Annotated in this window: 89 protein-coding genes, 7 tRNA genes and 1 pseudogene (1 of these 97 only partly in view); 40 read left to right on the top strand and 57 right to left on the bottom strand. The window is 39.7% G+C overall.

Annotation, left to right across the window (positions count from 1 at the left end):
- Positions 1–398: the 3' end of an alkyl hydroperoxide reductase subunit F gene (ahpF, locus tag GYY70_RS07870; protein ID WP_174831983.1), read on the top strand. Its footprint begins 1,171 nt before the window's first position; 398 of the gene's 1,569 nt are visible here — the last part of the coding sequence; its start codon lies beyond the left edge, outside the window; it ends in the stop codon at positions 396–398.
- A 266-nt stretch (positions 399–664) separates the two neighbouring features.
- On the opposite strand, the gene cueO is transcribed toward ahpF, so the two are convergent.
- The 10 genes from cueO to gmk all read right to left on the bottom strand — a co-directional run bounded on the left by cueO (position 665) and on the right by gmk (position 16,330).
- Complete coding sequence (cueO, locus tag GYY70_RS07865; RefSeq protein ID WP_174831982.1) at positions 665–2,215, bottom strand: multicopper oxidase CueO; 1,551 nt, start codon at positions 2,213–2,215, stop codon at positions 665–667.
- A gap of 171 nt (positions 2,216–2,386) precedes the next feature.
- The gene (locus tag GYY70_RS07860) at positions 2,387–6,814 is read right to left on the bottom strand and encodes an autotransporter outer membrane beta-barrel domain-containing protein (protein WP_174831981.1); all 4,428 of its coding nucleotides are present in this window, start codon (positions 6,812–6,814) and stop codon (positions 2,387–2,389) included.
- A 942-nt stretch (positions 6,815–7,756) separates the two neighbouring features.
- Positions 7,757–7,832: transfer RNA gene (locus GYY70_RS07855), tRNA-Ile, on the bottom strand.
- 101 nt (positions 7,833–7,933) lie between these two features.
- Positions 7,934–9,889, bottom strand: coding sequence for an RNA polymerase sigma factor RpoD (gene rpoD, locus GYY70_RS07850; protein ID WP_174831980.1), 1,956 nt, complete (start codon positions 9,887–9,889; stop codon positions 7,934–7,936).
- Between the two features lie 60 nt (positions 9,890–9,949).
- Positions 9,950–11,734: a DNA primase gene (gene dnaG, locus GYY70_RS07845; RefSeq protein ID WP_174831979.1), complete on the bottom strand. Its 1,785-nt coding sequence runs from the start codon at positions 11,732–11,734 to the stop codon at positions 9,950–9,952.
- A gap of 82 nt (positions 11,735–11,816) precedes the next feature.
- Positions 11,817–12,260, bottom strand: a complete 444-nt coding sequence (locus tag GYY70_RS07840) for a GatB/YqeY domain-containing protein (RefSeq protein WP_025331052.1) — start codon at positions 12,258–12,260, stop codon at positions 11,817–11,819.
- Between the two features lie 173 nt (positions 12,261–12,433).
- Entirely contained in the window at positions 12,434–12,646 is a 213-nt protein-coding gene (rpsU, locus tag GYY70_RS07835) for a 30S ribosomal protein S21 (RefSeq protein ID WP_025331051.1), read from the bottom strand.
- Positions 12,647–12,920: 274 nt separating this feature from the next.
- Positions 12,921–15,449 carry a bifunctional (p)ppGpp synthetase/guanosine-3',5'-bis(diphosphate) 3'-pyrophosphohydrolase gene (locus GYY70_RS07830; protein ID WP_174831978.1) on the bottom strand — a complete coding sequence of 843 codons (2,529 nt, stop codon included), beginning with the start codon at positions 15,447–15,449 and terminating at the stop codon, positions 12,921–12,923.
- 15 nt (positions 15,450–15,464) lie between these two features.
- Positions 15,465–15,668: a DNA-directed RNA polymerase subunit omega gene (rpoZ, locus tag GYY70_RS07825; RefSeq protein ID WP_025331049.1), complete on the bottom strand. Its 204-nt coding sequence runs from the start codon at positions 15,666–15,668 to the stop codon at positions 15,465–15,467.
- A 50-nt stretch (positions 15,669–15,718) separates the two neighbouring features.
- Entirely contained in the window at positions 15,719–16,330 is a 612-nt protein-coding gene (gene gmk, locus GYY70_RS07820) for a guanylate kinase (RefSeq protein ID WP_025331048.1), read from the bottom strand.
- Between the two features lie 157 nt (positions 16,331–16,487).
- On the opposite strand from gmk, the gene GYY70_RS07815 reads away from it, so the two are divergent.
- The 3 genes from GYY70_RS07815 to GYY70_RS07805 all read left to right on the top strand — a co-directional run bounded on the left by GYY70_RS07815 (position 16,488) and on the right by GYY70_RS07805 (position 19,406).
- Positions 16,488–18,113: a CTP synthase gene (locus tag GYY70_RS07815; protein WP_084547392.1), complete on the top strand. Its 1,626-nt coding sequence runs from the start codon at positions 16,488–16,490 to the stop codon at positions 18,111–18,113.
- Positions 18,114–18,260: 147 nt separating this feature from the next.
- Positions 18,261–18,758, top strand: a complete 498-nt coding sequence (locus GYY70_RS07810; RefSeq protein ID WP_238791884.1) for a DUF3465 domain-containing protein — start codon at positions 18,261–18,263, stop codon at positions 18,756–18,758.
- A gap of 72 nt (positions 18,759–18,830) precedes the next feature.
- Positions 18,831–19,406 (top strand): HdeD family acid-resistance protein, encoded by a 576-nt coding sequence (locus GYY70_RS07805; RefSeq protein WP_202984458.1) that lies wholly within the window; start codon positions 18,831–18,833, stop codon positions 19,404–19,406.
- Between the two features lie 98 nt (positions 19,407–19,504).
- Here the strand turns inward: GYY70_RS07805 and GYY70_RS07800 are convergent, their stop codons facing one another.
- From GYY70_RS07800 to pilM, 9 genes are all read right to left on the bottom strand, one after another.
- Complete coding sequence (locus tag GYY70_RS07800) at positions 19,505–20,698, bottom strand: amino acid aminotransferase (protein ID WP_174831977.1); 1,194 nt, start codon at positions 20,696–20,698, stop codon at positions 19,505–19,507.
- Between the two features lie 108 nt (positions 20,699–20,806).
- A complete protein-coding gene (gene trmB, locus GYY70_RS07795) occupies positions 20,807–21,514 on the bottom strand; it encodes a tRNA (guanosine(46)-N7)-methyltransferase TrmB (protein ID WP_037394437.1) in 708 nt (235 codons plus the stop codon).
- Between the two features lie 61 nt (positions 21,515–21,575).
- On the bottom strand, positions 21,576–22,658 hold the full coding sequence (aroB, locus tag GYY70_RS07790; protein WP_174831976.1) for a 3-dehydroquinate synthase: 1,083 nt from the start codon (positions 22,656–22,658) through the stop codon (positions 21,576–21,578).
- A gap of 6 nt (positions 22,659–22,664) precedes the next feature.
- Complete coding sequence (locus GYY70_RS07785) at positions 22,665–23,207, bottom strand: shikimate kinase (RefSeq protein WP_037394431.1); 543 nt, start codon at positions 23,205–23,207, stop codon at positions 22,665–22,667.
- A 245-nt stretch (positions 23,208–23,452) separates the two neighbouring features.
- Complete coding sequence (gene pilQ, locus GYY70_RS07780) at positions 23,453–25,636, bottom strand: type IV pilus secretin PilQ (protein ID WP_174831975.1); 2,184 nt, start codon at positions 25,634–25,636, stop codon at positions 23,453–23,455.
- A 36-nt stretch (positions 25,637–25,672) separates the two neighbouring features.
- A complete protein-coding gene (locus GYY70_RS07775; RefSeq protein WP_174831974.1) occupies positions 25,673–26,212 on the bottom strand; it encodes a pilus assembly protein PilP in 540 nt (179 codons plus the stop codon).
- Positions 26,213–26,263: 51 nt separating this feature from the next.
- Positions 26,264–26,914 carry a type 4a pilus biogenesis protein PilO gene (locus GYY70_RS07770; protein WP_174831973.1) on the bottom strand — a complete coding sequence of 217 codons (651 nt, stop codon included), beginning with the start codon at positions 26,912–26,914 and terminating at the stop codon, positions 26,264–26,266.
- Between the two features lie 14 nt (positions 26,915–26,928).
- Positions 26,929–27,576, bottom strand: a complete 648-nt coding sequence (locus GYY70_RS07765) for a PilN domain-containing protein (protein WP_174831972.1) — start codon at positions 27,574–27,576, stop codon at positions 26,929–26,931.
- Position 27,577: 1 nt separating this feature from the next.
- Positions 27,578–28,624 carry a type IV pilus assembly protein PilM gene (gene pilM, locus GYY70_RS07760; RefSeq protein WP_174831971.1) on the bottom strand — a complete coding sequence of 349 codons (1,047 nt, stop codon included), beginning with the start codon at positions 28,622–28,624 and terminating at the stop codon, positions 27,578–27,580.
- Positions 28,625–28,804: 180 nt separating this feature from the next.
- Between pilM and GYY70_RS07755 the strand changes: the two genes are divergently transcribed.
- From GYY70_RS07755 to GYY70_RS07695, 13 genes are all read left to right on the top strand, one after another.
- Positions 28,805–31,153, top strand: coding sequence for a penicillin-binding protein 1A (locus GYY70_RS07755; RefSeq protein WP_174831970.1), 2,349 nt, complete (start codon positions 28,805–28,807; stop codon positions 31,151–31,153).
- A 338-nt stretch (positions 31,154–31,491) separates the two neighbouring features.
- Positions 31,492–32,418 (top strand): polyphosphate kinase 2, encoded by a 927-nt coding sequence (ppk2, locus tag GYY70_RS07750; RefSeq protein ID WP_174831969.1) that lies wholly within the window; start codon positions 31,492–31,494, stop codon positions 32,416–32,418.
- A 161-nt stretch (positions 32,419–32,579) separates the two neighbouring features.
- Positions 32,580–33,839, top strand: a complete 1,260-nt coding sequence (locus tag GYY70_RS07745) for a glutamate-5-semialdehyde dehydrogenase (protein WP_370521161.1) — start codon at positions 32,580–32,582, stop codon at positions 33,837–33,839.
- 221 nt (positions 33,840–34,060) lie between these two features.
- Positions 34,061–34,915, top strand: coding sequence for a protease HtpX (htpX, locus tag GYY70_RS07740; protein WP_084547356.1), 855 nt, complete (start codon positions 34,061–34,063; stop codon positions 34,913–34,915).
- Between the two features lie 346 nt (positions 34,916–35,261).
- Complete coding sequence (locus tag GYY70_RS07735) at positions 35,262–36,449, top strand: acetylornithine/succinyldiaminopimelate transaminase (RefSeq protein WP_174831968.1); 1,188 nt, start codon at positions 35,262–35,264, stop codon at positions 36,447–36,449.
- Positions 36,450–36,460: 11 nt separating this feature from the next.
- Positions 36,461–37,177 carry an NAD-dependent deacylase gene (locus GYY70_RS07730; RefSeq protein ID WP_174831967.1) on the top strand — a complete coding sequence of 239 codons (717 nt, stop codon included), beginning with the start codon at positions 36,461–36,463 and terminating at the stop codon, positions 37,175–37,177.
- Positions 37,178–37,255: 78 nt separating this feature from the next.
- Positions 37,256–38,188 (top strand): hydroxymethylbilane synthase, encoded by a 933-nt coding sequence (gene hemC / locus GYY70_RS07725; protein ID WP_174831966.1) that lies wholly within the window; start codon positions 37,256–37,258, stop codon positions 38,186–38,188.
- Positions 38,185–38,913, top strand: a complete 729-nt coding sequence (locus tag GYY70_RS07720) for a uroporphyrinogen-III synthase (RefSeq protein ID WP_084562007.1) — start codon at positions 38,185–38,187, stop codon at positions 38,911–38,913. The genes hemC and GYY70_RS07720 overlap by 4 nt, the downstream gene beginning before the upstream one ends.
- Positions 38,914–38,969: 56 nt before the next feature.
- Entirely contained in the window at positions 38,970–40,349 is a 1,380-nt protein-coding gene (locus GYY70_RS07715) for a uroporphyrinogen-III C-methyltransferase (RefSeq protein ID WP_238791882.1), read from the top strand.
- Complete coding sequence (locus GYY70_RS07710) at positions 40,346–41,548, top strand: heme biosynthesis HemY N-terminal domain-containing protein (RefSeq protein ID WP_174831965.1); 1,203 nt, start codon at positions 40,346–40,348, stop codon at positions 41,546–41,548. The genes GYY70_RS07715 and GYY70_RS07710 overlap by 4 nt, the downstream gene beginning before the upstream one ends.
- Positions 41,549–41,608: 60 nt before the next feature.
- Positions 41,609–42,673, top strand: a complete 1,065-nt coding sequence (hemE, locus tag GYY70_RS07705; protein WP_174831964.1) for a uroporphyrinogen decarboxylase — start codon at positions 41,609–41,611, stop codon at positions 42,671–42,673.
- Positions 42,674–42,875: 202 nt separating this feature from the next.
- Positions 42,876–44,369, top strand: a complete 1,494-nt coding sequence (cls, locus tag GYY70_RS07700) for a cardiolipin synthase (RefSeq protein ID WP_084547349.1) — start codon at positions 42,876–42,878, stop codon at positions 44,367–44,369.
- Positions 44,370–44,634: 265 nt separating this feature from the next.
- Positions 44,635–46,731: a TonB-dependent receptor gene (locus GYY70_RS07695; protein ID WP_202984457.1), complete on the top strand. Its 2,097-nt coding sequence runs from the start codon at positions 44,635–44,637 to the stop codon at positions 46,729–46,731.
- Between the two features lie 76 nt (positions 46,732–46,807).
- Here the strand turns inward: GYY70_RS07695 and GYY70_RS07690 are convergent, their stop codons facing one another.
- The 6 genes from GYY70_RS07690 to GYY70_RS07665 all read right to left on the bottom strand — a co-directional run bounded on the left by GYY70_RS07690 (position 46,808) and on the right by GYY70_RS07665 (position 52,593).
- On the bottom strand, positions 46,808–47,923 hold the full coding sequence (locus GYY70_RS07690; protein ID WP_174831963.1) for a Tim44 domain-containing protein: 1,116 nt from the start codon (positions 47,921–47,923) through the stop codon (positions 46,808–46,810).
- Positions 47,924–48,421: 498 nt separating this feature from the next.
- Positions 48,422–49,063 carry a trimeric intracellular cation channel family protein gene (locus tag GYY70_RS07685; protein ID WP_174831962.1) on the bottom strand — a complete coding sequence of 214 codons (642 nt, stop codon included), beginning with the start codon at positions 49,061–49,063 and terminating at the stop codon, positions 48,422–48,424.
- Between the two features lies 1 nt (position 49,064).
- Positions 49,065–49,763: a 16S rRNA pseudouridine(516) synthase gene (locus GYY70_RS07680; RefSeq protein WP_174831961.1), complete on the bottom strand. Its 699-nt coding sequence runs from the start codon at positions 49,761–49,763 to the stop codon at positions 49,065–49,067.
- Positions 49,764–49,800: 37 nt separating this feature from the next.
- Positions 49,801–51,258 carry a sodium:proton antiporter gene (locus GYY70_RS07675; protein ID WP_174831960.1) on the bottom strand — a complete coding sequence of 486 codons (1,458 nt, stop codon included), beginning with the start codon at positions 51,256–51,258 and terminating at the stop codon, positions 49,801–49,803.
- 163 nt (positions 51,259–51,421) lie between these two features.
- Positions 51,422–51,997, bottom strand: coding sequence for a DUF1415 domain-containing protein (locus tag GYY70_RS07670; RefSeq protein ID WP_174831959.1), 576 nt, complete (start codon positions 51,995–51,997; stop codon positions 51,422–51,424).
- 113 nt (positions 51,998–52,110) lie between these two features.
- A complete protein-coding gene (locus GYY70_RS07665) occupies positions 52,111–52,593 on the bottom strand; it encodes an Lrp/AsnC family transcriptional regulator (RefSeq protein ID WP_025331019.1) in 483 nt (160 codons plus the stop codon).
- 639 nt (positions 52,594–53,232) lie between these two features.
- Between GYY70_RS07665 and GYY70_RS12135 the strand changes: the two genes are divergently transcribed.
- The 4 genes from GYY70_RS12135 to GYY70_RS07650 all read left to right on the top strand — a co-directional run bounded on the left by GYY70_RS12135 (position 53,233) and on the right by GYY70_RS07650 (position 57,102).
- Positions 53,233–53,520, top strand: a complete 288-nt coding sequence (locus GYY70_RS12135; protein ID WP_238791880.1) for an MFS transporter — start codon at positions 53,233–53,235, stop codon at positions 53,518–53,520.
- A gap of 11 nt (positions 53,521–53,531) precedes the next feature.
- Positions 53,532–54,419, top strand: a complete 888-nt coding sequence (locus GYY70_RS07660; protein ID WP_370521160.1) for an MFS transporter — start codon at positions 53,532–53,534, stop codon at positions 54,417–54,419.
- A 301-nt stretch (positions 54,420–54,720) separates the two neighbouring features.
- Positions 54,721–55,902, top strand: coding sequence for an FAD-dependent monooxygenase (locus tag GYY70_RS07655; RefSeq protein WP_174831958.1), 1,182 nt, complete (start codon positions 54,721–54,723; stop codon positions 55,900–55,902).
- A gap of 36 nt (positions 55,903–55,938) precedes the next feature.
- Entirely contained in the window at positions 55,939–57,102 is a 1,164-nt protein-coding gene (locus GYY70_RS07650) for an FAD-dependent monooxygenase (RefSeq protein ID WP_174831957.1), read from the top strand.
- 618 nt (positions 57,103–57,720) lie between these two features.
- Here GYY70_RS07650 and GYY70_RS07645 read toward each other — a convergent pair.
- From GYY70_RS07645 to msrAB, 7 genes and pseudogenes are all read right to left on the bottom strand, one after another.
- A tRNA-Leu gene (locus GYY70_RS07645) sits at positions 57,721–57,811 on the bottom strand.
- Positions 57,812–57,853: 42 nt separating this feature from the next.
- Positions 57,854–57,928 (bottom strand) — tRNA-Cys (locus GYY70_RS07640).
- Between the two features lie 19 nt (positions 57,929–57,947).
- A tRNA-Cys gene (locus GYY70_RS07635) sits at positions 57,948–58,021 on the bottom strand.
- A 44-nt stretch (positions 58,022–58,065) separates the two neighbouring features.
- A tRNA-Gly gene (locus tag GYY70_RS07630) sits at positions 58,066–58,141 on the bottom strand.
- Between the two features lie 31 nt (positions 58,142–58,172).
- A tRNA-Gly gene (locus tag GYY70_RS07625) sits at positions 58,173–58,248 on the bottom strand.
- 107 nt (positions 58,249–58,355) lie between these two features.
- Positions 58,356–58,928, bottom strand: coding sequence for a CDP-diacylglycerol--glycerol-3-phosphate 3-phosphatidyltransferase (gene pgsA, locus GYY70_RS07620; RefSeq protein ID WP_041879843.1), 573 nt, complete (start codon positions 58,926–58,928; stop codon positions 58,356–58,358).
- A 238-nt stretch (positions 58,929–59,166) separates the two neighbouring features.
- A pseudogene (msrAB, locus tag GYY70_RS07615) lies at positions 59,167–60,159 on the bottom strand (bifunctional peptide-methionine (S)-S-oxide reductase MsrA/peptide-methionine (R)-S-oxide reductase MsrB); the annotation flags it as partial.
- A 146-nt stretch (positions 60,160–60,305) separates the two neighbouring features.
- On the opposite strand from msrAB, the gene GYY70_RS07610 reads away from it, so the two are divergent.
- The 5 genes from GYY70_RS07610 to rfbD all read left to right on the top strand — a co-directional run bounded on the left by GYY70_RS07610 (position 60,306) and on the right by rfbD (position 64,527).
- Positions 60,306–60,794, top strand: coding sequence for a GNAT family N-acetyltransferase (locus GYY70_RS07610; protein ID WP_037394376.1), 489 nt, complete (start codon positions 60,306–60,308; stop codon positions 60,792–60,794).
- A gap of 391 nt (positions 60,795–61,185) precedes the next feature.
- Positions 61,186–61,641, top strand: coding sequence for a transcriptional regulator NrdR (gene nrdR, locus GYY70_RS07605; RefSeq protein WP_025331013.1), 456 nt, complete (start codon positions 61,186–61,188; stop codon positions 61,639–61,641).
- 105 nt (positions 61,642–61,746) lie between these two features.
- Complete coding sequence (locus GYY70_RS07600; RefSeq protein WP_143555239.1) at positions 61,747–62,343, top strand: cytochrome C; 597 nt, start codon at positions 61,747–61,749, stop codon at positions 62,341–62,343.
- Positions 62,344–62,346: 3 nt separating this feature from the next.
- Positions 62,347–63,489: a bifunctional diaminohydroxyphosphoribosylaminopyrimidine deaminase/5-amino-6-(5-phosphoribosylamino)uracil reductase RibD gene (ribD, locus tag GYY70_RS07595; RefSeq protein WP_174831955.1), complete on the top strand. Its 1,143-nt coding sequence runs from the start codon at positions 62,347–62,349 to the stop codon at positions 63,487–63,489.
- 177 nt (positions 63,490–63,666) lie between these two features.
- Positions 63,667–64,527, top strand: a complete 861-nt coding sequence (gene rfbD / locus GYY70_RS07590) for a dTDP-4-dehydrorhamnose reductase (RefSeq protein WP_084553505.1) — start codon at positions 63,667–63,669, stop codon at positions 64,525–64,527.
- A 56-nt stretch (positions 64,528–64,583) separates the two neighbouring features.
- On the opposite strand, the gene GYY70_RS07585 is transcribed toward rfbD, so the two are convergent.
- Together GYY70_RS07585 and GYY70_RS07580 are read right to left on the bottom strand one after the other, a co-directional pair.
- Positions 64,584–65,027, bottom strand: coding sequence for a DNA polymerase III subunit chi (locus GYY70_RS07585; protein WP_078474214.1), 444 nt, complete (start codon positions 65,025–65,027; stop codon positions 64,584–64,586).
- A gap of 9 nt (positions 65,028–65,036) precedes the next feature.
- Positions 65,037–66,446: a leucyl aminopeptidase gene (locus GYY70_RS07580; RefSeq protein ID WP_174831954.1), complete on the bottom strand. Its 1,410-nt coding sequence runs from the start codon at positions 66,444–66,446 to the stop codon at positions 65,037–65,039.
- A gap of 133 nt (positions 66,447–66,579) precedes the next feature.
- On the opposite strand from GYY70_RS07580, the gene lptF reads away from it, so the two are divergent.
- On the top strand, positions 66,580–67,689 hold the full coding sequence (gene lptF / locus GYY70_RS07575) for an LPS export ABC transporter permease LptF (protein WP_025331007.1): 1,110 nt from the start codon (positions 66,580–66,582) through the stop codon (positions 67,687–67,689).
- Entirely contained in the window at positions 67,689–68,777 is a 1,089-nt protein-coding gene (lptG, locus tag GYY70_RS07570) for an LPS export ABC transporter permease LptG (protein ID WP_174831953.1), read from the top strand. The genes lptF and lptG overlap by 1 nt, the downstream gene beginning before the upstream one ends.
- Before the next feature lie 603 nt (positions 68,778–69,380).
- Here the strand turns inward: lptG and GYY70_RS07565 are convergent.
- The 3 genes from GYY70_RS07565 to GYY70_RS07555 are packed head-to-tail and all read right to left on the bottom strand — an operon-like array spanning position 69,381 to position 74,327.
- Positions 69,381–70,700: a TolC family protein gene (locus tag GYY70_RS07565; RefSeq protein WP_174831952.1), complete on the bottom strand. Its 1,320-nt coding sequence runs from the start codon at positions 70,698–70,700 to the stop codon at positions 69,381–69,383.
- A complete protein-coding gene (locus GYY70_RS07560) occupies positions 70,700–72,127 on the bottom strand; it encodes an HlyD family type I secretion periplasmic adaptor subunit (RefSeq protein WP_174832182.1) in 1,428 nt (475 codons plus the stop codon). The genes GYY70_RS07565 and GYY70_RS07560 overlap by 1 nt, the downstream gene beginning before the upstream one ends.
- Before the next feature lie 34 nt (positions 72,128–72,161).
- Positions 72,162–74,327 carry a type I secretion system permease/ATPase gene (locus GYY70_RS07555; protein WP_174831951.1) on the bottom strand — a complete coding sequence of 722 codons (2,166 nt, stop codon included), beginning with the start codon at positions 74,325–74,327 and terminating at the stop codon, positions 72,162–72,164.
- Between the two features lie 480 nt (positions 74,328–74,807).
- On the opposite strand from GYY70_RS07555, the gene GYY70_RS07550 reads away from it, so the two are divergent.
- The 5 genes from GYY70_RS07550 (at position 74,808) to GYY70_RS12130 (ending at position 85,992) form a co-directional block, all read left to right on the top strand.
- A complete protein-coding gene (locus tag GYY70_RS07550) occupies positions 74,808–76,985 on the top strand; it encodes a calcium-binding protein (protein ID WP_174831950.1) in 2,178 nt (725 codons plus the stop codon).
- A 273-nt stretch (positions 76,986–77,258) separates the two neighbouring features.
- Entirely contained in the window at positions 77,259–78,248 is a 990-nt protein-coding gene (locus GYY70_RS07545) for a hypothetical protein (RefSeq protein WP_174831949.1), read from the top strand.
- 84 nt (positions 78,249–78,332) lie between these two features.
- Positions 78,333–78,554 (top strand): hypothetical protein, encoded by a 222-nt coding sequence (locus GYY70_RS07540; protein WP_174831948.1) that lies wholly within the window; start codon positions 78,333–78,335, stop codon positions 78,552–78,554.
- 72 nt (positions 78,555–78,626) lie between these two features.
- On the top strand, positions 78,627–79,613 hold the full coding sequence (locus GYY70_RS07535) for a hypothetical protein (RefSeq protein ID WP_174831947.1): 987 nt from the start codon (positions 78,627–78,629) through the stop codon (positions 79,611–79,613).
- Positions 79,614–79,713: 100 nt separating this feature from the next.
- On the top strand, positions 79,714–85,992 hold the full coding sequence (locus GYY70_RS12130; RefSeq protein WP_180214736.1) for a calcium-binding protein: 6,279 nt from the start codon (positions 79,714–79,716) through the stop codon (positions 85,990–85,992).
- A 435-nt stretch (positions 85,993–86,427) separates the two neighbouring features.
- Here the strand turns inward: GYY70_RS12130 and GYY70_RS07510 are convergent, their stop codons facing one another.
- The 4 genes from GYY70_RS07510 to GYY70_RS07495 form a co-directional block, all read right to left on the bottom strand.
- Positions 86,428–87,948 carry a catalase gene (locus GYY70_RS07510; RefSeq protein WP_174831946.1) on the bottom strand — a complete coding sequence of 507 codons (1,521 nt, stop codon included), beginning with the start codon at positions 87,946–87,948 and terminating at the stop codon, positions 86,428–86,430.
- Positions 87,949–88,240: 292 nt separating this feature from the next.
- Complete coding sequence (gene erpA / locus GYY70_RS07505) at positions 88,241–88,588, bottom strand: iron-sulfur cluster insertion protein ErpA (RefSeq protein ID WP_025330995.1); 348 nt, start codon at positions 88,586–88,588, stop codon at positions 88,241–88,243.
- Between the two features lie 54 nt (positions 88,589–88,642).
- A complete protein-coding gene (gene argC, locus GYY70_RS07500; protein ID WP_174832180.1) occupies positions 88,643–89,689 on the bottom strand; it encodes an N-acetyl-gamma-glutamyl-phosphate reductase in 1,047 nt (348 codons plus the stop codon).
- 31 nt (positions 89,690–89,720) lie between these two features.
- Entirely contained in the window at positions 89,721–91,592 is a 1,872-nt protein-coding gene (locus GYY70_RS07495; RefSeq protein ID WP_238791876.1) for a potassium transporter Kup, read from the bottom strand.
- A 441-nt stretch (positions 91,593–92,033) separates the two neighbouring features.
- Here GYY70_RS07495 and rimP point away from each other — a divergent pair, with 441 nt between their 5' ends.
- From rimP to rbfA, 4 genes are all read left to right on the top strand, one after another.
- A complete protein-coding gene (gene rimP, locus GYY70_RS07490; protein ID WP_025330992.1) occupies positions 92,034–92,516 on the top strand; it encodes a ribosome maturation factor RimP in 483 nt (160 codons plus the stop codon).
- Between the two features lie 47 nt (positions 92,517–92,563).
- Positions 92,564–94,051, top strand: coding sequence for a transcription termination factor NusA (gene nusA / locus GYY70_RS07485; RefSeq protein ID WP_037392462.1), 1,488 nt, complete (start codon positions 92,564–92,566; stop codon positions 94,049–94,051).
- Between the two features lie 10 nt (positions 94,052–94,061).
- A complete protein-coding gene (infB, locus tag GYY70_RS07480; protein ID WP_174831945.1) occupies positions 94,062–96,983 on the top strand; it encodes a translation initiation factor IF-2 in 2,922 nt (973 codons plus the stop codon).
- 80 nt (positions 96,984–97,063) lie between these two features.
- A complete protein-coding gene (gene rbfA, locus GYY70_RS07475; RefSeq protein ID WP_025330989.1) occupies positions 97,064–97,435 on the top strand; it encodes a 30S ribosome-binding factor RbfA in 372 nt (123 codons plus the stop codon).
- A 77-nt stretch (positions 97,436–97,512) separates the two neighbouring features.
- Here the strand turns inward: rbfA and GYY70_RS07470 are convergent, their stop codons facing one another.
- On the bottom strand, positions 97,513–97,998 hold the full coding sequence (locus GYY70_RS07470) for a YbhB/YbcL family Raf kinase inhibitor-like protein (RefSeq protein ID WP_174831944.1): 486 nt from the start codon (positions 97,996–97,998) through the stop codon (positions 97,513–97,515).
- Between the two features lie 217 nt (positions 97,999–98,215).
- Here GYY70_RS07470 and GYY70_RS07465 point away from each other — a divergent pair, with 217 nt between their 5' ends.
- Positions 98,216–98,908 (top strand): alpha/beta fold hydrolase, encoded by a 693-nt coding sequence (locus tag GYY70_RS07465; protein WP_202984456.1) that lies wholly within the window; start codon positions 98,216–98,218, stop codon positions 98,906–98,908.
- Between the two features lie 77 nt (positions 98,909–98,985).
- On the opposite strand, the gene GYY70_RS07460 is transcribed toward GYY70_RS07465, so the two are convergent.
- The 3 genes from GYY70_RS07460 to eno form a co-directional block, all read right to left on the bottom strand.
- Positions 98,986–99,363 carry an STAS/SEC14 domain-containing protein gene (locus GYY70_RS07460; RefSeq protein ID WP_084551037.1) on the bottom strand — a complete coding sequence of 126 codons (378 nt, stop codon included), beginning with the start codon at positions 99,361–99,363 and terminating at the stop codon, positions 98,986–98,988.
- Positions 99,364–99,653: 290 nt separating this feature from the next.
- Positions 99,654–99,974: a cell division protein FtsB gene (ftsB, locus tag GYY70_RS07455; protein ID WP_174831943.1), complete on the bottom strand. Its 321-nt coding sequence runs from the start codon at positions 99,972–99,974 to the stop codon at positions 99,654–99,656.
- A gap of 30 nt (positions 99,975–100,004) precedes the next feature.
- Positions 100,005–101,288 (bottom strand): phosphopyruvate hydratase, encoded by a 1,284-nt coding sequence (gene eno, locus GYY70_RS07450; RefSeq protein ID WP_084562256.1) that lies wholly within the window; start codon positions 101,286–101,288, stop codon positions 100,005–100,007.
- A gap of 460 nt (positions 101,289–101,748) precedes the next feature.
- Here eno and GYY70_RS07445 point away from each other — a divergent pair.
- Together GYY70_RS07445 and GYY70_RS07440 are read left to right on the top strand one after the other, a co-directional pair.
- Positions 101,749–101,841, top strand: a tRNA-Ser gene (locus GYY70_RS07445).
- A 304-nt stretch (positions 101,842–102,145) separates the two neighbouring features.
- Positions 102,146–104,125 (top strand): ligand-gated channel protein, encoded by a 1,980-nt coding sequence (locus GYY70_RS07440; RefSeq protein WP_084548028.1) that lies wholly within the window; start codon positions 102,146–102,148, stop codon positions 104,123–104,125.
- A gap of 209 nt (positions 104,126–104,334) precedes the next feature.
- Here GYY70_RS07440 and GYY70_RS07435 read toward each other — a convergent pair whose 3' ends face one another.
- The 12 genes from GYY70_RS07435 to leuC form a co-directional block, all read right to left on the bottom strand.
- Complete coding sequence (locus GYY70_RS07435; RefSeq protein WP_255454289.1) at positions 104,335–105,102, bottom strand: TatD family hydrolase; 768 nt, start codon at positions 105,100–105,102, stop codon at positions 104,335–104,337.
- Positions 105,103–105,146: 44 nt separating this feature from the next.
- Positions 105,147–105,584 (bottom strand): ProQ/FINO family protein, encoded by a 438-nt coding sequence (locus tag GYY70_RS07430; RefSeq protein ID WP_041880261.1) that lies wholly within the window; start codon positions 105,582–105,584, stop codon positions 105,147–105,149.
- A gap of 101 nt (positions 105,585–105,685) precedes the next feature.
- Positions 105,686–106,801 (bottom strand): chorismate synthase, encoded by a 1,116-nt coding sequence (gene aroC, locus GYY70_RS07425; protein WP_174831940.1) that lies wholly within the window; start codon positions 106,799–106,801, stop codon positions 105,686–105,688.
- Between the two features lie 254 nt (positions 106,802–107,055).
- Positions 107,056–107,310: a hypothetical protein gene (locus GYY70_RS07420; protein WP_084584731.1), complete on the bottom strand. Its 255-nt coding sequence runs from the start codon at positions 107,308–107,310 to the stop codon at positions 107,056–107,058.
- Positions 107,311–107,737: 427 nt separating this feature from the next.
- The gene (locus tag GYY70_RS07415; RefSeq protein ID WP_174831939.1) at positions 107,738–108,274 is read right to left on the bottom strand and encodes a membrane integrity-associated transporter subunit PqiC; all 537 of its coding nucleotides are present in this window, start codon (positions 108,272–108,274) and stop codon (positions 107,738–107,740) included.
- Entirely contained in the window at positions 108,274–109,911 is a 1,638-nt protein-coding gene (gene pqiB / locus GYY70_RS07410; protein WP_174831937.1) for an intermembrane transport protein PqiB, read from the bottom strand. The genes GYY70_RS07415 and pqiB overlap by 1 nt, the downstream gene beginning before the upstream one ends.
- Positions 109,898–111,235: a paraquat-inducible protein A gene (locus tag GYY70_RS07405; RefSeq protein ID WP_174831935.1), complete on the bottom strand. Its 1,338-nt coding sequence runs from the start codon at positions 111,233–111,235 to the stop codon at positions 109,898–109,900. Before GYY70_RS07405 ends, pqiB begins: the two co-directional genes overlap by 14 nt.
- A gap of 108 nt (positions 111,236–111,343) precedes the next feature.
- Positions 111,344–112,414 carry a 3-isopropylmalate dehydrogenase gene (leuB, locus tag GYY70_RS07400; protein WP_174831933.1) on the bottom strand — a complete coding sequence of 357 codons (1,071 nt, stop codon included), beginning with the start codon at positions 112,412–112,414 and terminating at the stop codon, positions 111,344–111,346.
- A 91-nt stretch (positions 112,415–112,505) separates the two neighbouring features.
- Positions 112,506–113,147, bottom strand: coding sequence for a 3-isopropylmalate dehydratase small subunit (gene leuD, locus GYY70_RS07395; RefSeq protein WP_100115816.1), 642 nt, complete (start codon positions 113,145–113,147; stop codon positions 112,506–112,508).
- A 66-nt stretch (positions 113,148–113,213) separates the two neighbouring features.
- Positions 113,214–113,354, bottom strand: a complete 141-nt coding sequence (locus GYY70_RS07390) for an entericidin A/B family lipoprotein (protein WP_051506459.1) — start codon at positions 113,352–113,354, stop codon at positions 113,214–113,216.
- Between the two features lie 18 nt (positions 113,355–113,372).
- Positions 113,373–113,498, bottom strand: a complete 126-nt coding sequence (locus tag GYY70_RS07385) for an entericidin A/B family lipoprotein (RefSeq protein WP_078474712.1) — start codon at positions 113,496–113,498, stop codon at positions 113,373–113,375.
- Between the two features lie 95 nt (positions 113,499–113,593).
- Entirely contained in the window at positions 113,594–115,000 is a 1,407-nt protein-coding gene (gene leuC / locus GYY70_RS07380) for a 3-isopropylmalate dehydratase large subunit (RefSeq protein ID WP_084548021.1), read from the bottom strand.
- Between the last annotated feature and the right edge of the window lie 343 nt (positions 115,001–115,343).

Raw genomic sequence — 115,343 nt, 5'->3', positions numbered from 1 at the left:
CTGATGAAGTATTACAGCAAAAATTGCATAGTCTGCCTAATGTTCAGATTATTATGAATGCTCAGACTACCGAGGTAACCGGCGAAAACGGCAAAGTTAATGGTCTGAACTATCTGGACCGGGTAAGCAATACAGAGCATCATCTGGCATTGGAAGGTATTTTTGTTCAGATTGGTTTATTACCAAATACCGGATTTTTGCAAGGTACAGTAGACTTAACTGAGCCAATGCACGAGATTGTAATCGATGCTTTTGGTAAAACCAGTGTGCCGGGTGTTTTTGCCGCCGGTGACTGTACAAACGTACCTTATAAGCAGATTATTATTGCTGCCGGTGAAGGTGCTAAAGCAGCATTAAGTGCTTTTGATTATCTGATTCGTACCAGTGCAGCTGATTAATCATTGACATAAGAAACCACTCAAAACCAATCGTTTTGAGTGGTTTATATTTTTATCGGGATATTTACAGGCCTGATACGATGACATTTATGAAATATTATTGAAAACATCATATATTTTCATACCAGAATCTCATTGTTTATGCTAATCCGGCTTATGGAAAAATATTTATTGGCGCAGCTAATTTAACGTTTTATTAATCCATAAGTATTATTAACTTCAGTTTTTAAATATCTGAAAAAATTCAGCTTGTAACGAGCGTATATTCAGACAGTAAACCCCAGCATCATCCCCGTATCTTCATGTTCCAGTATGTGGCAATGAGCCATGTAAGGAAAACTTGCTGGCGCACTGTGGTTGAATTTCACCAATACCTTACTTACACCACCTTCTACCCGTACCGTATCTTTCCAGCCTGAGCGATGAGCAGCAGGCGGTTGTCCGTTTTCATTAAGAATGCGAAACTGAGTACCATGAATATGAAACGGGTGCAGCATCATATCGCCTGAACCGGATATTTCCCAGCACTCATATTTCCCTTTACTGGCGGCAAATGCCGGCTTATTCATATCAAAAGTCTGTCCGTTAATCATGTTGGCATGCATTAAATCTAATGCGTTTTTATCCGTGTGCATATTATGCATCATTTCCATATGAGACTGATGCATAGACATATGCTCCATTGGCATAGCTGATTTTCCCGCCAGTTGCTGTAAAGCCTGCATACCCATACTGTCCAGCTCAGGATCCATAGACAGCTGAAAATGGCGGTGTACAAGCTGAGACAGAGCCGGTAATACAGGCAGAGAGCTGGTAAGCTGATCGGGTAAAGATGCATCATTACGCGAAGAAAGTACAGACACACGAACTATCGGGCAGGGCTGATCAAAAGGCGGCAGATTCATGCCCGTCTGTTTTACCGGTAAAGTAAGCAAATCAAATGCTTTACCGTTACTGGTGTCAACCATTACTTCAAAACGTTCGCCGGGCAATACCGACAGGCCGGACACCGTTACCGGCTGAGGCAGAAAGCCACCGTCACTGGCAATAACATATAAAGGGCGGCCATCACTACAGGCAAAGTTCAGTGTTCTGGCATTACAGCCATTAAGCAGACGTAATCGCAACCAGCCACGCGGCGCGTTATGCTGCGGATATATCTGACCATTACATAGCAGAGTATCTCCAAACCAGCCTGTGGCAGCACTCATAACATCAAGCTGATAATCAATTTGTCCGGCTGTATTAAATTTTTTATCCTGTACGATCAGAGGAATATCATCTAATCCCCAGTTTTTGGGGATAGGCAGCCCAGTACTGACAGTATCTTCCAGCAACAGCAAACCAGCCAGCCCCATTGCCACCTGACGGCCGGTCTGCCCATGCTGGTGCGGGTGAAACCAGCATGTTGCAGCAGGCTGGCCTGAGGTAAATTCAATTACTCGTGTTTGTCCGGCCGGTATACAGGCCTGAGGTCCGCCATCTGCTTCACCCGGTACTTCCAGACCATGCCAGTGTACTGTTGTGGCTTCAGTTAATCGGTTTTGCAGTTTTATCTGTACCGGTTTGCCCCGGTAAATACGTATAGCAGGACCAAGTAAAGCACCATTATAGCCCCATGTCTGCGTCTGATATTTGCCAAAACGGCTGATGCCCTGCTGAACAGTGAGCTGAATCCTGTTATCTTTACCGGTATCTAATAATGGCGGAATAGCCAGTACCGGTAAATCCGGAGTATTCAGAGCATAAGCAGAAAGCGGTAGCGTAGCTGCGGCGCTTACCATGGCCGAATATCTGAGGAAGTCTCTTCTGTGCATAATGATTCTTATGAAGAAAAAGAACAGCTTAAACCTTCACCTAAGTTGAATGTCAAGCCTGTTCTGCTGAAAAGAAAACCAAAGAATTTTTAAACAGAAACAGGGCACAGCATTAAATGCTGTGCCCTGCAGAAAGCAGCAGTAACCATATGGCTACTGCCGGATAATGCATTATAACCAGGTATATTTATAACCCATAGTACCTTTAAAGCCTTTGCGTTTATCACTGCCAAAGTTTTTCTCGTAACGGATATCGCTGTAGAAATCACTTTGACGGGTGATTGGCAACTGAATACCCAGACCGAGTTCGCCCCAGGTTTTCGCATATTCTTCTTTCAGACTGTCACGACCAATATCAACTGATTTCGGATTAACAAAATCATGCCAGATATTCGCGATACCATAGAAAGAGGATGACGGCAGGTTATCACGGGTATCACCATTGTAGCCGAAACGCATACCTACACGACCGCGCAGTGCAGACGGATCATGCTGGTCAACATGGCGGATCCTGTCATTGAAATCATCCAGAGACAGATACTGGTATACCAGCTGAGCCTGCGGCTCTACAAACCAGTTATTTCCATAAACAATAAATGATTTACCTGTTTCAGCTGATAAAGCTGCACCCCAGCCGTTCTGATGTACAGATTCGTTCGAACGGGCATTGTATTTATTGCGCAGATAAGTTACCTGACCAACAAGATCCACATAACCGCCATTATTGCCGTAGAAGGTACCATAACCGCCAACACTTACTGCATCCGTACGGCCTTTACCCGTGTAATGGTCATCAACAATATAACCATTCTTAGCACGGTAGTCATCGCGGAAATCATTTTCATTATGGCCATAAGCTACATAGCCGCCAATATGCCGACGTATTCCGGTTTTCTCATTTTCATCCAGAATAAAATCATGACCAATCTGTAATACAGATTGATTACCGGCGGTATCCAGACGTTTTTTACCATCTTTATCCAGATGTTTAACCAGAACTCTGCCCCATGTCTGCTGCTGATCATCACCAAGAGCAGTATTATTTGAGCCGGTGATATTGTAAGTCTGGTTTTCACCGCGGCGCTCATGTAATGTACCAACCGTGGTAAAGCCAAGTTCCATATCTGCTGCAGGCATCTGCACATAACCGGAAACCGGTTCTGCATAAATTGGTACTTCTTTTATGGGTGGTGCTGGCGGAACAGGCTTATCAGAAACAGTAGGTCCGGGCGGAACAGGCACAACAGGATCAGGTGTTTTAGGTTGTGCAGTTAAAGTCCATGCATAATCAGTTCCTGAAGTAGTATCTATTTTTTTAAGCTGAGCTTCGCCGGCATTGGTAGTCGGCGCGGAACCGGTAAAATCATTGCCGCTACTCTTACCGGCTACATGTACCACTACTGCAGAATGAATAGGAATCTCTTTCAGAGTTACATCGCCATAGATACCTTTTTTGTTTAATGTCTGCACTGTTGTAGCGGCACCGTCTACATCGCCATGAATATCAACGCGGTCGCTATAAGAAGTGCCATCCTTATTCCATACAGTATTAACACGCATCAGACCGCCGCCGGTATAGTTACCATTAACAGTGATAGTATGGTACTGGTCTTTGTCTCCGGCATTAACTTCAGATACTTGCGGAAATATAATTGTCCCGGTAGTGTTTTGCAGCTTTGTTAATACAGAGTTTCCGGTATTGTTCCAGATACCCTTATTATCCAGATCTAATATCCCCGAACCGGAATTTGTTGTCATACCGGTAAAGGTTCCGGTATTTGTGGCATAAACAGATCCTGAGTTAGTATTGGTAATAGTGCCACTAAGGGTATTGTTATTGGTAATCTTAATACCACTACCAGCGGCTCCATTAAGAATATCGCTGGCTATCTTACCATCATTGATTAAAGAGATATTGCCTGTACCAGTATTTTCGATAGAGTTGGGTAATTCATCATCGGTGGTAGAGCCACTAATGGTGCCGTTATTGGTAATCTTAATATTACCAGCGCCTCCATTAAGAATCTTGCTGGCTATATTTCCGGAAGTACTATTTTTGATATCAATATTGTTGGCAGTGACAGTATTGGGATCACCGGTATTTGTGATAGATCCACTAAGGGTGCCGTCATTGGTAATGTCGATAATACCAGCACCTCCATTAAGAATAGTGCTGGCTATATTACCGGTATTATCATTTGTAATATCTATCAAACCAGAACCAGAATTTTCAATCTTGTTCTGGATATTACCACTATTTTTTAAAGTGATTTTACCGGTATTTTTGTTAGTAATATCACCATTAATACCAACCTTAGTATCAGTATCAGCAGCCTTAGTATGAATACTCTTACCATTAATAACAGAGCTGGCTGTATTATTGTTAATAACAATACTGCCATTGCCTTCATTATTAATAGTACTATTTAAAATATGATTGTTATTAATCAGGATATTCTCAGCATCATCACTTCTTTTATCACCGGTATTTGTGATAGAGCCACTAAGGGTACTCTTATCTTTATTGAAAATCTTAATGATACCGGTATTTTCATTTTTAATATTGCTGAGTATCTCACCGGTATTTTCATTAATAATGAACATCGAACCTGTACCGGAATTTTCAATTTCGTTCGGGTCTTCACGATACTCGTCAATCGCATTCGGATCTTTATTGGGAGTTTTAGTCCTCTTCATAACTTTACCGAAATTATAGATAGTAAACACACCTTTATCTTTATTAGCAATATTACCACTAATAACTGAGCTAGCTTCATTATTATTAACAGTAAGAATACCATCCTTATGAATAGTAATATCACCATTAATAGTGCTGTTTTTGTTGTTGTGAATAAGAATACTAGCATTGTCATTATTATTATTGATAGAGCTGTTTATATCTTTATTGTTGATAATTTCTATGCGACCACCAGTCGCATTACTATTAATTGAACCCGCCTCAATAAGATTATTGTTGGTAATTTCTATGTAACCATCGGTCGCATTATTATTAATTGAACCCTCCTTAATAGAACCATTATTGGTAATTTCTATGTAACCATGGGTCGCATTATTATTAATTGAACCCTCCTTAATAGAACCATCATTAGTAATAATTATTTGTCCTGAACTATCATTATTGACATCACCTGAAAGTGTTCCATTATTGACATCACCTGAAAGTGTTCCTGTATTAGTATTAGTAATACTTATTTGTCCTGAACTATCATTACTGACATTACCTGAAAGTGTTCCTGTATTTGTAACGATCACGTTACCTGCAGCTTTATTTTTGATAACCGAATAATTTTTATCTTTATTTTCAGGCAACGGTACAGATTCCAGTGTACCATTATTCTTAATAGTAAATATACCGCTTCCATTGTGAACAACAGTATCTACCTGACTAGAAGTTGTACCATTATTATTGAAAATTACTTCCTTGTCCTTGCTGACACTTTGATCTGAAGCAATTACAGAGTTTTTCCCGCCATTTACCTCTATCTTTCCTTCATTAGTAAAAATGCCACCATCTGTTAGTATTATTCCGGTTGTAGTTGTATTTTCTTTTTTCGTACCATCCGTATCTTTATCCATAATAGTAATTGTGGTATTACCCTTTGCCGTGTAGGTACCGCCTCCAACATTAATGACGGATGGATTTTTATTACCAAGATTAGTAGTCATGTTAATAGTTGTATTACCTTCAACAGTGATTGTTCCTGACTGAATATCTATGGCTGAGGCATTACTTTCAGAGGCATATGTTGTTATATCAAGATTTTTTCCAATATGGATTTCTGGCGGAACAGATTGATCTTCATCATCATCGCTTGGTTCTTGTATTTGTTGAATCGCACTATTTTTTCCACCTTGTTCAATTGTTAGATTGCCCTTTGTTGTAATAGAGCCCCCATTCTTATTTATAATTGCTGAAGAGCCTTTAACAACATTTTGATTTCCTGTTATCGTTATATTATTAGCGGTAATAGTACCATGATCATTCAAAATGCCAGCATCGCTTGCTCCTCCTTCATCGGTAATAGTTATATCATTGGTGACTTCTAACGCAGAGCCATTTTTAACTGAAATAATTTGTGCCGAAGTACCTGTATTAGTGTTAGTAGCATTAAGATCATGCTTAACAGTTACACTGGAACCATTATTTACATAAAGAGCACTGCTTTGATTATTTTTTTTATTATTTGTAGTAGTTATAGTATCTGCTGTTAATGAGCTTTTACCCGTTATATTTATTACTTTTTCAGAGATAGCACTATTGCTTCCTTCAGCAACTATGTTTGTGTTGTTATTCTCTATAGTAGAATTCTTTGCTGTTATTGTTGAATATTTAATAGAATCATCTATATAGCACGTAGAGCCAGAAACGTTAATATTTGGTTTGTCAGGAACATTCGTTGTAGTAGTGCACGGAGAAGAACCTGCTTCTGCCGCATATGAACTTATGCTGATCATGGCAAGGGCAACAGCTGCAGCGATTTTGACACAGTTATTTTTAGTTTTACCACGTACCAGTTCCGAGCAGGCTACCCATGTTTGTGTTGCTTCACTCCATTTGGATTTATAAATGTTATTCATCAGTTTTCCTTGATTATGCAGGTATTTAAAAATAAACAGTAGCTATAAATTTACAAATTTGTTTTATTTGCACGTGAATTGCTAATTAACAAATAAAAATAATCCTATACAAAATAATTATAGAAGATATGTTATATCCTATTCAAATAAGGTTAACTTTATGATAACAACATTAGCGGATAGCATTGCCGGAATGTTGATCAGAATATTTTAGAAAAATAAGTGTTTTCATAAGAATACAAAGCAAATATGCTATATGATATTTTGATGTGTAAAGAAGCAGGTTTTATATTTCATAAGCTGACATTCTCCAGATTAATAAAGCCGGATGTTACTGGAAGAATTATAAATCTTAATAAAAGTTTTTGTTATTTATTAGTTTTTGGGTTTTATGCTTAACTAATATTACCGGTTTTAAAGCCAGTACAGACGTGAGATTTACAGATAATTAAAAAAAATATAAAAATCAGAAATAAGTGTATTAATTGTGCAACTATATGCATGTAAAAAGGATTTTATTCTAATATTTATTATTTTTATGCATATTTTTATGCATATTTTTAAAATATGATTAGTTGATTTGCCAAAGCTAAATACTGAGAAATGAGTCTGTTATACAGTATAATTAACCAACGGCTTTTTTATGATAAATAAATGTTAAATGAAAGTTACTGTTTTAATGTAAATATATCATCCGGTCTGAAATATATTCAGCTATACAGATGACAAAAAACATAATTAAACAATTATTTAGTAGCTATAGTTTAAGATATTGTTTGCAGAATATCATAAATATAATTTTTAGCTCAGGATTTTTACAGGATGTGTTTACAGTGATTATTGAATGCTGAATAATAAAAATTATTAAGCAATAAAAAAGCCGCTTTCAGCGGCTTTTTTGATAAAAACTCTGTTTTCTGATACAGAATTTTATGGGTTATCTGGTGGGTCCAGTGGGGTTCGAACCCACGACCAAGGGATTATGAGTCCCCTGCTCTAACCCCTGAGCTACAGACCCGTAAGCCGCGTATTGTAACCAATACGGATGGGTATTGCAAGGTTTTACATAAAAAATCATCCGCTCCTGGCGGATGATTCTGGTTTTAAACAAAAAAATGTTTATTGCTTGTTTTCGTCACTATCAAGAAAGCTTTTCAGCCGGTCAGAGCGGGTAGGGTGGCGCAGTTTGCGCAGGGCTTTTGCTTCAATCTGACGGATGCGCTCACGGGTAACATCAAACTGTTTACCCACTTCCTCAAGTGTATGATCGGTATTCATGTCGATACCGAAACGCATGCGCAGTACTTTGGCTTCGCGCGGAGTCAGGCTTTCAAGTACATCTTTGGTTACTTCGCGCAGACTGGAGTACATGGCTGCATCAGCCGGTGCGACGTTATTGGCGTCTTCGATAAAGTCGCCCAGATGAGAATCATCATCATCACCAATCGGAGTTTCCATTGAAATAGGCTCTTTGGCAATTTTCATGATTTTGCGGATTTTGTCTTCCGGCATTTCCATCAGCTCAGCCAGTTTGGCAGAATCAGCTTCTTCGCCGTTTTCCTGCAGATACTGGCGGGAGATACGGTTCATTTTGTTGATGGTTTCAATCATGTGTACCGGAATGCGAATGGTACGCGCCTGATCAGCGATAGAGCGGGTAATCGCCTGACGAATCCACCATGTGGCATAGGTGGAAAATTTATAGCCGCGGCGATATTCAAATTTATCTACGGCTTTCATCAGGCCGATGTTACCTTCCTGAATCAGGTCGAGAAATTGCAGACCGCGGTTGGTGTATTTTTTGGCAATGGAAATCACCAGACGCAGGTTGGCCTGAATCATTTCCTGTTTGGCTGCGGCAGTTTCCTGCTCGCTTTTCACCATGTTTTTGTTAATCTGTTTAAGCTCATCCAGTGAGATCTGGGCAGACTGCTCCAGATTGGCCAGTTCGGTCTGTTTTTCGATGATGGCATACTGAAAACGGCGCAATGCTTCATTCCATACGCGGTTCAGGGAGAGTTCTTCATCTACCCAGCCCAGGTCGGTAGTACGATTGGTAAAGCTTTTAATAAAATAGTCGCGTTCCATGTGGACGCGGTTCAGGGCAATATCGCGAATCTCGCGTTCAAGCTGTCTTACCTGATTAACGCGCATACGCAGATTGTCGCACAGGCTTTCAATCTGGCGGGTAGCGAAACGCACCTGTAGCAGTTGTTCGGCAATTTCCTGCTGTAATTTCAGGTAATCGGCATGGTGACTGCCTTTTTCCTGTAAGGTGGCAACCATGGTATCGTACAGGCTTTGAATACCATCGAAATGTTCGAGTGTTTTCTGGCGCAGTTCTTCAAGGTTGGCTGAAGCGGCCAGTGCTGCACTCTCTTCATCATTTTCTTCATCATCAACGTCTACACCGTCATCACTGTCATCAGTAATTTCGGTGTCTTCGTTTTTGGTATCCAGACCAATGCCCAGTTCATCCAGCAGCTCTTCATGCGGGTCGACAATGGCTTCGACTATTTCGTCTACTTTGATTTCATCTTTGCGCACGGCATCAATCAGAGCAAGTATTTCTGCTACTGATCCCGGACATGCGGAAATGGCCTGAATCATGTTACGCAGGGCATTTTCGATTTTTTTGGCGATGATGATTTCATCTTCACGGGTCAGCAGGTCTACCTGTCCCATTTCACGCATATACATGCGTACCGGATCAGTGGTTCGTCCGAATTCGTTGTCGGCATTGGATAGTGCTGCTTCTGCTTCTGCTACTGCATCGTCATCGGTCATGTTGGCGGTGTTGTCGCCCATGAGCAGACTTTCAGCATCAGGAGCTTCTTCTGTAACCTGAATACCCAGACCGGAGATCATCGATACAATGTTGTCAATCTGATCGGCGTCAGACATTTCGTCTGGCAGGGCATCATTGATTTCGGCGTAGGTAATATAACCGCGCTCTTTACCCTGAATAATCAGCTGGCGCAGGCGGGCACGCTGTTCTTCTGCGGTTAACGGGCGAGTATCATCCTGTTCCTGACTGGTATCAATAGTGGATTTCTTAGGTGTGGAGTTTGCCATATTTTACTCGATGTATTCACAACGACTTTGTCGCTGCAAGCGTTTACAATAACCGCCGGTTTATACTGACGGCATTTTGGACGGACTTAAAAGTAGCAGTAATAACTGTTTTTCGTCGGCACTTAGTCGCTCATGCTGGAGTTTGCGCTTCAACGCATCAATCTGCTGTGTTTTAAGGTTGTCCAGTAATTTTTGCATGCCCTGTCTGAATGTGGTGCAGTCATCTTCATTGCCTGGCTGCATGACATCCGGTGAGTCCATATAATCATGAATAATCTGCCGGATAACGGGTTCAAATTCAGTATTACGCATCAGTTCCAGCACGGCACCACTGTTTAACGGGGTAACGGAGGCTTGAATACGTTCAGCCAGCGCGGCGAGGCATGCATAATCGCCGTGCAGGTCCAGATATTCTGGTAGTTCTATATATACGGCCCATTGCGGATTTATCAATAGCGCGCGTATCTGCTTTTGCACTAATGACATGACTGGCGGCTGCCGGAAAGTATTGCGGGGTAATTGATAACTTTTCTGTCTGATAGTCTGAGGTCTGGGCAGTTCCTGCCCGAGCAGTTGTGCCAGATTGTGTTCATCAATACCTACTTTCCGGCTAAGTTCCTGACGCAGCAGAAAAGAAAGTGCCGGTGCTTTGATTTGCGCCAGTAAAGGACTGGCGGTTTTAATCAGCTCCGCTTTGCCTTCCTGTGTTTCCATATCAATATTTTCTGTCAGTACCTGCCAGAAATAGGCTGATAGCGGCAGACTCTGATTGAGTAATGCATCTTCAAATGGTTTTAATCCATAGCTGCGTACATAACTGTCAGGATCGTGTTCGGCCGGTAAGAACAGAAAGTGTAAAATTTTGTCGTCTTTTAACTGGGGTAAGGCATTTTCTAAAGCACGCCAGGCTGCTTTTTTACCTGCGCTGTCGCCGTCAAAGCAAAAATAGATATGATCGCTTTGCCGCATCAGTAAGCGCACATGTTCGGCGGTGGTGGCTGTACCGAGTGCGGCTACTGCATAGCCCAGACCAAACTGTGCCAGGGCAACTACGTCCATATAACCTTCTACTACCAGTACACGCTGTGCTTCTTTAATGGCAGCACGTGCTTCATACAAGCCATACAGATTACGCCCTTTATCAAACAAGGGAGTTTCAGGTGAATTAAGATATTTAGGTTCGCCTGAATCCAGAATGCGCGCACCAAACCCGATAATCTGACCACGGGTACTGCGGATTGGAAACATAATACGGTTACGGAACCGGTCGTAATGGCGGTCGTCTTTGGTAATGACCATACCGCTGTTTACTAGTGCATTGCTTGGATAGGGCTGGAATACTTTTGCCAGTGCCTGCCAGTCATCAGGTGCATAGCCCAAACCATAATGAAGAATGATTTCATCGCTCAGGCCGCGCTGCTGTAAGTAATTCTGAGCACTTGGCGAGGTTTTAAGTTGTTGCTGGTAAAAGGTGGCGGCATCAGCTGTGGTTTGTTCCAGTGTCTGCTGTTGCTGTTTAAGGGCTTTATGTGCCTGTGAGTTGTTGTTGCCAATCTGTCTGGGTACGGTCATTCCGATCCGGTCGGCCAGAAATTGCACAGCTTCCTGAAAGCTTAATCCTTGATATTCCATGATAAAGCCAATGGCTGAACCATGTACGCCGCAGCCAAAGCAATGATAAAACTGTTTGCTGGGGCTGACAGAAAAGGAAGGAGATTTTTCTTTGTGAAAAGGGCAGCAGGCCATGTAGTTGGCACCGCTTTTTTTTAACGGTACAAACTCTTCGATTACATCGACGACATCAATTTTATTTAATAATTCGTCAATAAATTCACTGGGAATCATGCCAACTATGCCTGCTATCTTCAATATGAAAGATTGGAAAACGGTCTTTCTGATCTGCTGTTATGGTTAATGCAGATAACTTTTAGTTTAAAAGCTGTTTGATTTTTTTGCTGACTTCACTCATGTCAGCTTTACCGGCCAGTGTTTTTTTCAGTACACCCATAACTTTACCCATATCACTTGGCTGCGCAGCGCCTGTGCTGGTTATGGCTTCTTTAATTGCTGCGTCAATTTCAGCTTCGTCGAGCATTTTGGGTAGATAATTCTGCAGCAGATCGATTTCTGACTGTTCTTTTTCTGCCAGATCAGTTCTGCCAGCCTCGGTATACATGCGTACAGACTCTTTGCGCTGTTTAACCATTTTGCTGATAATAGCTGTGAAGCGTGTATCGTCTACTTCGATTCGTTCATCTACTTCGATCTGTTTTATTGCAGCCAGTGCCATTCGAATGGTGGACAGGGTAGCTGAATCATGATTGCGCAAGGCAGTTTTCATATCTTCTTGCAGTTGTTGTTTCAGGCTCATAATATTGCTCGCAATAAATAAAAATTAAATTAGTTTAGTATGATACTGCTAAAATTGCGGTGCTTCAGATAGTTATTTCTGTAAAATGCAAATACCGCAAGCAATAGCCTGCGGTATTGTTTTCAATTGTATTTATTTCCGGTTATCAGGAAATGATAAACCGGAGCTATCAATTAATAGAATTTTGGTGGCAATTGCTGGCTGCGCAAGCGTTTTTGTAAACGTTTTACGGCTGCTGCTTTTTTACGCTTACGTTCAGTAGTTGGTTTTTCGTAAGCTTCACGAGCACGCAGTTCGGTCATTAGACCGGTTTTTTCAACAGAGCGTTTAAAGCGACGCATCGCAACTTCAAAAGGTTCATTTTCTTTTACACGTACAGAAGGCATGTTTTTTCCTGAATAAATGAGTTCTGATGCTGATTACTATTAATCAGCTAAATATTTAAATGTTGCCACTTAGGGCCAGGGCGGTGTTTACGGTACCGCATAACCGTTTACAACATCACCTCCTAAGGTGTAAATAATGGCTATATCTGTAATAAACAAAGTAATAACAGACATAGGTTTATTTTAAAAATAAGGCAGAATTATGTCTGATTAAATATCGTTCGTCAAGATGATATTTAACGGATATATATGAATATTTATCAGGAAAGATTGTTCAGACGCGGTTTACGCGGCGAATCTGAGGTACAGAGTGCAGATCCCGGGTAATCTGGTTCAGCTGGTCTAGATCTTTTACCTGTAAAACAAAGCGAAATTCGATAAATCCCTCAATGCCTTCAAGCTTTTTCGATGTTGTTTCAACCGACTTGATATCACCACCATTAGAGGAAATCGCCTGAGCAATAGTGGCCAGTAAGCCATGACTATCGATTGCATTCAGACACAGTGTTGTTTGATAGTTGCTTGCCTGCATAATATCCCAGTTAGCATCAAGCTGAAGCTCAGGATCTGTTTTCAGAATGGTACTACAGGTATCACGATGGATAATGATTCCCTGATCTTTGATTAATAGGGCTTTAATAGTATCGCCGGGAATAGGGTGGCAGCATTTGGCCAGATGAATATGGGTAGATTCATTGCCGGTAAGATTAATAGGTGCCAGTTTAATGGTGTTGTTAAAGTGTTCTCCGGCCAGCTCTGCGATGTGCATGGCTATGGAAACCGGTTGCAACAATCCCATACCAACTTCGCACAGGATATTTTCAAAGGAAGTATTTTTCTGTTGTAAATCGGCCAGATATTTATCTTTCAGGCTGTCTGAAAGTAAAACGTTTTCCGGTAACAGGCTGGAAAGTGCTTTTTGTAATAATTTCTCACCCAGACGGATGGCATCTGAGCGATTCATTTTTTTAATCTGGCTGCGAATGGCGCTGCGTGCATGGCTGGAAACGGCAAAATCAAGCCATGCCGGGGTAGGATGACCATTGCTAGAGGTAATGATTTCTACTGTATCACCAGTGTGCAGCCGGGTGCGTAATGGCATAAGATTGTGATTAATACGTGCTGAAACAGTGCGATTACCAATGCCGGTGTGGACTGCATAAGCAAAATCCACCGGTGTTGCACCTTCCGGTAAGGTAATGATTTTGCCTTTGGGGGTGAAAACGTATACCTCGTTTGGAAACAGATCAGTTTTTACATGTTCAAAGAATTCAATGGCATTGGCACTATGCGCCTGAATATCAAGTATGCTTTGCAGCCATTGATTAGTACGCATCTGAGCCTGATCAAAGCTATTCTGCTCACCATCTTTGTGCATCCAGTAACTGGCTATACCGCGTTCGGCAATGGTATCCATTTCATGTGTACGAATCTGTACTTCAATTGGCAGACCATACGGACCTACCAGTATGGTATGCAGACTCTGGTAACCATTATTTTTAGGGATGGCGATATAGTCTTTGATTCTTCCCGGCTTAGGCTTGTAAAGATTATGCAGTACGCCTAAAGCGGTATAGCAGGCCGGTATATTATTAACGATAACTCTGAATGCATATATATCCATTACGTCGGCAAAATGGAGATTTTTCCGGCGCATTTTTTCATATATGCTATAAAGATTTTTTTCCCGGCCTCTTACCTGTGCCTCGATATTGGCACTAACCAGACGCTGGCTGAATGCGCGCAGTACTTTTCCGACCACGTCACGCCGGTTACGCCGGGATGACTGAATAGCTTTGGCGAGTACTTCATAGCGATGCGGATATAAATGCTTGAATGCCAGGTCCTGTAATTCGCGATAAACATGGTTTAATCCGATGCGATTGGCCAGCTGCGCATAGATTTCCATGGTTTCCTGAGCAATACGTCTTCGGCTGGCTGGTTTTTTTGCTGACAGTGTGCGCATATTGTGCAGCCGGTCTGACAGCTTGACAATGATCACCCGTACGTCTTGAGTCATTGCCATAATAAGCTTGCGGAAACTTTCAGCCTGTGCTTCCTGCTGGCTGTTATATTCCAGTTTTTCCAGTTTAGATAGACCGTCAACCATATTGGCTATGGTTTCTCCGAATACGGCTATAATTTCTTCTTTGGTGGTACCGGTATCTTCCAGCACATCGTGTAATACACCAGCGCATAAAGCCTGAATGTCTACATGCCATTCAGCCAGTTGTGTCGCCACCGCTATAGGGTGGGTAATATAGGGCAGACCACTATTGCGAAACTGTCCCTGATGTGCAGTTGCACCGAATTCGCAGGCTTTGCCAAGTAATCGCAGATCATCTTTTCCGAGGTAGGATGCGGTGTGCAATAATTTATTCTGTGCCTCGTTAATAATGGCATGATAGCTGTTCTCTATTTGCTGCTCGCAGCATTTGAGTTGTGAAGCAATATCGGTATATGCTGAGGTATTAATTTCGTTTAAAATTTTCATCCCCACCTGTCCTAATGCATGACTTGGCAGATGAGAATCTGAAGTACCTAAATCTTCAAAAGCAATTTTGATTAAAACGGCAGCAAGAGCCTGTACTCTGTGCAGATTTTGTGCAAGAGATGTAGTAATGGCAAAACTGCGTTCCAGTAATGCAGTTTTGCCGGTTTTGTCTGCAAGAGAATATATATAGGCGCATGCCTGTTCCAGCAATTCCCAGCGTTCCTGTTTATTCAGATATTCTGTATGTGCGAAAAGATTATCCCGCCATTGGTTTACTGGTGGTTTATAAGGCACGCTGGGGGGATACATGGCTGTTTGCCTGTATTATTTTTGCTGGTTAAGTAATTCTGTTCCGATTTGTCCGCCGGCAATTTCGCGCAAGGCAATGACAGTCGGTTTATCATGATCTTCTTCGACCAGTGCAGTAGCGCCGTTGGCAAGCTGACGGGCGCGTAAAGCAGCTATCATGGTCAGGTCAAAATGATTCGGAATACGTCCGATACAATCTTCTACAGTGATACGAGCCATAATCTGAGTTCCATTCCTGATATCAGGATAAGTAATAAAAGGTAAATAAATTATTTTTCGGATAAAATTTGTATAATTGTCTGGCTTTGTGCTTTGGCACGCAAGCCAACTGAGCGAATAATCGCCAGCAGGTCATTTTCTGCCTGTGTAATCTCTTCATTAACAATCACATAATCGAATAACAGGCTTTGCTCTATTTCTTCACGTGATTTTTCAAGCCGGTAGGCTATTACATCTTCACTATCCGTGCCTCTGTTTCGCAGACGTTCGTTCAGTTCAGCCATTGAAGGAGGCAAAATAAAAATGCTGGTGGCTTCCGGTAATAAACGGCGGATCTGTTCAGCACCCTGCACATCTATTTCCAGAATAACGTTATAGCCCTGTTTTGATAATGACTCAACAGCTTTTAAACTGGTGCCGTAATAATTACCATAGACATTTGCATGTTCTATGAAGGCATTGGCGGCAATCATTTGCTCAAATTCATCACGGCTGACAAAATGGTAATGAATGCCATTCTGCTCTCCATCTCGCGGCATTCTGGTAGTGTGGGAGATAGAAATACGGATATCAGGCTGACAGGCACTCAGACGTGAAACCAGAGTGGTTTTGCCTGTTCCGGAAGCGGCGGAAACAATGAAAATATGTCCAGATTGCAACATAATAAAAATTTAGCGGTTACGGTGATTAATTATGCCACAACCGTGATTATTGCGCCAATCCGGAGATAATATTCTCACTCTTTATGTGACCGGGCAGTATCTTTCATTTCATGCTGTTTTCGGCTAAAATGCTCAATTCAATTTCCTGCTGATTGTCATGACCAAGTTTATTTTTGTAACTGGCGGTGTGGTCTCTTCACTGGGTAAAGGCATTGCCGCTGCGTCTACTGCTGCTATTTTAGAATCCCGTGGTTTAAAAGTAACCATGCTTAAACTGGATCCGTATATTAATGTTGATCCGGGTACAATGAGTCCTTTTCAGCATGGGGAAGTATTTGTTACTGATGATGGTGCTGAAACAGATCTGGATCTCGGGCATTACGAGCGCTTTATTGATGCTACGATGCAAAAGCGCAATAATTTTACATCCGGTCAGGTGTATGAAAGTGTAATTCATAAAGAACGCCGTGGTGATTATCTGGGGGGCACTGTTCAGGTTATTCCCCACATTACTGATGAAATCAAACGCAAAATTCATGAAGGTGCTGCCGGTTTCGATGTGGCGATTGTCGAAATCGGGGGTACGGTAGGTGATATTGAGTCTTTGCCTTTTCTGGAAGCCATCAGACAAATGCGCAGCCAGCAGGGACGAACCAATACCCTTTTTGTTCATCTTTCCTATGTACCGTATATTGCGGCCGCAGGTGAGATAAAAACCAAACCGACTCAGCATTCCGTTAAAGAATTACGTGAAATCGGCATTCAGCCGGATGTGCTTATCTGCCGTATGGACCGGCCGATGCCGGAAGAAGAAAAACGTAAGATCGCTTTGTTCTGTAATGTTGAAGAGCGTGCGGTTATAAGCTGTTATGATGTTAATAGCATTTATGAAGTGCCGGCAATGCTTCATGATCAGGGTATTGACAATATAATCTGTGAGCAGCTGCAACTGAATGTTCAGCAGGCCGATCTGACTGCATGGAATAAGATTGTTTATTTAGTACAACATCCGAAACACAAAGTAAAAATTGCCATGGTCGGCAAATATGTCGATTTAACTGAGTCATATAAATCTTTGTCGGAAGCTTTAAAGCATGCCGGTATTCAGACTGAAACTGAAGTAGATATTCATTATATAGATAGTGAAGCTCTGGAAACAGAAGGAACGGCCTGCTTAGAAGATATGGATGCCATACTGGTTCCCGGTGGTTTCGGTACGCGTGGTGTTGAAGGAAAAATCGCTGCTGTTCGTTATGCGCGTGAAAAGCAAATTCCTTATCTGGGTATCTGTCTGGGCATGCAAATCGCGCTGATTGAATATGCACGTGATGTGGCTAATCTGGATGGAGCCAATTCAACTGAATTTGATCTGAAAACCCAGCATCCTGTTGTTGCTTTGATTAGTGAGTGGCAGGATAGGGACGGGCAGATTGAAAAGCGCGATGTTAATACTAATCTTGGCGGTACGATGCGTTTAGGCGCACAAGAAGTTAAACTGGCTGACGGCTCATTGGCGAGAAACATTTACGGTAATGAGTTGATTCGCGAGCGTCATCGTCATCGTTATGAAGTTAATAACTATTATGTGCCACAGTTAGAACAGGCTGGTTTGGTTATTGGAGGTGTATCTACCGGGCATGAGCATTTGGTTGAAACAATTGAATTACCGAATCACCCTTGGTTTTTCGCTTGTCAGTTTCATCCTGAGTTTACTTCAACACCAAAAAATGGCCATCCTTTGTTTACTGCCTTTATTAAAGCAGCATTAGCTTATAAAAAATAAATTATTATAGTTTTTATTAGAATCAGGCTATCCGAGTGCTCGGATAGCCTGATTTTTTTATTTATATCAACATTAATTTTGCTAACGCTGATTACATTTTGTATGATGAAATAAATTGTTACTAACTGCACATCAAAATTTTTACTTATGAAGAAAGTTATTTTGCTGGTTATTGTGGCACTGGGCTTATGGTTATGGTTGCAAAGCACAACAGACGAGCAGCCGAAAAGTCAGGCACAGGAACAGGTAATTAATTCTTTTAAATCTATGCGGCATAGTTTTACTGCTGCACCTGTTGCAAGTAATCCAAAGGAAAGTGTGTCAATTGAGCAAGCTCAAAAAGAAAATCTTGATAAAGTACAGGTATATGGAGAAGGTAAAGTTATTAAAACATTACCTGATGATAATAAAGGCAGTCGTCATCAGCGTTTTATACTGCGTACAGGCACAGATAGTACGGTTTTAATAGTGCATAATATTGATATAGCGCCGAGGCTGAATGATTTGCAGCGTGATGACACAGTTGGCTTTTCTGGTGAATATATCAGTAACGACCGTGGCGGATTAGTCCATTGGACACACCATGATCCAAAGCATCGTCATCATGATGGCTGGCTGTTATATAAAAATAAGCGTTATCAATAGCAATCGTTTATTGATATCTTATCCATTAATATTTTATCATTTAGAAATGGACATTTAATTAAAGGAAATATTGTGAATAATTTTACATTTCGCAGTCCGTTAGCTAATTTACTTTCAAAAAATTGGTGGATAGTACTTTTACGTGGGATTGCTGCATTGATTTTTGGATTGCTAACGTGGTTCTATCCATTCATAACTATAATGGTCATGGTTATATTCTTCGGTGTTTATGCTTTAATAGATGGTGTAATGGGCGTAATCATTTCTATTAATGGTCGAAAAAGTCATCAGGATTGGTGGTTAATGCTGATTTGGGGTATTGTAAGTATTCTGGCCGGTATCCTGACATTTTTTGTTCCGGGAATTACCTGGCTGGTTTTAATTACATTTATTGCTGCTTGGGCTTTGATATCCGGTATATTCCAAATCATAACTGCAATACGTTTACGCAAGACTATTCAGGGTGAATGGTGGATGATTATCGCCGGTATTTTATCGGTTTTGGTTGGTATTATTCTGTTAATTGATCCAGTGCAGGGCGGTATAGCATTAACTTGGGTAATTGGTGTTTATGCAGCATTATTCGGTGTCATGAATATTGCATTGGCTTTCCGGTTGCGCCGGTTTTCTATCCATTCAACCAATTAAGAAATTTACTTTGTAATTGAATTTATTGTGTTGGTAATACAAATAATGAAACTGGCTGATTAGTTAATAATCAGCCAGTTTCATTGTTCAGATACTAATTACTTTAATACAGCAACCATTGCATTGGCTACGTATTCTATATTACTGCTATTTAATCCAGCCATACACATACGACCATTTTCAACCATATACACACCAAATTCGCTTTTCAGACGTTCAACCTGCTGCGGATTCAGACCAGTGAAGCTGAACATACCACGTTGTTTTACAAAATAGCTGAAATCGCGCTCTGGGAATTTTGCCTGTAAGACTTCATGCAAACGGCTGCGCATAGCGCGAATACGATCGCGCATCATATAGACTTCTTGTTCCCATTGCTTGAATAACTGATTATTGTTCATTACACGGTCAACGACATGACCGCCGTGAGCAGGAGGGCTTGAATATAAACGGCGTACAGTAAATTTAAGCTGACTTTGTACAAGACGGGCTTCTTCAGCTGTCGGGCAGACAATACTCAGACCACCCACTCGCTCGCCGTACATTGAAAGATTTTTAGAGAAAGAGTTGCTGATATAAACACATAAACCTAAATCAACAGCTTTACGAATAGCATAGGTATCGGTTTTTATATCGTCACCAAAGCCTTGATATGCTATATCCATAAAAGGAATAAGTTGTTTTTGTTTGATAATCTCAAGTAGCTCATCCCATTGCTGTTGGCTTGGGTCTACACCGGTAGGATTATGGCAGCACGGATGTAACAAAATAATATTGCCTGCATCCAGTTGCTGAAGGAATTGTTTTAATTCTGTAAATTTAATGCCAATTGTTTCAGGATCATAGTAGGGGTATTTTAGTACCTCTATACCTGCACCCTCAAAAATACTGATGTGGTTACCCCAGGTAGGATTGCTGACATAAACTTTTGCCTGAGGAAACCAACGGTGAATAAATTCAGCACCGACGCGCAGGGCACCAGAACCACCAAGGCTGGCAATGGTAGCAACTCGTGCACTTTTAATAGCTTCATGTTCACTGCCAAGTAATAATTTCTGGCAGGCCTGGCGATAACCGGGCAGTCCGTCCATAGGCAGGTAATCATGTGGTAAATTTTCTTTAACCAGTTGCGATTCTACGGTGCTAACGCATTCCAGTACTGGGACATGGCCGGTATCGTCATAATAAACACCAACACCCAAATTTACTTTCTGATTACGTGAATCTTGTTTGTATTGATCCATCAGACCCAGAATGGGATCGCCCGGATAGTATTCGACATTCTGAAACATCTCAGTTCCTTAGAAGACAGCAATATTATTTAACAGAAAAAAGAATTGCCGCAATGCAATCAGGTTGATTGTACCTTAAATGTCTTTACTTTTTATTAATTCTTGATGTTATTTTTTTACAAAGATCAAATCCCACACACCGTGTCCCAAACGTTTTCCGCGTGCTTCAAATTTAGTTTCTGGACGGTAGGCAGGAGTGGCAGCAAAATCATCAGCAGTATTTTGTAATTCAGAGAAGCTGGATAACACTTCAAGCATCTGATCGGCATATTCCTGCCAGTCGGTAGCCAAATGGATATAGCCGTTTGGTTTCAGTTTGGGAAGTAATTGGGCAATAAAAGGTATCTGAATCAGACGTCGTTTATTATGGCGTTTTTTATGCCATGGATCAGGAAAGAAAATATGAATCCCATGCAAACTATTATCATGAAGCATGTAATTAACGACCTCCACCGCATCGTGGCGCATCACCCGTATATTCTGAATATTTTGTTCCTGAATCAGTTTTAGCAGATTACCTACGCCCGGGCCGTGTACATCAATAGCCAGAAAATCACACTCAGGCAGGTTTTGGGCAATTGCAGCTGTTGCTACTCCCATCCCAAAGCCAATTTCTAGAATTTTCGGTGAAGGACGATTGAAGATGGTATCTAAATCAATTTGATTTTGGTTAAAATCAATACCAAAAAGTGGCCATTGAGTATCAATGGCGCGTTGCTGGGCAGCTGTCATATGGCCTTGACGAAGAACAAAACTGCGGATGCTGCGTTTATGATCGTGATTATTTTCCGCCTGGAGATCGGATTGATTAGTCATACTTTATCTTGTGTTTAATGTAAAAGTCGATGATAGAATTAGGCGCAGATTCTAACATGCTTCACAAGATATAGGGTTTCAGAGTTGTGGCTAGTGTTTCGGTTACAATATCATCAGCTATCATTGCCTGCCCAAGTTGTTTGAGTGCAACAAAACGTAATTTTCCATCAATTACTTTTTTATCATGGCTCATATGTCCAAGCCATGCCTTAAGTGACATCGCCGGAGGGAGAACGGGTAGCTTGGCCTGATTTAATAATGCAATAACACGCTCCGTATCTTTTTTGTTCAAATAACCCAGTTGCTCAGATAAACGGCAGGCAAGTACTGTACCGGCAGCCACAGCTTCTCCATGCAGCCAATTACCATAACCCATTTCTGCTTCGATGGCATGGCCGAATGTATGTCCCAGATTTAAATAAGCACGGATACCGGCTTCTTTTTCATCGGCACCCACAATTTCAGCTTTCATCTGACAGCAACGATAAACGGCTTCAGCTAGTATTGATGGATTCTGTGCCATTAATGCGGTGATGTTATTTTCCAGCCATTGAAGAAATTCGATATCACCTAATACGGCATACTTGATTACTTCTGCTAAACCGGCAGAAAACTCACGTGTTGGTAATGTTTGCAAACTGTTTAAGTCAATAAATACTGCCTGGGGCTGATAAAACGCTCCAATCATATTTTTTCCTAAAGGATGATTGATTGCTGTTTTACCGCCAACTGATGAATCTACCTGACTGAGCAGTGTTGTAGGAATCTGGATAAAAGGTGCGCCTCGCTGATAGGTAGCAGCGGCAAAACCAACCATATCGCCAATTACACCTCCTCCTAAGGCCAGTAAGGTGGTTTGACGTTCTGCACGGTTTTGCATCAGACCATCATAAATTAAATTGAGAGTCTCCCAATTTTTATACCGTTCTCCGTCTGGCAGAATAATACTGAAATGTTCATAGCCTGCCTGATTCATGATTTGCTGCCATTGAGGTAGATACAATTCAGCAACGGTTACATTGGTAACAATGGCAATCTTATGATTTAAATAAGGAGCAAGAATATTTTGTGCGGATTTCAGCAGATCACTGCCAATAAATATCGGGTACTGGTGTGAAGCAGTTGCAACAGAAAGGGTATACATGATGGGTTATAAAAGAGAGAGTTGTTGAGAGGGATATCGTAATAATCGAATTAATCGATTAATAGTCCTGGAGCTATAAGGACTGTCTACATCTATTATGGTATGTGCTGTTGCACGATAGATAGGATCACGTACGGTATATAGTTCTTGCAATTTTGCCAGAGGATCAGAAACTTGAAGTAGTGGTCGGTTTTTGTCGTGCTGAATTCTGCTTAACAGTATTTCCGGTTGTGCATGCAGATAAACAACGTGACCATTTTGTTGCAGTTTAAGTCGGTTTTCGATTTGTAAAATAGTACCGCCGCCAGTAGCAATAACAATATTTTTTTGCTGCACCAGCTCGCTGATAATCGCCGCTTCCCGAAACCGAAAACCGGCTTCTCCTTCAACTTCAAAAATAGTGGGAATAGATACGCCAGTACGTTCACATATTACTTGATCGCTATCATAAAAATCGCGATGTAATTTTGTTGCCAGTTGTTTACCAAGAGTAGTTTTACCTGCTCCCATCAAACCGATCAGAATCAGATTGCCAGCTATATTATCCATGTCTGTTATTGTAACTGAGAGCTGTAGTTTATGCATTAGTAAACTGATGCAGATACTTGATGAATAGCATAATCTGTCAATGAGTATATTTCTGTTTTTCTGACTTTAAAAAATAATAGCGAGAAAATTAGTTATATTTGATAAATAGAAAATATAACTAATAAATGTTTTTTCCTAGCTGATATTTAATAATTAAAAAGCCAGCCTGTTTTACAGGCTGGCTAAGTTTTTGGTGAAAAGGTTAATTAATATTTCAAAGGTGCGCTGGAAGAATCAACTACCCGGGGTGTAATGAAAACAAGTAATTCATTACGTTGCTGGGTATTCTTTCTGTGTTTAAATAAATTACCAATGCCCGGAATATCACCTAATAAAGGTATTTTATCTATACTATTTTCATTATTTTCATTGTAAATGCCGCCAATGATTAATGTTCCGCCATTTTCAATCATGGTCTGGGTAACAACATTGCGTTTTTGCATACAGATATCGCCTGAACGAAGTACATCCGGTGCGACATTTGAACAGGCAATCGGGCGATCATTCTGTACATTTAATGTCATAATGATATTGCCGTCAGGAGTAATCTGTGGTGTTACTTTCAACCCCAAGACAGCATCTTTGAAACTGGTTGAGGTGGCACCACTTGAAGTAGCTTCCTGGTACGGAACTTCATAACCTGATTCAATTTTGGCTTCTTTACGGTCCTGAGTTAATACACGGGGTGAAGAAATAATTTTGGTTTTACCTTGAGCCTGAGATGCTGAAAGTTCCAAAGCTAACGCACCTGAAGCAAATTTATGTACCCAGGATACAACGGAAGTAGGATTAGTTACACCTAGATTGATATTTGGAAATCCAAGTTCAAAATTCGGATTACGGGTCGTACCTTTATTATCATCCTGAAGAGAAACTGTACCACCAATATCAGTATGGGTAGTTCCTCTAGTATAACCGAACTTGGTACCTAATTCACGCGCGAAACTATCTGTAGTTTCAACAATTCTTGCTTCAATCAATACCTGTTGAGAAGAAATATCAACCTGAGCTATCAGTTTTTCAAATTTTTTAATTACACTACTAATATCAGTAATAATTAAAGTGTTAGTTGCCGGATCAAGTAAGGCACTACCGCGAGGACTCAGAATACTTTTACTATCGTTTGAGCTACCGTCATCCGACAAATGCAATATTTTCTTAAAATCCTCTACACTGCGGTATTTAAGCTGGAATGTCTGAGAAATTAACGGACCTAAATCATCCAGTTTCTTTTGTTGTTCAAGAGAGGCAGTATCTCTGGACATGAATTCATCACGCGGAGCAATGTTGATAACATTTCCTTCACGGCGCATATCAAGATTTCGTGTTTCCATAACCAGATTCAGAGCCTGATCCCATGGAACATCTTTCAATGAAATAGTCATTTTGCCCTGAACGCTGTCACTGGCGACGATATTCATACCGGATTCTTTTGCCAGAATTTGTAAAATAGTGCGAACATCAATATCCTGAAAATCCAGAGATACGCGTTTACCTTTAAATGATTTATTATTAGCTTGTATTCCCTTATTTTCTACATCAAATTTACGTGAAATCTGCAGGACAAGATTATTGCCGCTTGTCATTTGAGTATAGTCCCAGTCACCCTGCATCTGAATGCTGACTTCAGTGTCGTTACCGATTCTGCGCAAACGTATGGCTCGTACCGGTGTACTGAAATCGGTAACATCCAAGTTACGTTGCTGTTCAGTTAATAAGGGAACATTTTTATAGGTTAAAGTAAGAGTGGCAGCATTACTTTTAATGGTTGGCTGTGCTTTACCATTCAGTCCGATAATGGAAACCACACCATTACCGTTTTTTCCTTTCTGGAAATCTACATTAACCGGCACCGGATCAGCAACATTGTAGGCATTATCTGCTGCACTGGAAGTCTGACGGTTAACTACTTGTTCAGTTATATTAGGTGCCGGATAAGGTGCATTGAATACCGGAGCAGGTTCGGCATCAACAGAAGCTTGTTTATTTTTTACTTTGTTTTTAACCGGATGCGGGTCTTGTACATAAACCCAGACTTCATTACCTTTTATGGTTGCATTATATTGTGCTGCTTTTGATAGTGAAAGCATGATGCGTGTCCGGTCAGCTGTCTGACCAGCTTCAATCTGCTGTAATACAGAATCATCAAATTTGAGCAGATTCTGCGGTACGGTTAAACCGGTACTTGCAAAATCCAGTGCGATACGTGCAGGATTTTCGGTTGTAAAACCCCGTGGTAGTGCCGGGTCTTTATCAAAATGAATTTTTATCAATCGCTGTTGATTTTGCAGTGCACCGACATTAATAGCAGTAATATTACCTGCCATTATACTCTGACTCAGTAAACCCAGACCCAGAGTGGATAAAATAGATATGGTTTTCATTTTCATATTTGGTACCTTTTATTCTTAAATGGGTTACTTGTATCAGTCGTCTTGTTCGGATGTTTCCGTGGAGGTGCTGTCTGCAGCCTGTAAAGGTAAGCTGGCACGATGTGTTGTCCAGTTACCATACGAATCTTCAACTAATTCTGAAATAACGATTTCATCTTGCGTTATTGCTGTAATACGTCCGTAACTTTGTCCGAGATAATTTCCCACATTAACGGTATATACATGTCCGTTCACAGCGATAAATGCGGAAGGAGCTTTACCCGCACCCTTTATCAATCCAACGTAATGTAATTCATCTAAAGAAAAATTTTCCAGAATTTGTTTAGGCCGGTTTAAATCAGGTGCATTCGAACCCTGTAACCCGGCTTTAAATCTTGCCGGATCAAAAATATTCAGTTTTGGTTGTACAGGTGGCGTATAAGTAGGCTGAATATTTAACTTGGTTTCATTGGGTTTAACATTCTGAGTTTTTACCTGCTGTCTGGTATTTTGCATCCATTCATGTAAATCTTCATTTGCTGAAGAACAGGCACCTAATGCGAAAAGACCAAGAAAAAGTAAATATTTATTCATAATTTATCCGTTGCATATATGTTATAAAGTACTGTTTTGCAGAAACTAGGTTTATTTTTTATCATTTTTCTGTTCTTTTATTTCTGCATCGGTCAGTGCTTTATAGGTATTGGCAACCGCGTTCAAAGTAAGCGTATTATCTTTTTCATTCCGTTTGATAACAATTGAGTTTAACGTTACGATTCGTGATAATTTTCCTACATCGCGGAGAAACTGACTAATCTGATTGTAATTGCCTGTCAGGGTGATGTTATAAGGTAATGTCTGAATTACCTGCTGTTCAGACTTTTTGTCAGTTTGATTATCTGATTCGGTATTTTGAACCTGGGCAGGTGTTACACTGTCCATATTCAGTCCGTTTTTGGTTGCGCATTCATGTAATTCCTGAATCAGATTCGGAATTTCAGCCTGTGTCGGCAGCTGCTTTAATAAGATATTAAATGAACCATTAATAGAATCCAGTTCTGCTTTTAAAGCATCCAGATGAGCTGCCTGTCTGCTTTTTTCCGTATATGTCTGTTTCAGTTTTTCCTCTTCTTCACGCAGCTGACTGATTTGTCCATTTAAGCCACTGTAAACAAAGAAGTAGGCGAGAATTAGAATAATAACAATGATTGCTCCGGCAATACCTAATTGTACAGGTTTACTTTGCTGAGGTAAGGAGTTTAAATCAATTGCTTTCAAGTCAATATTTTTTGCCATGTTCAACTGCTCCTTCAGTTTGATGCGGCTGCTGCATCAGACGCTGCCTCATTTTGATCTGCAGTATCTGTTGAGATTGGATTAGTATTCTGATTTACCTGAGCCATGTCATATGGTTGCCCGATGTTGCTATTCAGAGGAATACGAATACTGAATTCTTGTACATTATTTACCCGTTTAATATTGAGTAATTCCGGAGTGCTGAATAATTGTCCAGGTATTGCATTCATGAATGCAGCAGTTTTAGCATCACTGAATGCTTTACCATTGACTATGTATGTAGAGGAATTCTGAGCTTCAATACTGGTTATGTACAATCCCATAGGTGCTACAGTATTTAATGTATCCAGTATACGCGCGGCTTCAAATCGTTTGTTTGATAGTTCTTCGACTTTTTCCTGTCGCGCGATAAAGTTCTTACGTTCTTCCTGCAGCTTGGAAATTTCTGCTATTTCTGAATCCAGTTTTTTAATACCGTTCTCTAACACCAGATTACGGCTTTCCTGACTGCTCACTCTGCTTTCAACAGCCAGATAACCGAGGAATGCCAGACCGAACCCAATCAGGGCAGCTCCGGCTAATAATGTCTGAAATTGCTTTTTTTGCTTCGCTTGTAAAGCTTCGCGGTAAGGCAGCAGGTTAATTTTTAATAAAGGTAACATCTTATAATCCTCTTATAGCCAGACCAAATGGAACGGTTAATAAACTGCTGTCTTGAAGTAATTTCGCCTGTGGAATGTTATCACTTGGCTGTGCCAGTAATACAGGGTTGATTTGCTGTGCAGGTATTCGTGTCTGCTGAATAATACTTTCAGTAAATTCATTAGCACCTTTATTGCCATAGCCAAAAATCAGGATTTCATCAATTTCGTTTTCCTGACTGGCTGAAGTAAAGTAAAACTGCAATACCCTCTGTATTTCCTGAATAAACTGTTGCTGGAACGGCTGAGCTACGGCTGTATTGTAATCTTCAGGTTTGGAAGGATTATAAAGCATGTTCCATGCTTCTTCTTCGGTTAACTGATAGTTGCGTCTTAGAGACTGCATTAAATGATCATAGCCAAGATTAATTTCCTGTTTGTAGAGTAATTTACCGTGGCACATGATAATTGCCTGGGTTTCACTGTAATCAATATTGAAGACTGCAACACATTTATTGGTAAGTTCAGGTTGTCTGAAATTAATCCAGGTGATGGCACTATTCATTATCGCCATTAAATCTACATCCATCTGGCTGGGTATTATTCCGGCATCAGTATAGACATCCATCAGTATGTTAACATCGTCCCGCTTACCATTAACCAGCAACAGACATTCTTTTCCCTGATCGTTTGCATCAATCTTCTGATAATCATAACTGACTTCATCCAGAGAGTCATATTGACTCAGTTCAGCCATAATTTGTTCTTCTTCGGTATACTCTGTATTCGGATCACGGTCGAGGAATTGGACTGACACCTGCTTTTGTGAAATTGCCGCTGTAATGTTCCGGCAATTACTTTGCAGTTTTTGTTTTGCCTGTTGCAGGTAAGCAACAAGTTCTTCATGATTTTCTATACTGCCATTACCTACAATATTTTTTGGCAGAGGGACAACAACGTATTTTTCGAGACGAAATTGATTTAAACTGCGTGCATTTAATAGCACCATATTAATGCTTTTATCAGTAATACTGATACCAAGACTTTGTCTCGAGGATGTTGTGGCCACCTTCTTATTCTTTGAATTTATTTTGAAATTATTCAGTTTCATGAAAGGGCTTTCTGTCTGTTTATCAAACGGGTAATGTCGGGTGTTGAAAATTACTGTTCTGTGTTGCTAACAAATTTAAGACCAAAGTTTACTTTATTTTGGATATATTTCGCAGCCTTAAATGAAAATTAGTTGATTATGATTAGAAAATTATTACTTTCAACCGTAGGTTTGCTTGCCGGGCTGGCGCTTTTTGCTGTCGGTTTGCTGGCAGTAGCGATTATGGTTACTTATCCGAAGCTGCCTTCTCTGGAAGCAGTGACGCATTATCAACCCAAACTGCCACTTACAATTTATTCAGCCGATAATAAACTGCTGGGGCAGTTTGGAGAGGAAAAACGTGCTTTTACAAGAATCAATGACTTTCCTCAGGTACTGAAAGATGCAGTGGTAGCCGCTGAAGATAAACGTTTTTATGATCATGGCGGAGTAGATTTTATTGGTGTAACCCGTGCTTTGATTACAAATCTGACCGGTGGTGTGCAATCCGGAGCCAGTACGATTACTCAGCAGGTAGCACGTAATTTTTATCTGACTAATGAGCGCACCTATACGCGTAAATTCAATGAAGCGCTTCTTGCTTACAAGATTGAACAGAAATTAAGTAAGGATCAGATTCTTGAGCTTTATTTTAATCAGATTTATCTGGGGCAGCGTGCTTATGGGTTTGCTGCTGCTTCTCTGGTTTATTTTAATAAACCAGTACAAAAACTGGACTTGGCAGAAGCAACGATTTTGGCTGGTTTACCTAAGGCTCCTTCCACCTTTAATCCTGTTGTAAATCCGCAACGGGCTAAAATGCGCCAGCGTTATATTCTCAATAATATGGTGGAAATGGGCAAAATTACACCTGCTCAGGCTGATGCTGCTTTTGCAGAACCATTAAATTACGTTCATTATCAGCAGCCTATAGATCAGAATGCGCTCTATGTTGCTGAAATGGTTCGCCAGCAAATGTATGAAAAATATGGTGATGCAGCCTATACGCAGGGATTTCGCGTTTATACAACAGTTAATTCACAGGATCAGGCTGTAGCAACAGAAGCATTGCGTAAAACATTGAATAATTTTGATAGGGGTTCGGCTTACCGCGGGGCGGAAGGATTTTTTGACCTGAGTAAAATTCCGGAAGATATTCGTGATGAGCAGATAGAACAGTATCTGGCAAATCGTTCTGCTGTAGACGGTATGTTGCCGGCTGTAGTAACTGAACTTGGTTCAAATTCAATTGTAGTGTACATAGGCGGTGTAGGCGAAAGCAGAATTAGCGGTAGTAGTTATAACTGGATTAAACGAACCATTAATAATGCGAAACTGGATGACGCTGCCGTACGTGTGGGCTCAGTGGTACATGTGCGGGGTGATGGTAAGAGTTATCGAATTGTACAGCAGCCGGAGCTTCAGGGGGCGATTGTTGCTCTGGATGCCCAGACTGGAGCTGTAAAAGCTTTGGTAGGTGGTTATGATTTTTATCGCCGAAGTTTTAACCGTGTGACTCAGGCCAAACGTCAGCCCGGTTCTTCTTTTAAGCCTTTTATTTATTCAGCAGCTATTGCTAAAGGCTTCACGCCGGCGACGGTGGTAAATGATGCTCCGATTGTTATGCCGGGAATGGGTGCAGGCGGACGTGCTTGGACACCTAAAAACTCGGACGGTCGTTATGCTGGGTTTATTACGTTACGTCAGGCTTTAACTGCATCTAAAAATATGGTTTCCATCCGTATACTGATGGCTATGGGTGTTGACTATGCCAGACAATATGTCCAGCATTTTGGTTTTCGTCTGGATCAGATTCCGAATAGCCTATCCATGGCACTTGGCAGTGGTGAGGTAACACCAATGCAGATGGCTGAAGGTTATGCTATTTTTGCAAATGGTGGTTTTAAAGTTTCCAATTATGTCATTGACCGGATTTATGACAGTCGTGGTAACCTGCGTGCGCAAATGCAGCCATTAGTTGCCAAGCAGAATGCGCCACAGGCTATTGATCCGCGCAATGCATTCATTTTATATCACATGATGATGGATGTAGTTAATCATGGTACAGCTTATAGTGCACACGCACTCGGGCGTAGCGATATTGCAGGTAAAACGGGTACAACTAATGATAATAAGGATGCTTGGTTCGTAGGCTTTAATCCGAACATCGTTAGCGCAGTGTATATAGGATATGATCGTCCCCGCAGTATGGGACGCTCAGCTTTTGGGGGTACAATTGCTGTACCGGTATGGCTGGAATATATGCGTTATGCATTAAAAGGCAAACCTATAGTTAATACACCTGTTCCGGCCGGTATTATTCAGAAATCCGGAGAATATTTTCTTAAAGAACATCAGACAACTAATCCTGATTTACCACTGGATAATCGTGCTGACGGACCGGTAACGGCCAAAACGAATGGTAAAAGTGGTGATGCAGATGAGGCCGGAGAAGTACCAGTTGTCCCGCAATCTGGTACTAATAGTCAGTTAGACTCATTATTTTAAAAATTTGTATTGATAAAATTGTAATTTACTAAAATGGGCAATCATTCGGATTGTCCATTTTTGTTAACTGTTGAAATATAAATATATTAAATCATTAATATTTAATTAATTAATAATGTTCTTAAAATTCAATGTGTAAAATATATTTTTAAATATATAAATTTGAATTTGGGAATAGCATGTCTGTAAATATATAAAAATTATATCGATAGTTTGTTTTAAATTTGTCATATTATTTGGTGTAACTGCATAACATTGAGTTACAATGTTTAAATAAATTATCACAATTTTTAAAATAAATTTTATGCCTGATTTTGGTTTAAAAAGAAAGGAACAATATGAGTGAGCAACAATCTCAGCCCGAGCAGTCTGATGAAATTAGTACGAATGATAGAGAAGCAAGATTGAAAGTTTTTGAGAGAAGTGTATTGGAAGGCAGGCATACTGATGAAGATTCATCTACAGCACCTTTACCTTCAAATTATCCTTATCGTACCCGGATGAGACGTTCAACATATGAACGAGAAAAAGCTAAATTGCAAATTGAACTCTTGAAAGTGCAAAACTGGGTTAAGGAGTCGGGTCAGAAAATTGTATCCTTATTCGAAGGAAGAGACGCAGCGGGTAAGGGAGGAACGATTAAACGCTTTATGGAGCATCTTAATCCTCGTGGTGCACGGGTAGTGGCTCTTGAAAAGCCTACTGAAACTGAAAAGGGTCAATGGTATTTTCAGCGTTATATTGAGCGCTTGCCTACAAGCGGTGAAATGGTATTTTTCGATCGCTCCTGGTATAACCGTGCCGGTGTGGAACGTGTAATGGGCTTTTGTCAGCCTCATGAATATTTGCAGTTTATGCGCCAGACTCCGGAATTGGAACGTATGCTGGTAAATAGTGGTATATATTTGTTTAAATTTTGGTTTTCTGTTTCCCGTGAAGAGCAGTTACGTCGTTTTATTTCACGGCGGGATGATCCTTTAAAGCACTGGAAACTTTCTCCTGTTGATATTCAGTCTCTGGATCGCTGGGATGATTATACCGAAGCTAAAAACGATATGTTTTTCCATACCCATACCGGCGATGCGCCATGGACAGTAATTAAATCTGACGATAAAAAACGCGCACGACTCAATTGTATACGCCATTTCCTCACTGAACTTGATTATCCGGGCAAGGATATTGCTGCAATAGGTGCAGTAGATAATTTGATTGTATTAAAACCTCAGACTCAGTTTAAAGATTCAACAGATACGCATATTGATTAATTGTGTCGTTGTAAGACAATTTCGAAAGAGGATTTAATTAACATATCATATAATTTTTAATGGGTATGCAAGGGTTGTTTTAGTTGGGTAAATGTATCTTGTGTGATTTTATATGAGAATACGAATGATTTTTGTGTTGTCTTTGTAGAAAGTAGATTTGCGTGGAATTAACCAAGTATATTACTGAAATGGCTAAAGCAGCCAAAGATGCTTGTTATGCTCTTAATATGGCATCTACTGCACAGAAAAATCAGTTATTGTCATTTATTGCATCGGGTCTGTCTGCTGAACGAAATAGGATTCTTGCTGCTAATGAAACTGATATAAGTGCAGCACGAAAACAGGGAATAGATACTGCTTTACTTGATCGGCTGCAACTTAATGAAAGCAGGATAGCGGCAATGATTGATGGTGTACATCAGGTTGCTGCATTAGCGGATCCTGTGGGTGAAATGGATGAGTTTCGTGTACTGCCTAATGGTATTACGCTCGGTAAAATGCGTGTGCCGTTAGGTGTAATAGGTATGATTTATGAATCTCGCCCGAATGTGACTCTGGACGCAGCCATATTATGCCTGAAAACAGGCAACAGCTGTGTGTTACGGGGTGGCAGCGAAGCAATCAATACTAATAAGGCAATCGCTTCGGTCATTACATCATCATTAAAGCAAGCCGGTTTACCAGAAAATGCTGTTAATCTGCTGACTAATACTGATCGTGCCGGTGTGGATATACTGGTGGGTTTATCTGAATATATTGATGTAATTATTCCGCGGGGCGGTAAAGGTCTGGTGCAGCGGGTAAATGAAAAAGCACGTATACCAGTTATCAAACATTTGGACGGTATATGCCATGTGTATATTGATGTTTCTGCAGAGGCAGAAATGGCGATTAATATTGCTGTAAATGCAAAAACATCGCGTTACGGAACATGTAATACTATGGAAACTTTGCTGGTTCATGTTAGCCGTGCAGCAGAGTTATTACCTGTACTTCAACAAAAATATGCAGAAAAAGGTGTTGAGTTACGAGGCTGTAAACTTACTCAGAAAATTTTGCATAATGATATTATTCCAGCTTCAGAAATTGATTGGTCAACTGAGTATCTGGCTCCGGTTCTTTCAATAAAAGTAGTCAATGATGTCAGTGAAGCCATCAGTCATATTAATTACTATGGTAGTCATCATACAGACAGTATTATTACAAATGATTTATCTCATGCACAGTTATTCCTGCGTATGGTAGATTCATCTAGTGTTATGGTGAATGCGTCAACTCGTTTCGCTGATGGGTATGAATATGGCTTAGGCGCAGAAATTGGAATTTCTACTGACAAAGTCCATGTACGCGGTCCGGTGGGTTTATATGGTTTAACCAGTCAGAAATGGATCGTTATGGGGCAGGGGCAAGTACGTCTTTGAAATTTCAGCGCTATAATATTATTCAAGCATATACTGATATGTCATTATATGCTTTTTATTATAATTTTAGGTTTTGATTTCGAAAACTTTTAAATAATTGATTTATGAACTTATAAATAAAATATCAGTTTTCAGATTAAATGAAAAATGAATATTATTATTTTTTATGTCACTGATATTATTGTACTGATGAATTTTCACAGAAATTAAAAGGGCATAATGTGAAACGTATTGTATTGTTTATTGCTACCAATCTTGCAGTCATCATTGTTATTAATGTTGTTCTGAATATTCTTTGTGCACTTTTAGGTATTAATATTTATAGTAATGGCAATGGTATTTTGTTATTACTGGCTGCTGTTGTTGGTTTTACCGGTTCTATTATTTCTTTGATAATGTCCAAAACGCTGGCACTTAATTCTGTTAATGGACAGATTATCGGTCAGCCGCAAACAGCTGCAGAGGCATGGCTGTTAAATACAGTTGCCAGTCTGGCCAGTCAGTGGAATATTGCTATGCCCGAGGTGGCTATTTATGATTCTCCTGAACCTAATGCTTTTGCTACCGGAGCTACACGTAACAGTTCACTGGTGGCAGTAAGTACTGGTCTGCTGCATAGTATGTCGCAGGATGAAGTAGAAGCCGTGCTTGCTCATGAAATGGCTCATATTGGCAATGGAGATATGGTGACAATGACCTTGTTGCAGGGAGTGGTTAATACTTTTGTTTTTTTCTGGGCTAACCGCATTGCTGATGTTGTAGCCCGAAAAGAAGATGGTGAGGTGTCTCATGGTGTTTATTATATGGTAAGTATGATTTTGCAGACAGTGTTTGGTTTTCTGGCAAGTTTAATTGTTATGTGGTTTAGTCGCCAGCGCGAATATCGTGCAGATGCCGGAGCAGCGCGTCTGGTTGGTGCGCCTAAAATGATAGCAGCGCTGCAAAGATTAAAAGGTGAAACCAGTCATTTACCTGCTGGTATGCAGGCTTTTGGAATTGCCAGTGAAACTGCTGATGCTCTTTTTAGTACTCATCCGACACTGGATAACCGGATTAATCGCTTACGTCAGATGTGATATTAATATGATAGAAGTAGTTTTTGTCTATATCAATCTGACAAATCTGAATTTAATCAGGACTGTTTTTTAAACACCTAGTTTAATCCATGGCTTGTGCTTGTATCTGTTTTAGTGAAAAGAATTTCAAATTTAATTATTAAGCGGCAAAAGATATTGATATATTTTGATTAAATAGCATACATATTTGAATTTATTATTATCTAAGTGGTAATCTTGTATTGTTTATACAAAATTTAGTTGTTTTGTGGCTATATTTTAATTCATCAGACTTTAATTCATGATTGCTGTAACAATATATAATTTTACAAATCAAATTATGTTTTTATAATAAATAGAGAGAAAAATGCACAACTACTTAACCCCGAATTTTACTTTTGCACCTATACTGCCGGATCATGCACAGGGCAGTCGGGTGTGGGATGATAATGGTCAGGAATATATAGATTTAGCCGGCGGTATTGCTGTTAATGCACTGGGGCATTGCCATCCTGCGTTAATTCAGGCACTGACTGCACAGGCACACAAGCTTTGGCATATTTCTAATATTTATACAACACAGCCGGCACAGGATTTGGCAAAAAGACTCGTAGATAATACCTTTGCCGAGCAAGTATTTTTCTGTAATTCCGGAGCAGAAGCCAATGAGGCTGCTTTCAAGCTGGCTCGCAAGTATGCACGAGATCATTTTGCCGGAACTGAAAAACATGAAATTATAGCTTGTGTAAACGGATTTCATGGACGTACTTTGTTTACGGTATCAGTAGGCGGGCAACCTAAATACAGCAATGATTTTGCACCTTTACCTACCGGAATTAAACATATTCCGTTTAATGATTCCTCAGCCATTGTGGCAGCTGTTAACGATAAAACCTGTGCAGTTGTCATTGAACCTATTCAGGGGGAAAGCGGAGTATTGCCGGCAACTGAAGAATTTTTGCAGGCAGCCAGAGAGGCTTGTGACCGGCATCAGGCTTTATTGATTTTTGATGAAGTACAAACAGGTATGGGGCGGACGGGAAAGCTGTTTGCCCATCAATATTATGATGTTCAGCCGGATATAGTTTCCAGCGCCAAAGCTTTGGGTTGTGGTATTCCTATTGGTGCAATGCTGACCAAAGCTCAGATAGGAAACAGTTTTACACCGGGCAGCCATGGCAGTACTTTTGGTGGTAATCCGTTGGCCTGTGCCGTCGGCTGTGCTGCATTTGATATTATTAATACACCGGAAACAATGCAGAATGTGCTTCAGCAAGGGAAAAAATTACAGGCAGGTTTGCAGGAACTTGCTGAATCAACTGGTGTATTTTCTCAGGTAAGGGGTCAGGGATTACTACTTGGCTGTGTTATGTCTGAGGCATATTCCGGAAAGGCTGCTCAGTTAATGCAATTGGCTTTACAACATGGTTTGCTGGTTTTGGTTGCCGGTAATAATGTCTTGCGTCTGGCTCCGAGTTTGTTATTGAGTGATGCTGATTTACAGGCAGGATTACAACGACTGAAAGCAGCGATTACGGCTTTTATACATATCTGATGATGGAATTTATGCCCAACTCAAACAGACAGCATATTGTTGTATTAACCGGATCCGGTATTAGTGCTGAAAGCGGTTTACAGACTTTTCGTAATCAGGGAGGTTTGTGGGAGGGTGAACGTGTAGAGGATGTGGCAACACCGGAGGCATTTAAGCGTCAGCCATTATATGTGCTTAATTTTTATAATCACCTAAGACGTCAGCTGCTAAAAACCGAACCCAATTCTGCTCATGTTGCTCTGAAACGTCTGGAAGATGGTTATGATGTAGATATAATTACTCAAAATGTAGATGATTTGCATGAGCGAGCCGGAAGTACTCATGTTTTACATTTACATGGTGAGTTATTAAAAGCCAGAAGCTGTGTTGATGAAAATTATATTGTGGATTGCCCGGGGGATCAGAAAGTAACAGATGTTGATGTTAATGGTTTTCCGTTGAGGCCGCATATTGTCTGGTTTGGTGAGGCAGTGCCTATGATTGAACAGGCTATACAAGTGATGCGTTCAGCTGATATTGCAATTATCATTGGCACTTCCTTGCAGGTTTATCCGGCCGCTGGTCTAATCCAGTTTATACCACCGAACGCTGAAATTTACCTTGTTGATCCCCAGCCGATTGATGGCTTGCAAAATGTACAGATTATTCGCGCACCGGCTCAGGCTGGTGTATCTGGTCTGGTTAATGAATTACTGCAACGTCCTGAAGCACATTCTTTATCCTGCTGATATGGGTGGTATATCAAAATCAAATTTTAGTTAGTGCTAAAATTTCTGTTCTGATTTTCTAGATTCTTGTAAATTAATATGACAAAAAATGATTTAGTCATTGCCAGCCGCGAGAGCACTTTGGCTATGTGGCAGGCTCATTATGTACAGCAATGTCTTCAGACTGCATATCCGGGGTTATCTGTTGAAATTCAGGGTATGACAACCCGGGGTGATCAGATATTGCATCAGTCTTTATCCAAAATAGGTGGTAAGGGATTATTTATAAAAGAGCTTGAGTTAGCCTTGCAAAAGGGAACAGCAGATATTGCTGTGCACTCTCTTAAAGATGTTCCTATGCAACTTCCGGATGGCTTTATCTTGGCAGCAATAACTGAGCGGGCTAATCCGTTTGATGCATTTGTTTCTCATCAGTTTAGCTGTTTGGCTGATTTACCGGCTAATGCCATAGTCGGAACTTCAAGTCTGCGTCGGGAAGCTCAGATTAGGTTGCTGTATCCTGATTTGCAGGTAAAGCCTCTGCGGGGTAATGTGCAAACACGTCTGGATAAACTTGACAGACAGGAATATGCTGCAATTATTCTTGCTGCAGCCGGTCTTGAGCGACTGGGTTTAGAGCAGCGAATTCAGTGTATATTATCTCCAGAAATATTGCTGCCAGCTGCTGGTCAGGGGGCGCTGGCTATAGAGGTTGCCGCTCATCGTGAGGACTTACTGACTTTATTACAACCATTACACCATCCTGTTACAGCAGCCTGTGTTGCTGCAGAACGCACTCTGGCACGTGTACTTGGTGGTAGCTGTCAGGTACCGCTGGCAGCGTATTGTACTGAAAAATCCGGCATGCTTGAGTTACGTGGTTTAGTGGCATCTGCAGATGGTGTAACAGTGTTGCGAGCCAGTGAAAAGGCAAATATTAGTGAAGCAGAGCAGCTGGGTCTGATGGTTGCACAGCAGCTAGCTGATCAAGGTGCGCAGCAGTTAATTAATGATGTTTTATCTATCCGATGAATACTTTACCATGTCTGGTGCTGATGCGTCCGCAGCTGGCAGCCACTGCCGATATAGACTGTTGCATTCGTTATGGCTGGCAACCTATTTTACTTGAATATCTGCAATTACAGACACAATCAGCGGCTTTAAACCGGCTATCTGGTCAAAGCCAGAGTCAGAATATTATTTTCTGGGTTAGCCCAAGTGCCGTACATATTGCTGCAAATTATGTTTCACGTTCTGATAAATTAATACATGTGGCAGTGGGTGCTGCTACGGCATCGGCATTATCCGGTTATGGATTTAAACAGATTGTTTATCCGGAAAACGGACATGATAGTGAAGCAGTTTTACATTTGCCTGTATGGCAGCAGCGTAAAGGTAAATTGCTATTTATTAGAGGTATAGGCGGCCGCGACTGGCTGATTAAGCAACTGCATCAATTAGGATGGCAAATTGAGGTAGCAGAAGTATATCAGCGAAATCCGGTACCTATAAACTGGTCAGTTATTTCAACACAGGCTGAACAGGGAAATTTGAAGGCAGTGTATATGACGACAACTGCCGCAGTTCAAGCGTGGTTTACTCAATTACCTCCGGATTTGTACGCAGTTAGCAAAAGCTTGTTATACTTAGTTCACCATCCGCGCATAGATGCCGCGTTAACCGGATATGGTGTCAAGACACTTCATGTTCCGGACTTATGTCGCGGACTGGCACTTTTGCATTCACGCAGCACCTGATGCTATTTTCTTCAGTAGTGCTGTTAACCTATTATATAAAGTAGGGAGTATACCGAATGAGTGAACAACAGAATGCACAGGCTGGCCAGCCTCCTGAACAGGAAAAGCAGCCATTGCTGGTGAATAAACAAGGCGAAGTTAGTGCTCCGCCCGAATCGGCTACTTCTGCGGTTACTGAAGCTACCAATAAAGATCTAAACACGACACATCAAACTATGAATTCCCAAAAAAACAACACAGTATCAGATGCTTCTGCATCTAGTATTCCTGTTCAGCCATCTCCGGCAAAACAGTCGCAATCCGGCTCAGGTAAGGGAATTGCTCTGGGCGCACTGGTATTATCATTACTGGCTCTGGGAGCCAGTGGGTTTTTATTTGTTGAGGGGCAGAATCAGCTTAAAAACCAGCAGCTACAATTTGATCAGAAAATTGACAATGCGGGGATTAGTGCCAGCAAAACTGCTGTTTCGATAGAAACCAGCCTGACACGCATTGATGAGTTAAGCCGTCAGTTGCAGGAAATTCAAACCCAGCAGAAAACTCAGGGTGATAATGTAGACCGGCTTACCCGTGCCTATCAGGAGCTGGTAAAAAATCGCACTGACTGGCTGGTTGATGAAATAGAAGCTACATTGAATCTTGCCTCTCAGCAGTTGCTGATTTCCGGTAATGTTCCTGTTGCAGTTAATGTACTTGAAAGTCTGGATGGCCGGCTGTCCCGCTTTGACCAGCCGCAATTGCTGCCTATCAAAAAGGCTATAAGCAGTGATTTGGAAAATCTGAAAAACCGGCCTTATCTGGATGTTGCCAGTGTTTCATTGCGTCTGAATCGTCTTGAGTCTGCTATAGCAGGTCTGCCGTTAGTAGTTGAAAGTCAGTTACAGCCCGGAGTGACAAGTAATACACCGGTGAATCCAAATGCTTCATGGTGGCAGCGTACATGGCAAAATACTTTGCACTCTTTACGCAGTATGGTCGAAGTGCGTCACATTAATCACAATGATTCAATGCTAATGTCGCCTGAACAGATATATTTTGTACGTGAAAATCTGCGGCTGCGATTGCTGGATGCACGTATTGCTCTGATTCAGCGCCGCGGAGAAGTCTATGTTGCTGATTTAAATGGTGCAGAAACTGCTGTTAAGCAATATTTTGACGGTGGTTCAGCAGCAACGCAGTCGTGGCTGAAAGAATTAACTCAGTTAAAGACACTTAACGTGCAAACTAGTCAGGACAATAGTCTGTCAGCCAGTCTGGCTGCTGTACGTGAATACCAGAATCAGTCTGGAATGGATATGTCAACGGCATTGCCGGATTTAAGTGCATCATCTGCCAGCAATGTACCGGTACATACCGAACAACAACAGGCTAGCCCTGTAAACAGTAATAATGCTTCTGCAGCGTCATCTTCCAGACAAGGAGACCATTCATTATGAGATCTCTATTATGGTTGATTGTTCTGTTTATTGTTGCAGTGGGTGTCGTACTGGGTGCGAAATATTACAGTGGTGATGTGTATATTGTAGTTGAGCAAACTCTGATACGTATCAATCTGCAGCTGTTTATTGGTCTTGTGCTGCTAACGGTAGTACTGTTGTATATATTTTTACGCATTATTATGGGTTTTGTGCATTTACCCGGTCACTGGCATCACTGGCGTATCAATCATCAGCGCCATCAGGTTGAAACAGCATTAAATCATGCCGGTTTAGCCTACTTTGAAGGTCGCTATCAGTTTGCTGAGCGTGAGGCTGAGCGGGTCTTACGTAATAAACAGGGGCAGCACAGTCGTGCTCTGGCCTTATTACTGGCTGCGCATAGTGCTGATCAGATGGATGACAGTACAACACGTGACCGTTATTTAGATGAAATTGCAAAGTTACCGGAAAAACAGCAGCTTTCCCGTTATTTGCTTCTGGCTCAATCAGCTTTATCTCAGCACAATGATCAGCAAGCCAGAAGTGCACTGGAAGCAGCAGCCAAAATCAATCCGAATTTAACCCAGCTTGTTAAGTTGCAGTTACGATATGACTGGGAAAAGCATGATGCTCAGGGTGTTTTGGAAGCTGTTGATAAATTAAGCCGCGCAGGAGCGTTAAGCGAAAGCGAACAGAATAATTACCAATACTGGGCTTATCGGCAGTTACTGGCAAATGTTAAAGAGCCGGGTGAGCTGAAAAGCAGTCTTAATTTGATTCCGGTAGATGAACGTGAAAGTACACTTAGTGCAAATATTGCAGAAAAATATCTTCAGCTAGGTATGTATACTCAGGCATTGAAATGGGTAAAAAAATATTATCCGCGCACTCATGATGCTTCACTATTACCTGCATTTAATCAGGCCAATCAATATCTAAGCAGTAAAGAACAGCAAAAAAATATGGTAACCGTTGATAAGTGGTTACAACAAAATCCGCAAGACCCGGACTTACTATTGTTGATGGGTGAGTTAAGTTATCAGCAACAACTGTGGGGAAAGGCAAAGACTTATCTCGAAGCCAGTTTGCAGGCCAGTAATAATAATGTAACCAGATTGTTATTAGCTAAAGTACTGGAGCAATCCGGTCAGAGCGAGGCTGCCGAGCAGCAACGTAATGAAATTCTGGCCACAATTGGTAATAATGATGAGTTGTAATTTTTAGTTTTTATTTAACAGGCAGTTGGTACTGTATGTACTAACTGCCTGAGGTTAATTATGGCAGTTTTACATAACGATACTTTTTTACGTGCTTTACTAAAGCAGCCGGTTGAATATACGCCGGTATGGTTAATGAGACAGGCTGGACGCTATTTACCGGAGTACAGAGAAACAAGAGCGAAAGCCGGCAGTTTTCTTGAACTTTGTCATAATCCAGAGCTGGCTACAGAGGTGACTCTTCAGCCATTGGAGCGTTTTGCACTGGATGCGGCTATCTTGTTTTCCGATATTCTCACTGTACCGGATGCAATGGGGCTCGGTTTGCATTTTGTCGAAGGTGAAGGACCTAAATTTACTCATCCGTTGCAGCATGAAAACGATGTGACACGTTTACAGGTTCCTGATATGAACCGTTTGCGCTATGTGTTCGATGCTGTTCATAGTATACGTAATGCTTTGAACGGTCGTGTACCGTTAATTGGTTTTTCTGGCAGTCCGTTTACACTAGCCTGTTATATGGTTGAAGGAGAAGGCAGTCGGGATTTTCGTTTATTGAAAACCATGCTTTATCAGCGACCGCAATTGTTACACCGGATACTGGATATTAATGCGCAGACTGTAACTGCTTATTTGAATGAACAGATAGCTGCAGGTGCACAGGCCGTACAGATTTTTGATACATGGGGCGGAATTCTCAGCGATAAAGCTTTTCAGGAGTTTGATTTACGCTATCTGCAACAGGTCATTTCAGGCTTACAGCGTGAAGCAGATGGTCGTCGGGTACCAGTCATTATATTTACTAAGGGCGGTGGCCAGTGGCTGGAACAATTAGCTGCACTGGGTGCTGATGCGTTAGGCGTGGACTGGACTGTCAATTTACAGCAGGCACGTCAGTTGGTCGGACAGCAGGTGGCATTACAGGGAAATCTTGACCCGCTGGCTCTATTTGGTGATTCAGAAAGTATTACAGACGAAGTTAAGCGTTTACTTGCTGCTTACGGAGCTGGTAGCGGACATGTATTTAATCTGGGTCATGGTATCAATCAATATACTAATCCGGAAATGGTGAAATGTGCAGTAGATGCGGTACATCGCATTTCTGCAGAATATCATCAGAATTAATTATTTGTATTTCAGAGAATATCAATCAATTCTGAAACAAATAATTGATGTGAATAATTACTTGCTATTTCTGGCAGTCACAGACTTAGTTTTCTGTACCTGCCAGAATTTTTTATCTGATATTTATCTCAATTCATTATATAGATTATTTATCCATTTATAATCTACTATATTCTAGACATTAAATAATTGGTTTACTTATATGTTACATGATATACCCTGGGCTGAAATTCTTGTTGTATTACATGTGATTGTGGTTACTGTTCTGGTAGTGAGGGTGTTATACCATCAGCGTAATACAGGAGTTTCCGTTGCTTGGATTCTGATGTTAATGGCTTTTCCTTTAGTCGGGGCTGTAGGCTACTTGTTAATTGGTGAACCCAGGCTGGGTTCACGCCGGCTACGTCGTCAGAATGAACTGGTGAAATTTTATCAGGGATTCAGTAATAAATATCTGCATAATTTCAATCAGCATGCTTGTAGTGGTCTGAATGAACGTTATCATGGTATCAGTTTGATTGCAGCCGATAAAACCGGATTTGAGGCTACCGAATACAATCACTTAAAACTTCTTACCAATGATGAAGAAATCATTGCTGCCATTCGGTATGATATTCAGCATGCGAAAACAAGCTGTTTACTGGCTTTTTATATTGTTGATCCGCAGGGAGAAATTATTGAACTGCTGAATGATGCTATTGCAGCAGCACAACGAGGTGTGGTTACCAGTATGCTGGTTGACAGTATTGGTAGTGTAAAATTCTGGCGTAGTGACTGGCCTCAGCGTTTACGCAATGCGGGTATTACATTGACTGAAGCTTTACCCGTTCAATTATGGCGCACTTTTCTTGTACGTGCAGATTTGCGTAACCATCGTAAAATTGCGGTTATAGATCAGAAAATTGGCTATACCGGCAGCTTTAATCTGGTCGACCCGCGTTTTTTCAAAAAAAATGCCGGTGTCGGACAATGGGTTGATGTGATGATGCGTTGTGAAGGAAGTCTGGTACAACCTCTGGCAGCAGTATTTGCCGGTGATATGGCAGTAGAAACTGAATCTAATTTAATGCAGGTACAGCAATGGGTAGACAGTTACGGTAAACAGGCGCTCATGCATAATCTGCAAGTTGCACAACAGGAACAAAGTGGTGTAGTGGTACAAGTGATTCCTTCAGCACCTGAGCAAGGCAGTCCGGTTATTTACGATACTATTGTTAATGCAATCCACGCCGCTACACGACGTATTATTATTACGACGCCTTATTTTGTTCCGGATGATGCTTTGCTGCTGGCTTTAACTACGGCTGCTACCAGGGGAGTGGATGTAACTCTGATAGTACCGGAAGCAGTGGATTCAATGCTGGTGAAATATGCTTCACGTGCATATTATCCAAGACTATTACAGGCTGGGGTGAAAATTGCTTTGTTTAAGGGTGGGCTGTTACATGCTAAAACTTTAACTGTAGATAGTGATTACACTTTGTTTGGCACTGTAAATATGGATATGCGGAGTTTTTATCTCAATATGGAAATTAGTCTGGCTATTTATGATGAAAGTATGACTGAAACAGTAGTGGCGTTACAGAGCACTTATTTGAAAGCTTGTGAATATATCGAACTGAAAACATGGCAGGCTCGTTCAAAGTGGTGGGGGCTGGTGGAGAATACAGTGCGTTTGGTTGGTCCATTGTTATAAATTTCAATAATGAAAAAGCTGCCGGCTGAAAACCGGCAGTTTTTTTACCTGATTATTTTTCTATCAGCGTTGAAAAAAGTATTTTCAGAATGTGATGTTTTAAAATATTAATAAGATAATATTATGTTTAGGAAAATATAAATTAATCTACAAGCCATATATTTAATAGTTTATTGACAGTAAATATTCATAAATGTTATCTGTCATGATTGGTTAATTTTATAATAATTTTATATTAATATTTTTAATTTTAAGAATAGTAGTTATGATACATACACATCTGAAAATATTAGTTCTGTCACTGACAGCGCTGCCATTTATGGCTTATGCCAATGATAAAAAAGATGAAGCAGATTTGCCGGATATCGAAGTTACTGCTTTACGCACTAATTCAAAATGGCTAAATACTACAGCTTCTGTTTATACTATAAATGCAAATACACTCAAAAATACGCCTAAAACTAATATCTCTGACGCTTTGAAAGCTATTCCGGGTTTACAAGCTCTCGAAAGAGAAAATTATGCTCAGGATATGCAAATATCCATGAGAGGTTTTGGTGCCCGTTCGACATTCGGTGTTCGCGGAATCAGGATTTATGTTGATGGAATTCCGTCTTCTATGCCTGATGGACAGGGGCAGACATCCAATATTGATTTAAATTCTCTGGAGAAAATTGAGGTACTTGGCGGACCTTTTTCTTCTTTATATGGTAACTCTTCTGGAGGAACTATTCTCGCGACAACCCGTGAGGGAACAGGTAATCCAAGTGTCAGTGTTGGTTTTAACACGGCGCGTTTTGCTAAGCAGCAAACTTCATTTCAGTTACAAGGCGGAAGTAAAGCGGCGAGTTTACCTGCATATAATATAAGTTCAAATTACTTTGATACCAATGGTTACAGGGAACATAGCGACGCAAGAAAAGTCCTCAATAACGCAAAATTTACTTGGGATTTAAATGATGGCAGTACATTGAATTGGGTACTTAATCAGGTTCGTATCCGTGCTGCTGATCCCGGAGGACTGACACGTAAACAGTGGCAAGAAAATCCGCGTCAGGTAGCTCAGAATGTCAGAGATTATAATATGCGTAAAGAAATTGATCAGAGTCAGACCGGTCTGACGTGGGATAAATCAATCAATGAGCATAACAGTTTATATGCTATGGCGTATGCTGGCAGGCGTCACGTTGTGCAGTACCAGTCAATTCCGGCTAAAGCTCAGACAGCTCCTAAACATGCCGGAGGTGTTATCGATTTTACCCGTCATTATTATGGAACCGATATTCGCTGGCTGAATACAAATACAATACCTAATCTAACTTTGATTGGAGGTGTGGCGTTTGATAAGGAAAATGAGGATCGGCAGGGTTATAATAATTTTAGTGGTGCGCATTTAGGGATTAAAGGAAAATTACGCCGTGATGAGGATAATACCTTATGGAATTTAGATCCTTATATTCAGTTTTCATGGAAATTTTTACCTGAATGGCATTTGGATGGCGGGTTACGCTATAGCAATGTGCATTTCAGAACACGTGATCATTATCTGGCTAATGGTGATGATAGTAGTAGTATGCGATACCATAAACTGTTGCCCGGTATTTCACTAGGCTGGAACTTTAGTAATCAGGCAGCTGCCTATGTTGCTTATGGTAAAGGTTTTGAAACACCGACATTTACTGAAATGGCATACAGACCGGATGGACAGGCTGGTTTTAATCGTAATCTTAAGCCTTCTAGCAATGATACAGTTGAAGCAGGACTAAAATTTGAACAGCCGTGGGGCCAACTGACAGCTACAATTTTTCATACTGAAACTCACAATGATATTGTTTCTGCGGTTTCATCTGGCGGCAGAAGTACGTTTCGTAATGCTGACCGGACGAAAAGATATGGTAGTGAATTAGCTTGGCAAAAGAAGTTGTGGCAGGATTTACAAGTTCAGGCGAGTTATTCCTATGTGGATGCGAAGTTTGATAGTGAAATAGCAGCACAAGGTAAAGCAGCCGCTGTTAGCAAAGGTAATAAAATTCCGGGAGTTGCTCAAAACCAGTTTTATTTAGGATTTCAATGGCAACCTAAGCAAGGATGGCAGGGGGGGATGGATATCCGTTATATGGATAAAATATATGTTAATGACAGTAACAGTGATTATGAACCTGCTTATGCTCTTGCTTCAGCGAATATCGGTTATGAATGGGTTCATCGTGGCTGGACAGTAAGCAGCTATGCACGTATAGATAATATATTTAATCGCCGTTATGCTGGATCTGTGATAGTCAATGATAGTAATGAGCGATATTTTGAACCATCACCTAAACGTACTTTCAGTACCGGAATTAATATTCGTAAAATGTTCTGATTGAAAAAAAGCACTGATATTTCAGTGCTTTTTAATATTTAAATATAATTGCTAGTTAAATATATGCAAGTGAGAATTAATCCTGTTGTATACCGGCAATCAGCCAATCCTGCTGACTACCCATAGGTTTAACAAAATGCCATACTTCACTGAATGGTTGCTGTGCACTACCCAGCTCTTCACTCACTAAACCACTAAAACGTACACTGGCAATATACTGACCATTTTCCTGAGTGCTATCTACCAGTTCGGCATTAAGATTACTGAATTCAGCAGTTTCATGATTATTTATAATATCATTACGGATATCTGCGAACATATCTGAAGTAAAGTAACGGCGGATTTCTTCCAGATTTGAGGCATTGTTCATTGACTGAACATGATTAAAACGCTGACGTGCGAAACGCAGAAATGCGTCTGGATTACTTCCGTCTGCCATGCCAGATAAATTGTTTGTCATTAAATTATTATTGCTTCCAATATTTTGTCCGAAAATATTGGTACTACTACTGTTGCTATTATTGTTTAATGAAGTGAAATTATTAGGCTTGGTATTTCCGGCATAAGGTATATTTGACTGATTATTCCTTTTAGCGGCAAAACGACGGTAAAGATAAACACCACCAAATACAATAATAAGTAACCATAACCAGCTAAAGCCACTTTTAGGTTCCGGTAGTGATTGTTGCTGTACCTGTGGCTGATCAGAATTGGTAGATTGAGTAGCGGCTGCATTATTACTATCAGTAGCATTCTCACTATAATTACCATCAGGATTTGTCACAGGTGCATTGGTTTGTTGCTGGTTATGATTAGCCATTGCATGACCTGCAAGTGCCCCAATAGCGGCACCAGCTACACCCGCACCAATTACCCGACCGGTATTGCTACCGCGCGGCTGTGTCTGACCAGAATAATTGTTCTGATTATCAGAGCGATAATCGTTACGTCCGGAGTTAGAGTAAGAACGTGACATACCTGCATTATTGCCACCGCCAAGTCGGCTGGAAGAAGAGTTAGCATAGCTGCCGCGATTGGATTGGTAGGATGAGCCAGAATAAGAGCTGGAGTAACTTGAGCGGGACATTCCACGGTTACCGCCACCGCCAACTCGTTTGGCTTCAGCCAGGGGACTCAGTGTCAGGCTGAGAATAACTGCAGAAGCAATATAACGTAATTTTCTATTTTCCATCACTTGGATACTTTCTTATCTATAATATTAAAACTAACTTTACCGTACATAGCGCTGAAAAATAAGATTTCAAGCAAAGAAATAGTTATTATTTAATCTCTTTTACGGTTTTATGGTTGCTTTTGCAAATAAAAGACAGCATTGTAGCGCATGAAAGAATGATAGTCATATTGGGTTATCAAAATATTTATCATTAAATCATAGTATGAGTTCAGAAGAAGATTAATAAAATAGTGATAATTTATCAGAACTAATATTTTGTTTGTATTTATCAAAATACAAAATAGCTTCTTCTATCGGTAGAAATGACTGATAAAAATTGCAGATAAAAAGAACCCTCTGTGCCAAGGGGAGAAGCAGCAGAGGGCCAAAATAATGTTTCGACAAGAGAATACTGAAAAACCATTTTAAATCTTTAGTTTATACGCTTGTAGCTGCGTATGAACATCATCTTAATGACTTAGACTGTTTTTTGCAGCGAAAGTTCTTGTAGTTTTGTTATATTTTGTAATTTTTCTTCTTTTGAAATCCCGGCAGGGTAATGTTGTAATGATAAGCGAGTAAACGGCTGAGTACACCACCAATAAACAGCAAATTAATACTTAATGGTGTAACCATTTTCCAGAGATCCAGCAGGCACAGAAGTAAGCCAAGTAAAATAGCAATGGTACCGTAAATATCACTACGTAAAATAATGGGTACTTCGTTTACCAGTATGTCGCGCAGTATCCCACCGCCTACAGCTGTTACAAATGCCAGTGTAATTACACCAAACCAGTTTAATTCAAGATCCAGACCAACTTGTGCACCAGTCAGACTGAATGCTGCCAGCCCAAGAGCATCTGCAACAACAAACCATACCGCAAGTACACGATGACGATGATATTGTAAATGGCACACCCATGATATTACTAATGTAATAAAAATAGTCCACAATGCTGTATTACTTTTAAAAATCATAGGAATGTGACCGACCAATGCATCACGCATCATGCCGCCGCCTACGGCAGTAAGTAAAGCTACAATGACCACCCCAAGAATATCAAGTCTTTTGCGAAAACCAACCAGATAACCTGATACGGCAAAAGCGACTGTTCCGATAATATTGATTAGTTGGAAAATAATATCTGTATTAAGCATGTTATATTAAGCCGGACTCAGGTTGAAAAAAACGCCATCCGCCAGCAGGTAAATCTTCAGTCTGCCATAGTCCGAAAGCGCTGCGATGCAAGGCAGTAACACGATTGCCGGCTGCAGCTATCATCCGTTTTACCTGGTGGTATTTACCTGAAGTAATGGTAAGCTGTAAGGTATGCGGATCAATTAACTCAGCGGCCTGTGCAGTTACCGTTTCGTTATCATCGTGTAACAAGACCCCGTTTTTTAAAATAATACATAGTTTTTCGTCTGCAGCATGCTTCAAACTAACACGATAAATTTTTGGAAGTTTATGTTTTGGTGACGTGCAACGGTGATTAAACTGACCATCGTTAGTCAGGATTAATACGCCGGTTGTATCTGCATCTAACCTGCCTACAGCCTGCATGTCCAGATGACGCAATGGCTCTGGTAATAAACTAAAAACACTCGGATAAAATTGTGGTTTATGCGAAGTTTCATAATCAGCGGGTTTATTGAGCAGAATATAAAAATAAGGAAGAGGTACTGGAATCAGACTCACGTCATCAATATATAAACTGCTTACCGCTTTCGGGTCGATATCCATTTGAGCATGATTGCAGAGCGTATCATTAATTCGTACAGCATCGTCGTCAATTAATGCCTGACATTGCTTGCGACTGCCCAAACCTTGTGCTTGCAGGTATTTCAATAATTGCATAACTAAATAAACCTTAATGGCCGGCTATTCCGATAAGTTAAAAAAACAATAAAGTATCCAGTAAAAAAACCGGAATAAGCAGAGTAACAGACCAACCCATGTAGCCAAAAAAGCTTGGCATAGTAATTCGGTGTTGCTCGGCAATAGATTTAACCATGAGATTAGGAGCATTACCAATATAACTGAGCGCCCCCATGAATACTGAACCCATAGAAACCGCCATTAATGTAGAAGGTAAATGTTGCATTAGTAAAGCAGCATCACCTCCAGCAAGATTGTAAAACACCAGATAGGTAGGCGCATTATCCAGGAAGCCAGATAATAAACCACATAGCCAGAAATAGAGAGTGTTTACTGGTTCTCCATTTTGCTCAATTAAATTTATCAGTATTCCGAAACTTCCTGACTCTCCGAGTTGTAATATAGCCATTACAGGAGCAATAGTTATGAAAATTCCGATAAATAATTTACCTACTTCAATCATTGGTGCCCAGTTAAAGTCATTTTGTCTGCGTAATTTCGTTGGTGTTAATTTTAGCGAGCATAAAGTAATGATGAGCAGTAAACCATCACGTATCCATGCAACTAAACTGGTTTCAATTCCGTAAATATTCCATACCGGTAAATTTTTACATAATCCGGAAATCAATATTACTCCAGTAACTGCAAATAATAACAATAAGTTGGCTTTACCCTGCATAGACCATGAAGAAATACTGTTCTGAACTTTATCATTGGTAATAATTTCACGTTGCCATAAATAGTAATCAATACAAAAGAAAATAAATATTAAAATCAGAGTATTAATAATTACGGGTAAAAGCATGTGAACGAATGTCCACTGAAAACCAACACCTTTTAGAAAACCCAGAAATAATGGCGGGTCTCCAAGCGGGGTTAATCCGCCACCGATATTGGCCACTAGAAAAATAAAAAATACCACAAGATGAGTTCGATAGCGTCGCTGTGCATTGGCCCGCAATAAAGGGCGGATAAATAGCATGGCAGCACCAGTTGTGCCCATGATTCCGGCCAGAAGTGTACCTGCTGCCAGAATCAGTACATTGAGTTTTACACTACCATTACCATTATGCTGAATAAGAATACCACCGGAAAGTGTATATAAAGCCAGTAGTAAAAGCATAAATGGAATATATTCCTGTAACAATGCATGTATGGTAATAGATAAACCAGCTGAAACGTTATAGTAGCAGCTCAGAGGTATCAGAAATGCAGCACACCATACACCGATAATTTTTCCACTATGACTATGCCATTTTTTAGGTATCAATATCGGACACAAAGCTATAGATAAAAGCAAACCGATAAAAGGAAAGCACCACCATAAACTCAATTCATGACCAGGTAAGCCGGCAGCCAGTACAGGAAATGGTAATAAACTAAAGATAAATAAAAGTATTAATTGCAGTATTCGATTGCTTTGCTTTAATAAAGAAAAGGCAAACGGTACAACAAAAGGGTTAACTGGCGTCATTCTTGATAGTTTACTATTTAAGCAAATAGAGATTTTAACAATAATTTCGTCTGGTGTTAAAAAAGTAAACTCGATAAAAAGTGAACTATTAATAAAAGATTTAGCATGATAGTTCAGAGGAACGATTCGAATTTTACAGTTTGATATGAAGTTTAAGATTAATCTATTTTGATTTTTGCAACGGGTATTTGATTGCTAATTTTGTCCAGCCTTCCATTCCCATTTCCCGTAACAATGCTTTGTTACGTTCATATATAGTTGCAGCATCAGGAAATGCCGCAATTGCTTGATCAATACTACTTTCACGTATCAAGTGTAAAATAGGATAGGGGCTGCGATTAGTATAGTTACTGATATCATCCTTAGATTCATCAGCAAACTGAAATTCAGGATGAAAAGGAGCTATTTGTATGATGCCATTTGCTCCAATCTCCTGAAGTACATCTTCTGCTAAAGTCACAGCATCCAGAAACGTCTCAAAATCTGTAAATAATGAAGGTTCGATAATTAAAGTGGTTTCTGTTTCGTGTGCCGGCGTTTGTAACAGCAGCTGAATTTCTTGCTCTATGAATTCCAGAAATGCATCAAGATGTCTGGCATGGCTTATGCTAAACCGCAATCTTTTTAAATTGTAGGGTTTTCTGGCAAAAGGGCAAAGATTAAGTCCGATTACTGCCTGTTCCAGCCAGTGGCGACAAATAGCAATAATTTCTTCATCCTGATTATAAATGACAGACATAAGTATTTATCAATATAGATAACAGACGCTCAAGCGTAGCATGAATTCTTAAACAATTAAAACATTCTTTACTATCAGCTTATTAAAACTAATTTTGGCTATTTATGAGTTTTTTAGCCTACATTTAAATGTTCCAGAGGTAATGAAGTAGTTGTTTTAATCTCTTTCAGTACAAAGCTGGATTTGGCATCTTCCACTCCTGGAGTTGCCAGTAAAGTTTCCAGTACGAAGTGTGAAAAAGCATTCATATCTGAGAAAAAAGCCTGAAGAATATAATCAGATTCACCAGTGAGTGCAAAACAATTAAGCACCTGAGGCCAGCTTTGAACAGCAAGAGTAAACTCATCACGGGACTGTTTACTTTTATTAACTCTAACCCGAATAAATGCCTGCAAACCCAGTTCTACATGATAAGGGTCCAGAAGAGCTGCATAACGGCGAATAATCCCCGATTCTTCAAGCTGCTTTAACCTGCGCAGACATGGCGATGGTGATAAAGCTACTCGCTCGGATAGCTCAACATTAGTAAGACGACCATTATCTTGTAAAACTTGCAGGATTTTCAGGTCGGTTTTATCTAAAAAACTTATTGCCATGATACAAAGATCCTGAGGATTATTGTCGCAGCGATGAAACAGGCGGCGATAATAAATTAAAATTAAAGTTAAAGTTTATACAATTTATAAAATTGCACTTAATTACACAAATCTAGGTTATTTTGACATTAATTTAAAATTAATACTAGTTATTCCAAATGCTTTTTAAATATCTAATCCCCTTATTACTATAAAAAATGTTGATACTATTCTATTTTCTCGAAATATATTATTCAGTTTAAAGTTGTAATATCTATATATTATTGCTAATTGAAGTTTACACGGATAATAACCATTAAATGCAATAATTAAAATGATATTGTTTAAACTATTGATTAATATAACTATTTTATCTATAGGTGATATTTATTCATTTTTTTGTAGGTTTATATACTCAATTTATTAACGGTTTATTTTTAATAAGTTAATAATTAATAATAACTATATAATGAATAAAGTGATATTATCCAGAAGTTTAAATTACTGCAAATCTGAAAAACTATAATTACATTGAGAGGTATAATAAATAAAATACATAATATAACAAATTTTAAAATATTTTGTTTAACCCTTATTTGAAATAACCAGATTAACTATTATATGTTATTCAGATAATTCCAATAAATAGTTTGCATTATAATGAGTAAATCACTTACACCTTCAATCACTCCAAAACTGAATCTGGCTTTGATTATCACTGTGCTGATTACCGGTGCTCTGGCTTTTATTCAGGTTTACGCTATCCAGTCAGTATTACCTGTATTGATGCAGGAGTTCCATGCCAGTGCTGCCGCAATAGGTTCAACTGTAGGAGCGACAATTTTGGCTGTCGCATTAACGTCTCCGTTTTTAGGAATGATTTCAGATGCTTTCGGACGCAAAGCTTTTATCGTAGGTTCAGTTTTTTTATTGCTATTCCTACTTTAGCATTGTCTTTTGTGCATAGTATCAATTGGCTATGGTGGTTGCGCTTTGCTCAGGGTGTTGCAGTACCCGGCATAACTGTCGTTTTACTGGCTTATTTAGGTGAAGAATTTTCTGGTAATACACGTATCAAACTGATGAGTTTTTATGTTTCCGGTACGGTATTGGGTGGTTTCCTTGGCCGGTTTCTAATGGGATACCTCACAGACTTTATGGGCTGGCGTCATGCTTTCTTAATAATGGGTATTATCAGTATATCTGGAGCGGTTTTAATATGGAAAAATCTTCCTGCATCGCAAAAATTCGAAGCTAAACCACAGATTTCAACAGCATTAATAACCTTATGGCATCATTTACATAACCGGTATATTCTTGCAGCTTGTGCATTGGGTTTTTGTGTTCTGTTTTCTCTGGTTGGTTGTTTTACCTATATCAATTTGTATCTTGATCAGCCGCCATATAATCTAAGCAGTTCACAATTAGCTAATATTTTTGCCGTATATCTGATTGGTATGATTATTACTCCATTATCTGCTCGGTTAATTGTCAAATTTGGTACCAATCTAACTGTATTAATAGCTATGAGTTTATCCATTCTGGGTGTGCTGATAACCCTGATGCATCCGTTATGGGTAATTGTGCTCGCACTGGCTATTATGAGTAGCGGTATTTTTATTACACAATCGTCTACTATTACCTATATTTCTGCCAATGTAACTGAAGGCCGTTCGCTGGCTTCCGGTCTGTATTACATGTGCTATTATGCAGGCGGTTTTGCCGGCTCATTATTATGTGGTCATGCCTTTGAGAGTGGAGGGTGGTTTATGACTGCTGTTGTACTAATTAGTGTACAGTTGCTGGCAATGCTGATTGGTGGTGTGTTGATGCGAAAAAAAGCATAAACAGAAACATTGAAACCATATAAAGCACCATTTTTATAATGGTGTTTTATTTTGCATATTTTTTGATCTAATAATTGTGTCTGTCGAAATAAATTTTATCAATTTATAAACTATTAAGTAAAAGAGTAATATTTATTTTATTATCAGGCTGAAGAAGGTGGAGTAGAACTTTAGTGCTTGAAAAAAGAATTACATATTAATTTAGCCAGAATTTTATTTAATCTGACAGGTAAATAAGATTTATGTTTCTATATGGATAAATTACGTTAGAATTTGACTGTCTTGATTAAGAGTACTGCTTATGCAGCAATTATCACATTATCCGTTTATTATTATCGGTGCAGGCCCTGTTGGCATGCTTACTGCTTTGTTGTTAAAACAGCAGAATCAATCGGTTTTATTACTGGAGGCCAGAGCTGCTGACAGTAATCTGAATGATCAGCGTACTCTTGCTTTGTCATATCATAGTATCCAGATTTTCCGGCAGGCCGGAGTATATCTGCCTGATGAAATTTTGACTTTTATCCGGCAGGTACATGTTTCACGGCAGCATCATTTTGGTCGTGTACTGATGTCAGCTCAGGATATTGGATTACCTTATCTTGGAGCGACGATTGATTACGTCAGATTATTACAGGCTTGTGAAAAAGCATTACAAAAAAACAATGTACCTGTGCAATGGCAAACAACTGTTGAACAGGTACAAAGTACAACTCATTGGGCTTCAGCACAGTGTTTTTATCAGCAACGAAGGCATAACTTAACTGCACAATGGCTGATTCTGGCAGAAGGAGGTGAACTGGCTGCCGGCTTGCCGAATATAAAAGTACACACTCATGATTACCGGCAGCTGGCTTTAGTTAATACTCTAAAGTTCGAGGCAGGCAATCATGCTATTGCCTATGAACGTTTTACTGAAAATGGACCACTTGCTTTATTACCTTATAGAAATGATTTTCGACTGGTCTGGACATGTACTCATGAAGAAGCACTGCAACGAGAGCAGTGGAATGTAGAAGAATTTAATCAGCAGTTACAGTCTGTAATGGGAGAACGATTAGGTCATTTAGAGCAAATGGGAACGCCGGCAACTTTTCCGTTGAAATTACGTCAGCTTAACCAAGTGTATAGTCAGAGAGTAATTTGTATTGGAAATGCTGCCCAAACCATGCATCCGGTTGCTGCACAAGGATTGAATCTCGGTGTTCGTGATGCCGAAATGTTAAGTGCAATATTTGGTAAGACAGATAAGATTTCTCTTAATGATAGTTCTTTAGCCGGAAAATATGTACGACTACGTGCTTATGATGCTCGTGCAGTTGTAGGCTTTACGCATATTCTGGTACAACTTTTTGATCATGCTCACAGCGGGCTGGCATACGGACAAAGTATGGGTATGAGTATTTTGGGATCAGTGCCTGCTTTGAAGCATAAGTTTACCAGACAGCTGGTTTTTGGAGTAACTTCGCATCCCGATATCTAGAATAAATACTATTGTTTAAACGATATGGAAAGCAAAATGAGCATAAACACACAATATGATTTTGATGTCATTATTCTAGGGGGAGGGTTGGTTGGTGCAACTTTAGCTTTAGCTTTACATCGACAAGGTAAAAAGATTCTTATCATTGAAAAAAGGCCACCTCAAACAGATTTGTTCAGTCTCTCTAAGTCTTGGGATGCCCGTATTTATGCCATTAGTCCGATTAATCAGCAATTTTTAAATAGTTTAGGCGTTTGGCCGGAAGAAAGAGTACAAAAAGTAAGCCATATGGAAGTTTATGGTGATGGTAATGGATGTATTAGTTTTGACGCCTCCAGTGTAAATGTACCTTGTTTAAATTCTATGGTTGAAAACCGCTATTTACTGGCAAAATTGTGGCTAGCATTGGAGAAAGAGGGAGTAGCAATAGTCAGTAGTTGTCCTCAATCGGTGATTACCGATGTATGGTCAGCAAAAATAACTCTGGAAAATAGTCAAACTTATTGCAGTCAGCTAGTGGTTGGTGCGGATGGAGCTAATTCTTGGTTGCGTGAGCAGGTTGGCATTGAAGTAACTGCTTCTCCATATCAGCAACAAGGTATTGTTGCTAATTTCAACACGGAAAAACCACATAATGGATGTGCTTATCAGTGGTTTCGTGGTAGTGATATTCTTGCTTATTTACCTTTACCACAGCAACAGATTTCTATCGTATGGTCGACATCTCACCCAGAAAGTCTGACGAAGCTGGATAAAGAAAGTTTTGCACGGGAAGTTGCTTTGGCAGGTAATCAAAAGTTAGGTGAACTAACACTAACCACTCCTGTGTTCAACTTTGACCTGATAATGCGACAGCCTAAAAAAATTGTCAGCCAAAGAATTGCTCTGATTGGGGATGCAGCTCATACTATTCATCCATTGGCCGGACAAGGCGTAAATCTGGGTTTTGCAGATGTGCAATGTCTCAGTAACTTACTGACAAATTCCAGTGATTCGGGTATATGGTCTATTCTCAGGCAGTATCAGCGATCAAGATTATTAGCAGTAAGGCTGATGCAATATAGTTGTGATGGTTTATTCAAATTATTTGCCAATGACTATTTTCCTTCCATTGGCTGGATTCGTAATCAGGGATTGAATCTGGTGAATTATTCAGGTTCGATCAAAAAAAGAATGATTCGGGAAGCAATGGGTTTATAATTTAATAATAAAGATTTGTTGCTAAAGATAGAGTAATAATGATTGGATTAAGCAATAATGAAATTATTTTATGTTCTTAATTTATATTTCAATTTATAGCTCATCATAATTGAGAATATAGATTTGTATAAAAAATTTTGCTTTATACTATAATAGTATTGAATAAAAAATTTATTTAACATTGGAATTTCGCCAACTTTATTATTACCAATATAAATTAGATAAATTTGCTGGCTTTCTATCTTCGTAGTTCTTTATCAGTTTTGCTATTGGCTGCGTATGCCTAAGGTATAGCTACTTCGAATTCAGTGCCTGTTTTAGCGTTCTATACGCTTCACACCCAGCTTTAAATTCATGTTTTTTAAAATACATGGTTATTAAAAATAATAAGCATAGTTTGATTACTGCTTTTCTAAATTTTATAAAATATGTTAGAGCATGTTCTTTATGTATAGGAATATATGTAAGAGGTAGAAAATCATTAATAGAATTTCAGGTATCAATTTGATGTTTTGTATGTCATAGAGCAGTTGAAGAAGCAAAATATACAAGTGAGTATTTCTTGAAATATAAATGTAATGAATCCAGATACATCTAAGTGTATCTGGATTCAATAAATGGTGCCCGGAGCCGGAATCGAACCGGCACGGCCGTTTTAAGAGCCGACGGATTTTAAGTCCGTTGTGTCTACCAATTTCACCACCCGGGCGGGTAGTTTTTAATGCACTTTTGTGCATATTTGTGTGCTGTATGGAGGCGGGGGCACGGATTTAAACCGGCCTGCACAGCTTTGCACACTGTGGCATAGTCACTCTGCCACCCCGCCATGAAACTCTAATATAATCTGGAGGCGGGAGTCGGAATCGAACCGGCGTACACGGATTTGCAGTCCGCTGCATGACCACTCTGCCATCCCGCCTTATATATTTACTCAATCGGGTAGAGCAACTAATACATCAAACTTGGAGCGGGAAACGAGTCTCGAACTCGCGACCTCAACCTTGGCAAGGTTGCGCTCTACCAACTGAGCTATTCCCGCAAATTCACTTTATACATGTGAGCATGTTTTTTGGAGCGGGAAACGAGTCTCGAACTCGCGACCTCAACCTTGGCAAGGTTGCGCTCTACCAACTGAGCTATTCCCGCGTTTTTCATTCGTACTGAATGAAGAAGCAACATTATATCGATGAAAAAAAATGTGTCAAGATTATTCATACATCTGATGAAGTATTTTTTGCTTTCACTATGATTTTTTAGGATTTAAATTCTTTCGTTGCCATCTTTAAATAATACAGCATTGACCAGATAGTAAGGATACAGGCTATAAGCATAAGAATATTTCCAAGTATCCATAACAAATTGGGTTCTGCTAATGGTGGGGAAGTGAGTAGTAAAAGAAAAATAGCTGCCATTTGCGCTGCGGTTTTAAATTTTCCCAATTTGGCTACGGCAACACTATTTCGTTTGCCAAGCTGAGCCATCCATTCTCGTAAAGCAGAAATGGTAATTTCACGACCGATGATAATCATGGCAAATATGGCATAGGTGCGGCCAGTTGCTACAAGTAATATCAGAGCAACAGCTACCATTAGTTTATCTGCAACCGGGTCAAGAAAAGCACCAAAATTAGATGTTTGTTTCCAACGACGTGCCAGATAACCATCAAACCAGTCAGTTATAGCAGCTACGGCAAAAAAGCCTGCTGCAAGCCAGTTAATGATCTGGCGATCACTAATCCAGTCTGCTGGCAAATAAAATAATAATGTAAATATTGGAATGATGAGGATACGCAACCAAGTGAGCAATATCGGAAAATTCCATGGCATAACGGGGTGTCCCTGACAAGTTATGATTTGGTTGCTTATATGATACCGCTTTGAGCGCTTTAAGGTGATTTTTTATTATTGATTGATGAATGTATCTCTGGATAAATTGTTGTGATAATTTTATATTTTTATTTAAATATTTAATTATTAATTATGTTTTGATAGTAATTCATACTATTGGAAACTACAGCATCGGACAGCAAAGATAGTTTATATATCCTGTCCGATGCTGAAGAAGTTACTTCACCATGTCTTTATAGGCAGCATAGCCGGCTGCATCCATCTCTTCATAGGGAATAAATCGTAAACTTGCTCCGTTGATGCAATAACGTAATCCACCACGATCTTGCGGACCATCTTTAAATACATGTCCTAAATGTGAGTCTGCATGCTGACTACGCACTTCAGTTCGCAGCATGCCATGACTGTTATCTTCATGTTTACTCACTGCTTCGGATTGTATTGGCTGACTGAATGCCGGCCAGCCGCAACCGGAATTAAATTTATCCCGTGAGCTGAAAAGTGGCTCTCCACTGACAATATCTACATAAATGCCAGGGACAAACAGTTCATCATACGGATGACTATACGGGCGCTCAGTGCCTGCATTCTGAGTAATTTGATAAGCTTCTTCACTCAGTTGCTGGTGTAAAGTGGCTGCATCAGGTTTATGGAAAGCGTTTGCATCATATAATGTTGTGGAAGTCTGAGATGGAGGCAGTTCAGGGAGAGGCTCTCGAGCTTTTCGTAAATCAATATGACAGTAGCCTTGTGGATTTTTGTCCAGATAATCCTGATGATATTCTTCGGCAGGGAAAAATTGTTGTAAAGGCAAGTTTTCTACTACAATAGGTGCAGTATAACGCCCTTGTTCAGCTTTAATCATTGCCTGAATAACATCATGGTCAGCTGGATCTGTATAGTAAATACCGCTGCGGTACTGGGTGCCTGTATCGTGTGCCTGGCGATTTAGGGTAGTAGGGTCTACAATCCGGAAAAAATGCCGCAGGATATCGGTTAAAGAGATGATATCTGCATCATATTTAACCTTTATCGTTTCAGCATGGCCTGTGTCTTGATTGCATACTTCTTCATAGCTTGGATTATCAGTATGACCGTTGGCATATCCGGCCTCGGTTTCAATCACACCATTTAAACGCTTAAAATAGCCTTCCATACCCCAGAAGCAGCCGCCAGCTAGATAAATAGTTTTTAGATTCATGATGTTATTCCATATATTTGTGTGGTTTATTTGTACATGCTAACACCAGCATGTGTTGAATAAAAGATGTTGTTTTGCTTAAATATGTTTAGGTGATATAAAATCTCTGCCTTATTTTGATAAATTGATGCATCGTCATATTGGTTAAAGATCATATGAGTATTATTACTTATTTACGTCCTGCGAGACCGGAAGACTGTGAAGATATTTATAATGCTCATCGCTATGCTGTTCAGTATACCTGTGCACGTAAATATGATGAAACAGTATTGAAAGCATGGTTGTCATTATTAAATATACAAAGCTATTTGCATACGTTGGCAGATGCTAATAAAGCTTTATGGGTGGTTGATTATAAAGGCCATATACAAGGCTTTTTTCAGATGGATTTAGTAGAAGCTCAACTGGATGCTTTATATATCCATCCTTTCGTACATAATCAGGGTTTGGGAACTGCTTTGTTGCAGCGTGCTGAAGATGTTGCCAGTCGTGCAGGGCTGGGTATGCTGAAGCTCTATGCATCGCTTAATTCAGTAAAATTTTATGAAATTAATGGTTATACTTCATTAGGTGAATGTGCATTGCCACTCAATCTTGACGTTACCGTTAACTGTTTACTGATGCGCAAATATTTAATTGAGTGATTTGCTATAAACAAATTTGTCCAAATTTAATACTTAATACAGAAAATTTAAAATTAATGGTTTGAATAATTATTAAATTTATTTTTATTAATTGTTTGTTTAACTAAATTGTTGATAGTAAATTTCTATTTCTCTTTTTTTGAGAGTATTGGATTATCTAATAATTATAATGTGCCTATTTTTTAATCAATAAAAAATAATTAATATAAATCAATATTATATTGTACTTATCCCCATATTTTACCTAAAGTTTTGCGCTGAATTTTGTGTACAGGTGGATAAGTTATCTATGATTGATTAAATCATTTGAATTTACAGAACAAAGAAGCTTGCCAGCAGTGGTACTGCCTGCCACAATAGCTATTCAGTTTAATATTTATTTTGTATTTATATGAAATGTCCTTTTTGCCAGCATAACAATACACAGGTAATTGATACACGTCTGAGCGAGGGTAATAATAGTATTCGCCGACGTCGTCGCTGTCTGGCTTGTGATTGTCGGTTTAGTACGTTCGAAGTAGTTGAAATGCGGATGCCATTGATTATCAAACGTACCGGAGAAAAAGTTTTGTTTGATCCGGCTAAATTGTATACCAGTATCAGCAGGGCATTACATAAACGGCCAATGGATCGGGAAAGTATTGAAAATGCAGTGGCAGAAATAGAAACTAATCTTTATCACATGGGGGTTAAAGAAGTTCCCAGTCAGATGATTGGAGATATGGTCTTGAGTTTACTGGCTAAGCTGGATGAAGTTGCTTATGTGCGCTTTGCTTCTGTATATAAAAGTTTTCACGATGTTTCGGAGTTTACTCAATTAATTGCTACTTTAAAAAATACGAATTAGTCATATCAGCCCTTGAGAAGAGTGTTGTTTTGTTCGCTGCATTCGGCGCTAATTCTTGTTATACTTTGTAACTATTATGCCTTGTCATGAAAGCTTAAATATATCATGTTGAAATCTCGTATAGGGTTGTGTGTAATACTATTTTTATTGGGCTTATCTGCTTGTACAAAACAGGATACTTCTGTAACTATGGATGCAAGCGATACTCAGACTGCCAGTAGTAGTGCTGCATCTGCTGATGAACCTGCTGCTGCTTCTGCTACTCAAACTCTGACCAGTAAAGACAGTAAACTCAGTATAGTAGTAGACGGAGATTTTGCTGATGTACTGGATAGTGCAACAGACTGGGTAGATCCGGCAGAATTAAATAATCTTACTTTATTACAGCATGATGACAGTAGTAATATCACTTTGGCAGTAAATAACTTAGGTACATTAAAAATTAAACCAGATGAATATTTTAAAAATCTGGCTGACAGTCTCGAGCATAATAGTAGTATCAGTAATATCAAAGTAGGTGTTGCTACTGTAAACCGTATGAATTATCGTTTCAGTCATCAGCAAAATGGTACGTTGCTAAATGAAAGCTGTGTTGCACTGATTGTGGATAATAATCTTTATTCAGTATGCGCCAGCAGTGAGAGTGCCGACTATAATGCACTTGCTGGTACTTTAAAAACCATAAATGTACAGAATAATTAAAAAATGAGCTTTTCTGAGCTTGATGCGAAATTTATGCAAACCGCCCTTGAGCTAGCCTGGCAAGGGCGGTTTTCTACCAGTCCAAACCCGCGAGTAGGCTGTGTTATTACTCATGGCGAACAAATTGTGGGTCAGGGATTTCATGTCTGTGCAGGAAAGCCTCATGCGGAAATACACGCATTACATCAGGCCGGATGTCTGGCAAAGGCTGCTACTGCCTATGTAACCTTGGAACCATGCAGTCATACAGGCCGGACAGGACCATGTGCTCAGGCATTGATTGATGCTCATATTAAGCGTGTTGTTGTTGCTATGAGCGATCCAAATCCATTGGTAAAAGGTAATGGGTTACACATGCTGCAAAAGGCAGGTATACAAGTCGACAGTGGTTTGTTTGCACAACAGGCGCGTGAACTGAATTCTGGTTTTTTATCCAGACAAGAAAGAAATAAACCTTATATCAGATTGAAGATAGCAGCGAGTCTGGATAGTAAGACAGCTCTAAGTAATGGTTTAAGCCAGTGGATTACTGGAGAGGCAGCGCGTGATGACGTACAGACATTACGTGCTGAAAGTTGTGCCATATTAACTGGTGTTAATACTATACTGGCAGATGATCCTCTGTTAAATGTACGTCGTTTTTCGACATTAAGACAACCGTTGCGTATTATTCTGGATAGCCGCTTACGTCTTACACCTGAATATCAGGTAATTCAGGACATTAAAAGTCCTACACTGATCATTACTACTGTCACAGATAGCGCTAAAAAAGCCATTTTTGCATCTTATCCGCATGTTTCTATTCTTACTGTACCTGCAAATTTGCGAGGACAGATTGATTTACAAAAACTTTGGGCAATTCTGGCTAAACGTGATATTGGTTCGATATTGGTGGAAGCAGGTTCTATATTGAATTCAGCATTGCTGACAGCTGATGCAGTTGATGAAATCATTTACTATCAAGCTCCCAAAATACTCGGAACTAATGCGCGCAATGCTATTGAAATATCGGAAAATCCAAATGCTTTAACAGAGCAGAAATGGCAGACTGTTGATGTAAAAGTTTTAGGTCAGGATTGTTGTTGGTTATTGCGTCATCGTGAAAGTGCCGAATGGTTAGCGGGTAAAGCTGCTTCAAAAGCATAGTTAGCTGCATATCAAATCAATTCTTCTGAGTAAAAATTTTTTTGGTGCTGAAAATAAACTTTCAATATGTAACAATAAGCTTGTTTTATGTAAGCATAATTTTTAAGCGTGATTTAGCGTTATTGTTGTAAATATATTCATTTTTCTATTGGCAATTTAAAATAAAAAGGTTTCGCCATGCGTATTTTATTAACAGGTTCAAAAGGTCAGGTAGGTAGCTGTTTAAGAGACAGATTACCGGAAAGCTGGGAGCTGATTGCCAGTGATTCTCAGACACTGAATATTACTGATGCACATAATGTGCTTAATATGGTGAAAACTTTTGAACCGGATGTGATTATTAATGCGGCAGGGTATACCAAAGTTGATGCTGCGGAAGCAGATATAGACAGAGCTTTTGCTGTAAATGCAACAGGAACACTGAATCTGGCTCAGGCTGCGCATTCCATTGGTGCACGTCTGATTCATATATCGACTGAGCAGGTATTTGATGGTCATCATCATGTCATTCTCACGGAAAATATGGCACCTAACCCTTTGAATGTATATGGGCATAGTAAACTGGCGGGTGAACTGTTGGCTTTAAATGCTCATGTAGATGCTGTGGTTATTCGTACTTCATGGGTTTATAGTGAGTACGGACATAATTTTGTGAAAATTATGTTACAAAAAGGATTGGAAACACCCAATATTCGGGTTGTTGATGATCAGATTGGTTGTCCAACCTATGCCGGAGATTTGGCTGAGGCCATTATACGTCTTGCAGCATTACCTCATTCCCCGCGCGGTTTATTACATTTTGCAGGAAGTCAGCAGATGAGTTGGGCAGAATTTGCTCAGCGTATATTTACTGAAGCGGCAAAAATTGACGAAAGGTATAATCAGGTTAAGGTAGAACGTATTGCCACAGCTGATTACCAGTCAGCAGCCAGAAGACCTGAGTTTGGTATTCTGGATAGTCGTACCTTGCAAAATATGCTTCCGCAACCGGTTACTGATACACCTTTAGCACATATTGTTGAAAAATTGATGAGATAAAAATCATAAAAGAAAGCGGGTTAACTGATAACCCGCTTTTTTGATAACTGCTAGATTTAGTTTTGCGTCCTCATATCGAAATGCTCAACTTTAAATCCGGCGCTCCGATAAGTGCGAAAACGTTGACGTGCAGCAGCAATTTCATCCAGATCATTACTTACCAGTTCTAATACACGTTCTGGTTTCCGGGGGGCATTACACCAGTATGCATCTGCAAGATTAATAACAACATAATCTTTTTCTATTACTGGTAAATCTTCACCATAAGCCAGTAATACTGCCTGTAAACCAATTGGTTGAACATGTTGTGGTGACCAGATTTCATGTGGAATAAAACTTGCGGGTTGAAATGACCATAAAGCATGATCCAGTTGATTAACACGGCTTACATCATCACACCAAATCAAAATATTTGAACCACTTTTAAATACTTTTTGCGTCAGCCGGCATGTAAAAGAAACGGGGTCAGTAATGTGAGTATAAAAAGTAGTTGTGGCCATATTTTTTTCTCAGGATTGCTGAATCAGATACTCAAGCAGAAGCGGAACAGGACGACCTGTCGCACCTTTATTATTGCCGGAATTCCATGCCGTACCGGCAATATCAAGATGTGCCCAGGAGTAAGATTCAGTAAAGTATGAGAGAAAAGCAGCAGCCGTAATCGTTCCCGCAGGACGACCGCCAATATTTTGTAAATCAGCAAAGTTGGATTTTAATTGTTCTTTGTATTCCTCAAATAATGGTAGTTGCCATGTTTTATCATTAATACTGTCTGCTGCTTGTAATAACTGATCGATTAATTGCTGATTGTTACCTAATACACCTTGTGCAACATGTCCTAAAGCGATGATACAGGCTCCAGTAAGGGTAGCAACATCGATTACTGCTTTAGGCTGGAAGCGTTCAGCATAGGTAAGTGCATCACATAATATCAGTCTGCCTTCTGCGTCAGTGTTTAAAACCTCAATATTTAAACCATTCATAGCCTGTACAATATCGCCTGGTTTAACAGCATTGCCTGAAGGCATATTTTCACAAGTTGGGATTATTGCAACGAGGTTTAATGGTAGTTTGAGTTTTACTGCAGCTGCAAAAGTACCAATAACCGAAGCCGCACCACACATATCAAATTTCATTTCATCCATGGCAGCACCCGGTTTAAGAGAAATACCACCAGAATCAAAAGTAATACCTTTGCCAACCAAAACTACCGGCTTATCTTCGTTATTCGAAGCTCCATGATATTGCAATTCAATAAGATAAGCTCCGGCTGTGCTTCCCTGTGCAACAGACAGTAAAGCATTCATACCCATTTCCTGTATTTCGATTTCGTTTATGATTCTTGCACTGGCACCTAAATCATTGGCAATCTTGGCAGCAGAAGAAGCCAAATAGGCCGGAGTACAGATATTTCCCGGTGCATTGCCTAAATCTTTACAGATATTCATACCATAGATGATAGCTTCGGCCTTGCTAAGGTGGTTATTGACAGGGTGAACAGTCTGATAATTGATTTTTTCAAGTAATACTTGCTTAGAATCTTTTTTGAATTTATCAAAGCAATAGACCGCTTCGCCAACAGCAATTGTAAAAGCCTGTACCCATTTCTGGGCAAGTATTTCCGGCAATTTGCTTAAATCTATATTGAGTGATGATTGCTCTTTGGACCAGCTGGCAGCTTTTGCCGCCAGTTTCTGCATGCTGGCATAATCATCTTTATCGATGTTTACTACAGCTAAAGCCTGTAAAAATTCATCTTTTACTGTGTGTGTCGCAATAAAATCCTTTTGCTGCTGTTGTAATTGAGTTAACAAAGTATTAGCCAGATGTTGTTCTGGTTTGCTTTCTTTGCAATACACAAATAGTAAAGAACTGTTGTTTTGCGGCTGCAATTGTTCCGCATTTATGCTAAATTCCATATTTTCCTATCCTATTTTATAAGGGCATTGTATATATTCTGTACGAATCATGCGTTAAGCAGAACCGGATGCACTTATTGTAACGCAGGCTGCCGCTAAAGTAAGGACAGTCGCAAATGTGTTTAATTATCTTATGATTTATCAACGCCAATTTATTAAAGAATTATCATGGACTGCCGTAGGCATATTCGTGATCTTATTGGTAGTACTGGTAGCTACACAGGCAATTAATCTGCTGGGTCGTGCCGCCAGTGGCCGTGTAGCCATTGATGCAGTGTCTGCGTTAATTGGATTCTGGACAATTGGCCTGACACCTGTACTGCTTATTCTGACAGCTTACATCAGTATTATCACGGTACTTACACGTTATTGGCGTGATAGCGAAATGGTGATCTGGCTATCCAGTGGCTTATCATTAAGAAACTGGATTATTCCTTTAATGAAATTCGCTATTCCGTTTGCAGTTTTGGTGGCAATAGTTTCCATGCTCATTCAGCCTTGGGCAGAGTGGCGCAGCCGTGAATTTGCGGAGATACTGAAACAAAAACAGGAAATGTCATTACTGGAACCCGGGGTATTCAAAGAAATTGGCAAAAGCCATCCGCGAGTTTATTTCATTGAAACATTTGACCCTGATAGCGGTCGTGCCAGTAATCTTTTTGTTCGTGAAAAAGAAAAAAATGGCAAGGAAAGTTCGATTTTTGCGAAAAAAGGCGAATTTAAACAGGATGGAGAGAAACGTATTCTTACTCTTGAAGACGGTTTTCGCTACTATGGAAAGCCCGGACAGGCTGATTATCAAAGAGCTTCTTTTGATAAAATGACACTGATTATCAGTGTTAATACAACCGTTATAGATCCAAAACAGAACCGGCATACAATTCCTACTTCTGCATTATTTGCTAGTAACAAACCCATTTACAAAGCAGAACTAATGTGGCGCTTATCATTACCGATTAGTGTTATTGTACTTGCTTTAATGGCTTTACCATTATCCTATTTTAATCCCCGTACCGGACATACATACAATATTCTGATTGCAATTGCAGTATTTTTAATTTATCAAAATGGCCTGACCTTTCTGCGAGATCTGGTAGAAAATGGTCGTATACCTTTCTGGCTAGGCATATTTCCAATGCATCTAATGATGTTTATGCTGTTTCTATTCTTATTACGCTGGCGTGACTTCCCATCAGCTTCTTTTAAAACAGCGTTTACATCATTACTGGGAGGACGGTCCTGATGCGTTTGCTTAATCGTTTTGTCATCAGCCAAATGACTGTTTATACTTTATATGCATTATTGGCACTGGTAAGCTTATACAGTTTTTTCGATATTATGGGTGAAATCAGCCATGTTGGTGACGGACGTTATACTGCCGATAAAATGCTGTATTATGTTCTTATGCTGATTCCGACACATGCTTATGAGCTTATGCCTCTGGCTGTACTAGTTGGTGGTCTGGTTTGCCTTAGTCAAATGGCCAGCAATAGTGAATTTACTGTAATCAGAACATCCGGAATCAGTTTGTCTAACATTATTAGTATGATGCTGCAATTTGGACTATTCTTTGCAGTCATTGCTGCGCTGCTTGGTGAATATATCGTACCTAGAATAGGTCCTTATGCAGAACAGTATCAATTACATGCACGTCAGAACAGCATTAGTGCTGGAGATAGTGGTATATGGTTAAAACAAGGAAAAGATATTGTAAATGTAGCTGAAATGCTTCCAGATGGCAGTTTAAGAGATATCAATATTTATCGTCATGATGAAAATTTTCAACTGACTGAAACTTTACATGCTTTCAGTGCTAAAGTGGATGTTCATTCTACTGAAGGTAAAAAATCTAAATGGCATTTGAATCAGGTAGATCAGTCACTATTGGGGAAAAATCAGATATCTGTAAATCATATTGAAAATCTGGATTGGAAAATGTCTGTTAATCACCAGCTTCTCAATATATTGCTGGTAGCACCAGAACAAATGTCAGCTATAGCACTTTCAACTTATATCAAGCATCTGAAGCATAATCATCAACAGACAACACGCTACGAACTTGCCTGGTGGAGAAAGATTGCCTATCCATTGGCGTGTATGGTTATGGCTTTGGTAGCGCTGGCATTTACGCCCCAACAAAACCGGCATGGGAATATGGGTTTGAAACTATTCTATGGAATATGTTTAGGACTATTATTTCATTTTTCCGGAAGACTGTTTGGATTTACCAGTCAGTTATATGGAGTGCCGACTATAATTGCCGCATTTTTGCCTACAATTCTTTTTCTGTGTCTGGCGGTTTATCTGATTCGAAGACAGGAAAAGCGTTAATATCCATTTTTGTATTTAAACTTTATACGCCTGAACCGTAAAATGTTAAGTGATAGTTACTAATTTCAATAAGAAAATTAAATGGATATTGTTTTTATGCTAAATCTCATTAAACAATTTATTAATTGCTAAGAAAAATATTGATGAATTAGTTTCTAAATATTATTCAATAGAATTTTAGCAAATAATTGACAGCAAAAAATTTGGTTATAGTGAGTTTATTTCACATATAAAAATTCTAAGCAAATGAGGAAATTATATTTATATTTACCATTTTGTAAAAAGTTACCATACCTGAAAATAGCTTTAGTGAATTTGAGATTTTTGCTTTATTTATAATCGAAAATAAAAGATTATCGCCTGTAAAGAATTGACTCAGCAGTTAACAGATAATTTAAATGATTGCGATTTTAATTCAATACATTAATTTTTAGGAAACGCTAGAAATTAAATAATATTTTTATTTAAATAAAAATTGATTTAACATAAAAATGAAAATTCAAATAAAGTAACAAATTTCTCTTAAGTAGCTATCAATTAAATATCAGAGAAATTGATAGCTACTTAATCTAAGGTACTTAATAAGATTAATTATAGAATTGCTTAATACAGCAATTTATGTAATTTTTTTTGTTCTGCGGGTTGAGTCAAAATCCCTGCGCTTTGCAGAAGCTGAATATACGTTGTTATATAACCATATTGTGCTTCGGCTAATTTTTGCTCAGCATCAGCCTTAGCCTGTAAAGCCTGTAATTCATCCAGATTACTGCGTATACCTACTTTACGACCTAATTGGGTAGCTTCTAGTTTTACAGAATTCGCTTTTAATAATTGTTGCTGTGCCTGAATCTGATAAAGATTGCCTAATGTAGTCTGATAAGCCTGATTAACATTAAGTTCAATTTTACGTTCAGTTGCAATTAATAAAAATTTATTTTGTTGCTCTTTTGCTGCTGCTTCTTTAATTTTACTGTGGATTAATCCACCAGTAAATAAAGGCATTGAAAGCTGGACTGTAACAATCCCACCTTTACTGCGAGTACCATGATCCAAACCATAAAATTGCTGAATCTGATGATTGTCCTGATAACCGCCATTAATCGTTAACTTCGGCCAGTTTTCTGCTTTAGCTGCGATATAAGCTTGTTTAGCATTTTCTAAAGCTAGCTTTTGCTGCTGCCATTCCGGATTATTTGTTTGTGCTGTATTTATCCAATCTGCTTTGCTTGTTTTGCCCAGTAAGTCGCCAAAATCTGTATGTCTTAAACGTTTAATTTTCTTCGGATCAAGGCCGGTGATATTAGCCAGATTATTTTGAGCTACCAGCAGATCGGTCATTGCACTAACTTTTTTTGCACGCGCTGCTTCATACCCAGCCTGAGCTTCGTTTGTATCCAAAATGGTGGCTGCACCTTTATTGAATAGAGCTTTGGACTGTCTGATTTGCATTGCATAGGCTTCTTTTTCTTTTTCAATTGAAACTAGTTTATCTTCAATGAGTAAGACCTGAAAATAAGCCTTAGCAACATTAAATAGCAAATCTTCTTTTACGTTCTCCAATTGCCAGTCAGCCATATTGGCGGTAATTTTACCTTGCTGGTATTGTGCCCATTTAGTTTTATCAAACAGAGCCTGACTTGCCTGAACATTCCAGCCATGAGTCTGGGTTGTACTTGATAGAGAGGGGGGCTGCTTCTGATAGATATAATTGCCATTTACCTGAGGGAGCAGAGCAGCACGTGTTTGTGCCAGTTGTTCTTTTTGAGCATCGCGTTCACTTTGAGCTGCTGAAAAATCTGCAGAATAGTTTATTGCAGCCTGCCAGGCATCAAATAAATCGAATGCCTGTACATGAGCAGAAATAACACTGTATCCAATACAAATACAGAAAGCTTTCCAAATAGTAAAAGTATATTTTTGCATCAGCGTTCTCGCATACTTTCATCAACTTTAGTTTGCAGCGGGCTTAACAAATAGGTGATAACGCGACGCTTCCCGGTTTTAATTTCTGCGGTTACATTCATACCGGCTGTTAAATTCACTTTTTTACCATCTATCATCAGATAATTTCTGTCCAGAACAATAGTAGCAGCAAAAACCAGCCCCAACTTTTCATCTTCAATTGCATCAAAGCTTACATTTTTCACTTTACCGGTCAGGTATCCGTAGCGAGTATAGGGGAATGACTCAATTTTAATAATGGCACTTTGTCCTGCTTTAACAAAACCAATATCTTTATTCGGAACAAGTGCTTCGATTTCCATCTGATCCTGATCCGGCACAATAACCATAATTTGCTGAGCAGCTGTAACCACACCACCTATAGTATGTGTGGCCAGTTGCTGTACCGTACCGTCGACAGGTGATTTCAATGTCATTAATTGTTTACGCTGTAACGCTTTATCAGTTGCTTCTGTTAGTTGTTGAATTTGTTCATTGGCCTGACGCAATTGATCGAGTGTATCGCGTCTAAGGGTATTAGTCTGTAACAGTCTGTTTTGCTCAGCTTCGCGTATGCTTTCCTGAATTTGACGAAGCTGACTACGCTGACTGGCTAAGTCATTTTTATTTTGAATAAACTTGCTTTCCTGCTCGTAATAAGCATGTTTGGATACAAAATTTTGTGCCAGTAAGTCCTTGTAATCAGCTGTACGACGTTGCTCAATGGCTGTAGTTTGTTCAAGTTTACTAACCTGTGACTGGGTTCCCTGTAACTGTGCCTGATGTTCGCGCAATACAGTCTGCAATTGGGCATCCTGAGTAAACCATGTTTGGAACTGATTTATTGCTAATGATTGTGCTTCCATAATCTGATCAGGAGTCAACTGCCATTTTGTTGCTAGTTCGTGATCCAGTACAGGAGGCTGATGTGTATCAACAGCACGAATCACCGCTTCCAGACGTAATTTATTTAAACGTGCGGCCTGCAGGGATTTTTCTGACTGAGCATAATCACTGTCAGAACCAATACCACTTAGCTGAACTAATACTTGTCCGCTTTTTACATGATCGCCATTTTTGACTGCAACTTTATCGACAACAGATGTTTCAAGCGGCTGGATAACTTTACTGCGTCCGCCCGGGGTGGTTTTACCCATTGCTACAGCAACAATATCCAGTTTGCCAATTAATGCCCATAATAGTGCCAGCACGGCAAACAGAATAATCAGTCTTGCTGTCCATTTAGGTGCGGCAGAAACAGGTGTTTCAGTTAATTCCAGATGTGCCGGTAAAAAAGCACGTTCGTCTTCATCTCGTTTAGGCGGATCCAATTGAAAGCGTACCGCCCAGACATTTTTCCAGACTGTGCTATATTGTTGTAAAAAATCTTTAAAAGCTTGAAAGCGAATGCCCATATCTTATTTTCTTATTTTAAATTTAATGTCAGCTGTTTTGCAGTTGATATAAATAGCGATAGTAACCATTTGGTTTTTCCAGTAACTCCTGATGAGTACCTTCTTCTACTATGCAGCCTTTATCCATGGCTATAATACGATTGGCCATACGGACTGTAGACAGACGATGTGCAATAATCAATACAGTACGTCCTTTACAGATAGCCTGCATATTTTTCATAATAGCTCGTTCGGATTCATAATCCAGAGCACTGGTTGCTTCATCAAGAATCAAAATACGCGGATTGCCTACCAGAGCCCGGGCAATTGCTACTCGTTGTCTTTGACCTCCTGAAAGGCCAGCGCCCTGTTCTCCAACTATAGTGTCATATCCTTCCGGCAACTCCATGATAAATTCATGTGCGCCGGCCATTTTAGCAGCATACATTACTCTTTCCAGCGGCATGCCCGGATCAGCAAGAGCAATATTGGCACGAATACTTTGATTAAGCAAAACGTTTTCCTGAAGCACCACACCTACCTGACGCCGTAACCAGGCCGGGTCAGCCAGCGCCAGATCATTACCATCAACTAAAACCCGCCCCCGCTCCGGTGTATATAAACGCTGTACCAGCTTGGTTAGAGTGGATTTACCTGAACCAGAACGCCCGACAATTCCCAGAATTTCTCCGGGCCGGATATTTAAACTCAGATCCCGTAATATTTCTGCACCATCAGGCCGGTAGCGAAAAGAAATTTTTTCAAATTCAATTCGTCCTTTAATATTGGGGAGAGCCATGCGCGAAGTTGGATTTTCCGTCGGAGTATTCAGAATATCTCCTAACCGTGATACCGATATTCCCACCTGCTGGAAATCCTGCCATAGCTGTGCCAGCCGGATAACAGGAGCCGCTACTTGTCCTGCAAGCATATTAAATGCAATTAACTGACCCACAGTCAGATCGCCCTTAATTACCAAATGCGCACCAAGCCATAATGTAACAACTGTAACCAGTTTTTGGATAAACTGTACACCTTGTTGTCCGATAGTAGCCAGCCGGGCAACACGAAAACCGGAATTGACATAAGCGGCGAGTTGCTGATCCCAGCGTCTGGTCATCTGTGGTTCAACGGCCATTGCTTTAATGGTACCGATAGCAGTGACTGATTCAACCAGAAAAGACTGATTATCGGCATTGCGGGCAAATTTTTCATTCAAACGAGCGCGTAAAATCGGGCTGATAGTTGCAGACCAGATAGCATAGCAGGGCAGTGAGATAACAACTACCAATGTTAGCCAGCCACTATAAAACCACATAACCAGCAAGAAGATAAAAGAAAAACATAAGTCCAGAACAGAAGTTAATGCCTGTCCTGTTAGGAAATTCCGGATTTGTTCCAGTTCACGCACCCGTGCAACGGTATCACCCACTCGGCGATGCTCAAAATAAGCCAGAGGCAGACTTAACAGATGTCTGAACAATCGTGCGCCTAATTCAACATCAATACGTGATGTGGTATGAGCAAATATATATGTACGTAATCCGCTAAGCACGACATCAAAAATAATGATCACCAGCAATGCAATAGTAATAACATCAAGTGTAGAAAAACTGCGGTGAACCAGAACTTTATCCATTACCACCTGAAAAAACATAGGTGTAACAAGTGCAAAAAGCTGAATAAAAACGGATACAACCAGTACTTCCAGAAAGATACGCCGGTATTTGATAACAGCCGGAATAAACCATGTGAAATCAAACTTAGCCAGTTGACCAAGTATTGATGCACGGGAAGTAACCAATATAAGCTGACCGGAATATCGCTGAGTAAATTCCTCTTTCGTAAGAATAACTGGTTTACCCTGTTCAAGATCCTGAATTAAATAGCGATCACCATCTATTCTAGCCAGAACAAAATGCTGTCCGTCATCCCGCCAAACAACTGCAGGCAAAGCCACAAGATGCAGACGTTCAACATTATGCTTTACCAGCCTAGCTTTTAATCCCAGTTCTTTGGCTGCCAGTAGCCATTGCTCACTGTTTAAATCCCCTTTTTCAGCATATTTATGGGTAATATCGGCAGGATTAACTGCCAGACCATGAAAATGAGCAATAAGTACCAGTGCAGTAACTGCAATATTGGGTTTTTGAAAACCATCTGATTTTTTTAAAGAATCAGGTTTTGAAGTCAGAGAATCAGGTGATAATGACATATGTATTAAAAATATCTTAATTTAAGATGACAAATTAACATAAATAATAACAAAAATATACTCAAAAGAAACAATATGATTTAATTGTTTAGTACTTAATTATATTGGATCAAATTTAATATATATATGAATAAAATTTATATTTATTTGACCTGATACTATATATTGTAAAATCTTGTTGATATTAATCTAGAATTTTAGTAGTCTGTTTTAAATCAGATTTTGTTTATCTTAATATAATATAAAAAAATAACTAAGTTCAGATAAAAATATTTTTAAAATACGAACTAGTATTTTAGTTCTTATTAATATAAAAAAATGATATTCAGATTATTTTATTTAAGAAGTTAAATGTAGAGTTGTATTTATTGTTTTGTTTATAAAGTAAAGGGGGGATTTTATATAAATAGAAATTAATTATTAGAATGCAAATATTAAATTTAACTTTTGTATTAATTTTTTTAATTAAGGATTAGCTATATGAATGCGTTAATAAAAGAATACCAATATCAGAATACGAGCTCAATATTTTCAGATAATGTGAACCTAATTGAAGGAAGTGATAAAGATGATGTTTTATCAGGAACAAGTCAGGATGATACTCTAATAGGAGGTTCAGGGAATGATAAGCTATACGGAGGTGCAGGTAACGACACTTACGTTTTTGCTAAAGGACATGGTAAAGATCTGATAAGTGACGAGGCAGGTGAAGCGGATACAATTCAGTTTTTAGATGTCAATTTTGAAGAAGTGAAATTCAGGAAAAAAGACAATACACTGTTTATTTATGGTTATAACGAAGAAGATTCAGTTGAAATACGAGATTTCTTTAATTCTATTGGTAAGTATGCGATAGAAAATTTTGTATTCAAAGATAAGACAATTACGCTGGAGCAGTTGCAAAAAGAAGGCATGGAACTGTACGGAACATCAGGAAATGACAATATCAATATATCAAAAGGCAGAGGAATACTGCATGGCGGAGATGGTAATGATACTCTTAGAGCCAGTCAATATGATATTGCAAATGACATACTGGATGGTGGTGCAGGAGATGATACATTATGGGGATATAAAGGAGATGACATCCTGATAGGAGGTGGAGGAAATGATAATTTATATGGAGGAGAGGGTAACGACACTTATGTTTTTGCTAAAGGACATGGTAAAGATCTGATAAGTGACGAGGGAGGTGAAGCAGATACGATTCAGTTTTTAGATGTCAATTTTGAAGAAGTGAAATTCAGGAAAAAAGACAATACACTGTTTATTTATGGTTATAACGAAGAAGATTCAGTTGAAATACGAGATTTCTTTATTGGCTGGGGAAATCATTCAATAGAGAATTTTATCTTTAAAGATAGAACAGTTACGTTAGAACAGCTTCAGAAGGAAGGCATGGAACTGTACGGAACATCAGGAAATGACAATATCAATATATCAAAAGGCAGAGGAATACTGCATGGCGGAGATGGCGATGATTTGCTCCAAGGCAGTACATTGGATATTGCGAATGACATACTTGATGGTGGGGATGGTAATGATACCCTTTATGGATATAAAGGAGATGATACTCTGATAGGAGGTGCTGGAAATGATTGGCTATATGGCGGAGAGGGTAACGACACTTATGTTTTTGCTAAAGGACATGGTAAAGATATTATAAGTGACGAGGCAGGTGAAGCAGATACGATTCAGTTTTTAGATGTCAATTTTGAAGAAGTAAAATTCAGGAAAAAAGACAATACACTATTTATTTATGGTTATAACGAAGGAGATTCAGTTGAAATACGAGATTTCTTTTATCCGCATGGAGGGCATGCGATAGAAAATTTTGTATTCAAAGATAAGACAATTACGCTGGAGCAGTTTCAGAAAAAAGGAATGGTGATACACGGTACTGCTGACAAAGATGAAATTTGGCTTGATACAGGCAGAGCAATATTATTTGGAGAAGATGGAGATGATATTCTCAGTGGCGGAAAATATAATGATGTTTTAGTTGGTGGTAACGGAAATGACATTTTACAAGCTTATGGAGGAGATAATACATTAATAGGAGGAACAGGTAATGATAAATTAAGAGCAGATGATGGAAAAAATATATTTGTGGGCGGAGCTGGTGATGATTATCTTTCCGGCGGAGGTGGTGATGACATATATATTTTTTCAAAAGGACATGGAAATGATTTTATCTGGGATGGAAATGTATTATTACAACATAATAGTACAGAAGATACTATAATATTTACAGATGTGAATATGAATGAAGTTATATTTAGAAAAAAAGGAAATTCATTATTTCTTCTAGGTTATAATCAGGGTGATTCCATTGAAATAAGAGATTGTCTTTCTAAAGGTGTTGGAAATTGGGCTGGAGTTGAGAAGTTTGTTTTTAAAAATCAATTAATTACATTATCAGAAATTTTTGCTAGTTTTGAACGAAATGGAAATAAAGATGGTGATTACTATTTTTATACTGAAAATAATGTAAATCATAATGACATAACCGGTCATCCTCAGGTCACACAACAAGTTCAACAGCTTGTTAATGCAATGGCAGGATTAAATACAAATGCAATAGATGATGTGCAAATGTGTGAATTATTAGAACAAAACAGATTACTGGGTAATATTGCAACCAGTTTTGACAAATAATTGAAATTTAATTATTAAAGTCTGTGTAAAATAACCTGTGATTAATATTAATCACAGGTTTATAATATATTTGACAAAGATATTGGTATAAAATAAAAGCCTGATATTAATTATAAAAATTTTGAAAAATATAAATCCAATATCTTATTAAAAATTATTTTATATATAGCAAATATAAAAATTATACTCGGGTAAATATTAATTTTGAATATTTTATTAAATGGTTTATTATTTGCTTATTTAAAAAATTTTTTCTAAAGGGATATATTAGCAATGTTTGAACTTATGTTGGCCTGGATTCTGATTGGTATAATCTTAATCATTTTAATATTACTATATTGTCTAGTAAGGATAATAGGTAAAGTACAGATTATTGCAAAAAATAATCCCAAAAAAACAAAATATATAGTAATAGTTTTATCCATGATATTAATTATTGCAGGAGGATTTAAAATAAAAAAGCTATATTATGAAAGACCTCCCTATCGCTTCTGGTATGAATTATTAGAAAAAAATTCTAAACCTTTTTACATTTCACAAAACAAGTTTGAGGAAAAGAATAGAGAAGGATACTGCTGGCGAGACAGGACCTATTACACCAAAAAAGAGCTTTGGCACAAAGCAATGAAAAGCCTGATAGGAAAAATCATATATGAAAATAAATTATATTGGGAAAATAAGATAAAGAATATGGATGGTCAGTTTTTACTTACTTATCGTCAATGTACCAGCTCGGATAATTGCAGAGTATGGCAAGTACCAGTTGATCTAACAAATCAGAAGCTTAATAATTATATAGATGTTCAAGATAATTATTTGGATAATATTAATGAACTTATTAAATTACCAAAAGTACAGACTTTTATATATGACTCAGATAAAAATTATATTAATTATAATTTTGGATTAGAAAAATTTATTTTAATACACCGAAAAACAAGTGAAGATTCTATTGAATTATTTGGGAGTGATTGTTGTACAGTATATAATAAATCTGAATGGCAATTAATGAAGAAAAGAAAAAATTATGTCTTAGCATATAAAGAATCGATTTTTGATACTTTTGTAGAAGAATCAAAAATTCCTCCAGATGAAGATGTAAATTCATTGGGAGTAGGTAATTATTATTTTGGTATAGATAGTTTTTTACCAAAAAACAAAACAAACTATTATCCGATAGATTATCCGTATGAAGTATTTTATTTAAATAATTGTGGCGATATTTTATATAAACCATATTTCTATAAAATAAATAAAATGTAATTATATGACAAATGTGATATATTTTGTAAAGCTTATTAATAATAGGTTTTATTAATCTAAAGTTATGTATGAAAGTATAAATATATGGCTTATAAATTAGAAAATGGGAAAGATTTAGTTAGTGTAGATGAGATTCTCGCCAGATATTTATGGAATCAGAAAACAGCACCGTCACCTTTGGAACTAGTTGATGATAAGTGGATACAATATGCAAATACTGAGGGAGACGCCTTGATGATCGAGGCACAGGAATATATGACGCATGGTGGTCGACGATTTGTATCGGCAGCTGATTTTGAGTTGTAAATAGTTTTTATAAGTAATAGTTCTTTCAGTTTAAACAGATGAAATGCTTATGTACAGGGAGGATGTAAAGGTATGTTTTTGATATTTTTTGGAATTATCACAATCTATTTTGTCTTACCCTTACTTAGTGTATGGATTTTCGTTAAAGTAATTTCTTTAGCAAAAGCACACCCAAAACCGGCAAAATATACATTAATAACTATGTTCATTATATTGATGGTAGCAGGTGGCTTAAAAATACGAGATATATATTATGAAAAATCGCCGTATTACTTCTGGAATGAATTAATGCGGAAAAATCCTAAACCATTTAATGTATCACAAGAAGAGTTTGAGGCTAAGAACATGGCTGGGTATTGCTGGCGGGATAAGAAATATTATAGCAAGGAAGAGCTATGGCATAAGGCGATGAAAAGTTTAACTGGTCGAATGATATATGAAAATAAATTTTATTGGGATAATAAAGTAACTAATGTCGATGGCGAATTTTTACCAACTGCAGCAGATTGTAGACGTTCTCAGGGTTGTAGGGTGTTCAAGATTCCAATGAATCCAGATAAAGAAAAATTTCTAAAAGATGATATTGCAAATGAAGATGATTTTGGGAGAGTACTTGATATATTAATTAAACATAATGAAGCGGAAAGCTTTATATTTGCGTCGGATAAAAATTATATTAATGATGATTTTAAGTTAAAAAACTATATTTTGATACATAAATTAGATAATCCAAATTATCTTTCTGTCTATGATAGTAATAGCTGCTGTACTGTTTTAAATAAATCAGAGTGGTCATTGATGAGAAAAAACTATATTTTAAAATATATCGGAATGGAAACAGCAGTATTTACGGGAAAATCTAAAATTCCCATTGATATTGACCTTAACTCTTGGGGTGTAGGTAATTTTTATTTGAGTGTTACATATTCTGATTCAATAACTGTGCCAGAATTTGTAGCTAAAGATAAAAGTAAAAGTTTTAAGGATACCAGAAAAGTTTATTTGTTAAATAATTGTGGCGATGTTTTATATAGACCAAATTATTGGTGGCGCAGGTAATTTACAATAAATTACTGATAACAACTTTAATTTTTTTTATTAATATAAGTTTTAATTTGTTTAATCTGTGGCCTTAAATATTAAATGAAAGGGTAATAACATGGCTTATGACGTGAATGCAGGTGAAGATTTAGTGAGAGTAGATGAGATTCTCGCCAGATATTTATGGAATCAGGAAACAGCACCGTCACCTTCGGAACTAGTTGATGATAAGTGGATACGAAATGCGAGTGCTAAGGGGGACGCCTTGATGATCGATGCACAGGAATATATGACGCATGGTGGTGGACGATTTGTATCGGCAGCTAATTTTGAGTTTTTTAAAAATTTCTTTTCTTCAGAGTTTTCGGCTGGCAGTTATGATTTTATTTCCATGTGGAATATATTAAAAGCGGACGACCCTCTTAGCCCAGAAATAAGCAATGATAAAAAGATAAAGAAGTTTACAAAATCTATTAGTCAATATACTACTGGTATTGGGTCTAGTGATTACTTAACTCGTGCCTTTATTTTTGGTTCAACAGGTTTTACTATTGATTTTGATTCAATAAAATTTGTGGTTAAAGCGGATGGCACAAAGGAAATTCAAGGGTTAAAAATAATTCCATGTGAAGATAATTTTGATTTTGATTCTATAAACGGGGTTGCTAATTACTTAAATGAAGATTTTAAAGAAGTGATCGATCCATTTGGAATAGGCAGAACGGTACCGATTAAATTTACAGGAGATGTGTCCGCCGTTACTGTGACAGATAAAGATTTTGCTCAATTGAAGAAAACTAAATTAGAGCAAGAAGGTATCGATAAAGTTGGTCTTCTAACAACACCAGCTTATTTAGCTGTAATTTGGAAACTAATCAAAGAATCTCCATCAATTAATTATATAGACTCTTACGGCAGAAAAGTGATTTATGATGGTAAAGGTAGATTTAATAAAGGTTCTCTAAAAGCAAAATCAGCAGGTTTATTGGAAATATTTTCCGATGATCCCGATTCAGTATTGATTGGTGGTGGTGGTGAAGATATTTTACAAGGTGGTAATGGTGATGATCTGTTAATAGGGTCGAGTTCTTATTCCGTTGAAAAAGATATACTTATGGGTGGCGAAGGCTATGATACTTATATTGCTGACAAAATGGATGTGATTGAAGATTCTGATGGTGAGGGAGCCATATTTAATGTAGATCGAAGTATTTCAGTTACTAATAAATATATATTAAACGGAGGTTTTCATTATAAGAATGATCCTGAGAATACTTATTATGGCCATGGGAATAAATATTACTGGGGTGGTAAAGATTTAATAATTAATGATGGATTAACAGTTAAAAATTTTAAAAATGGAGATTTAAATATCCGGCTGAGAGAAAAAGATGATACTCGGCCGGATTTCAAGGATGCGGAGGATATCAGATCACCTATTATCATTGATATGAATGGAGATGGTGTAAAAACTACTGCACAAGGTAAGCATACATATTTTGATCATGATGGAAATAGTTTTGCAGAGAATACTGGCTGGGTTGATAGTAATGATGCACTACTGGTTTTAGACCGTAATCAAAACGGATTGATTGATGACGGAAAAGAGTTATTTGGCAGTAATACTTTATTATCTTCCGGTAAAAAAGCACAAAATGGATTCGAAGCTCTGGCTGAATTTGATGAGAATCGAGATGGTGTAATTGATGCTGCTGATTCAGTGTGGTCGAGATTACAATTATGGCAAGATAAAAATCAGAATGGTTTAGTTGATGAGGGAGAATTATTGTCGCTGAGTAATACTCAGATTACAGCTATAGGACTTAATTATCTGAAAGGTGATAAAAAAGATGAGAATGGTCATGAGCACAGAGAAACATCTCAAGTTACCTGGGCAGACGGGCATCAGACAGATGCAACAGATGTATGGTTTAAGGTAGATAAAGGAGATACTTTTAATACTGATAACTTGGCAATTGATAAAGATATAGCGAAATTACCTTATATACAAGGCTTTGGTAATGTATCAGATCTGCATACTGCTATGCAGAAAGATGCTGTTCTAAAGGAAATGGTTAAAGCTTATCTGACAGCTGATACTAAAACACGTGAATCATTACTGAACAATTTGATTTATAGATGGACTGGTTCTGAACAGATTGATCCTGTAAGTCGAGGAAAATATATTGATGACGCACGGAAGTTGGTAACTTTAGAAAATCTAACCGGCTCAGATTTTTTAGGTACTTGGTGCTGGGGAGAAATTGATTCAGATCCTCATTCAAAAGCAGCACCTATACTTATTAAGGAGTTTAATAAATTTGCAGAATATGTTTCTGCCAGTTTATTGGCTGAAGGAGTATATAAAGAGCTATTTTTCCCAATTATTCTGGCGCAGTGGAATGCTGAACAGCAAAAAATCGAATATGATTACTCTAAGCTAAATCAAGAGCTTGTAAAATTAGTTGAAAATAATCAGCTGGACGAAGCTAGAGAGTTGATGCAAATTGATAAAAATCTGGGGAAATATAATAGTGCAGCGCGGGAAAGGCAGCAAGCCAATCTATTGAAAGTAGCTCGTGATAATGGATTAATAGCTCAACTTTATGGTGAGATAGATAATATTTTTATTAGTTCTAATGGAAATGATAGCTTTAATGGAAACGAATGGCAGAAAGATCGCTATCTGTTTCGCTCAGGCCATGGGCAGGATGTAATAAAAGATTTTGGATATGTCCATGAAAAAAATAAGCGCAATGATTTATGCTTTGAAGGAGCGAAGCTGGCAGATACACAGTTTGTACGTTCGGGCAATGATTTAATTATAAAAGCGTATGGAACGAATGACTCAGTAACCTTATTGGGTTATTTTAATAGTAGCTATAATCGTGCATTTAATTTTGTATTTGATAATGAAACGATTACTTATGAAGAGTTGATGAGTCGATACACTTTTACTTATAGTGGAGATGATGGAGACAATGAGATTCCCGGCTGTGATGGAAAAGACATTTTGAGCGGAGGAGCGGGCAATGATACTTTATGGGGAGAAGCTGGCGATGATATTTTGGATGGAGGCGAAGGCAATGATATCCTGAAAGGAGGAGAAGGTTGCGATATTCTGATAGGGGGTACAGGCAATGATATTCTGGAAGGAGGAGCAGGTTACGATATTCTGATAGGAGGTACAGGCAATGATATCCTGAATGGAGGAGATGGGCATAAAGACCGTTATGAATTTGAGGCAGGTCATGGTCAGGATGTAGTTAAGGATGATGGTAGAGATTCTAAAGACTATCTAAATGCTCGTAATGAATTGGTATTTAAAGGAGCGAAACTGGCAGACGCAGAATTTATCCGCTTTGGAACAGACCTGATTATTAAAGCGTATGGTTCAACAGATTCTGTGACTCTCTTAGGATATTTCAGCGATAGTTATTACAGCAGATCGTTTAATTTTATATTTGATGATCAGAGCGTTACTCCCTATATAGACCCCATCTGGGGCAAAGGCAGTGATGATATTCTGACTGGTGGAGATGGTGATGATATGCTGAATGGATTAAATGGTGATGATATTCTGAATGGAGGAGCTGGTGATGATATTCTGAATGGAGGGAATGGTAATGACATTTTAAATGGAGGCGTTGGCGATGATATTCTGAACGGAGGAGCTGGTGATGATATTCTGAATGGTGGCACTGGAAATGACTTTCTGAATGGAGGTGATGGGGGTAAAGATCGTTATGAGTTTGAGACTGGGCATGGCCAAGATGTGATTAATGATCATATTTATGATTCACGTGGTTTTCCTGTGTATGGAACTAATGATGTAGTATTTAAAGGAGCCAAACTGGCAGACGCAGAATTTATGCGCTCAGGGAACAGTCTAGTTGTTCGAGCGTATAAATCAGCAGATTCGGTAACTTTGTTGGATTATTTCAAATATGATAATTATTCGGCTTTTATCTTTATATTTGATGATCAGAGTATTTCTTATGATAATCTTATAAAAGACTATATTTTCACTCAGAATGGAGACGGAAAAGACAACGTTATTTTTGGCTGGAAAGGAACTGATATTCTAAATGGGGGGATGGGCAATGACACTCTAAGGGGAGAAGATGGTAATGATATTCTGAATGGAGGCGAAGGAGATGATATTCTGGAAGGAGGAGAAGGTTACGATATTCTGATAGGGGGTACAGGCAATGATATCCTGAAAGGAGGAAATTGGCGTAAAGACCGGTATGAATTTGAGGCGGGGCATGGTCAAGATGTAATCAATGATTTGGCCTATGACAATTATCCTGAATACCATAATGATTTAGTATTTAAGGGAGCTAGTTCGGCAGATGCAAAATTTTTGCGATATGGAGATGATCTGGCTATTCAGGCGTATGGATCAGCAGATTCAGTGACCTTACCTGATTACTTCAACTATAAAGACCCTTATAGCTTCAGCAGAGCATTTAACTTTATATTTGATGATCAAACTACCTTTTATAAAGATATCGGGAAGCACTTTACGATTAATCAGAGCGGGGATGAGAAAGACAATGAGATTATCGGCTGGGATGGAAAGGATTTGCTTAACGGAGGAGCGGGTAATGATACTTTATGGGGAGGAGTTGGCGATGATATTTTAAATGGAGATGAAGGTAACGATATTCTGAACGGAGGAGCTGGCAATGATATTTTAAATGGAGGCGAAGGCAATGATACTTTAAATGGAGGGTACGACAACGATATTCTGAATGGAGGAGCTGGCGATGATATTCTGAATGGGGATAATGATAATGACATTTTAAATGGAGGATCTGGCGATGATATTTTGAACGGGGGAGAAGGCTATGATATTTTAAATGGTGGCGCAGGCAACGATATTTTGAATGGTGGCAATGGGCACAAAGACCGTTATGAGTTTGAAGCGGGGCATGGTCAAGATGTAATCAATGATAGAGGTGATGTCAATTATCCTGAAAACTATAATGATTTAGTATTTAAGGGAGCCAGTTTGGCACATGCAAAATTTTTGCGATATGAAAGTGATCTGGTTATTCAGGCATATGGATCAGCAGATTCAGTGACTCTACCTGATTACTTCAGATACAACGACAGAATGGTATTTAACTTTATATTTGATGATAAAGTCATTACTTGGGAAGATATCTGTTACTTTTCGTTTTATCAGAGCGGAGATGAGAAAGACAATGAGATTAGTGGCTGGGAAGGAAATGACATTTTGAGCGGAGGAGCGGGTAATGATACTTTATGGGGAGGATATGGTAATGATATTTTGGAAGGAGGCGAAGGCAATGATATTTTGGAAGGAGGCGAAGGTTACGATATTCTGATAGGGGGTACAGGCAATGATATCCTGAATGGAGGAGATTGGCATAAAGACCGTTATGAGTTTGAAGCAGGTCATGGTCAGGATGTGATTAATGATAAAGGTAGTGGTTATGAATTCACAAAATATGAGCGAAATGATGTTGTCTTTAAAGGTGCCAAGCTGGCAGATGCAAAATTTATTCGCTCTGGAACCGATCTGGTTATTCAGGCGTATGGATCAGCAGATTCAGTGACTCTACCTGATTACTTCAACTCTACATACTATAAAAACGATAGTAGAGGATTTAACTTTATATTTGATGATCAAGCCATTACTTTGGAAAATATCAAAAAAGATTATGCCTTTATCCTGAGCGGGGATGAAAAGGATAATATTATTTCAGGCTGGCAAGGAAACGATATTCTTATCGGAGGTGCAGGAGATGATGTTCTAAAAGGTGGTTCTGGTAATGATATTCTGAATGGCGGTGTCGGTAATGATATTCTCAACGGCGGTGATTTTGATAAAGACCGTTATGAATTTGAAGCCGGTCATGGTCAGGATGTGGTGAATGATTTAGGCTATATGGATAAAAAAAATAAAGATCAGCGTAATGATTTGGTGTTTAAAGGTGCTAGTCTGGCCGATGCTGAATTTATCCGTTATGGTAATGATTTAGTCATTTATGCATATGGATCAGCAGATTCAGTGACCTTACCTGATTATTTTGATACTAAAAATAAAAATAGCCGGGCTTTTAATTTTGTGTTTGAAGATAAAAGCGTCACCTATGAAGATATGAAGAAAAATCGTTCCTTTGGTGTAACTAAAGCTAAAAATGGAAATGATATTGTTAATCTACGGAATATTGCTTCCAGTGATTTGGCAGATAACACACCAGTTAAAGGTAAATTTGTTTCTAATAATAGTAATGATCCTTCAGCACAGATTCAGAATTTACTTTCAGCCATGGCAGGATTTACTCCCGCTATTGATGATAGATTAAATTCGGTGGAGCCGATACAGCAATCTATGCATTTAACAAGTCCCCATGCTTATTGAATAAATTGGTTTATTCATTAAATAAGTCTAGGTAATAAAATACCCGTAATTACTGATTACGGGTATTTTTTATTGTGCATGAAATTATCTGTGGAAAATTTAGAATAAAGATAAATGTTAATTTAATGCAGAATTTGAAGGTTTAAAATAAGTCGATGATCGATGAATAGTCATTGAAGAAGTTTAGGTAATTAATATTATCAATTTTAAATATTAAAATATTTTGATACATTTTTATGTTGTAGTTTAAGTTATAGTTTTTCATTTCTTTTATATAGAACATTTTTCTGATTAAATTATTTTAATGTTTTAGTTGTTTATGAGTTCGGATTAATAAAGATTTTAGTTTTAATAAATTATTTAACGGAAATATATTTCTATATAAAAATCCTTAAACATTATTGTTTAAGGATTTTTATCAATTAATGATTAAGTTTAAATCAGAACAGCGCATCCCTGTGCCGGGTCACTGCTGCGTGCTGCTATGGCTGCTTCTACTGTCATGCTCAGTGCTTTGGCTACGCCTGCACCATAGTCCGGATGGCAGGCATTGCAGTTACGAATATGTCTGTATTTGATAAAGTCAGGTGCATCACCCATAGCTCGTGCTGTATTTTCAAACAGTACCTGCTTCTGGTTATCATTCATTAAGTTAAACAAGGCGCGGGGCTGACTGAAATAGTCATTATCGTCTTCGTGGAAATTCCAGAAATCAGCATCACCATGTATTTTAAGCGGAGGTTCGCGAAATTCAGGCTGTTCCTGCCATTGATGGAAGCTATTAGGCTCGTAATGGGGCAGACTTCCATAATTGTCATCTACCCGGGTTGTACCATCACGATGGTTACTGAAAACGGGACAGCGTGCTTTATTAACGGGTATCTGATGATGATTGACCCCTACACGGTAGCGGGCAGCGTCTGCGTAATTATACAGGCGTGCCTGTAATACTTTGTCAGGAGAAACGCTGATTCCCGGCACCAGATTACTAGGAGCGAAAGCAGCCTGTTCAACGTCAAGATAATAATTATCCGGGTTGCGGTTTAGTTCAAATTCGCCCACCTCGATAAGCGGATAATCGCCATGCGGCCATACTTTAGATAAATCAAACGGATGATAGGGTACTTTTTCCGCATCGGTTTCCGGCATGATTTGGATATACATTGTCCATTTAGGAAAATTACCGGATTCGATAGCATTGTAAAGATCGCGCTGATGGCTGTCGCGATCTTGTCCCATAATAGTGGCGGCCTCTTCATCGGTAAGGTTTTTAATTCCCTGTTGAGTGCGGAAGTGAAATTTAACCCAGAAACGTTCTTTATTAGCGTTAATGAAACTAAATGTATGTGAACCGAAACCATGCATATGCCGGTAACTGGCCGGTATGCCTCTGTCGGACATGGTAATGGTTACCTGATGAAATGATTCCGGCAGTAAAGTCCAGTAGTCCCAGTTATAAGTAGGGCTGCGCAGATTGGTACGGGGGTCGCGTTTGACGGCTTTATTAAGGTCTGGAAATTTACGCGGATCACGCAGAAAAAATACAGGTGTATTATTGCCTACCAGATCCCAATTGCCCTGCTCAGTATAAAAACGCATGGCAAAGCCACGGATATCGCGCTCAGCATCGCCACCACCACGTTCAGCTGCTACTTCGGAAAAGCGTACAAACATTTCGGTTTTTTTGCCAATCTGGCTGAATAGTTTGGCACATGTATATTGAGTTATATCGTGGGTAACTGTGAAAGTACCAAATGCACCTGAGCCTTTTGCATGCATCCGGCGTTCAGGGATAACTTCACGGACAAAATTGGCCAGTCTTTCGTTCAGCCATAAATCCTGAGCCAGTAAAGGACCGCGTGGTCCGGCTGTGAGACTATTCTGATTATCAGAGACAGGCGCCCCCTGATCTGTTGTGAGATGGGTTACCGGGCATTTTTTTAAATCATGGTTCATGGTAAAGCTCCTTGTTAATTTGTTATTAAAAAAGGCCTTTACTGCTTTCGGCTACCCGGATGATTATAGGCTTTTGAATAAAATATGATGTTAATATTTTGTTATTTTATGTTTTATTGTAAATGGAAATTATTTTTAATATTGAGTGAAATTTTTACTGTATTGGGTTTTAATGTGAACAATTTTTGGTTATCGCTGGCTGTTGCCCATAAATAAACCAGCCTGCTTTGGCTGGTTTAGAAAATTAATTCAGTTGTTTGAGTAAAGAAATTTTGCCATATAGTCGATTCACTTAAACAGAGAAAGACGAGCCACAACCACAGGTGGTAGTTGCGTTAGGGTTGCGGATAACAAATTGTGAACCGTGCAGACTTTCAGAATAATCGATTTCTGCACCAACCAGATATTGATAACTCATTGGATCAATCAGAAATGTTAAGCCATCTTTCTGGATTTCAAAATCATCATCATTAACGATTTCATCAAAAGTAAAACCGTACTGGAAACCTGAGCATCCTCCACCTGTTACGAATACGCGCAGTTTCAGGTCCGGATTGTTTTCTTCTGCAATTAAATCTTTTACTTTGGTACAACAGCTTTCAGTAAAGATAATCGGTGTTTCAATATCGGTTTCTGACATGGTGTAGTCCTTTTAATAATATGTGCATACTTGATTGTCTATCCTGCTGACCGGTTATGGCAAGAGGGGAATAAGATTTAATCCGCTTTTTTCATCAAACCCGAACATGATATTCATATTCTGTACAGCTTGTCCGGCTGCACCTTTTACCAGATTATCAATTACAGAAAGTATAATCCAGGTATTATTCTGCGGCGCAGGTTGTATACTGATGCGACAGAGATTCGCTCCGCGGACTGAGCGGGTTTCAGGTGCACTGCCAGCAGGCATGACATCAACAAACGGGCTGGATTGATAATAATCGGCAATCAACTGATATGGGTTGTAACCTTCTTTTACCTGAATATATATGGTGGCATGCATGCCGCGAATCAAGGGCGTCAGATGAGGTACAAACACCAGACTGTTACCTGAACTTGGTTGTAAAAGATTCAGTGTTTGCCTGATTTCCGGTAAATGTCTGTGTCCGCTGATACCATAAGCTTTGAAATTATCGCTGCATTCTGCAAACAGGTTGCCGGTATTTGCTTTGCGACCAGCACCAGATACACCTGATTTACAATCGGCAATAAGCGGCATGTCATGAATCAGACATTGTTGCTGCAATAAAGGTAACAAAGGAAGGCTGACACAAGTCGGATAGCAGCCCGGATTGGCTACCAGCTGCGCCTGAGTAATGGCAGTACGGTTCAGTTCCGCTAAACCATAAACAGCTTTTGTGATCCATTCGGGACTGGCATGAGTAAACGGATACCATTTTTGCCAGACTGCTACATCTTTGATACGGTAATCTGCAGACAGGTCGATTACTTTAATTCCCTGTGTCAGTAATAATGGAGCTTCGTGCATGGCTACACCGTTAGGTGTCGCAAAAAATACTAAGTCACATTTACTTAAGTCGGCCTGATCGGGATGTTGGAAAATCAAATGATCATAGATGCCGCGCAAACTGGGAAAATAATCGCTTAGCGTTGTTCCGGCAGTGCTGCGGCTGGTAACAGTGATGATTTCAGCTTCCGGATGCTGTGCCAGTAAACGTAATAGTTCTACACCAGTATAACCTGTGGCTCCGACTATGCCGATTTTAATGCTCATATGGATCTCTCATGAATTTTTTGCAATTGCTGTGTAGTTAAATTACGACCTGAGCGCCGAGTTCGACGACGCGGTTAGCCGGTATATGATAGTAATTACCAGCTGAAGCACTGTTTTTATATAACCATTTGAAAAGGCGTGCACGTAACCGCCCTATATTGCCATGTTTGGTTTTGGCGGCAACAACAATGCTGTCGTGCGAAAGAAAAAATGAGGTATCCATGGTGTCAAGTTTAATCCCTTGTTCAGCCATCAATTTCAGAATATGGGTGATATTGGCTGTTTCCTGAAAACCATAATTGGCGATGACTCTGGTAAAGCGGGGACCAATCTGTTTCATGGCAATACGGTCATTATCGGCTACATAGGGTATTTCTTTGGTTTTGACGCTGAGTAATACATTATAGCTATGCAGTACTTTATTGTGTTTCAGATTATGCAGGAGTGCTCGCGGAATGCTGAACGGGTCGGAAACCATGAATACTGCATTGCCGGAAACAATCTGAGGCGGGTAGTCGTGCAGGTTTTCAACAAAATTATCCAATGAAAATTCCTGATTTTGCTGTGCCTGAAGCAATTGTGCCTGTCCGCGACGCCATGTTGAGAATAATGTAACCACAATCAGGGCTACCATTACCGGGAACCAGCCGCCATGAATTAGTTTTAGCAGGTTACTGCTGAAGAAAACCAGATCAAAACACAGGAAAACCGAAGTAAGCAGTAAGGCAAGCGGGATTGGCCAGCGCCAGTTTTTAATCATTACTACGCAGAACAGACATGAGGTAATAACCATAGTACCTGTAACCGCAATACCGTAAGCTGAAGCCAGATGTTCTGAGTCGTGAAAAGCCAGTACTACTAATGTGACTGCTACCAGTAACAGCCAGTTAACCAGCGGCAGATAAATCTGACCAACTTCTTCATTATTGGTATGGATAATATTCATGCGCGGGGCAAAGCCAAGCTGTATTGCCTGACGGGTAAGTGAGTAGGCTCCGGCAATAACGGCCTGACTGGCAATAATAGTTGCAAAAGTAGCCAGAATAATTAATGGAATTAATAGCCAGTGCGGTGCACTGAGAAAAAACGGGTTATTAATTGCATTCGGATTATGCAGAATCAGGGCACCCTGACCCAGATAATTGATAATCAGGCTAGGCAAAACAATTTTTATCCATGCTGTCTGGATTGGTTTACGGCCAAAATGTCCCATATCGGCATAGAGGGCTTCTGCACCGGTTACAGCCAGTACAACGCAGCCCAGCCCGATAAAACCGTCCCAGCCATGATTAATGGCAAAATTAATTGCATAGAAAGGGCTGAAAGCAAGAATAATTTTCGGAGCCTGAACTATCTGATAGAGACCTATCAGTGCAATAGCACTAAACCATATCAGCATAACCGGACCAAACAGTGTACCGATTTTGTGTGTACCTTTTTTTTGAATTAAAAAAAGTCCGAACAGGATAATTAATGCTATAGGCATAACATAAGGCCGGAAGCTTTCACTGATTACCGTTAACCCTTCTGCAGCGGATAAAACCGATACGGCCGGCGTAATCATGGCATCACCGTAAAAAAGAGCGGTGCCGGTAAGCCCCATCATCATCACAATCCATACAGGTTTACCCTTTAGATGCTGCATTGCCTGCTGCATCAGTACAACAACGCCGCCTTCACCATTATTGTCGGCTCGCAGAATAAACAGAACATATTTCAGAGTAACGATCAGGAGTAATGACCATACAATCAAAGAAACAAAACCCAGTACATTAGTTTCTGTGGGAGCGATTGTAGAAGCGCGGAAGCTTTCTTTTAAGGCATACAGAGGACTGGTTCCAATGTCACCGTAAACAATACCCAATGCAGCCAGTGTCATTGCGGTATTGGCAGAAAACTGTTTACGCATTTATTTACCTCTTGTGATTATAGGGGTGTGCAGTTTAGTCTTAACGTCAACTTTAGCCAATCCCTTAAGTGTGAGTTTCTTTAGTTTTTTATTCATTAGTCATAGCAGCTTATAACTAATTCATATTAATTTTGTGCTTTTGGATATGATGCAGATACATCATTTATCAGTATATCTGAACGAAACGGTAAATTGTTGACATTATTTCATAATTAGTTATGAAAAATTTACATAATGTTAATTATTATGACTGATTTCAGACAGTGATTATACTGTGCTGATGATGCAATTAATTGATATGTTTGTGCTAATCGGTATTAATTTTAAATTTGAATAATGGCAGGTGGTTTCTTTTTTTTCAACAATGAGTTAAAATAAAGAAATTTTTCGAATTATTGAGAAATGGCCCTAAGGCCATTTTTTTGTTTTTATGGAGCACAGATGGATATTCAGGGCATTTTAGAAAAAACTTTGCCGGGTCTGGGCTATGAGCTGGTTAATTATGAGCTGACTGCTCAGGGGGATTTACGCGTCTTTATTGATAAGGCGGAAAGCGGTATTTCCCTGGATGATTGTGTAGCGGTCAGTAATCATTTAAGCCGGGTATTGGCTGTAGAGGATGTGGATTATCAGCGTCTGGAAATTTCCAGCCCGGGCTTAGACCGTCCTTTAACCAAACCGGCAGATTTTACGCGTTTTGCCGGGCAACTGGCCAAGATTAAGACACGTTTGCCTATAGACGGGCAGAAGAATTTTATTGGTCGGATTAATGGTATTGATGAAAACGATTTAATCAGTATTACGCTGGAAGAAATTAATGAAGCGCGTCGAGCCAAACGTGCTGCTGTGGCAGCCGGTAAGACGGTTTTAATAGAATGGCAGAATATTGATAAAGCACGTTTAAAACCAGAATTTGATTTTTAAATTGAAATTTCATATTTTTGTAAGCAAAGGCTTACAAGGAGAATTAAATGAGTCGTGAAATTTTACTACTGGCCGAAGCTTTGGCGAGTGAAAAAAATGTAGATACAGAAGTAGTATTCAGCGCGCTGGAATTTGCTCTGGCCAGTGCGGCAAAGAAAAAAACTGAGCGTGAAAATATGGATGTGCGGGTAGTGATTAACCGCAATACCGGCGATTACAGCAGTTTTCGCCGCTGGCTGATTGTGGCTGATGAGGATTATACCTATCCCGATATTCAAAAAACCATTGAAGAGATTCAGGAAGAAATTCCGGGAACTACGCTGCAGATTGGTGAGTATTACGAAGAACCAATCGAAAATGTGGAATTTGGCCGGATTGGCGCACAGACAGCCAAACAGGTTATTTTGCAGCGCATTCGCGATGCAGAACGTGAACAGATTTTAAATGAATTTTTACAGCGTAAGGATAGCCTGGTTCTGGGTACGATTAAACGTGTGGAACGACACGGTGCAATCGTAGAAATTGGTCGTCTGGAAGCACTGTTGCCGCGTGATCAGATGATTCCGCGCGAAAACTTCCGTAATGGCGACAGAGTACGGGCTTTGTTTTTACGGGTAGACCAGATTGGTAACCGCAGTCAGGTTATTCTGACACGTACTTCGCGGGAATTCCTGTTAAAACTGTTTGAAATGGAAGTGCCGGAAATTGAAGATGGTCTGCTGGAAATCAAGGAAGTAACCCGTGATCCGGGTTTACGTGCCAAAATTGCGGTGAAATCCAATGATGCACGTATTGATCCGCAGGGTACTTGTATTGGTGTGCGCGGTTCGCGTGTCAATGCAGTAACGGAAGAGTTAGCAGGTGAGCGTATTGATGTAGTGCTGTGGTCGCCTGAAACTGCACAGTTTGTGATTAATGCGCTGAGCCCAGCAGAAGTAACTCGTATTCTGATAGATGAAGATCATCATTCTGTTGATGTGATTGTGGCAGAAGATCAGCTGGCCCTGGCAATCGGACGTGGCGGACAGAATGTACGTCTGGCAGCCGAACTAACAGGCTGGCAGCTGAACATTATGACAGTGGATGAGGCTCAGGAACGCCATGAAGCTGAAGATAAAGCCGTACGTGAGCTGTTTATCAATAACCTGGGTGTTGATGAAAACGTAGCTGAGGTACTGGTTCAGGAAGGCTTTACCAGTCTGGAAGAAGTGGCTTATGTTCCTGTTCAGGAAATGCTGGAAATTGAGGGTTTTGATGAAAGTACGGTAGAAGAATTGCGTAATCGTGCCCGTGATGCCATTTTAACCCTGGCCATTGCCTCTGAAGAGCAGTTAGAGCACATGGACGAAGATTTGAAAAATCTGGAAGGTGTTGATCAGGAAATGCTGCATGATCTGGCCAATGAAGGAATTAAAACCCGTGATGATCTGGCTGAATTGTCAGTAGATGAACTGATTGAAATTACAGGCATTGATGAGGAAACCGCCAAGAAAGTGGTGATGGCAGCACGCGCCCACTGGTTTGACGAAGTATGAGGGTACGCGAATGAGTAATCAAATAACTGTAGAACAATTTGCCTCGGAACTGCATTTATCAACCTCAAGGTTGCTGGAACAGTTAGCCGAAGCAGGAGTACACAAACAGGCGGCGTCGGATAAACTGACAGCTGCAGATAAAAAACAGTTGCTGGTTTATTTAAAGCAGTCTAATGGTAGTCAGTCTGCCGGTACCATCACACTGAATCGTAAAAAACCAGCTGAAAAAAGTACTGTTGGCGGTGTTGAAGTTGAAACCCGCCGGCGGCGGCGTATTGCTGTACCGCCGGAAGAACAGGAAGTCAGACAGGCAGAAGAAAAACAGAATCTTCCGCAGCCTGAATCCGAACCGGTGAAAACAGCAGATACTGAGGCTGAAGAACTGGCAAGAAAAGCTGCTGAAGAGCAGGCTGAAGCGCGACGCAGAGAAGAGTCTGCTGCGGCAGCAGCTGCAGAAGCAGCGCGTCTGAAAGCAGCAGCAGCGGCTAGTAAAACCGAACAGAAACCTAAAGTGGAGTCTGTGCAGACAGAAGTGGTAAAACAGGAAGTGAAACAGCAACAGAACGCAGCAGCTCAACCTGCAGAAGTACCTGCTGATAAAAAGCCAGCAGCAGACAAAACTGAGCAGCCTAAATCCAAGCGCAACAACCGTAACCGGAATGCGAAAAAAATTGATTTGGCTGCACTTAAGGCTGAAGCAGCCAAGCCGATTATCAGTCCTGAAGAGCAGGCTCAGCGTGATGAAGAGGCCAGACGTGCTGAAGCCATGCGAGCCCATCGTGAAATGTTACTGAAACAGAAACAGGAACGTCAGGCACGGCGCGAAGCAGCTAAACAGCAGGCTAAGGAAGAAAGTAAAGCAGTTAGTGAGCAGAAAACTGCTGAAGTGCGTTCGGCTAAGCCAACTGAGAAAAAGCCAGTGAGCAGTAATGCACCGAAAGCAGCAGAAAATGTCTCTGAATCAGCAGGCCGGCGTAAAAAGGATGAACAGCGTCATCAGCGTGAAGACGATATGCCAAAAGGTAAATCAGCACGCGGTGGTAAAAACCGGCGTTCGGTAGATGCGGCTAACTCTGAAGAGGGACGCAGCAGCAGACGAGGCAGCAAAAAAGGTGGTAAGAAACAGCTTAAACTTGAACCAAATCAGCATGCCTTCCAGGCACCTACTGAACCTGTAGTACATGAAGTGCTGGTGCCGGAAACCATCACGGCTGCTGAGCTTGCACATAAGATGGCTGTTAAGGCTGCGGAAGTGATTAAAACCCTGATGAAGATGGGTATGATGGTGACCATCAACCAGTCACTGGATCAGGAAACCGCCCTGATTGTAGTAGAAGAAATGGGGCATATCGGTAAGGCTGCTGCAGCTGATGATCCTGAAGCCTTTCTGGATGAAGATACTACCGTTACTGAAGCTGAAGAATTACCCCGTCCTCCGGTGGTTACTGTGATGGGTCATGTAGACCATGGTAAAACATCCTTACTGGACTATATTCGCCGTGCCCGTGTTGTGCAGGGTGAAGCAGGTGGTATTACACAGCATATTGGTGCCTATCATGTGGAAACACCGCGCGGTGTAATTACCTTCCTGGATACTCCGGGACATGAAGCATTTACTGCTATGCGTGCCCGCGGTGCACAAGCTACCGATATTGTGATTCTGGTGGTTGCCGCTGATGATGGAGTAATGCCTCAGACCATTGAAGCCATTGCACATGCTAAAGCTGCAAAAGTACCTTTAGTGGTGGCTGTAAATAAGATTGATAAAGAAGGCGCCAATCCTGAACGTATTCGTCAGGAACTGACCGCACATGAAGTCATCCCTGATTCATGGGGTGGTGATGTGCAGTTTATTGATGTTTCAGCCAAACAGGGCACCAATATTGATGCATTGCTGGAAGCAGTATTGCTGGAAGCAGATGTTCTGGAGCTGAAAGCTCCTGTAGATTCTGCTGCTAAAGGTATTGTTGTCGAGTCACGTCTGGATAAAGGGCGTGGTGCGGTAGCAACCTTGCTGGTACAAAGCGGTACGTTGCGTAAAGGTGATGTTGTGCTTGCCGGTACAACTTTTGGTCGTGTACGTGCCATGGTAGATGAGAACGGCAAAACCATTACTGATGCCGGTCCGTCTATTCCGGTAGAAATTCTGGGCTTGTCAGATGTACCTAATGCCGGTGAAGATTTTATTGTACTGGCCGATGAGAAAAAAGCACGTGAAATTGCTCTGTTCCGTCAGGGTAAATATCGTGATGTACGACTGGCTAAACAGCAGGCCGCCAAACTGGAAAACATGTTTAATAACATGGGTGAAAATCAGGCGCAAAGCTTGCCGATTATTATTAAAGCAGATGTTCAGGGTTCTTATGAGGCCTTAGCAGGTAGTTTACGTAAACTGTCTACTAATGAAGTACGGGTTGATGTATTGCATAGCGGTGTAGGTGGTGTGACAGAATCTGATGTGAATCTGGCTATCGCCTCTGGCGCAGTTATCATCGGCTTTAATGTACGTGCTGATGCCACTGCACGTAAACTGGCTGAACATGAAGGTATTGAGATCCGGTATTACAATATCATTTATGATGCTATTGATGATGTGAAGGCAGCTTTAAGCGGTATGCTGGCACCAGAACAAAAAGAAAATGTGATTGGTACAGTAGAAATTCGTCAGGTTATTAACGTATCAAAAGTGGGTAATATCGCCGGCTGTATGGTAACCGATGGTTTAATCAAGCGTGATTCTCATGTTCGGTTAATTCGTAATAATGTGGTTGTGCATACAGGTGAACTGGCTTCATTAAAACGCTTTAAAGATGATGTTAAGGAAGTACGTCAAGGCTTCGAATGTGGTCTGATGCTGAAAAACTTCAATGAAATTATGGAAGGTGATCAGCTGGAAGTCTTTGAGGTAGTTGAAGTTGCCCGTAAGCTTTAAAATGATTTAGGGTATAACAGGCAGCCAGAGAAGTTTCCGGCTGCCTGAATTTACTGGCCTGATCACAGAAAGGAATAATTATGCGTAAACCTCAGCGTGGTTATGCTCGTCAGGATCGTGTCAAAGAGCAGATTATGCGTGAACTGGCCGAACTTGTGCGTGTTGGTCTCAAAGATCCGCGTGCCGGTTTTATTACAATTAATGAAGTAGAAGTAACCCGCGATTATAGTCATGCTACTATTTATTACACTGTGCTGGATGACAGTACCCGTGCTGTAACCGAAGAAGCACTGGAACATGCTAAGGGTTATTTGCGTAGCGAACTGGCTCGTCGAATAACTTTATTCCGTACACCTGAGCTGACGTTCATTTATGATGACTCACTTGAACGAGGTATGAGTATTTCGCATTTGATTGATAAAGTTTCTAAAGAAAAACCGGTTGAAGATTAAATGAAGCTTAAAAAAAGAGGTTGTCCCAGATTGGACAACCTCTTTTTTATTATTTAGTCCTGATTTATATTATGAATTTAGCGGCCGTAGTAAACCATTACTGAGGCTTTGGCAATGGCATGACTATTCACTACAAAACCCGCATAACTAGTAGTTGCATCTTCGGGTAAATCAATTTTATCGGTATTCAGAGCATAAACAGTAAAAATATAACGATGGGGCGGATGACCTTCTGGCGGATAAAAACCCGAGTAACCTAAAGTTCCGGTCTCGTTACGTAGCTGACGTGTTCCGGCAGGTAAATTCTGCCCTCCTTCTGCACCAGCATTTCTTTTCAGTTCAGTTAAGTCTTTTGGCAGATTAATAACCATCCAGTGCCACCAGCCTGCACCTCCTGTAGGCGCATCAGGATCATGGCATTGAATTGCAAAACTTTTGGTTTCGGCTGGCGCATTTTCCCAAATTAAAGCAGGAGACTGGTTATCACGATCACTTTGATAAGAGGAATCAACAGTGTCGCCGTTTTTGAATTCAGGACTGGTTAAAGTAAATGTATTTGGCATTATATTTCTCAATGTCATTAGAAGATAAGATATGTGGTGATTTAATTTTGCTGGATAAGGTTGATTAAGTCAACGCAATGTAAGAATAATAAATAATAATGAAATTAGTTAAAAGGGTTTTAGATTGGTAGCAAAATAATTGCAAACATTAATTTGGCTGATTGATAAACTGTTATAGAATATCTGTCCAGTGGTTTGCTCTATTGAGACTATCAAGATGAAAGAAATATTACCTTGGGTATGCATTCCTGGTTTTATGCTGGATGAAACATTATGGGATGATATGAAAGCTAATTTGGCAGAATCCCAGCCGGTATTATGTGCATCACTGGCAAACGGAGACAGTATTGCTGCTATGGCAGAAAATATTGCTGTTTCTGTTCCTGAACGTTTTGTGCTCATTGGTTTTTCGCTTGGCGGCTATGTTGCAAGAACACTGGCCGCCCAGTATCCGCAGCGGGTAGCCGCCCTTGTCTTAATTGCTACTTCATTGCGTGAGGATACACCACAGCAATATGCAGCAAAACAAAATACTTTACAAATTCAGCAGCATCTAAATTTTCGTGGTTTGGGGCATAAAGCTATAATTCAGACGTTGCGACCTGATAATCAAAATAATCAAGAGATGATTAGCAGAATCCGGCAGATGAGTGAACGTTTGGGTTTTGATGTGTTAAGCAGACAATCTTTGCTAAACCGTAAAACTCCGACAGGTCAGAAAATTTCCTGCCCGACTTTGATTATTGCTGCTGCGCAGGATCAGATGCGCTCTATCGATGAAGCTAAGGAGTTGCAGGAATTTATACCACAGGCTAGTCTGAAAATAATCGAAAATAGCGGGCATATGTTGCCACTGGAGCAACCGGAAATATTGGCTGAAACGATATCCGGCTGGCTCAATCAGTTTTGATGTAATTAAATTTAAATAAAATATTTCTGGTTTTATCAGGTAAATATATTAAGCGTGCTTACTGATAAATAAAGCAGTTAATTATTGCGGATGGCATTTGAATTTTGTGTTTTCTGTTCCAGCCATTTTTGTGCTGTAGCTGTATCACTAAAATATCTAGGTCGTTGCAAAGTTAGTAAATTAGCAAGACGTATACCTATACGAATCCAAATATCGTCAACGACAATAGCAGTGCGACCAAAATCATGAGCATGCTGACGCAGAAATCTGAGATGTTCTAAAGCCATATCTATAGTGAAATCTTTCATCTGGCTTAGATCAAGTAACAGATTAGGTAAATGAATGTGTTCAATGGCTTTTAACAAAGCTTCTTCCAGCTGATGAAAGTCTTCCAGTGTAAATTCATTGTATAGTACAACGTCTAAACCGTAACTTTTCTGATGGATAGAAATCATATATTTGCCTTTAATGCCCTGAACAATTTATCTTAGCTGATTCAGCAGATTTTAAAATATCATACTAATTGATTAATACATTGGCTATGATTCTTTTAAGTCTATTCTGATATTGATTAGAAAATTTTAAAAGCTGTGGTATTGATACAACCAAGCTATAGGTTGATGGATTTTGTTAGTCAAATTAAATCATCTGTCGGAAATAGAATATATTGCAATTTATTGCTATAAGATAAAACCAGCAGTTTTTAGTACTAAAAACTGCTGGTTTGGTAATGCCAAAATGTTTTTTATCTTTGAGGAATATTATTCTGATTACTTGTAGTAGTTACAAGTGTGCTTGAAGGTACAAAACGATAGAAAACTTCGCCATCCTGTATATAACCCAGTTTATCCCGGGCCATTTCATTTATTGCATCTTTTCCATCGGCAAGATCTTTAATTTCGGCGGTAAGAGCACGATTACGCTGTATCAGGGTTTCATTACTGGCATTCTGATTTATGACGTTGTTCTCTAAATTCCACATATCGTGCCAGCCGCCATGCCCCATCCACAAGTCGTATTGTAAACCGGCCAATGCAAATAACAGTACCCAGGTTACCCACTTCATTTTATTTGCCTATAATATTCCATATCAGAATTAGCTAAGCTGATAAAAAGCTTTTTTACCCGGATAGTAGGCTGCAGAACCAAGTTCTTCTTCAATTCGCAGCAACTGATTATATTTGGCAATACGATCAGAGCGTGAAAGTGAACCAGTTTTAATTTGCATGCAGTTTGTACCTACGGCCAGATCTGCTATGGTGCTGTCTTCGGTTTCGCCAGAGCGATGGCTCATTACACTGGTATAGCCAAAGCGTTTGGCTAAATCTACCGCTTTAAGTGTCTCGGACAATGTACCAATCTGATTGACCTTAACCAGAAGTGAGTTAGCCAGCCCCTGAGCTATACCTTCGCTTAAAATAGCCGGATTGGTAACAAACAGATCATCACCAACCAGCTGTACTTTTTTACCCAGACGTTCTGTCAGAAGTTTCCAGCCTTCCCAGTCATGTTCGCTCATGCCGTCTTCAATAGACACAATAGGGTATTTGTTAACAAGGTCAGTCAGATAGTCAGCAAACTCGGCACTGGTCAGGCTCAGATTTTCTGCAGTTAATTCATAATGCCCGTTTTTGTAAAATTCACTGGAAGCGCAATCCAGAGCCAGTACGATATCTTTACCGGGAATATAGCCTGCTGCCTCTACAGCAGACAGAATCAGCTGAATGGCTTCTTCATGGCTGGCTAAATCTGGCGCAAAACCGCCTTCATCACCAACACTGGTAGACATACCTTTATCATTACATAATTTTTTCAGATGGTGAAATACTTCAGCGCCACAGCGCAATGCCTGACGAAATGATTCTGCGCCCACCGGCATAATCATGAATTCCTGAATATCAAGGCTATTATTGGCATGTGCACCGCCATTGATAACATTCATCATGGGAACAGGCATGGACATTGGCCCGGCACCGCCTATATAACGATATAGTGGCAAACCGGCATCTTCTGCTGCAGCACGGGCAACTGCCAATGAAACTGCCAGCGTAGCATTGGCTCCAAGGCGACCTTTATTATCAGTACCGTCCAGATCAATCATAATCTGATCGATATAGCTTTGTTCACTGGCATCAATGCCGATAAGTGCCTGTGCAATTTCATTATTAACATTCTCTACAGCCTGTAATACACCTTTGCCCAAATACCGCTGTTTATCGCCGTCACGCAGTTCCAGTGCTTCTTTTTCACCGGTAGACGCGCCAGAAGGCACGGCAGCTCTGCCCATTACCCCAGATTCAAGCAGAACATCACATTCAACTGTCGGGTTACCGCGTGAATCCAGTATTTCACGCGCAAAGATGTCAATAATTGCACTCATGCAAGTCTCCAGAATTTTAAATTTTATATTGTTATGCGATAAAGACTACAAACAATAATTTTGCCAGTCATCGGGTTGACCAGATGGTTAAACTTTGTATTATACCGGAGGCTGAGTATGAGAAAAGGGTAATTTACACTTGATTTTTTGAGCGGTAAATTAAATAGAACAATCAGGTAGCATATGCTTATTATATAAAAGTAAACAAATTGTTTTCTGTTAAAAGTGCTTTGGAGAATCAGCTAAAACTCTCAGGAAGTGATGGTGGCTATATATCAGCTTTTTCTGAGATCGGAATTTTAGTAAAGTTCAGATTTGTATCCGTCAGTGGTTTATAGGCGTAAAGAAAATATTGTTTACTGCTATGGCGTTAGCAAATAGGGCACCATTTCGGAGATTTTTTTGTATATTTTTGTTTGACAGTTAAGAGTTGATTAGGTATAGTTCGCAACTTCTCTACGGAGAGTTGGCCGAGTGGTCGAAGGCGCTCCCCTGCTAAGGGAGTATACGGGCAAAACCTGTATCAAGGGTTCGAATCCCTTACTCTCCGCCATATTACAAAAAATCCCTGAATTAAATTTCAGGGATTTTTTATTTACTGATTTTTAAAATGAGAGTATGTATCGCTATTGGTAAATCTTATTTTAAAATCATTGAGTTATGTCATTAATAGCCATGACATAATATCTACTTCAACTCAAATGGTATTCTTTTTTATATTTTGTCAATAAATCTGATGCTTTTTAGGTATATTTATGTTAAATTAAATAATGATTACTATTATCATTTAAATGAATTTAACTAAATAATTTGTTTAAATTTTATTAAAATAAATTCATCAGAGGTTCGTCTTCATTATGCGTAAACTGGTTCACCATTCGTTTTCACTGGCATTACTCTCAACTTTAATATCTCCGTTATATGCTGCAGAAGCAGAACTGGATGATGTAGTGGTAACAGCTTCAGGATTTAAACAACAGGCAAAGAATGCAGCAGCATCAATTACCGTGATTAATGCCAAAGAACTTGAAACTAAGGAATATCACGATGTAACTGATGCTTTGCAGGATGTACCAGGAGTGGTAGTAACCGGTGGTGGCAGTACGAAAGATATCAGTATCCGTGGGATGTCTGGTGCTTATACTATGTTGCTGATAGATGGCAAACGGGTAAATTCGCGCGGGGTTCGTCCTAATTCTGATGGTCCGGGAATTGAGCAGGGCTGGATGCCACCAATTTCAGCGATTCAGCGGATTGAGGTGATTCGTGGTCCTGCTTCAGCTTTGTATGGATCAGATGCAATGGGTGGGGTGATTAATATCATTACCAAAAAAACAGCTGCTGACTGGACTGGTTCAATTAAAGCAGATGCTACTATACAACAGCATAGTAATAGCGGTAATACCCTGCAAAGCAGCGTTTATGTTTCCGGTCCGTTAATTCAGGACAAATTAGGCATCCGTGTTAATGCAGGATATTCTCACCGCGAAGAAGATAAATTTATCGGCGGTTATAAAGAACAGCGTATGCGCAATGGTGATCTGGTTCTGTCCTGGACACCGGATGATAAAAATACAATTGATTTTGAAGTAAACCGAAGTTTACAGAATCGCAATGGTAAAGTAGGTAAAACAATTGATACAGCACCGCGCAGGGGTGTAAAACCTACAGACGATTACACGCTGTATGATCGCAATCAGTATAGTATTACTCATCGGGGTTACTACGATAAAATTGATACACAGACATATGTTCAGCGTGAGGAAAATGATAATCCGTCACGTGATATGCATGAAAAAAATACTATTTTTAATACCCAGACTCAGTTTCGCCTGAATAAGCATACTTTGAGCATCGGCGGCAGATGGCAGCGGGAAGAACTGAATGATACGGGTAACCAGCTTGTTATTAATGGGCGGCGGTTAACTCATCTGGAGCGTGATTCCTGGGCAGTTTTCGGACAGGATGAATGGCGTATCGTACCAACATTTGCACTGACTGGTGCGGCACGACTGGATCATGATGAAAATTATGGTTCTGAGATAACTCCAAAGCTTTATGGCGTATGGACGCCTAATAAAGAATGGACAATAAAGGGTGGTTATTCTCGTGGTTATAAAGCACCTGCACTGCGTGCAGCATCAGATGGCTGGGGACAGGTAACTGGTGGTGGATATTCTAATGGTATTATTATAGGTAACTCAAATCTGAAACCGGAAAAATCAGATAATTTCGAAATCAGTTTCAACTGGGATAATAACCGTAATCTTTCTGCTGGTTTAACTACTTATTATACAAAGTTTAAAAACAAAATAACGGAAGTACGTACCTGTCAGGGTAAGGCCGGTTCGAATGCCTGTTCTTGGCGTAATGAGTATTTTGACTTTATCAGTCAGCGCGAAAATGTGGATAAAGCAGTTTTACGCGGTATAGAAGCAACATTTGGCTGGAAAATTACACCCAAAGTAGACTGGTCTGCGAATTATACCTATACACATAGTGAGCAAAAGAGTGGTCAGTTTAGTGGTAAACCATTAAATGAAATGCCGAAAAATATGTTCAATACAACGCTTAACTGGAATGCGACGGAAAAATTATCTACATGGGCCAGATGGAATTTCCGCAGCAGAACTTCAGATTATCTGTCACGAACCTCAATGGCAATTGGTAAGCCATCATATGGTTTTGTAGATACAGGATTGGTATTTAAACCGAAAAAAGATCTGATTTTAAGTGGCGGTATTTATAATATATTTGATAAAAGAGTTGATCAGAAAGATTATGGTCGTACTCTGGATGGGCGCCGTTATAGTATCAGTGCACAAGTTAATTTCTAATCTGAAATTATTGTTGTTTCAAAATAATTTCTTATTATTAACTTTTTGAAAAAAGTATAAATCCGCCAACTTTCCATTGTTGAAAGCTGGCGGATTCCTAATGATGAATGGTTATTTGAATTTCTGTATATGAGTACTAAGCAAAAAGCATTCTAGTGTTATTCATGCCTTTCACCAATGATTCTTTCAGTTAATAAATAATACTGAGACTAAGTTTTTTGTGAAATAACTTGAAATGTATTTTTGCTGGTAATGGAGGCTATATCCTGCCAGTGACTATTACGTAAGCCGGCTATGATTTCAGCAATCTGGCGTAAATTATCAGGAGTGTTATTCTGATGCGGCAGAGGAGACATATAAGGTGCATCAGTTTCGATTACTATGTGTTGTAAAGGTAGCTTTTCGGCAATGTGCCGAATTTTTTTTGCCTGTGTTCGTAATAATAAAGAACCAACACCAATAAAAAAACCATGCTTAATCCAAGCTTGTGCTTCTTCTATACTGCCGGAAAAGGCATGAGCAATCCCGCCAAAAGTAAATTGGCAACGTTTAATACTGTGTAAGCAAGCATCGGTAGCATGAACGTTATGAATAATGACAGGACGCTGCAGAGATTTGGCCATTCTTAGTTGGGCTTCAAAACAGTTAATCTGCAAATTTTTGTCTGCTGTGTTATTTATTCGTGCAAAATCCAGACCAATTTCTCCTATCATAATGTCTGGATGTGTATGTAGTAATGATTCGAGTTGATTGAGTGCAGAATCATTGTGACTGTTGATATACCAGGGATGAATGCCTATTGCCGCATATATGCAAGAGTAAGCTTCTTGCAGTTCGATAGTTTTCAACCAGTCAGCAGGACTGGTGGCGGGTACGAGAAAATGACCAATATGTTTATCAGCAGCCTGTTGCAGTACTTGGGTTAAATTTTCTATCAAGGGGCTGTGATTGAGATGGCAGTGGCTGTCAAATAGCATGAGATAAAAAAACACGAGCTTGAGGGCTCGTGTATCTGTTGGTATCAGTTCTGTGATGATTCTTCGCTGCTACTGCTATGATCATTTTCAGCTTTTGCAGAGGGCGTTTCTGCGACTTCAGTTGCTGATGCCGGTTTCGCTGTCTGCATAGAGGGATGCTGTTTAGCAATAGCCTGCTCTTCTGGTGAAACTTCACCTTTAAAGCGGTTATTCAAATCAAAACGCTTTCCTCCGCGCGCAAGAGATTTGATATATCGCGGCCGGCGGCAGTGATTGGCCAGAACGCGTGCTATAAGAGCAGGATCATATTGTGGTAATGCAGTAATTAAATCCTGATCAATGCCGATTGCCAAAGGTTTAAAATGCTTAAATACATCATATTTGCGATAGATATGTTCGGCAATCATATCAGTTTGCTTTTTTTTGCTCATGGTCTGTACAGCTGATTTCAGGGCTGCACCCAAAGCGGTTTCTTGACTCATAAAGTTACTTCCTTGTGGGTTTATGGCCATTTCAATGAAATAATAATGAATTAAATCATTGATACAGATGATAACTTTGCAGTTATGGCTATAAAAAATATTCAGATATTAGCTTCATCAGATAAATAATGAGCAATATCAGGTGTATCTACGTGAATATCAGCATTTTGCGCACGCTGGCGTAAAGCATGATCCATGAGTACCAAAGCAAGCATTGCTTCAGCAATCGGAGCTGCACGCAGTCCGACACAAGGATCGTGGCGACCTTGGGTCGATAGTAGAACCGGCTTGCCATGAATATTTATTGAATGACGAGGTGTGGCGATGCTGCTGGTAGGTTTAATGGCCAGATTAATGTGTATATCCTGACCACTGCTGATGCCTCCTAATATACCGCCGGCATTATTAGATCTGAATCCTTCAGGTGTCAGCTCATCTCCGTGTTCACTGCCTTTTTGGCGTATACATTCAAAACCTGCACCTATTTCTACGCCTTTAACTGCGTTAATGCCCATCATGGCATGAGCTATATCGGCATCAAGACGATCGAAAACCGGTTCACCCAGTCCGACTGGAACATGACGAGCAGTAACATGCAGTTTGGCTCCGATGGAATCACATGCTTTACGTATGCTATCCATATATTGTTCCAGTTCTTGAATCTGGCTTTTATTGGCGACAAAAAAAGGATTATTGTTTATATAGGCATAATCTTCAAAAGAGATATTTTTTTCACCAATCTGGGTGATATAGGCAATTATTTCAGTATTAAAATGCTGACGTAACCATTTTCTGGCTACTGCGCCTGCTGCTACCCGGGCAGCTGTTTCACGAGCGGAGCTACGTCCGCCGCCGCGATAATCTCTGATACCGTATTTATGCCAATATGTGTAGTCCGCATGTCCGGGGCGGAAACTCTGAGCAATATCACTATAATCTTTACTGCGCTGATCAGTATTTCTGATTAATAAAGCTATCGGTGTGCCGGTGGTTTTTCCTTCAAATACGCCGGAAAGAATTTCGACAATATCTGCTTCACGACGCTGAGTAACATGGCGGCTGGTACCGGGTTTACGTCTGTTCAGATCATGCTGAATATCGGCCTCATTCAAAGCCAGTCCCGGCGGACACCCGTCTATGATACAACCAATTGCAGCACCGTGGCTTTCACCAAAGGTGGTAACAGTAAGGATTTGTCCGAAAGTATTGCCGGCCATAAGTTTTACTCTTACATTTTCAGTATCAGAAATAATTTTGCTGTTGAGTTTAGCATGGTTTATACGGTTTAGGCATAATTTGTCTGGCAGTTCGTTTGTTTTTGGCGCAGATGCTTTGATATGGTTATAAATTTACCTTTTTTGCCAGAAATTTTTGTCTGTTATCAACAGAAATATGGGTGTGATAAGCCTGATAGGTAAAAAAATATGTTAAATGGATAATAAAATTTAATAATGAATCAAATGTAATATTTTTATTTGTTGATAGGCTGTTTTTTCTGATCGGTTGTTTTTGCAGCCGGTTTCTCAGGCTGACCAGATGGTTCTGTACCGGCTATAACGGGTGGTTCTGATGGTAGGGGCTTGGTTTTAATCGGAAAGTTAATTGTCGTACCAAGACCAAAATTGTGATTGCCACCACCAATACCGACTGCCACATTAGAAGGCATGCCAATACTGCATGCGCCAACTAGAAGTAAAGCAATAAGGGAAACGAGTTTTAATCTCATAATTCTCTTCGGATAGAAATATTGTTTTATTATAAATCTTTCTGATTATCTGGCGAATAAATTTATGGTGTCATTAGTGTAATTTTGTTGTACTTGCTACATTAGATAATTTTGTTATCTGAAGAGTATAGAATGAAAAATCATTTAACTGAAAGTATCATTATTAATATAGAGAATATCAATATTTTTACTGATTTATATTATTGTTTTATTTATATTTATTAAATATGTCATTAAAAGAATAATTTTTTATTATTATAAATGATGGGGTATTGATAAATTCCCCATCATTGCTCATCTCATCTGCATTTTCATTTGCTGAATTACCATCTTATGCACTTGAGTCAGTAACAGTATGTCCTTTTAGAAAAAAATTTGTCAAATGTGCTTATCAGGCAAACTGCTATCCTGGTTAGTATTGCAATAATTAATTATATGGAGCAATGCTTTTGGCTACATTACTGAGTCCTTGAGCCAGAGCATTAACCATATTATTGTAGCCATTGCCTTGCTGAGGTAGCCGGACATTAAAATTATGACCGTGTTCATTATTAATACCCTGCCAGCTGCTGTAACCACTGATGTAGATATAACCATCATAGCTACCTTGAAAAGACTGTATATATACAGTTAGTGTGGTTTTAGTTTTATTTTCAGGAGTAAACAGATAGCGAATACTTTGTTTATTAAGTTCATTGGCCAGAGTCTGACTAATTTCATCGCTAAGATCATCAGCCCATAGATGCTGCTGAGCAAAGTGCAGAGTTGTCGGACTGTCCTGATAAACTAAATTTCCCTGATTAAGGCGTTCAGCCAGTACTACTTTAAGTTGTACCGGAATTCTCTGGCTGCCGGCCGGTAATTGATAGTTACTGCCGGGTAGCTGATAGTAGGTAACTGGATTACCGGCACATGCACCAAGCGTCAGACTGACAGCACAGACAAGTGGTAACAAAATTTTCATTATCTGGCTCCTTTTGGTTCCGGATCATGCCCGCGACGATTAAAAATCAGGGCATTGGGTTGTTGTTTCAGGGTTTTTAGTGTTGGCTGTGCATCTTTTAAGGTGCTATCAATACTTTTCAGGGTTTGCTGAATATCACCATATAGAGGTGAGGTGCTGGATACGCCTTGTAATGTAGTCCGTAATTCTTTCAGAGTAGCCGCCAGCTCAGCAGGTAGTTGCTGAGTTTTATTTTGTGACAACAACCGGTCTGCACTGGCCAGAGTCGTTTTTAATTGTGCCAGTGTAATATCCAGCTGTTTCATGGTGTTTTCTATAGGCAGCTTATTCATTTTGGCTAATAGTGCAGTCAATTGATTCTGGATCATATCAAGTCCGGTATGGGTGCTGCTGATAACGGTATATCCCTGATATTGGACCACTGGTTTAAACAGTGATTCTCCCGCTTGTGCCTGAGATAAACTAATATACTGATTACCAGTAATCAGATTGTCTTTTTCCAGAGATGCAGATAAACCCAGATTAAGTGCCTGCTGGATTTGCTGCTGCCAGATTTTATCATCCTGTTTGCCGGCATTTATTTCCATACGTCCTGGTTCAATACGCAAACGAACTGGTATCCAGCCATGCTGGAAGAGTTTATGGCTGTCATTCGGAGCAAAGTAAGGTACATCTGCAACAGAACCGATATTAATACCCTGATATTCTACCGGAGCACCAACGCTGAGTCCGCGTACAGACTGCTGGAAGAATACAACATAGTACTGGGCACGGTTTGTCGGCAGGTTATCCAGTTCCCGTTCGCTATTGTAGAGAGTAAATTCGGTATTGTTGGCTACAGGATTGCCTTTACCCTCAAACATGGTTTTGAATACGATTGCACCGGAGAGCAGTGCGGGTATGGGGGCTGAATCAATATGTACACCGCCGCCAGAAGCAGTAACCTGCAGGCCGGTCTGCAGCCAGAATTTAACTTTGTCGCCTATCAGGCTGTCATACGGACTATTGATGTAGACCTGATAATGTACACTGTTGTCTTTAGGGTCAAAATAGGCTTTTTCAATTTGCCCGGCACTGATATCTCCGTAAAGTACCGGGCTGCCCGGATTAAGCAGCTTGTCACTGTGGCCTTTCAGACGCAAACGTATACCACTTTGCGATATGGCAGTAACCGGAGGTAAATCAGCAACTGTAAATGTTTCTGCTCTTTCTTTGCTGTGCCCCGGAGTAAAAGCGATATATGAACCGGAAACTAAGGTATTCAGGCCGGTAATACCACTCTGATCTATGCGTGGTTTAACAATCCAGAACTGAGTGTCTTTACGCAGCATATTTTTGACGTCAGCTGTCATCTGCGCTTTGATTTGTACGCCTTTTTCATCCGGGCTGATTCTGATTGCAGTAACTTTACCGACGGTGACGTTCATGACTTTAATGGTAGTCATGTTAATTTCAATCCCGTCCGCATCTTTTATATACAAAGTAATTTCCGGCCCTGTATGGCGCAGATGTTGAAAAAGCAGCCATGCCCCGGTTAATAATGCCAGCACCGGAATAATCCACACCAGTACGTTAAAGGGTGGATTACGTTTTACTGTGGCGGTTGCCTGCGGCGTCTGATTATCAGATTGGCTCATGATGAGAATGCCTTTTACTGCTGTTTTTATAATGAGGTTTATGGTGTTTTCTTTGTTGTACTGCTTCATCCCAGAGTAAACGCGGGTCGAAACTCAGTGCAGAAACCATGGTCAGGATGACAACTGCACAAAAGTAAATGGTGGCAGCACCCGGAGTTACATTCGCTAGTGGTGTGGAAAATGCCGACATGAGAATGATAACGACAAATATATCAATCATTGACCAGCGCCCGATTGATTCGGTAATGCGGTAGAGTATGGTTAATTTGTGTGCAGACATTAATGGACGGTAAGCAGCAGAATACAGTAGAACCAGCATAGAAATAATTTTCAATATAGGAATGGCCATACTGGCACTGAATATAACAACTGCAATTAAAATGTCACCATCATTCCACATGTATTCTATACCATCAAGAATGGTACTGGAGAGATTGGTGCCTGGCGAGCGGGTAATCATCATCGGCAATAAATTAGCCGGTATATAAAAAATAATGGCTGCCAGCAGAAAGGCCATACTAATGCTCAGACTTAACGGTTTACGGCGGCTCAGATATGAACCGCAGACGCTGCATACATTCAGGCTGGCTGGTTGCTCAAAAAGACAATAATTACAGTTGATGGTATCAGCACCATTATTCTGTAAAACAGGATCATTGCCGGTAAGGCGCTGTATCTGATAAAAAATCCAGTGTTCAGGTACACCCTGAGAAGTGCGGATAAGTAAAATGGCCAGTACCATCATCAGCCAGAAAGCAAGTCCGAAATGAATTTGTGCCATACCACTGATTTTAATATAAGCTACCAGTGTGGCAATATAAAATACATCGACCATAATCCAGTGGCGCAGACGAACCAGCGTACGGGTAGCGTATAGCATACCGGGTAATATCTGCCGGTAGCGCAAACCTGTGTATACGTACAGACACAATATCAGAAACAGTACCGGCGAACCAAAAGTTAACAAGAACATGACTTCTGCCAGCAAAGAATAATCCTGCTGAGCCAGTGTCTCAACCATATACGGAATAGTTAGCTCTACATGTATACCAAGTAAATCTATGCTCATGTATAACTGTGTATACACAATTAACATGATAATTAATGAAGCAATAGCATAAGCTGTTGGCGTATCCAGTGGATGATGTTCAATTCGGACCAGATGCTGCCTGCAACGGGGGCAATGAGCATATTCGCCGGGAGTCAGCGAAGGAATAGACAGAGAAAGACCACAGCAAGGGCAGCCAACATGATGTGCCGGCAGGCTGCCATCTGGCAAGTCAGCTAATGAGGTCTGCGCCTGTTGTGTGGAACGGTAGCTCAAGATATCAAATTTCAATTATAAAAATAGCTATATAAAAAATAACTTAACAGAGATATAAATTCTCTGTTAAGTTCAATATACGTAATTTAATGATAATGTGCAATTATCTTATAACGCAGCAAGTACGGCATCACCCATCTGGCTGCATGAAATACGCGTACAACCTTCTTCAAATATATCACTTGTCCGCAAACCTTGTGCCAGCACTTTACCTACAGCTGCTTCAATTCGCTGAGCTGCATCTTCGTTATTCAGGCTGTAACGTAAAAGCATCGCTAAAGAAAGTATAGTAGCCAGCGGATTAGCCAGATTCTGACCGGCAATATCAGGAGCAGAACCATGTGAGGGTTCATACATGCCTTTACCGGTTTCATTAAGAGAAGCGGAGGGCAGCATGCCAATAGAGCCGGAAAGCATTGAAGCCTGATCGGAAAGAATATCACCGAAGATGTTGCCTGTTACGATAACGTCAAACTGCTTAGGTGCTTTAACCAGTTGCATGGCGGCGTTGTCTACGTACATATGACTGACGCTGACATCAGGATAATCTTTACTCATTTCTGTAATGATTTCACGCCATAACTCTGTTGTTTCCAGTACATTGGCTTTATCGACGGAACAAAGTTTTTTGTTGCGTTTTTGTGCTGCTTCAAACGCAATTTTACCGATACGGCGAATTTCACTTTCACTGTAACGCATGGTGTTGATACCTTCGCGTTCACCGTTAGCTAATGTATGAATTCCGCGCGGTTCGCCAAAATAAATATCACCGGTTAATTCACGCACGATAAGAATATTCAGTCCGGAAACTACTTCCGGTTTTAATGTAGAAGCATTGGCCAGCTCGGGATAGAGAATTGCCGGACGCAGATTGCCAAAAAGATTGAGGTCTTTGCGTATGGCCAGCAGACCGCGTTCGGGGCGTAAAGAACGTTCCAGTTTATCGTATTGAGGCCCGCCAACTGCGCCAAGCAATACTGCATCTGCCTGATGACAAATATTCTGAGTAAATTCAGGGTAGGGATGTCCGTATTCATCATAGGCTGCTCCTCCCAATGGTGCATACTGATAATCTGCATCCAACCCCTCTGCAATCAGTTTGTCCAGAACGCGTACGGTTTGTCCGATGATTTCCGGTCCGATACCGTCACCCGGAAGAATAGCAATATGTTTGCTCATTTTATTCTTTCTGCTTATCGATTAATGACTGATAATTTTGAGTCGTCAGTTAGTTTGTCAGAGTATAAATGATTGAAAATTTCTGATTCAGTCAGGACTGATACAGCCATGGTTGCTGTTGCTTATGTTTATTTTCATATGCTTTGATAGCATCAGCATGTTGCAATGTCAGTCCGATTTCATCCAGACCGTTGAGCAGACAGTGTTTGCGGTGTTCAGTAATCTCAAAATGATAATGTTTTCCGTCTGGCGTGTTAACAGTTTGTTCCGGCAAATTAATATTTAGCTGATAACCTTCGTGAGCTGTCACATCGTGAAATAGGAGATCAACAGTTTCTTCAGACAGAACGATAGGTAATAAACCATTTTTGTAGCAATTATTAAAAAAGATATCAGCAAAAGAAGGTGCAATAATGGCACGGAAGCCATAATCATCCAGAGCCCAGGGAGCGTGCTCACGGCTGGAGCCGCAACCGAAGTTTTTCCGTGTGAGCAGAATATGTGCGCCCTGATAACGTGGCTGATTAAGCACAAAATCAGGGTTTAGCGGACGTTTACTGTTATCCATACCTGGCTCACCATGATCCAGATAACGCCATTCATCAAATGCATTCGGCCCGAAGCCGCTGCGTTTAATGGATTTAAGAAATTGTTTGGGAATGATTGCATCAGTATCTACATTAGCGCGGTCAAGAGGCGCTACGAGTGCAGTAAGAGTAGTAAAAGATTTCATGCGATATTTCAGTATTTTGTAGTTTATGATTGAATTCTATGCAAGCCCTTGCGGGCTTGCATGCAGTTACATTTCTGAGCGTACGTTGTCAGAAGCATTACTTACAGCCTGACCGCCGGCAGAAATATCGCGGCCTACACCGGAAACAGTATGACAACCGGCCAGAAAACCAACAATAGCAAGACTCAAAAGCATTAATTTTTTCATGATTTTATCCTTGTATTGTTATCTGTTGGCAGCATTGGATAAATGTTGACCACCAGCTTTGACATCCTGTCCCACGCCGTGAATTGTGTGGCAACCAGTAACTACGGCCATAACCATTGCAGCAATTAACAACATTTTTTTCATACCGTACTCCTTCAACAAAGATAAATATTAATAAATTCAATCAGAACTACATGCTTATCATGCACTTGCTGGCTTAAAACTGCAAGTTATTCACTTTATATCTGTCGCACATCGGTAAAATGTCCGGTAATGGCAGCGGCTGCCGCCATCGCCGGACTAACCAGATGAGTACGTCCGCCGTTGCCCTGTCTGCCTTCAAAATTCCGGTTAGACGTTGAGGCACAGCGCTCCTGCGGCTGTAAACGGTCTGCATTCATGGCCAGACACATTGAGCAACCTGGTTCACGCCACTCAAATCCGGCTGCTGTAAAGATTTTATCCAGTCCTTCTGCTTCTGCCTGCTGCTTAACCAGACCGGAACCGGGTACAATCAATACCCTTTTTACATTATCTGCTTTGTGATGTCCTTCTGCGACACTGGCAGCAATGCGTAGGTCTTCAATTCGTCCGTTTGTACAGGAACCAATAAAAACAACATCAACCGGAATCTCGTTAACTGGAGTACCGGCTGTTAATCCCATGTATTGCAGTGCGCGCTGCATACCTTCCCGTTTAACCGGATCAGTTTCAGCAGCCGGGTCTGGTACTTGCTGATTGACTGCAATCACCATTTCGGGCGATGTTCCCCATGTTACCTGTGGTTCTATATCAGCAGCATTAAAGTGGTAGGTTTTATCAAAATGTGCGCCTTCATCGGATACTAAAGTGTGCCAGTAGCTGACAGCCTGATCCCACAGCTCACCCTGAGGTGCAAAATGACGGTTTTTAATGTAATCAATAGTTGTCTGGTCGACGGCAACCAGACCGGAGCGGGCACCGGCCTCAATGGCCATGTTGCATAAGGTCATGCGACCTTCCATAGAAAGATTACGAATAGTCTCGCCGCCAAATTCAATTGCATAGCCTGTACCACCGGCTGTACCAATTTGCCCGATAATATATAAAGCAATATCTTTGGCTGTGATACCTGTTTTGAGGGCGCCGTCGATTTTAATCAGCATGGTTTTTGATTTTTTCGCAGTAATACACTGTGTTGCCATCACGTGCTCTACTTCTGATGTGCCAATACCATGAGCAAGTGCACCGAATGCACCATGTGTAGAGGTGTGTGAATCACCGCATACTACAGTCATCCCGGGTAAAGTTGCTCCCTGTTCAGGTCCGACAACATGCACAATACCCTGATTGATATTTTTAAACGGATAATATTTTTCTACACCGAATTCGCGAATATTTTTATCCAGTGTATTGACCTGAAGTTTGGATATCGGGTCAGTAATTCCTTCGTCCCAGTGATCGGTCGGTGTGTTATGGTCAGCAGTGGCCACAATGCTTTGTTCACGCCAGAGCGGACGGTGAGCAAGTTTCAGTCCTTCAAAAGCCTGCGGACTGGTTACTTCATGTACAAGATGGCGGTCAATATAAAGTAAAACTGTACCATCAGCCTGTTCTTGGACAATATGGCTATTCCACAGTTTTTCATACAAGGTTTGTGCATTCATTGTAGTAGCTTTGTTTTGTTATGTTTTATGTGTGACGCATCTTAATACTGTTAAGGTGGTTTTACAAGTATTTTGTCTAAAAAATAAAATTTTGGACTAAAATAAGCAAAATTATCGAATACTTTAGACTAAATGTCTAATTTTCCTGTTTGAATTCTCTATAAATCATTTGATTTAAGCTGGTTAATCTGAATCATGTGTGGTGAAGACCATAGATAGTAGTTGCTGTTTTATAAAGATTAGAAGTTATTGGTTTCAAGCTGGCTGGCACTTTTTCAAATAATAGTAAGCGATGCTTTTATCTGGATATCTGTGTTAACTTAATAAAATGTGTTTATATATT

It is taken from the genome of Snodgrassella sp. ESL0324, from assembly GCF_013344955.1.
Classification (GTDB): Bacteria; Pseudomonadota; Gammaproteobacteria; order Burkholderiales; family Neisseriaceae; genus Snodgrassella; species Snodgrassella alvi.
This window is presented reverse-complemented; position numbering and strand designations above follow the sequence as displayed.

Excerpts from the sequence above, each read along its gene's own strand:
- cueO (WP_174831982.1), bottom strand. The coding sequence starts at position 2,215 with ATGCACAGAAGAGACTTCCTCAGATATTCGGCCATGGTAAGCGCCGCA.
- GYY70_RS07860 (WP_174831981.1), bottom strand. The coding sequence starts at position 6,814 with ATGAATAACATTTATAAATCCAAATGGAGTGAAGCAACACAAACATGG.
- rpoD (WP_174831980.1), bottom strand. The coding sequence starts at position 9,889 with ATGGCAAACTCCACACCTAAGAAATCCACTATTGATACCAGTCAGGAA.
- dnaG (WP_174831979.1), bottom strand. The coding sequence starts at position 11,734 with ATGATTCCCAGTGAATTTATTGACGAATTATTAAATAAAATTGATGTC.
- GYY70_RS07840 (WP_025331052.1), bottom strand. The coding sequence starts at position 12,260 with ATGAGCCTGAAACAACAACTGCAAGAAGATATGAAAACTGCCTTGCGC.
- rpsU (WP_025331051.1), bottom strand. The coding sequence starts at position 12,646 with ATGCCTTCTGTACGTGTAAAAGAAAATGAACCTTTTGAAGTTGCGATG.
- GYY70_RS07830 (WP_174831978.1), bottom strand. The coding sequence starts at position 15,449 with ATGTATCCCCCCAGCGTGCCTTATAAACCACCAGTAAACCAATGGCGG.
- rpoZ (WP_025331049.1), bottom strand. The coding sequence starts at position 15,668 with ATGGCTCGTATCACTGTAGAAGATTGTATCGGACGTATTCCGAATCAT.
- gmk (WP_025331048.1), bottom strand. The coding sequence starts at position 16,330 with ATGTTGCAATCTGGACATATTTTCATTGTTTCCGCCGCTTCCGGAACA.
- GYY70_RS07815 (WP_084547392.1), top strand. The coding sequence starts at position 16,488 with ATGACCAAGTTTATTTTTGTAACTGGCGGTGTGGTCTCTTCACTGGGT.
- GYY70_RS07810 (WP_238791884.1), top strand. The coding sequence starts at position 18,261 with ATGAAGAAAGTTATTTTGCTGGTTATTGTGGCACTGGGCTTATGGTTA.
- GYY70_RS07800 (WP_174831977.1), bottom strand. The coding sequence starts at position 20,698 with ATGTTTCAGAATGTCGAATACTATCCGGGCGATCCCATTCTGGGTCTG.
- trmB (WP_037394437.1), bottom strand. The coding sequence starts at position 21,514 with ATGACTAATCAATCCGATCTCCAGGCGGAAAATAATCACGATCATAAA.
- aroB (WP_174831976.1), bottom strand. The coding sequence starts at position 22,658 with ATGTATACCCTTTCTGTTGCAACTGCTTCACACCAGTACCCGATATTT.
- GYY70_RS07785 (WP_037394431.1), bottom strand. The coding sequence starts at position 23,207 with ATGGATAATATAGCTGGCAATCTGATTCTGATCGGTTTGATGGGAGCA.
- pilQ (WP_174831975.1), bottom strand. The coding sequence starts at position 25,636 with ATGAAAATGAAAACCATATCTATTTTATCCACTCTGGGTCTGGGTTTA.
- GYY70_RS07775 (WP_174831974.1), bottom strand. The coding sequence starts at position 26,212 with ATGAATAAATATTTACTTTTTCTTGGTCTTTTCGCATTAGGTGCCTGT.
- GYY70_RS07770 (WP_174831973.1), bottom strand. The coding sequence starts at position 26,914 with ATGGCAAAAAATATTGACTTGAAAGCAATTGATTTAAACTCCTTACCT.
- GYY70_RS07765 (WP_174831972.1), bottom strand. The coding sequence starts at position 27,576 with ATGTTACCTTTATTAAAAATTAACCTGCTGCCTTACCGCGAAGCTTTA.
- GYY70_RS07755 (WP_174831970.1), top strand. The coding sequence starts at position 28,805 with ATGATTAGAAAATTATTACTTTCAACCGTAGGTTTGCTTGCCGGGCTG.
- ppk2 (WP_174831969.1), top strand. The coding sequence starts at position 31,492 with ATGAGTGAGCAACAATCTCAGCCCGAGCAGTCTGATGAAATTAGTACG.
- GYY70_RS07735 (WP_174831968.1), top strand. The coding sequence starts at position 35,262 with ATGCACAACTACTTAACCCCGAATTTTACTTTTGCACCTATACTGCCG.
- GYY70_RS07730 (WP_174831967.1), top strand. The coding sequence starts at position 36,461 with ATGCCCAACTCAAACAGACAGCATATTGTTGTATTAACCGGATCCGGT.
- hemC (WP_174831966.1), top strand. The coding sequence starts at position 37,256 with ATGACAAAAAATGATTTAGTCATTGCCAGCCGCGAGAGCACTTTGGCT.
- GYY70_RS07720 (WP_084562007.1), top strand. The coding sequence starts at position 38,185 with ATGAATACTTTACCATGTCTGGTGCTGATGCGTCCGCAGCTGGCAGCC.
- GYY70_RS07715 (WP_238791882.1), top strand. The coding sequence starts at position 38,970 with ATGAGTGAACAACAGAATGCACAGGCTGGCCAGCCTCCTGAACAGGAA.
- GYY70_RS07710 (WP_174831965.1), top strand. The coding sequence starts at position 40,346 with ATGAGATCTCTATTATGGTTGATTGTTCTGTTTATTGTTGCAGTGGGT.
- hemE (WP_174831964.1), top strand. The coding sequence starts at position 41,609 with ATGGCAGTTTTACATAACGATACTTTTTTACGTGCTTTACTAAAGCAG.
- cls (WP_084547349.1), top strand. The coding sequence starts at position 42,876 with ATGTTACATGATATACCCTGGGCTGAAATTCTTGTTGTATTACATGTG.
- GYY70_RS07695 (WP_202984457.1), top strand. The coding sequence starts at position 44,635 with ATGATACATACACATCTGAAAATATTAGTTCTGTCACTGACAGCGCTG.
- GYY70_RS07690 (WP_174831963.1), bottom strand. The coding sequence starts at position 47,923 with ATGGAAAATAGAAAATTACGTTATATTGCTTCTGCAGTTATTCTCAGC.
- GYY70_RS07685 (WP_174831962.1), bottom strand. The coding sequence starts at position 49,063 with ATGCTTAATACAGATATTATTTTCCAACTAATCAATATTATCGGAACA.
- GYY70_RS07680 (WP_174831961.1), bottom strand. The coding sequence starts at position 49,763 with ATGCAATTATTGAAATACCTGCAAGCACAAGGTTTGGGCAGTCGCAAG.
- GYY70_RS07675 (WP_174831960.1), bottom strand. The coding sequence starts at position 51,258 with ATGACGCCAGTTAACCCTTTTGTTGTACCGTTTGCCTTTTCTTTATTA.
- GYY70_RS07670 (WP_174831959.1), bottom strand. The coding sequence starts at position 51,997 with ATGTCTGTCATTTATAATCAGGATGAAGAAATTATTGCTATTTGTCGC.
- GYY70_RS07665 (WP_025331019.1), bottom strand. The coding sequence starts at position 52,593 with ATGGCAATAAGTTTTTTAGATAAAACCGACCTGAAAATCCTGCAAGTT.
- GYY70_RS12135 (WP_238791880.1), top strand. The coding sequence starts at position 53,233 with ATGAGTAAATCACTTACACCTTCAATCACTCCAAAACTGAATCTGGCT.
- GYY70_RS07655 (WP_174831958.1), top strand. The coding sequence starts at position 54,721 with ATGCAGCAATTATCACATTATCCGTTTATTATTATCGGTGCAGGCCCT.
- GYY70_RS07650 (WP_174831957.1), top strand. The coding sequence starts at position 55,939 with ATGAGCATAAACACACAATATGATTTTGATGTCATTATTCTAGGGGGA.
- pgsA (WP_041879843.1), bottom strand. The coding sequence starts at position 58,928 with ATGCCATGGAATTTTCCGATATTGCTCACTTGGTTGCGTATCCTCATC.
- GYY70_RS07610 (WP_037394376.1), top strand. The coding sequence starts at position 60,306 with ATGAGTATTATTACTTATTTACGTCCTGCGAGACCGGAAGACTGTGAA.
- nrdR (WP_025331013.1), top strand. The coding sequence starts at position 61,186 with ATGAAATGTCCTTTTTGCCAGCATAACAATACACAGGTAATTGATACA.
- GYY70_RS07600 (WP_143555239.1), top strand. The coding sequence starts at position 61,747 with ATGTTGAAATCTCGTATAGGGTTGTGTGTAATACTATTTTTATTGGGC.
- ribD (WP_174831955.1), top strand. The coding sequence starts at position 62,347 with ATGAGCTTTTCTGAGCTTGATGCGAAATTTATGCAAACCGCCCTTGAG.
- rfbD (WP_084553505.1), top strand. The coding sequence starts at position 63,667 with ATGCGTATTTTATTAACAGGTTCAAAAGGTCAGGTAGGTAGCTGTTTA.
- GYY70_RS07585 (WP_078474214.1), bottom strand. The coding sequence starts at position 65,027 with ATGGCCACAACTACTTTTTATACTCACATTACTGACCCCGTTTCTTTT.
- GYY70_RS07580 (WP_174831954.1), bottom strand. The coding sequence starts at position 66,446 with ATGGAATTTAGCATAAATGCGGAACAATTGCAGCCGCAAAACAACAGT.
- lptF (WP_025331007.1), top strand. The coding sequence starts at position 66,580 with ATGATTTATCAACGCCAATTTATTAAAGAATTATCATGGACTGCCGTA.
- lptG (WP_174831953.1), top strand. The coding sequence starts at position 67,689 with ATGCGTTTGCTTAATCGTTTTGTCATCAGCCAAATGACTGTTTATACT.
- GYY70_RS07565 (WP_174831952.1), bottom strand. The coding sequence starts at position 70,700 with ATGCAAAAATATACTTTTACTATTTGGAAAGCTTTCTGTATTTGTATT.
- GYY70_RS07555 (WP_174831951.1), bottom strand. The coding sequence starts at position 74,327 with ATGTCATTATCACCTGATTCTCTGACTTCAAAACCTGATTCTTTAAAA.
- GYY70_RS07550 (WP_174831950.1), top strand. The coding sequence starts at position 74,808 with ATGAATGCGTTAATAAAAGAATACCAATATCAGAATACGAGCTCAATA.
- GYY70_RS07545 (WP_174831949.1), top strand. The coding sequence starts at position 77,259 with ATGTTTGAACTTATGTTGGCCTGGATTCTGATTGGTATAATCTTAATC.
- GYY70_RS07540 (WP_174831948.1), top strand. The coding sequence starts at position 78,333 with ATGGCTTATAAATTAGAAAATGGGAAAGATTTAGTTAGTGTAGATGAG.
- GYY70_RS07535 (WP_174831947.1), top strand. The coding sequence starts at position 78,627 with ATGTTTTTGATATTTTTTGGAATTATCACAATCTATTTTGTCTTACCC.
- GYY70_RS12130 (WP_180214736.1), top strand. The coding sequence starts at position 79,714 with ATGGCTTATGACGTGAATGCAGGTGAAGATTTAGTGAGAGTAGATGAG.
- GYY70_RS07510 (WP_174831946.1), bottom strand. The coding sequence starts at position 87,948 with ATGAACCATGATTTAAAAAAATGCCCGGTAACCCATCTCACAACAGAT.
- erpA (WP_025330995.1), bottom strand. The coding sequence starts at position 88,588 with ATGTCAGAAACCGATATTGAAACACCGATTATCTTTACTGAAAGCTGT.
- GYY70_RS07495 (WP_238791876.1), bottom strand. The coding sequence starts at position 91,592 with ATGCGTAAACAGTTTTCTGCCAATACCGCAATGACACTGGCTGCATTG.
- rimP (WP_025330992.1), top strand. The coding sequence starts at position 92,034 with ATGGATATTCAGGGCATTTTAGAAAAAACTTTGCCGGGTCTGGGCTAT.
- nusA (WP_037392462.1), top strand. The coding sequence starts at position 92,564 with ATGAGTCGTGAAATTTTACTACTGGCCGAAGCTTTGGCGAGTGAAAAA.
- infB (WP_174831945.1), top strand. The coding sequence starts at position 94,062 with ATGAGTAATCAAATAACTGTAGAACAATTTGCCTCGGAACTGCATTTA.
- rbfA (WP_025330989.1), top strand. The coding sequence starts at position 97,064 with ATGCGTAAACCTCAGCGTGGTTATGCTCGTCAGGATCGTGTCAAAGAG.
- GYY70_RS07470 (WP_174831944.1), bottom strand. The coding sequence starts at position 97,998 with ATGCCAAATACATTTACTTTAACCAGTCCTGAATTCAAAAACGGCGAC.
- GYY70_RS07465 (WP_202984456.1), top strand. The coding sequence starts at position 98,216 with ATGAAAGAAATATTACCTTGGGTATGCATTCCTGGTTTTATGCTGGAT.
- GYY70_RS07460 (WP_084551037.1), bottom strand. The coding sequence starts at position 99,363 with ATGATTTCTATCCATCAGAAAAGTTACGGTTTAGACGTTGTACTATAC.
- ftsB (WP_174831943.1), bottom strand. The coding sequence starts at position 99,974 with ATGAAGTGGGTAACCTGGGTACTGTTATTTGCATTGGCCGGTTTACAA.
- eno (WP_084562256.1), bottom strand. The coding sequence starts at position 101,288 with ATGAGTGCAATTATTGACATCTTTGCGCGTGAAATACTGGATTCACGC.
- GYY70_RS07440 (WP_084548028.1), top strand. The coding sequence starts at position 102,146 with ATGCGTAAACTGGTTCACCATTCGTTTTCACTGGCATTACTCTCAACT.
- GYY70_RS07435 (WP_255454289.1), bottom strand. The coding sequence starts at position 105,102 with ATGCTATTTGACAGCCACTGCCATCTCAATCACAGCCCCTTGATAGAA.
- GYY70_RS07430 (WP_041880261.1), bottom strand. The coding sequence starts at position 105,584 with ATGAGTCAAGAAACCGCTTTGGGTGCAGCCCTGAAATCAGCTGTACAG.
- aroC (WP_174831940.1), bottom strand. The coding sequence starts at position 106,801 with ATGGCCGGCAATACTTTCGGACAAATCCTTACTGTTACCACCTTTGGT.
- GYY70_RS07420 (WP_084584731.1), bottom strand. The coding sequence starts at position 107,310 with ATGAGATTAAAACTCGTTTCCCTTATTGCTTTACTTCTAGTTGGCGCA.
- GYY70_RS07415 (WP_174831939.1), bottom strand. The coding sequence starts at position 108,274 with ATGAAAATTTTGTTACCACTTGTCTGTGCTGTCAGTCTGACGCTTGGT.
- pqiB (WP_174831937.1), bottom strand. The coding sequence starts at position 109,911 with ATGAGCCAATCTGATAATCAGACGCCGCAGGCAACCGCCACAGTAAAA.
- leuB (WP_174831933.1), bottom strand. The coding sequence starts at position 112,414 with ATGAGCAAACATATTGCTATTCTTCCGGGTGACGGTATCGGACCGGAA.
- leuD (WP_100115816.1), bottom strand. The coding sequence starts at position 113,147 with ATGAAATCTTTTACTACTCTTACTGCACTCGTAGCGCCTCTTGACCGC.
- GYY70_RS07390 (WP_051506459.1), bottom strand. The coding sequence starts at position 113,354 with ATGAAAAAATTAATGCTTTTGAGTCTTGCTATTGTTGGTTTTCTGGCC.
- GYY70_RS07385 (WP_078474712.1), bottom strand. The coding sequence starts at position 113,498 with ATGAAAAAAATGTTGTTAATTGCTGCAATGGTTATGGCCGTAGTTACT.
- leuC (WP_084548021.1), bottom strand. The coding sequence starts at position 115,000 with ATGAATGCACAAACCTTGTATGAAAAACTGTGGAATAGCCATATTGTC.